The sequence below is a fragment of the Micrococcus sp. TA1 genome, from assembly GCF_014199555.1.
GTDB lineage: Bacteria > Actinomycetota > Actinomycetes > Actinomycetales > Micrococcaceae > Citricoccus.
In genome coordinates this window covers 55,877-148,959 of record NZ_JACHNW010000004.1, presented here as the reverse complement: position 1 = coordinate 148,959, position 93,083 = coordinate 55,877, and the positions used below count along the sequence as shown (strand labels likewise).

Below are 93,083 nucleotides of genomic sequence, written 5' to 3'. Positions count from 1 at the left end.
CTGGTTTCGGGAGTCCGACCGGCGGTGGCCACCACGGCGGCGTGCTTGGAGGCCGCGGCGGGGTCGACCTCGGGGTCCGGGTTGGACATGGCGAAGACCATGGCCCCGTCGTTCATGGCGGCGATGTCCGCCTCGTCCAGCAGGTTCGGGGCGGAGACGCCGATGAACACGTCGGCCCCGACCACGGCCTCCTTGAGCGTGCCCGAGAAGGAGCCGGCGTTGGTGTTGTCGGCCAGCCACTGGCGGTTGGAGTCCGTGTGCGTGGAGCCGCGCTCGATCACCCCGGCCCGGCCGGCGGCCACGATGTGGCGGGCGCCCGAGGCCATCAGCAGGCGGATGATCGCGGTGCCGGCGGCGCCGACGCCGGAGACGACGATGCGCACGTCCTCGATCTTCTTGCCGGTCAGCTTCAGGGCGTTGGTCAGCGCGGCCTGTACCACGATGGCGGTGCCGTGCTGGTCGTCGTGGAACACCGGGATGTCCAGTTCCTCGCGCAGGCGGGCCTCGATCTCGAAGCAGCGCGGGGCGGAGATGTCCTCGAGGTTGATGCCGCCGTAGGCCGGGGCGATGGCCTTGACGATGGAGATGATCTCCTCGGTGTCCTTGGTGTCCAGGGCCACCGGCCAGGCGTCGACGCCGGCGAACTGCTTGAACAGGGCGGCCTTGCCCTCCATCACGGGCATCGCGGCCTCGGGGCCGATGTCCCCCAGGCCCAGCACCGCGGTGCCGTCGGTGACCACGGCGACCGTGTTCTTCTTGACGGTGTACTGACGGGCCAGGTCCTTGTCCTTCGCGATGGCCTGGCAGACCCGGGCCACGCCCGGGGTGTAGGCCCGGGAGAGGTCGTCGCGGGTGCGCAGCGGCACCCGCAGGGTGGTCTCGATCTTCCCGCCCTCGTGCAGCTGGAACGTCTGGTCCGAGAGTTCCAGGACCTCGGTCCCGTCCAGGGCGTCCAGGGCCTGGCGCACGCGCTCGGCGTGACCGGCGTCGATGGTGTTGCAGCTGACGGCGACGATCATGTACTCGTGGTGGGACTCCACCACGTCCAGGCCGGTGATGGCAGCACCGGAGGCGGCCACCTCTGCGGTCAGGTCGGAGGTCGCGGTGAAGGACGCGGGGGCCTTGACCTGCAGGGTGATGGAATAACCGGGGCTGGGTGCTGCCATGAGAGCTCCTTCGTAGGAGAGGGCCGAATGGTCGTCTGCTCCATGGCCGACGGACCAGTCCTGATCGAGGCCGAGTCTATCGGCGGGCAGACCTACTGCTCAGTCGTGTGTCGTCACGCTGTCGCGCCCTAGAAACCCCTGAGGATGACGTTCCAGTAATCCTTCGGGAGGAACTCGAGGTCGAGGAACCACAGGACGCGGCTCGGGCCCAGCAGCGGGACACCGGGGATGCTGGGCGCCAGCTCGTTGTCCCGGTCGTACTCGGCGAAGACCGCCCGCCCCCGCTGCACGGTCACGGGTGTCACGGTGTAGCCGTCGTACCGGGCGGTGGGTTCGCGGCCCTCCCGGGTGGCCAGCAGGTTCGCGGCGAGGACCTTGGTCTGGTGGCGCAGCCCGCCCCCGGATGAGGTGGTCTGCAGGGCCGCCGCGTCCCCGCAGGCCCACACGGTGGGCACCCGCCGGTGGCGCAGGGTGTGCGGATCCACGTCCGCGTAGCCGGCCGCGGTCGTGCCCCGTCCCGCTGAGGCCTCCCCGCCCGCCGTGGCCTCCCCGCCCGCAGCGGTGCCCAGTCCGGCCTCGGCGATCCAGGCCGGTGCCGCGTGGACCGGGGAGTGGTGCAGCAGGTCGTAGGGCAGGTCACGGGGCGTCCCGTCGACCGTGGCGTGCAGCCGGCGGGCGCCGGCGTCGATGGAGCGCACGTGCGCGTCCGTCAGGACCGTGATCCCGTAGCGATCCACCCATGGCTGCAGGACCCGGTCCACGTCCGGCTGGCCGAACAGGGTCCCGGTGGGCGTCAGCAGGGTCACCTCGATGTCCTGCAGCACGCCCTGGCGCTGCCAGTAGTCACAGGCGAGGTAGAGGATCTTCTGCCCGATCTGCGGGGTGGGGGCCGGGCCGTCCGGGATGGTGAACAGCGCCCGTCCGCGGCGCAGTGCGCGGATCAGCTCCCAGGTCTTGGGGGCCAGCTCCACGGTGTAGTTCGTGGAGGCGTGCGGGCCGGCCACTGCCTCGGCGCTGCCGGGCACGTGATCCCAGTCCGGGGCCGAGCCCGCGCAGATCACGACGTCCCGGTAGCCGAGGCGCTCGCCCGAGGACAGGGTGGCGGTCCGTGCCACCGGGTCCAGGGCCCGGACGCTGTCCTGCACCCATCGCACACCGCGGGGCATCACGCGGTGCTGGGGACGGGACATCTGGCGCGTGGTCCTCAGCCCGGCGCCCACGTAGGACAGCATCGGCCGGTAGTGGTGCGTGGACTTGGGTTCCACGACGGCGATGTCCGCGATGCCCTTGCGGTGCAGCCGGGCGGCCAGGGAGATCCCGGCGTTGCCACCGCCGATCACGAGGACGTCGGCGGTTCGCTCTGGGGGTGCAAGGGGCATCGTGACTCCGTGGGAGGTGGAGGGGCTCTACGGCCCCGGAGGGGGCCGCCCGACCATTCGACCACGGGCCGCGACGACCCCACCACCATGGGTGGCCCCCATGCTCTCTCAGCCGGTCGGGCCCACGGTCCCGGACATCGCCCGGTGGGTCCCCGAGCGGTGGAGCCAGGACCGGTGGACCTGGTGGATGCCCTCGAGCAGGACGCAGGCCACCGCGCCGGTCGCCACGGCGGTCACGGTGAGGTCCGTGGGCGGGTACTCGAACTGGTGGAACTCCTGAGAGGCCGGGACCGTGAGGACCAGGAACAGCAGCACGTACATGGAACCGACCAGCACCAGCTTCCACCGGGTCATCGGCCGGGAGATGAGGTTGAGCACCCACAGGCCCATCAGGGTCAGCGTGATGACCGAGGCGGTCTGGACCTGCCGGACCGAGACCTCCTCCGTGAACCAGCGGGCATAACCGTTCACGGCCAGCAGGCCCACGAGGATGACCACCCCGGAGGGGATGGCGAAGCGCAGGGCGCGGCCGAGGAACCCCGGGACGTAACGGCGCTGGTTGGGGGCCAGGGCCAGGAAGAACGTGGGCAGCCCGATCATCAGGAAGTCCACGGTGGAGGCCTGCCGCGGCAGCAGCGGGTACTGCCAGGCCAGCAGCGAGAACACCACGCCGAACAGCACGGCGTAGGCGGTCTTGGTCAGGTACAGGTGGGCCAGTTGCTCGATGTTGGCGATCACCTGACGCCCCTCGGCCAGCACGGCCGGCAACCGGGAGAAACGGCTGTCCAGCAGCACCAGGCGGGACACGGCCTTGGTGGCCGGGGCGCCGTTGCCCATGGCGATGCCCAGGTCCGCGGACTTCAGGGCCAGGGCGTCATTGATGCCGTCCCCGGTCATCGCCACCACGTGCCCGGCGTCCTGCAGGGCCTTGACCATGCCCTTCTTCTGGTCGGGGGTGACCCGGCCGAACACGGAGTGGGTGTCCAGGACCTCCCGTCGTCGATCGTCGTCCTCGGGCAGGTGCCGGGCGTCGTAACCGTCCCCGTGCAGCGTCATCCCGACCTCGCGCGCGACCGCGGCCACGGTGCGCGGGTTGTCCCCCGAGATGATCTTCAGCTCCACGCCCTGGGCGCGGAAGTACTCGAGGGTCTCGTGGGCGTCGTCGCGGACCTTCTCCCGGAAGGTCAGCAACGCCACCGGGACCAGCCCCCGGGGCAGTCGCTCACCGGTCCGGCGGCCGTTGCCGGTCCCGGTGGCGGGCCCGGTGTCGGTGGCGGGCCCGGGGCCCGGTCCCGACGTCGGCCCCCCGGTCCCGAACCACGCACCGGGCGCCACCGGAGTGTCCGACCGGCAGAGCAGCATGGTGCGCAGCCCCCGGTCCGTCGTCTCCTGGCAGAGGGCCTCGATCCGGTGGGTGTCCGTTCCCTCGGAGCAGTTCCCGTCGAGCAGTGCCTCCGGGGCGCCCAGGACCCACGCCCCGTGCGGGGCGGAACCGTGTCTCGGGGGGCGGGCGCCGCCCCCGGGACCGAAGGCGACGGCGGACCAGCGCCGGGCGGAGGAGAAGGGCACCTGCGCCGAGGGCGCCTCCTCGGGGACGTGCGGGAAGGCCTCGCGCAGGGCCAGGGCCGTGGGGTTGGCATTCACGTCGGCGCCGAACCAGGCCAGGACGCGGGCGCCGTCGTCGTGCACCTGGCGGGAGGCGGAGAGGTCGGTGACCCCGTCGAAGACGACGCGCCCCTCGGTGAGCGTGCCGGTCTTGTCCAGGCAGACGGTGTCCACCCGGGCCAGGATCTCCACCGCCGGCTGTTCCTGGATCAGGACCTGGTCCTGGGCCAGCTTCAGCGCGGCCACCGCGAAGGAGATCGTGGTCATCAGGGCCAGCCCCTGGGGGATCATCGAGGTGATCGCGGCGACGGAGGCCACGACCGCGGGCTCGATCGCGTTGTTCTGCACCGCGTACGTCCAGCCGCCGATCGCCTGGACCTGGCCGTTGAGGATGATCGCCACGATCGGCACCAGGGCGATGGTGAGCCACGTGGCGACCGTGTCCAGGGCCCCACGCAGCTCCGAGGGGATCTTGGAGAACGTGCGGGCCTCGATCGCGAGCTGCGAGGCGTGCGAGTCCGCGCCGACGGCCGAGACGCGGAACACCCCGTGCCCGGAGAGCACGGCCGAACCGGAGAGCACCACGTCCCCGGGCAGCTTGCCCACCGGATCGGACTCCCCGGTCAGCATGGACTCGTCGATGTCCAGGCCGTCCGCCCTCAGCATCACCCCGTCCGCCGGGACCTGGTCCCCGCGCCGCAGCACCACGGCGTCGTCCAGGACGATGTCCTCCAGTCGCACCTCCTGCCGCTCGCCGGAGCGCATGACGTGGGCGGCGTCCTGGTGCAGCAGGGCGATCTGGTCCAGCTTGCGCTTGGCCGAGTACTCCTGGACCACGCCGATGATCACGTTGGCCACGGCCGCGAGGCAGAACACCAGGTCGAACCAGCGGCCCAGCACGATGATCGCCACCGCGCAGGCGCCGATGGCCAGGTTGAACATCGTCAGGACGTGGACGCGCAGGATCTTCCAGATCGAGCGGGAGGTGTCCCGGGGCTGGCGGTTGGTCAGCCCCTTGCCGATCCGCTCCGCGACGGCGGACTCGTCCAGGCCGCGGGCGGCGAGGGCCTCGTCGTCCGGGCGGGCGATCGCCCCCAGTCCGCGCCGGCGCAGGTGGTGACGACGGCGCACGTCGGGGTGCTCCGCTCCACCGGCCACCGCGGCGGCAGGGGAGCCGACCCGAGGAGTCCGTGAGCCGGCGGGGGTGGCGGCGTGGGGGTCCGCGGGTGAGCCTGCGCCGGGGAGGTCCTGGATGGTGTCCTCCTCCGTGGCGGGTCCGCCGGTACCGGTGCTGGCCGGGTTGCTCACGCTGATTGTCTCCCTGGGTCGGGCGGCAGGCAATGGCCAGCCGGACGGGAGCCGACCTGCAGCGATGCCCTCCAATGTAGTGGCCGCGTGTCCCGCACGGGGTCAACCTGCGGGGTGAATCCGGGCCCGCTCCGGGTCATCCCGGAGACGGAGGCCGGACCGTCGGTGCCCCGTGGTGGCCCGGGCTGCCGTACAGTCGGCGTCATGAAGGCACCGGACCCCGCGGCCATCCTGCCGGGCCGGTTGCTGTCCAGGATGCGCTCGGACCTGGTCCACACCTTCTCCGGTGAACGTGACGCGGGAGTCCCGCAGTGGCAACTGGACCTCGAACAGGGTGATGACGCCGGGTACTTCGCCCACGACTCGGCAACCTGGGCGGTCCACGGGTCGATGTCCACCGTGGCGGCAGGCATCCGCGCCCTGCTGGTCCAGGCGCTGCACCCCGGTGCGCTCGCCGGGGTGGCCGAGCACTCGGACTACCGGGCCGACCCGCTGCAACGGCTCGCGGGGACCATCCGCTGGATCTTCTCCGTCACCTACGGTTCCACCGGCGCGGCCCGTCAGGCCTGCGCCGAGGTCCGCCGGCTGCACGTGCCGGTGCGGGGGCGGTATGAGGACGGGGCGGGGGAGGAACGGCGGTACTCCGCCAACGCCCCGCACCTGGCCGAATGGGTGCACCTGGCCTTCACGGACGCCTTCCTGGCCGCGCACGAGGACTTCATCGGCCCCGTGCCGACCGCCGGCGGGGCGGATGACTACGTCCGTGAGTGGTCCGTCGCCGGATCACTCATGGGCGTGCAGGACCCGCCGACCACCCGCCAGCAGCTCAAGGACCGGCTGCAGGCCTTCGACGACGCCGGCGAGCTGGCCGGCGGGGACCGGGTCACCGAGGTCCTCGGGTTCCTGCGGAACCCGCCGCTGCCCGGCCAGCTCGGCTGGGGCTACCGGGCGCTCTTCACCGCGGTCGTGGACACCCTGCCGGCCCGCTACCGGGACCTGCTCGGCCTGCGCGCCACACCGGTGTCGCGGCTGACCCGTGCCGGCGGCCGCGCCACCCTGGCCGTGGTGGGCGCGGCCCTGTCCGGGCCGGGCCCCTCGGAACAGGCGGCCCGGCGCCGGCTCATCCGGCTGGGTGTGCTTCCGGACGCGGACACCGGACGGTAGCGGACGAGCCGCGAGGCCCCGCCGTTGCCCGGGCAACCAGCCGTGCCCGGCGTCTCAGCACGACGTCCTGTCCGATCTCGTGCACGGCGGAGCGGGCACGACCGGGCCCCGTGACGGCTGCCTGGGCGGCGGTGCTCATGACCTCCCCGCCGACCGCTCGGTGGCGGGGGCCGGGTCCAGGGCGATGATGACCGACTTGGTCCGGGTGTACTCCGCCAGTTGCTCGGGCCCGTTCTCCCGGCCCCAGCCAGAGGCCTTGACGCCCCCGAACGGCATGGACGGGTCCAGCAGGCCCCAGGCGTTGACCCAGACGATCCCGGCCTCCAGCGCATCCGCCACCCGGTGGGCGCGCGAGATGTCCCCGGTCTGGATCCCGGCCGCGAGGCCGAAGTCCGTGCTGTTGGCCAGGTCGACGGCCTCCTGCTCCGTGTCGAACGGCTGGACCGTCAGCACCGGACCGAAGATCTCCTGCTGGACGGCGTCGGCCGCATTGTCGACGTCGGCCAGGACCGTCGGACGGTAGAAGAACCCGCCGTCGATCTCGGCTGCCTCTCCACCCACCACGACGCGCGCGCCGCTGGACCGGGCCTGATCCACGGCCTCGCGCACCTTCTCGAACTGGCGGCGGGTGGCCAGCGGGCCGATCACCGTGCCCGGGTCCCGCGGGTCACCGAAGGGCACGTGCGGGACAGCGCCCGCGAGGGCCTCGAGGACCTGGTCGTAGACCGGCCGCTCGACGAGGAGCCGCGGTCCACCCATGCAGAACTGGCCGGTGTTGAAGACGAAGGCCGAGATGGCGGTCTCCACCGCCTTGCCGAGGTCGGCATCGGCGAAGACGATGTTCGCCGCGTTGCCGCCCAGTTCGGCAGTGACGGGCCGCAGGCTGCGGCCGGCCAGCTCGGCGACGTGCGCCCCGACCTGGGTGGAACCGGTGAAGGCCACCTTGGCGACCCGGGGGTGCCCGTTGAGGGCGTCACCGATCGTCGAACCGTAACCGGTGACCACGTTGTAGACCCCGTCCGGGACGCCCGCCTCGGTGAGCAGCTCAGCCATCAGCAGCGCCGAGAAGGGGGTCTCCTCCGCCGGCTTGTGGACCACCGTGTTCCCCGCGGCCAGGGCGACGGCGATCTTGGAGGTGGACAGGATCAGCGGGAAGTTGAACGGCGTGGTGGCCGCGATGACCCCGAGGGGCTCCCGCTGGGTGTAGGCGTGGGCCGGCAGAGGGGTGCGGCGGACCGCCCCGTCCAGGTGCTGGGCTAACGAGGCGGCGTACTCGTAGGTGTCGGCCGCCGTGGTGACGTCCACGGCACGGGCGAGGCTGATGGGCTTGCCGACGTCCAGGCTCTCCACCCGGGCGATCTCGTCGGCCCGCTCCCGGATCAGGTCGGCCACCCGCATCAGCACGCGCGAGCGCTCCCTGCCGGGGAGCCTGGACCACCGGCCGTCGACGAAGGCGCGGTGGGCGGCCTCCACGGCCGCGTCGACGTCGGACGGGCTGCCGTCCGGGATCGACCCGATGGCCTCGCCGGTGGCCGGGTCCAGGACCTCGATCCGGCCGGATCCGGACGTCGCGGCGGCCCAGCCGCCATCGATGTAGTGCCGCGCGTGGCGCAGTGCCTCGGGCAGGTCCGGGCCGGCCTGCACGTCCTGCGGTGCCTCGGTCGTCATGGGTCAGTCCTCCTGGGGGTGGGGGGCAGGGATCACAGGTGGGGGCGGGACGGCCGGTGTCCGGCATCGCGGTGGCGAGCGCCCCGGATGCCGCGCGTGCCCGGTCTCACAGGCCCGGAGTCTACCCAGCATGTGTCCGCGCTCACAGGGGTACCGTGAAGCCATGGGACACACCAATGACCCGGCGACCATCCGCCGGCTGCTGACCGACCGGGGAGCCCGCTGGGCCGTCGTCGGACTCACGCCCAACCCGCGCCGGGCCGCCGTCGGGGTCTCGAGATTCCTGCGGGACGAGCTGGGCATGGAGATCATCCCGGTGAACCTCGGGGCCCAGGAGGTGCACGGGGAGACCGGGTACCGCACCCTGGCGGATGTGCCCGGGACCATCGACGTGGTGGACTGCTTCGTCAACTCCCACAAGGTCGGGGCGATCGTGGACCAGGCGATCGAGGTCGGCGCACGTGCCGTGTGGCTGCAGCTCGGGGTCATCGACGAGTTGGCGGCGGAGCGCGCGGCGGCCGCCGGGCTGGACGTGGTCATGGACACCTGCCCGGTCATCGAGGTGCGGGCCACCCCCTCGCTGCGTGGCGACTGACCTCCCCGGGCCGCCGCTAGGGTGGGGCCATGATCTTCATCGTCGTGAAATTCCAGGTCAAGCCCGAGCACGTGGACGGTTTCATGGATCGCGTCCGTGACTACACGCGGGCCACGCGTGCCGAGGAGGGCAACCTGTGGTTCGAGTGGTCCCGCAGCGTGGAGGACCCACACGAGTTCGTCCTCGTCGAGGCGTTCAAGGACGGCGCCGGGGAGGCGCACGTGTCCTCGGAGCACTTCACGGCGGGCCTGGAGGCGATGCGCCCCGTGCTGGCCGCCACCCCGAGGATCCTCAGCCGCCAGGTCGAGGGTGAGGGCTGGGACCGGATGGGCGAGCTGCAGGTCGACTGAGCGGACGGTGCACCCTGCAACGTGCGGGCAGGGACGGTCGCCCGTCCCTGCCCTCAGTTCGTGCTGTGATCAGGCGTTGGCCGCCTTCGGGGCGCCGATCCCCGGATCGACCTGGTGTGGTCCGCTGGCGCTGGGCCGCACGTCGAAGTCGAAGATCGCGGTCGGGATGTAGACGGTGGAGCACGAGTTCGGGATGTCCACCACTCCGGAGAGCCGGCCCTCGATCGGGGCCGCACCCAGCAGCAGGTACGCCTGCTCGGGGGAGTAGCCGAACTTCACCAGGTAGTCGATCGCGTGCAGGCAGGCGCGCTGGTAGGACAGGTGCGAGTCCAGGTAACGCTGCTCGCCGTCCAGCGTCACCGAGGTCCCGGAGAACGCGATCCACTCACTGAACCGGGGATCCACCCGGCCCGGCATGAAGATGGCGTTCTCCTTGACCCCGTAGGTCTCCATGCCGCCCTTGATGAGGTCGACGTGCAGGTCCATGAACCCGCCCATCTCGATCGCGCCGCAGAACGTGATCTCCCCGTCGCCCTGGGAGAAGTGCAGATCGCCCATGGACAGGTTGGCGCCGTCCACGAACACCGGGTAGAACACCCGGGTGCCCTTGGACAGGTTCTTGATGTCCTGGTTGCCGCCGTTCTCGCGCGGTGGTGCCGTCCGGGCGGCCTCCGAGCCGACGCGCTGCCACTCGCCCCGGTCCAGCCCGCCGAGCACGGCGTGCTCGGCCTCGGGCGGCAGGGCGAGCGGGGGCACGCGGTTCGGGTCGGTGGCGATCAGGTCGCCCTCGCGCTTGTTCCACTTGGCCAGCAGCTCGGCCGAGGGCGCCGTGCCCATGAGGCCGGGGTGGATGAGGCCCTCGAAGCGGACCTCCGGGACGTGCCGGGAGGTGGCGATCTGGCCGTTGAAGTCCCAGATGGCCTTGTAGGCGTCCGGGAACTGGTCGGTCAGGAACCCACCGCCGTTGTTCCGGGAGAAGATGCCGGTGTACCCCCAGCCCTGGCCGGCCAGCGGGCCGCTGTCCTCCTGGGGGATCGGGCCGACGTCGAGGATGTCCACGATCAGCAGGTCGCCGGGCTGGGCTCCCTCGACGGCGAAGGGGCCCGAGAGCTTGTGCACGGTGAGCAGCGGCGCGTTGAGGATGTCCTCGGCGGAGTCGTCGTTGACGATGGCGCCGTCGAACCACTCGCGGCAGTCGACCCGGAAGGTGTCACCCGGCTTGACGGTGGCGACCGGGGGGATCTCCGGGTGCCAGCGGTTGTGGCCGAGCTTCTCCTGGTCCTCGAAGGACTTGGCCGAGTCGAGGGGAAAGATGTTGTCGGGCATGGTGACGGATCCTTTGCTGTGGGAACGAGAACGGTAACGAGAGTGGGAAGGGAGAGCGGGGGAGGGTGGCGCCGGCGTGACGCGTCGAGGAGGGGCGCGGCGCGCGGGTCGGCGGGCGCCGGGCGCCGGTACCGCTGCACTGGGGTCAGGGTCAGGGCCGGGGCAGCTTCCGGTGCAGGGGATTGCCGGTGTACCGGGGGCCCTCGCGCGGTTTGCGGCCGGCCGCGGGCAGTGCCGTGACCACCTCTGGTTCGGCCGCGCTGCGTTGGGACGACTCGATGAGCCGGTAGGCGGCGGAACCGGCCCGGGAGAGCCGCACGGAGGTGATGCGCCGGGCCGCGGGAGCCCCGCAGTCCGGGCAGTCCACCGCATCGGGCACGGAGGTCATGCTGTAGGACGCTTCCAGGACGGTGCCCTCCGGGCAGCGGAACTCATACAGCGGCACGGCGCCTCCCCCCGTCCCGCGGGTCACTGTCCGCCGGGCCGCGCAGGGTGTGGTCCGGTCCGGTGTCCTGCAGCTCGGGGGGCGTCCTGAGCGGACCGCGCCGGCCGAGCAGGAACGACAGGACCAGGGCGACGACGCCGGCCACGGCCAGGATCGTGGCCCACGTCCACGTGCTGCGGTACTCGCCCATGAGCAGCAGTACGGCGGGGATGGTGGCCGTGAGGTGCGCGATGATGGCCGTGAACCACCCGGTGGCCGCGGTGAGGGACTCCCGCCGGAGTCCCAGCAGCAGGAAGAACATGAGCCAGAGCACGGCCCAGAGGAGCCAGATGACCCCGAAGACGGGGTCTGCCACGACGGTGAACTGGAGGATGCCCATCACCACGGCGATGGCGGCCACGAACAGGGAGAACCACCCCACGCCCTCGCCGTCGAGACCGAAGGTGAGGTTGAGGCCGACGTAGAGGTAGGTGAAGCCGAAGAGGTAGAGACCGGAGGCGGCGAGGATGGCCGCGGGGTCACCCTCGGCCTGGACGAGCAGGATGGTGGGAAACACCACCTGCATGATGCCGACGAAGAAGTTCATGGGGGCGGCGGCCTTGCCGGGGACGAGCCCCAGCAGCATCAGGCCGTTGATGAACAACACCGCCCCCACGTACAGCAGACCAACACTGCCCATGGAGCGCTCCTGGGAGACGAGCAGGCCCGGCCGGGCGGCGGGGTGAAGCGGAGACGCCGCAGCCCTCGGACCGTGCGAGGGGATGTGATGCACGCCACGTTAGGCACGGCGCAACGGTTGCGACAATGGTCGGTCGTCGGTCGTCGGTCGTCGGTCGTCGGTCGCCGGTCGCCGCCCCTGGCCCGGCTGGGGCCGTGCCCTAGGCCTCGTAGCGGGAACGCATGCAGGCGAAGACGCCGAAGAGCATCAGCCCGACGCCGATGCAGGCCAGGAGCACGGGGCCCAGCGGCTGGTCCAGCAGGGCCTTGAGGGCGCCGTCCATCCCGGTCGCGTCCTCGGGGTCCCGCTGGAGCGTGGCGACCACGAACAGCAGCCCCACCAGGGCGAGCACGATGCCCTTGGCGACGTACCCGATGGTGCCCGTCACGCGGATCGCGCGGGAGACCTCACGCCGGCTCGAGGAGCGCAGGTCCTTCATGAACCGCTGGGTCACCCCCGAGTACACGTGGTATCCGCCGATGCCGATGATGACCAGTCCGGCCACGACCAGCAGCACGGCACCGACCGGATGGGACATGAGCGCGGCCGAAGCCGAGCTGGTGGACTCCCCGGAGTCCTGTCGCCCGCCGAGCGCCGCGACGGTGAACATCACCCCGATCGCCACGTAGACGACGGCCTTGCCCGCGTCCTTGACCCCGTCGAGGGCGGAGCGGCGGTCCCAGATCGCCTCACTGAGGTACCACAGGCCCAGCAGGACACAGCCGGCGGCGCACAGCCAGACCAGGCCGACGCCCAGCGGGCTGGTGGTCAGCAGCTGGATCGCGCCGGACTGGTCCGCGTCCTGGGGTGCCGACCCGAAGGCCAGGCTCCAGGCGATCAGGCCGATGAGGATGTGCAGGATCCCGTTCGCGACATGGCCGACACGGGCGGCCTTCCGGAACCAGGGATGGCGGGTGACCTCCTCGGCGCGGTCCGAGGCCTCGTCGAGGGCCTGGGCGGCCCCGGTCGGCGCATGCTTCCGCATCGTCCGTCGCACGCGGTCGGCAGGGCGGGAGGCGGACGCGGACTCGGGGGTCATGGGTACAGGGTAGACCCGTGGCTTCCGGGGGACCACGGCGGCCGGCTCGACGGCGGCCCCCGGTCAGGGCCGCCCGTTGACGACCCCCCGGGGGCTGTCAGACTGGGGCCATGGTCATCCAGCACATCGCGTTCCGGCAGGACTGGCACCAGGCCCAGCGGACCGGGACCTATGACCGGTCCACCCGCGGCGCCTCGATCGAGGAGGTCGGTTTCCTGCATGCCAGCGACGGGCCGGAACAGGTCCGAGCGGTGCTCACGCGCTTCTACGCGGACGTGGGCGAACCCCTGGTGGTGCTGACACTGGACGAGGCGGCCCTGGCCGCGGCGGGGTTGAGCGTGGTCAGGGAGCCCGGTGACCCCGCCGACCCGGACTCCGAACGCTTCCCCCACGTCTACGGCGGACCGCTGCCGGTGGCCGCGGTGTCCCGCGTCGACCCGGTCGTCAGGTCGGAGCACGGCCTCGGCCCGGCCGCCGCGGACGGTTCCGGAGAGGCCGTCGCCGGTGCGGACGACGATGCGCTCCACCTGTCCCGTGCCATCGCCCTGGCCACCGCGAACGCGGCCACGGACGGGGGCCCGTTCGGGGCGCTGGTGGTGACCGCGGACGGTCGCGCCTTCGAGGGTGCCAACCGGGTCACGGCCACCAACGACCCCACGGCCCACGCCGAGGTCACGGCGATCCGCGCGGCCTGCAGCGGGCTGGACACCTTCGACCTCTCGGGGGCGGTGCTGTACGCCAGCTGCGAGCCGTGCCCGATGTGCCTGGGCGCGGCGCTCTGGGCGCGGGTGGACCGGGTGGTCTATGCCGCCGACCGTCACGATGCCGCCGCCGCGGGCTTCGACGACGCGGCCTTCTACGACTATCTCGAGTCCCCGGACAGGGACGGGCTGATGCCGCTGGTGCACCGGGCCGTCCCGGGCTCCACCGCGCCGTTCGAGGCATGGCAGGAGAACGCCGACCGTACCGAGTACTGAGGCACCCACCGGGGACGTGCCCGGGTGCCCGGAACGCATCAGGTGCTGGATTCGTCGCCCTCCCCGCGCGGGGAAAGCGACGGATCCAGCACCTGATGGTCATCGCGCGGGCCGGCCGCGCTGCCTGGGTGGGTCCGCTGGGTCAGCCGAAGTACTCGGGCAGCGTGGCGGCCCAGCGCTCGCGCAGTTCCTCGAGGGGCAGCACGAACTGGTCCTGCACCTCGAGTGCCCCGGAGGCGGCGTCCACCACGCCGATCCGCGCCACCGGGAAGCCGCGGGCCGTGGTCATGTCCTTGAACCGGACCTCCTCGGTCCGCGGCACGGCCACGATCGCGCGGGACTGCGACTCCGAGAACAGGGCGGTGAAGGCGTCCACGCCGTCGCGCTGCATGACCTCGTCCAGGGACACCCGGGCGCCGACGCCGAAGCGCAGCACCATCTCGGACAGCGCGGCGGCCAGCCCACCCTCGGAGAGGTCGTGGGCGGCGTCGATCATCCCGTCCCGGGAGGCGTTGATCAGCAGCTCGCCGAGCAGCTTCTCGGTGGCCAGGTCCACCTGCGGGGGCACGCCGCCGAGGTGATCGCGCAGCCGGGCGAACTCGGAGCCGTCCAGCTCGTCGCGCGTGACGCCCATCAGGTACACGGCCTGGCCGTCGGCGTCACGGTGGAATCCGGACGGGGTGCGGCGGGAGACGTCGTCGAACTGACCCAGGGTGGCCACCACCGGGGTGGGGTGGATGGGCGTGGAACCGGTCTGGTTGTACAGGGAGACGTTGCCGCCGGTGACGGGCACGCCCATCTGCTGACAGGCGTCCGCCAGGCCGCGGATGGCCTCGGCGAACTGCCACATCACCTCGGGGTCCTCGGGGGAGCCGAAGTTGAGGCAGTCCGAGACGGCCTTGGGCACCGCACCGGCCGTGGCCACGTTGCGGTAGGACTCCGCCAGGGCCAGCTGCGCACCGGCGTACGGGTCCAGGTAGGTGTACCGGGAGTTGCAGTCGGTGGAGACGGCAACGCCCATCCCGGTCTCCTCGTCCACCCGGACCACGCCGGCGTCGTCCGGGGCGGCCATGGCGGTGTTGCCCTGCACGAAGTGGTCGTACTGCCTCGTCACCCACGAGACGTCGGCGAGGTTCGGCGAGGACATCAGCTCCAGCACCGCGGCGCGCAGCTCGTCACCGGTGCCCGGCAGCGCGGGGACGCGACCGGCGTCGACGGCCGAGCGGAAGGTGTCCGCCACGAGCGCGTCCTGGTAGGACGGACGGTGGTAGGGCCGGTCGTAGACCGGGCCGTCGTGGGCCACGGTGCGGGGGTCGACGTCGACGATCACCTCGCCGTTCCAGGTGATGGTCAGGCGGTTGTCGTCGGTGACCTCGCCCAGCCAGGAGTACTCCACGTCCCACTTGGCCATGACGGCCTCGAACGCCTCGACGTTCCCGGGCGTCACCACGGCCATCATCCGTTCCTGGGACTCGGACATGAGGATCTCGCCCGGGGTCAGGGTGGGGTCGCGCAGCAGTACGGAGGTCAGCTCCACGTTCATGCCGCCCTCGCCGTTGGAGGCCAGCTCGGAGGTGGCGCAGGAGATGCCGGCGGCACCGAGGTCCTGGATGCCCTCCACGAGCGAGTCCTTGAACAGCTCGAGGCAGCACTCGATGAGTACCTTCTCCGCGAACGGGTCGCCCACCTGGACGGCGGGGCGCTTGGAGGGCTTGGCGTCGTCGAAGGACTCGGAGGCCAGTACGGAGGCGCCGCCGATGCCGTCGCCGCCGGTCCAAGCGCCGAACAGGACCACCTTGTTGCCCACGCCCGAGGCGTTGGCCAGGCGCAGGTCCTCGTGGCGCAGCACCCCCACGGCCAGGGCGTTGACCAGCGGGTTGCCCTGGTAGATCGGGTCGAACACCATCTCGCCGCCGATGTTCGGCAGGCCCAGGGAGTTGCCGTAGCTGCCGATCCCCGCCACGGCCCCGTGCATGACGCGAGCGGTGTCCGGGTGGTCGATCGCGCCGAAGCGCAGCGGGTCCATCACGGCCACCGGGCGCGCGCCCATGGAGATGATGTCCCGGACGATGCCGCCGATGCCGGTGGCGGCTCCCTGGAAGGGCTCCACGTAGGAGGGCGAGTTGTGGGACTCGATCTTGAAGGTCACGGCCCAGCCGTCCCCGAGGTCGGTCACGCCGGCGTTCTCGCCGATCCCGACCATCAGGTCCTTCTTCATCTCCTCGGTGACCTTCTCGCCGAACTGGCGCAGGTGGGCCTTGGAGGACTTGTAGGAGCAGTGCTCGGACCACATCACCGAGTACATGGCCAGTTCGGCCGCGGTGGGGCGGCGGTCGAGGATCCTCACGATCTCCTCGAACTCGTTCTGCTTCAACCCCAGCTCGGCCCAGGGCAGCTCGGTGTCCGGGGTCTGCGCGGCGTGCTCGACGGTGTCGATGTTGTAGGTCGCGGTGGCCTGTCGGCTCGTCTGGTCAGTCACTTCGTCTCTCCTGCGATCGAGGCCAGCACCGAGGTGAAGACCCCCAGTCCGTCCGTGCCCATGCGCATGCCGTGGTCCGAGTCGGGGCCGAACCCGGCCTCCACCGCGTGCTCGGGGTGCGGCATGAGTCCCACCACGTTGCCGGCGGCGTTGGAGATGCCGGCGATGTCCCGGCGCGAGCCGTTCGGGTTCCAGCCGACGTAGCGGAACACCACGCGGCCCTCCCCCTCGAGCTCGTCGAGGGTGTGTTCGTCGGCCACGTACTGGCCGTCCTGGTTCTTCAGCGGCACGGTGATCTCCTCACCGGTGCCGAAGTCCCTGGTCCAGGCCGTGGCGTTGTTCTCCACGCGCAGCGCCTGGTCGCGGCAGATGAACTTCAGGTGGTCGTTCTTGATCATCGACCCGGGCAGCAGGTGCGCCTCGGTGAGGATCTGGAAGCCGTTGCAGATGCCCAGCACGGGCAGTCCGCTCCCGGACCCGTCCCGTCCGCCGGCGGCGGCGATGATCGCGTCCATCAGCGGGGCGAAGCGGGAGATCGCCCCGGCGCGCAGGTAGTCGCCGTAGGAGAAACCGCCGGGGATGATGACCGCGTCGAGCGAGGACAGGGCCGCGCCGCCGTCGGTCTCGGCGTGCCACAGGGCGACCGGCTCGCCGCCGGCCAGGCGCACCGCGCGGGCCGCGTCCCGGTCGTCGAGCGTTCCGGGGAAGGTCACGACGCCGACACGCGCCCCGGTGAGGACGGGTCCGGCCGTGGAGAAGTCTCCGATGAGGGGCAGGTCCGTGCTCATCAGGCCGTCGGCCCCTCGGCCGGGTGGCCCGCGGCGTCGGGCAGGACCTCGACGTTCACGATGTCCTCGATCACCGGGTTGGACAGCAACTGCTCGGCGGCCTCGCGGGCGTGGGCCAGGACCTCGTCGGTGACCTCGCCGTCCACGGTGAGCTCGAAGCGCTTGCCCTGGCGGACCGCGGCGAAGCCGGTGAATCCCAGTCGGGGGAGGGCGCCTGCGATGGCCTTGCCCTGCGGGTCAAGGATCTCGGGCTTGGGCATGACGTCGACGACGATCGTGGGCATGGGGGAGTTCTCCAAGGGTTCAGCGGGAGGGCTTGCCCCATTCTAGTCCGGCTCGCCGCGGGCTGCCCCCGCGGGAACGAAGGGTGACGTGACCCGGCAGCCCCGCCACCGTCCCCCGCCGGGGTCCCGCTGTTCCGGCCGGCCGGGGCCCCGGCCTACGCTGGGCCCATGGGGCAGAGCAGGGACCGCGGACGAGACCGCGCAGAAGCACGGATGACCGGGGCCGACGGGGTATCGGTGCTGCCGGCCGCCATGGCCGCCGCACTGGTGGCCGCGGGGATCGCGATCACCTGGTCGGTGCGCAGGTCCCGGGCGACGGTGCGGCAGCTGGCCACGAAGGCCGCGGAGCAGCCGGGCGCCGCGGCGGGGACGGGACGCCGGGCCGCCGGTTCCGGCGCCACCGGCCCCTCGGGGCAGGTGGCGGTCCGGGCCACCGTGGATGACGATGGCCGCTGACACCCAGGAGCTGGCAGCGCGCCGCTGCCCCTGCGGCACCGGAGAGCTCTACGGGTCCTGCTGCGGCCGCTTCCACGCACGGTTCGCCGCGCACGGCATCCTGTCGGCGCCCACGGCGGAGGCCCTGATGCGCTCGCGCTACTCGGCGTTCGCGCTGGCCTCCGAGGGCGAGTTCCCCGAGGCCGAGCGGTACCTGCTGGCGAGCTGGGCGCCGGAGACCCGGCCGGCGTCGCTGGCGCTCGACGCCCCCGGGGCGGGACCGGACGAGGACCTGGACTGGCTTCGCCTCGACGTCGAGGAGACCTCCGGTGGCGGGCCGTTCGACCATGCGGGCACGGTGCGTTTCACGGCGCACTTCCGGACCCCCGCGGGCCGGCGGACCCAGCAGGAGACGTCCCGGTTCGTGCGCCGCGAGGGCACCTGGCTCTACTACGACGGCGACGTCAGCTGACCCTCCGGCCCCTGCGGGGTGGCCGGGAGGGCGTCGCTCAGCCGTAGATGCCGATGACCCCGAAGGCCACGCCCGAGGCCAGCATGGCCAGTGAGACGATGCAGGCCCGCCAGAGGACCTTCTTGTGGTGGTCGCCCAGGTCCACCTTGGCCATGGAGACCAGCAGCAGGATCGCGGGGACCAGGGGGGACTGCATGTGCACGGGCTGCCCGGTGACGGAGGCCCGGGCCATGTCCACGGCGGGGATCCCGTAGTGCGCACCGGTCTCGGCCAGTACCGGCAGGATGCCGAAGTAGAAGGCGTCGTTGCTCATGAAGAACGTGGCGGGGATGGAGATCAGCCCGGTGAGCACCGCGAGGATCGGTCCCATCGAGTCCGGGATGACGTCCACGAGCCACTGGGACATGGCCTCCACCATGCCGGTGCCGGAGAGCACGCCGGTTAGCACGGCGGCGGCGAACACCATGGACACCACGGCCACGATCGAGGAGGAGTGGTTGCCCAGCACCTCGGCCTGCTTCCTGACGTTCGGGAAGTTCACCAGCAGGGCGACGGCGGTGCCGATCATGAACAGGTAGGCCAGGGGCACGATGTCCGCCACCAGCAGCACCATGATGGCCACGGTCAGCACGAGGTTGAACACGAACAGCCGCGGTCGCAGGGTCTCGCGCTCCGGGTCCAGCGCGGTCCCGGACATGTCCGGGCCGGTCTCGGTCACGGTGCGTTCCAGGAGCCCGACGCCGGACGGCGCGCGGGAGGTGCCCGGCGTCCCGGCGGGTGCCCCCGCCGGGACGAGCTGGCCGCCGGGTCCACCGGTCGAGGTCCCGGCGGGGACACCGGGGCCGGACCAGCGCTCGGGGTCGTCACGGCGCAGGCGGCGCCGCTCGGACAGGCCCAGCAGCCAGGAGAAGGCGAAGACCACGGCCAGGCCCACCAGCAGCGAGGGGATCATGGGGACGAAGATCTCGGCTGCGTCCACGTTCAGGGCCGCCGCCGCGCGCACGGTGGGTCCGCCCCAGGGAACGATGTTCAGGGTGCCGTTGGTCAGCCCGGCCACGCAGGTCAGCACCACCGGGCTCAGGCCCAGCCGGTGGTAGACGGGCAGCAGGGCGGCGGTGACGACGATGAACGTGGTGGAACCGTCCCCGTCCAGGGAGATGACGGCCGTCAGCAGGGCGGTGCCCATGACCACCTTGGCGGGGTCGTGGCCCACCACGCGCACGATCCAGTTCACCAACCGGTCGAACAGGCCGACGTCGATCATGATGCCGAAGTAGGCGATGGCGAACATCAGCAGGGCGGCCGTGGGGGCCATCTGGCCGATGGCCTCGAGGACCATGTCCCCCAGTCCGAGGCCGGCGCCGGTGAACAGGCCGAAGATGGTGGGGACGAGAATCAGCGCCAGCAGGGGCGTCATCCGCTTCGTCATGATGAGGACCATGAACGTGGCCACCATCGCGAAGCCCAGCAGGACGAGCATGGGAACTCCTGGTTCGGGGAGGGCCGGCGGACGCCGGCGGGTGTGACGGGCGACACGGGGCCGCGATTCGCAGTCACCCTACGGTGACGCAGCGCACGGAACGCCCTTCTGCTCGCTAACGGGGAATCAACCCATTCCACGCATTGCGCTCATTGTGCTCATGCGCCGTGGATGCCGGGGGCAGTGGGGAGGGGCCGGTCCCGGCGCGGCCGCCGGGTCATACAGTGGGGGCGTGAGCACCACGCGTGAGTCCCGCCGTCCCCGCGGATCCTTCTCCGGGCGGATGACGGCGCTCCTGTTCGCCGCCGTGGCCGGCACGCTGGTCATCTGCCTGCTGGCCATCGGCTGGCTCACGACCCGGCGCGTCCACGACCAGGCGCAGCAGGAGGCCCTGGGGATCGCCCGCACGGTGGCCTCCATCCCGGAGGTGCGCGAGCTCGTGGCCGAGCAGGCGGACGAGGACGCCCTGGACACCCGCGCGCTCGCCGCCGGCCCGCTGCAGTCCTCCCTCGAGGAGATCCGCCAGCGCACCGGGGCCCTGTTTGTGATCGCCACCGAGGACCGGGGGCTGCGCTTGGCCCATCCCAATCCGGACCTGATCGGCCAGCGGGTCAGCACGGACCCGGTGGCGCTGTCCGGGGTCGAGGACACGTCCACCGAGCGCGGCACCCTCGGCGAGTCCCTGCGCGCCAAGGTCCCCGTCTGGTCCCCGGACGGCTCCCGCGTGACGGGAGAGATCAGCGTCGGGGTGTCCGTGGCCGCCGTGGCGGGTGACGTCCGCCAGGCCGCCGCGTCCGTGGTCGTCGTGGGGCTGGGCGGCCTGGTGCTGGCCGCGGTGTCCTCCGTCTCCCTGCAGCGTCGCCTGCGCCGGCTCACCCTCGGGCTGGAGCCCGAGGAGATCGCCGCCTCGGCACGGGACCAGGCAGCCGTCCTCTACGGGGTGCAGGACGGGGTGATCGGCGTCAGTCCCGAGGGCGTCATCACCGTCCGCAACAAGGCCGCGCGGCTCCTCCTGGGCCTGCCGCACCGCACCGACCGGGACGACGTGGTGGGCCGGCGCTACGACGAGGCCGGACTGCCGCCGGCGCTGACGGGAGCCGTCGCCACCGCCCTGGACCCCGCCATCCCGTCCACCGGGTTGCGTCTGTCGGTGGGTGAGTCCTCCATGATCGCCTCCGTGGTCCCGGTGCGGCGAGGTGATGTCGACCTGGGGGCGGTGGTGATGCTGCGGGACACGACGGCCGTGGAGGCCCTCGGCAGCCGGCTCGACGCCGTCGAGACCATGGCCTCCGCCCTGCGGGCGCAACGGCATGAGTTCGCCAACCGTCTGCACGCCCTCTCCGGCCTGCTGTCCGCGGGCCATCTCGAGGAGGCACGGGAGTTCCTGCAGCAGGTCATCGACTCCGGCCCGGTCCGTGACCCCGTGCCCGGGATCGAGGCGGTGCAGGACACCTTCCTGCGGGCCTTCCTCGGGGCCAAGGGCGTGCAGGCCCACGAACTCGGGGTGGAGATCCGGGTCGGGGATGAGACCTCGTTCTGGCAGACCGTGGTCGATCCGCAGGACGCCACGGCGGTGCTCGGCAACCTCCTGGACAATGCCGTCCGCGCCGCGCTGGAACGCCAGGCCCCGGGTGGGGACCCGCCCACCGGGCAAGCTGTGGAGGCCCCCGGGCGTCCCTGGGTCGAGGTCGACCTGCTGGGTGACGGCGACACCCTGCACCTGGCCGTCGCGGACTCCGGCGGCGGGGTGCCCGCGGGGCTGGACATCTTCGCCGCCGGGACCACCACCCGGGAGGCCGGGGAGCACGAGGCCCACGGCCACGGGATGGGACTGTCCCTGGCGCGCAGGCTGGCACGCCAGCGCGGAGGGGATGTGTGGTTGGCTGAACCCGGCACCACGGACGGCGCCGGGGCCCTGTTCTGCGCCCGGCTCCCGGGGGTGCTGGCGGTCTCCGAACCGTCACCGGGACGGGCGACGCCGAAGGAGGCTCAGCGATGACGGGACTGCAGGACCGCGGAGGCGATTTCCGGGTGCTGGTGGTGGACGACGACTTCCGGGTCGCCTCCCTGCACGCCGGTTATGTGGACGCGGTGCCCGGCTTCACGGCCCTGCCGCCGGTGAACGACGCCCGGATGGTGGTCCGGACGGTCGCGGACACCACGCCTGACCTGGTGCTGCTGGACCTCTACCTGCCCCACGTCTCCGGGCTGGACCTGCTCACGGCGCTGGACGTGGACGCCTTCGTCCTCAGCGCCTCCGGCGAGGGGGAATCCGTCCGGACGGCCCTGCGCCGCGGCGCGCTCGCCTACCTGGTCAAGCCGTTCGAGGAGAAGGCGCTCGCGGACCGGCTGCGGGCCTACGCCCGGTATCGGCGGTTGCTGGCGGCCGGGACCCACGACCAGGTGGCGATCGACCGGGCACGCCGCGTCCTGCTGGCCGAGGCCGAACAGGCCCCGCCGTCGGCGGCCGCCACCACGGAGCAGTCGGTGCTGGAGACCGTCAACGGTGCCGTCGAGGACCTGACCGTGATGGAGGTGGCGGAGGCCGTCGGGATCTCCCGCGCCACGGCCCAGCGGTACCTCTCCCACCTGGCGCAGACGGGCCAGGTCAACCTGGGGCTGCGCTACGGTGCCCGGGGCCGGCCGGAGCACCGCTACGGCCCCCTGGACCCGATCGCCCGGGGCTGAACGGGCCTCACGGGCGATCGCCCGGGGCCCGGACGTCCTCCAGGGCGGTCAAGGCCTCCAGGAGCCGGCGGCGGAGGACGGTGGACTCCTCCGCGAATCCGCGCTGGTGCCGCACGTATTCCGCGCGGCCTGCCGGCGTCTCGATCCGGATCGGCTCCAGGCCCCAGTCGGCCAGGTCGTAGGGGGAGGCACGCATGTCCATGGTCCGGATCCGCCAGGCCAGCTCGAAGCAGTCGGCCACGAGGTCCGAACTGAGCACCGGCAGCAGCTTGTAGCTCCACTTGTAGAGGTCCATGTTCGCGTGCAGGCAGCCGGGCTGCTCCAGGTCGACCTGGGTGGCCCGGGTGGGCTGCAGCTCGTTCAACGGCGCGGCCTCGGGGGCGTAGAAGCGGAAGGCGTCGAAGTGCGTGCAGGAGATCCGGTTCCGCTCGACCACCTCGTTGGTCCCCTCGGCGCCCAGCCGCAGGGGGACCGTGGAGTGCCGCACTCCGTGGACCTCCGACCGATAGGCCATGGCCCACTCGTGCAGGCCGAAGCACGCGAGCCGGGCCGGCCGCCGCACGGTGGCCCCCAGGATCCGGTGGGCGAACTCGACCATCGACCCGCGCCGGTCGAGGAATGCCCCCACGTCGACCGTCCAGCCACCCGACGGCAGTCCGGGGCGTGGATCGATCCACCGGTAGAAGCGCCAGCCGCCTGAGGCGCCCGCGGGGGCCGCGCCGGGGGCCGCATCGGGGGCCTCCCCGCGATCGGGGTGCGGCGGAGGGCCCGGGGCGGGGCCGGCATCGGGCCGTGCGGCCTCTCCCGGGGTCCCGGCCCCGGGGCCTGCGGCCAGCACGACGCCGGCCCCCGGGTGCCAGCGTTCGAGGGCACCCGGGGTGAGCGAGTAGTAGGAGAAGAGGAAGTCGTGCACCGGGTGCCGGACCCCCGCCGAGTGCAGGTCCCTCAGGGGTGCGGTGTAGGCGCTGATGCGCTGCCGGTGGGACTCCGCACGGCTCCGCCACTGCTGCGGGGGCAGCACGGACAGGCCATCGAGGCGGGGAGGGGGCACCCGTCCAGAGTAGTCGCTGGAGGGGTGCGCCTGCGGGTCCGGAGAGGGCGGAAGGCGGGCCCGGACGGAACGAGAGGGGAGCCCGGACGGGACGGAAGGCGGGCCCGACAAGCGGCCATGACGCATCGTCCCCTGTAAAAGATGTGTTTCAAGCCTTCCGCCGGGCCCACGGACTCAGGTAATCTTCAGTCATCCCCATCCTGTGGTCGGCATCACTTCCACCGTCTCCACGTGCGCCCCGGGGCCCCGTGCCCGTCTCGCGGAGCAGGCGCATTCCCCGGCGACAGGACCAGCCGGGCATGATCGTGCCCGGTTCGCACCTTGGTGAGGAAGGCCAAGCCACATGTCAGAGAAATCCAGAGGCCGGCGCCGCTCGCTCACGGCCTTCGCGGCCGGACTGCCCCTCGTGGCCGGTTCGTTCCTGCTCCCCGGCGCCCAGGCCGCGCCCGATGCCGGCGGCCTCGACGCCGGTTCGGTGGACTCCGTGCTGCAGTCGGCGGTGCAGGAGTACAAGGACGGCAAGTACTTCGTCGTCCTCAAGGACGACCCCGCCCTGACCTACACGGGCGGTGAGGACGACCTCGCGCCGACGGCCGCCCCGAAGGGCGTCTTCAACCCGAACTCGGCCCACGTGCGCAAGTACGAGCAGTTCCTGGAGGGCAAGCAGGAGAAGGTCGCGGCGGCGGAGGACGTCGAGGTGGACCAGTCCTTCTCCGTGGCGCTGAACGCCTTCACGGCGGACCTCACCGCCGAGCAGGCCCTGGAGATCTCGCGTCACCCGGACGTGCTCGGCGTGGCCGAGAACACGCAGGCGGCCCCGGACTACTCATCCGTGGAGTTCCTCGACCTGCCGGGCCGGAAGGGCACCTGGAAGGACACCTACAGGGGCGTCAAGAACGCGGGCAAGGGCGTGGTGGTCGGCGTGATCGACACCGGTTACTTCCCGGACCAGGACATGCTGGCAGGCGATCCGGTCAAGGCGCTGCCGGGCCGGAAGAAGCCGAGGGTGGGGGAGCCGTACCTGACCGCCGACGGCGGGATCGCCATGCTCAAGTCCGACGGCACCACCTTCCGGGGTGAGTGCGAGCCCGGTCAGGACTTCACCGGACAGGAGTGCAACTCCAAGGTGCTCTCGGCGCGGTACTACTCGGAGGACTTCGAGCGCTTCGTCCCCATCGACAAGCGCGACCCCAACGAGCGGCTGTCCCCGATCGACATCAGCTCCCACGGCACCCACACCGCCACCACCGCGGCGGGCAACGACGGCGTGGACCAGGTGATGAACGGCGGCGACTACGGTGAGGGCTCCGGCGTGGCGCCCGAGGCCAAGGTGTCCGTCTACAAGATCTGCTGGGAGGACACCGACCCGGACACCGGTGGCTGCTACTCCTCCGCCTCCGTGCAGGCGATCGAGCAGGCCATCGTGGACAACGTGGACGTGCTGAACTACTCCATCTCCGGCAACAACACCTCGGTGGTGGACCCCGTGTCCCTGGCCTTCAAGTCCGCGGCGGCGGCGGGCATCTTCGTCTCCGCCTCCGCCGGCAACTCCGGACCCGCCGCCAACACGGTCAACCACTCCGCCCCGTGGCTGACCTCGGTGGCCGCCCAGACGTTCTCCAACGAGCTGACGGGCACCGTGGAGTTCGAGGACGGCACCAAGGTCCGCGGTGTCTCGTCCATGGTCGAGGGGGCCGGTCCGGCCGACGTCGTGCTCTCGAGCGAGATCGCCAAGGCCGGTGCCGCGGCCGAGGACGCGCGGCTCTGCGCCGTGGGCGCCCTGGACCCCGAGGCGGCCGCCGGCAAGATCGTGCTGTGCGATCGTGGCGTGACGGCTCGCGTGGACAAGTCCAAGGCCGTGGCCGAGGCCGGTGGCGTGGGCATGATCCTCGTCAACGTCGGCGGGGGCTCCGAGGATGCCGACCTGCACTCCGTCCCCACGGTGCACACCTCCGATGAGTCCGTCCGCCAGCTCGTGGCCACGACGGACCTCAAGGCCACCCTCGTCCCCGGTGACACCACCGGGCTGGAGGCCCAGCCGGTCCCGCAGATCGCCGGGTTCTCCTCGCGCGGTCCGTCCAACGCGGTCAACTCCGACCTGCTGAAGCCGGACATCGCCGCACCGGGCGTCAACGTCATCGCCGGTGTCTCCCCGCTGGACCCGAACTACAACGGCAACGAGTACGGCCTGATGTCCGGGACCTCCATGGCGGCCCCGAATCTGGCCGGCATGGCCGCGCTGATGTACGGGAAGCACCCGAGGTGGTCACCGATGGCCGTCAAGTCGGCCATGATGACCTCCACCCAGGACGTGTACAACGCTGACGGTTCCGCCAACCTGGACAACTTCGCCACCGGTGCCGGCTCCGCGGACCCCCAGGCGATGGCCGCCCCGGGCCTGGTCTACGACTCGAACGACCGGCACTGGAACAGGTTCCTGAACGGCAAGATCGCCGCCCGGGACGTCAACGTCCCGTCCTACGCCGTCTCCGACGTGGCCGGCTCGGCCACCGTGACCCGGACCCTGACGGCCACGGAGAACGGCCGTTGGTCCTTCTCCGCGGACGTCCCCGGGTTCACGGTGACCGCCTCCCCGGCGACGCTGAACCTCAAGAAGGGCAGGTCGGCCACGGTGAAGGTCACCTTCACCCGGGACGGTGCACCGGCGAACACCTGGCAGCACGGTTCCCTGACGTGGTCCGGCGGCAAGAGGCGCTCCCCGGACGTCACCTCCCCGGTGACGCTGCGGGCCGTGGACGTGGCCGCCGATCGGGCGATCGAGGGCACCGGGGCCGAGGGATCGGCTGAGGTCACGCTGACCGGTGGCATCACCGCCACCGTGGAGCCGACCGTCCTGGGCCTGGGCAAGTCCGCCGACGAGGTCTTCGCCAAGGTGCCGGGTCCGCTGAAGGGCGCCACCGACGCCTCGAACCAGCTGTCCGCGACCACGGTCGAACCGGGCACCACCACCGTCAGCTGGCACCTGCAGTCCGGTGACGAGGCCGCCGACTGGGACATGTTCGTGATCACCCCGGACAACCGGACCCTGCAGGTCGCCACCGCCTCCGCCTCTGAGCAGCTGACGCTGAGCGACCCGGCCCCGGGCACCTACTACGTGGTCTCGAACCTGTACTCGTCCCCGGACGTGGCAGCCACCCCCGCCACGCTGAGCACGGTGAAGACCCAGGGTGATGCCGGCAACCTGAGCCTCTCCGAGGACCAGGTGGCCCTGACCCAGGGTGAGGACACCACGGTGACCGCCTCCTGGGACGGGCTGACGGAAGGGACCTGGCACGGGCTCATCTCCTGGGTCCCGGGGACCGCCACCGCCGTCTCGGTGACCGTGGGCCCGGAGGGCAAGGCCGCGGTGACGGACTCGGCCGGCACCGTGCTGACCCCGGAGGACGTCGAGCAGGCACCGCTGACCGACCTCGTGAAGGAGCGGTGACCCGCCCCTGAACCGGTGAAGACGGCAGGGCCCCGGACCGATCGGTCCGGGGCCCTGCCGTGTCAGTCGTGCTCAGCGGCCGGTGCCGCCGTAGACCGTGGCCTCTTCGTCCGCGTCGAGGTTGAAGGCCTGGTGGACGGCCCGCACGGCCGTGTCCAGCATGTCCTCGCGGGTGATGATCGAGATGCGGATCTCCGAGGTGGAGATCATGTCGATGTTCACCCCGGCCTGGTGCAGGGCCTCGAAGAACCGGGCGGAGACGCCGGGATTCGAGCGCATGCCGCCGCCCACGAGGGAGAGCTTGCCGATGTGCGGGTTCAGCAGGATGTCCTCGAAGCCGATCTCGTCCTGGGCCGCGCGCAGGGCCTCGGTGGCCTGCTTGCCCTCGGTGATCGGCAGGGTGAAGGAGATGTCCGAACGTCCGGTCTCCACCCGCGGGACGTTCTGGACGATCATGTCGATGTTCACGTTGGCGGAGGCGATCACGTTGAAGACCTCCGCGGCCTTGCCCGGGACGTCCGGGACGCCGTAGACGGTGATCTTGCCCTCGGACCGGTCGTGGGCGACGCCGGAGACGATCGGCTGTTCCATGGGTTCGCCTTCCTCGATGGTGATGATGTCTTCAGGGTTGGGACGCACCCAGGTGCCCTCGTTGTGACTGAACGACGAGCGCACGTGCAGCGGCACGCCGAATCGGCGGGCGTACTCCACGCAGCGCAGGTGCAGGATCTTGGATCCGGAGGCTGCCATCTCCAGCATGTCCTCGGAACTGATCTCGTCGATCTTCCGCGCGGACGGGACCACGCGCGGGTCGGCGGTGTAGACGCCGTCGACGTCCGTGTAGATCTCGCAGACGTCGGCGCCCAGGGCTGCGGCGAGGGCCACGGCCGTGGTGTCCGAGCCGCCGCGGCCCATGGTGGTGATGTCCCGGGACTCCCGGCTCATCCCCTGGAATCCGGCCACGATGGCGATGTTGCCCTCGTCCACGGCGTCCTTCACGCGGTTCGGGGAGACGTCGATGATGCGTGCCTGGCCGTGCAGGGAATCGGTGAACATCCCCGCCTGGGACCCGGTGAAGGAGCGTGCGGTGGACCCGAGCGAGTGGATGCCCATGGCCAGCAGGGACATCGAGATGCGCTCTCCCGCGGAGAGCAGGATGTCCATCTCGCGGGCCGGCGGGTCGATGTTGATCTTCTCGGACAGGTCCAGCAGCTCGTCCGTGGTGTCGCCCATGGCCGAGACCACGACGACGACCTGGTGGCCGGCCTGCTGGGTCTCGACCACGCGTCTGGCCACGCGCAGGATTCCATCGGCGTCGGCAACGGAGGATCCTCCGTACTTCTGGACGATCAGGCTCATGCGGTTCCTTGGGTAGGGGTCGGGCCCGCGGGGCGCGGGCTGTCGGTCGGCTGCGCCCTAGTCTACGGGGGGTCATGGACCCGGTTCCGACCATGAACGAGGCGGTAGAGCACCACGCGGCCGAGGGGCCCGCCCGACCACGTGCCGCACCAGCACCGGTCACGTGCCGGCCCGCGCCGGCCGCGTGGCGGACCCGCATCGACCACGTGCCGGACCCGTGCCGACCGCGTACCGGCCCGCGTAGTGCACGCCGGAGTGCGGTCCCGGCCCTGTCCTTGCCGCCCGACCCCCCGTACCGCACGATGGTGCCATGACGACTCCCGGTGGCACCGACGAGTCCGGACCGCCGGCGGCGACGGGGCTGCCGCCGGACGCGCCGCCGTCGGGCATCACCGCCACCGGCGTGACGCGCCGGTTCAAGTCGGTCCGGGCACTGCGGGGGGTGGACCTGATGGCCCCGCCCGGGACGATCACGGCCCTGGTGGGGCCCAACGGATCGGGCAAGACCACGCTGATGCTGGTGCTGGCCTCCCTGCTGCGGCCCGACGCCGGTTCCGTCCGGATCGCGGGAGCGGACCCCGCCCAGGACCCGGCCGGGGTCCGCCGCCGCACGGGCTGGATGCCGGACACCCTGGGGGTGTGGGACGCGCTGACCGCCCGGGAGATCCTCGAGATGATGGGTCGGCTCTACGGGCTCGACCGGGACGTCGTGCGCTCCCGGTCGGGGCAGCTGCTGGAGTGGCAGGAGCTGAGCACCCTCGCCGACGAGCCGGCGCGGGTGCTCTCCAGGGGCCAGCAGCAGCGACTGTCCCTGGCGCGGGCCGTCATCCACGAGCCCCAGGTCCTGCTGCTGGACGAACCGGCCTCCGGGCTGGACCCGGGATCCCGGGTCCGGTTGCGGGACGACCTGCGGCAGATGGCGGCGGCCGGCAAGACGATCCTCGTCTCCTCCCACGTGCTCTCCGAACTGGACGAGATGGCGGACGTGGCCGTGTTCATACAGGACGGCCGCACCGTCCGGGTCGAGGACCTGAGCGGTGACGGTGCCACCGGGGGCCGGTACCTCATCACCGCCCTGGACGTCTGTCACCTGCTGCCCGTGCTGGAACGCTACTCGGTGGCGTACCGGCGGCAACCGGGCAGGCGCGAGGACTCGGTCAGCGTGGAGGTGAGCTCGGCCGAGGAGGCCGCGGACCTGCTGTCCACCCTGGTCGGGGAGGGCGTCCGCGTCGTCGCGTTCACGCCGGAGGCCTCCCGGCTGGAGACGGCGTACCTGGAACTGGACCGGATGCGCTCCGTCGCACCGCCCGCGCCCGGCGCCGGCGTGGACGACGACGTGCGGCCGGGAGCGCCCGGGACGGACGCCGTCGGGACGGACAGCGGTGCGAGCGGCGGTGCGAACCGCGCGTCGTGGCGCGCCGGCAGGGGGGAGGACCGGTGATGTCCCGGGTCGACGGGCTCGTGCAGGACGGCAGCGCCAGACTGGGCTGGGGACCGGCGCTGGCCACGGTGGTGCGGATGGACGTGCAGCAGCGGCTGCGCTCGCACACCTGGTTCATCATGCTGGCGGTCTGGTTCGTGGTCATCGGCCTGGTGACCTGGGGCGCGTTCGCCAGCTTCAACGTGCTCTCCGCCGAGGAACCGGTCGGGCCGGGCGCGGGCCGCTTCGTGTTCGAGGCCGTCGTCGGCTTCGTGCTGTTCTTCGGCCTGCTCGTGGCCCCGGCGGTGTCCGCCAGCACGATCAGCGGAGGCCGGTCCGGGGGGACGCTCGCGGTGATGCAGGTGACCCTGCTGACGCCGGGCCAGTTGCTGCTGGGCAAGTGGCTGGCGTCCTGGATCGCCGCGCTGGCCTTCCTGGCCACGGCGCTGCCGTACATCGTGGTGGCCATGTCCATGGGCGGCCTGGACGTCTCCGGCCTGGTGGTCTTCGTGGCGATGGTGGCGGTCGAGCTGGGCGTCGTCTGCGCGGTCGGCACCGCGGCGTCCGCGGTGGCGGACCGTACCCTGTTCGCGGTGGTGGTCACCTACCTGCTGGTGGCCCTGTTCACCTTCGGCACGCTGGTGTCCTTCGCGCTCACCATGCCCCTGACCCAGACGACGATCCCGGCGAACAACCCCCGGTGGGCCGTGGCCGAGGGCGAGGTCGCCCCGGAGGGGCCCGAGACCTGCTTCGGGCCGCTGGTCCCGCAGACCGCCTACGACACCCGGACGACGTACTGGGTGCTCGCCGCCAACCCGTTCGTGGTGGTCTCCGACGCCGTGCCGACGCCGGCCCGGGTCCCCTACGATGCCGACGACCCGGACACCTGGGCGCCGGACGGGGTGATGACCACCATCTCGTTCGGGGTGCGGTACCTGCAGCGGCCACCCGAGATGAACGTGCTGTGCGCGCACGGTGAGCCGGCGGAACCGGGGGACGAGGAGGCCTGGCGCGGCACGCCCGTCTGGCCCCTGGGCCTGGGCCTGCAGTGCGTGGTGGCCGGCGGGCTGCTCGCGTGGGGCCGCTTCCGCCTGAGCACCCCCGCGGCCCGTCTGCCGCGGGGCCACCGGGTGGCCTGACCGAGGGCCGGCACAGGTCCCTAGCGCGTGCCGATCTGTCCCTCGCCGAGCACGGCCCGGAGGAACTTCCGGGTGCGCTCGTGGGCGGGGGCGGTGAACATCGTGTCCGGGTCGGCGTCCTCCACGATCGATCCGCCGTCGAACATCAGCACGCGGTCGGAGACGTCCCGGGCGAACTGCATCTCGTGGGTGACGATCAGCATGGTGATGTCCGTGTCCTCCGCGATGCGCCGCAGGATGCCCAGGACCTCTCCCACGATCTCCGGGTCCAGCGCCGAGGTCACCTCGTCCAGCAGCAGGATCTCCGGATCCATGGCCAGGGCGCGGGCGATGGCCACGCGCTGCTGCTGGCCGCCGGACAGGGAGGAGGGGTGGGCGTCGGCCTTGTCATCCAGGCCCACCTGGTGCAGCAGCTCCCTCGCCCTGCGCGTGGCCTCGGCCCTGGACTGGCCGAGCACGTGGATGGGGGACTCGGTGATGTTCTGGATCACGGTCATGTTCGGGAACAGGTTGAACTGCTGGAAGACCATCCCGATCCGGGTACGGGTCCTCTTGATCTCGCGGTTCGACAACCGCACGCGCCTGCCGTCCACGATCCGGTGGGTCAGCGGGTCCCCGTCGATGAGGATCATCCCGTCCGTGGCCTCCTCCAGGGTCATGACCAGCCGCAGGATGGTGGTCTTGCCCGAACCGGACGGGCCGATCAGGGTCACGCGCTCACCCCGGTTGACGTGGAAGTCGAGGTCCTTGAGCACCACGTTGTCCCCGAAGCGCTTCTCCACGTCCCGGAACTCGATGATCGGGGTGTCAGCGGTGTCAGCGGTGTCAGTGGGCGTAGGCAAGGCGCTTCTCCATTCGGCGGATGAGGACGGAGGTCGGGTAGCTGGCCAGCAGGAAGATGATGCCGGCCAGGGTGATGGCCTCCACGTAGCGGAAGTTGTTGCCGCCGAAGATCTGGGCCGCGTTGACCATCTCGACCACCCCGATCACCAGGAGGAACGGCGTGTCCTTGAACATGGAGATCGCGTAGTTGCCCAGTGCCGGCACCGTGGCCCGCAGGGCCTGTGGGATGACGACGGCGGCCCAGGTGCGGCGCGTGGACATGGACAGGGCCGTGGTGGCCTCCCACTGGCCCTTCGGCACCGCGTCGATCCCCGCGCGGTACACCTCGGACATGTAGGTGGAGTAGTGGATCCCGAACACCACGATGCCGATGGTCATGGCATCGAACATCAGGAACGCGTAGTAGGCGAACAACAGCTGCACGACGATCGGGGTCATGCGGATGAAGGCCACGACCCACTTGACGATCCCGGAGACCGGTTGCGGGGCCAGGCGGATCAGCATGGCCCACACCAGTCCCAGCACCGCGGCGATCGCCGTGCCCACGACCGTCACCAGCAGGGTGACCGTGAGGAAGCCCTCGAGCACGGGTGGGAGGGCGCGGAAGAACATCTCCCAGTCCCAGATCTCTGCCTGCTCCTGCATCAGGTCCCCCTCCCCGCGGTGGCCAGGCTGTCCTTGCCGGTCGGCGTCGGAGAGAGGATCTCACGCAGGGATGGACCCCGGCCGAGCCGGTGCTTGGCGCGGGCCTCGAGGGCGTTCATGACGAGCGTGAGCGCGAGAGCCAGCACGAAGTACCCCACGAGCCCGACGACGGCGTACGCCCAGGTCGTGTCCGTGACCCGGCGCAACTGGTCCAGGTGGAAGGTGAAGTCCTGCAGCAGGATCACGCTGACGATCGCGGTGCCCTTGAGCAGGTGGACCATCAGGCTGGCCAGGGAGGGGATCATCAGCGCCCAGGCCTGCGGGAAGATCACCCGGCGCATGCGGTGCACCGGTGACATGGACAGCGCCGTGGTGGCCTCCCACTGGCCCCGCGGCACGGAGGCGATGGACCCCCGGACCACCTCGGCGGCATACGCGCCGTAGTTCAGCCCCAGGGCCAGGACGCCCACGACCATCCCCGGCAGGTCGATCCCGAACTGCGGCAGGACGAAGAAGATGAAGAACAGCTGGACCACCAGGGAGGTCCCCCGGAAGAACTCGATGATGATCCGTCCGGGCACGGCCAGGGCCCTGGTGGGGGCCCCGGCCATCAGCCCGAGGATGATCGCCAGGACGAGGGCCAGGGCCGAGCCGAGGACCGTGAGCTGGATGGTCACCCACAGCCCCTCGGCCAGGAACGGCCAGGCCTCGACGGTGGCCTGGATGTTCTCCAGCACGGTGCGTCAGCCCAGGTCGCCGGAGCAGAGCTGCTCGGTGGTCAGGTCCTTCGGCGGCAGGTTCTCGGCGGTGAAGCCGTAGTCCCCCACCACTGCCAGGTAGGACTCCTCGGACTCGGTGACCGAGGCCAGGGACTCGTTGTAGGCCTCCACCAGCTCCGTGTCCTCTTGGCGGAAGACGGTGGCGCCGGCGCCGATCTGCTCGACGCCGTCGATCACCTGCACGAAGGCCTCGGTGGTCTCCACCCCGGCGTCCGGGTTCTCCTCGGCCATGATGTTCAGCGAGATCGCGGTCATGGCGAAGGCATCGGCACGGCCGTTGGCCACGGTGTCCATGCCGGTCTGGGCGTCCGGGACGGACTGGACCTTGAGGCCGAGCGACTCGGCGTAACCGGCTTCGATGCCGCCGGCCAGGACCGCCAGGTTGATGTTCTCACCGGCGTCGGTCTTCTCCTTGACGGAGTCGAGATCCGTGAGGTTCTTCGGATTGCCCTCGGCGACCATCAGGGTGGTGGTGTACATGATCTCCGGATCGGAGAAGGCCGCCTGGGCGCAGCGGTCCGGGAGGATGGACATGCCGGCGGAGACCGCGTCGAAGCGGCCCGCGGTCAGTCCCGGGATCAGCGAGTTCCACTCCACCAGTTCGGCCTCGACGTTCTCGATGCCCATGTCCGCGAAGATCTTCTCGTGCATGGCCACGGTGGCCCCCGCCGGTTCCCCGCCCTCCAGATAGGAGTAGGGGACCTCGCCGGCGATCCCGACGGTGATGGTGCCCTCCTGCTGCAGGCGCTCCAGGGTGTTGCCCGCGGCGGCGGTGCCGCCCTCGCCTTCGCCTCCTCCACCGCCCCCGCACGCCGTGAGCACCAGGGCCGAGGCGGTCAGCAGGCCCAGTCCCAGCAGTCGCCTCCGGGGGGAACCGGGATTGTGGGAGGCCGACGTGGACTGGTCGGTGGGGGTGGGGACGGTCATGGTCTGCTCCTCAACCTCCCGGCCCCCGGGCTGCCGGCGAGGGGCCGGTCGTGCGAATGATGACGGTGCGAAGGGTGTGCGAGGCGGATTCCGGTCCGGTACCAGGCCGAGGATGGCCTGCCCGGCGACCGGAATCACCGCTAGTGAGGCAACTGATTTCCGACGCTAGCAGAATGTGATCTGGCACACCATGGGATCGTCGACCGGAAGAATGTCGACAATATAACGATCCGCATGGCAGGATCTGGCCCACACGCGCCCTCGGGATCCATCGGACCGTCCCGCCCCGGGCGCGCATCGAGCGGCCGTGTCCCGTGCCGGACGCACCGGTGCGTGGAAAGGAAGACCCGCATGAACACGCCCACGGCACCGGAACCGTCCCGACGCGACGGCCTGGTGGCCCGTCCGCTGGTCAAGGTGGTCCGGCGCCCGTCCACGGTGGACCTCATCGCCGTGGAATTGCGCGCTGCCATCTACGGCGGAACGCTGCGGCCGGGTTCCTCGGTGCGCGAGGCGGAGATCGCCGCCCAGCTGGGCGTGAGTCGGGGTCCCCTGCGCGAGTCGGCCCAGCGGCTGGTCCAGGAGGGACTCCTCGTGACCCGGCCCGGAGCGGGCCTGCGGGTGGCCACGATCGACCGGGACGAGGTGGAGGACCTCTACCAGGCGAGACTGGCGATCGAGGGTCACGCCGTACGCGTCCTGTCCGGTCTGGACGAGGCGCAGCGGGACGAGAGGGTGGGCACGGTGCGAGACCTGCTGGCCGCGCTCGAATCGGCCGTGGAGGCGGGCACGGACGCCCGGCGGATCGGGGACGCCGACCTGGACCTGCACTACGGCCTCGTCGAAGCCACGGGGAACCACCGGCTCACCGCGTACGCGTCCACGCTCATCGTGCAGACCCGCATCGCCGCGCTGTCCCACCGGGAGGGCTACGTGGTGCGGACCGACATCCTGGACGTTCACCGCAGCCTGTTGCGCCAGGTCGCCGACGGCGACGCCGAGGGGGCCTGCCGCACGCTGGGCGAGCACTTCCGCCAGACCGTGGACCGGCTCCGGGGTGACCTCGCGGAACCGTTCAGCACGGTCGCCGGACGGCCTGACGGTTCGGGCTACACGTTCAACCCGCTGGCATAGTCCCGGTGCGACGGATCACCCGGTGACGCTGCGGCGGCCCTCGAAGGCGCGTCCCAGTGTCACCTCGTCCGCGTACTCCAGGTCGCCGCCGACGGGCAGTCCGGAGGCCAGCCGCGTGACCTTCAGGCCGGTGGCCCCGAGCATGCGCGACAGGTAGGTGGCCGTCGCCTCGCCCTCCAGGTTCGGGTCGGTGGCGAGGATGACCTCCTCGATCGCGGCATCCTGGAGGCGGGTGAGCAACTCCCGGATGTGCAGCTGGTCCGGCCCGATGCCGGCGATCGGGTTGATCGCCCCGCCGAGCACGTGGTACCTGCCGCGGAAGGTCCGGGTGCGCTCGATCGCCATGACGTCCTTGGACTCCTCCACGACGCACACCTGGGAGGGGTCCCGGCGCTCGTCCCGGCAGATCGAGCACGTCTCCTGCTCGGAGACGTTGAAGCAGATCGTGCAGAGCTTGACCTTGTCCTTCACGGTCCGGATGGCGTCCGCGAGCCGCAGCATGTCCTCGGGGTCGGCCTCCAGGATGTGGAAGGCGATGCGCTGGGCGGACTTGGGGCCGATGCCGGGCAACCGCCCGAGTTCGTCGATCAGGTCCTGGACCGCACCTTCGTACACGTTACCGACCACTTTCCGCGTTGGATCACTGCCCCCGGGCCCGGACGAAAGGACGTTGTCCGGGCGGCTCTCAGATCAGGACAGGGGGCTTCCGTCCAGCATCCGTTCCTCCACGAGGCGTCCGCCGAGCAGGCGTTCGACCACCTTGCGTCCGGCCATGCCGGACTCCTCGATGGTGACGTCGTCGTCGCTGGGAACGTCGTCCCAGTCTACGGACCGTCCCGGGCCGGGGCGGGCAGCACCGCCGGGTGCGTGGCTGTCCGCCGCCGGTCCCGTGGCGGCCGGGCCGGTCCCGGGCGACGGCGACCCCGGTCCCGGGACGTTGCCCCCCGCCCCCGGTCCGGGATCCCCGACCGGCCCGGCGGGCCGGCCGGGCGTGGGCGGGGGAGCGCCGTCCTGGGTGCGCTGGTACTGCTCCATCATCTGCTGGAAGCGACTGGCCCGGCGGTGGTGCGGGGTGCCGTCCGTCCCGGTCCCGGACGCCGGCGCCGAGGAACCGGCCTCGGGGGCGCTGCTGGCGGAGGCCCCGGAACCGCGGCGGGACATGCGTGCCTCGAACTCGGCCTGCAACTCCGCCTCGGGACGGGCGAAGGACGGGATCCCTCCGCGGCCGGGTTCGGGCCGGGGGGCCGCGCCGGCGTCGGACACCGGCCGCGGGATCGACCCCTGGCCGGGCTCCGGGCGGGGAATCCCCCCGAGGCCGGGTTCCGGCCGCGGGACCGGCCGCTCGCCCCAGGACGGACGCGTGTCCGAATAGACGTCGTCCCGGTCCTCCTCGTCCGGCTCGGGGGGAGGCGGGAACGCGTCGTCGTGCGGCTCCTCTCCGTACCAGTCGGACACGGGGACGGAATCGGCCTCCAGGTCCTCCGGCGGGGGCGGGGTGCCCGGACCCGTGGCGCCCTCCTCGACGGGCTCGGACTCCGTCTCCAGGTCCTCGTCATCGGGGGTGTCGTCGGGCAGGCCGTCGGACATGCCAGTGCGATCCGGCCACGGAGCTGCCGTGGACGCCGGTGTCATGTGGTCCGGCGTGGCGGGCTCCGGCGCGGTCGGCTGGGGCACGGCCGCCTCGGGTGCCGGGGGCGGTGGCACCGGGGAGACGGGCTCCGGGCGCGTGGGGGCCGCCGGTCCGGGCGAGGGCGGGGCCGCTGCCGGGGTGGCGTCGCGCGCGGTCCGGTCCGGCACCGCGGGCTCCTCTACTGCATCCGGTCGGGGGGCCGCCGGGACGGGGCGGCCCTCAGCTTTTGGGCCGGGACCACCCGCCGGGGCGGACCCTCCGGTGATGAGGTCCAGACGCGGCTGGATGCCCAGGACCGCGTGCACCGCCTGGGCGATCACCTGGTCACCGCCGCGGCGCTGGACCGTGTCCCGGGGGCCGTCCCCGGAGAACCCGATGGTCAGCAACTGGCCGTCGAACCCCGCGACCGAGGCGTTCTGCGAGACGAGCATCCAGACCAGCCGGGAGTGTTCCTCCAGGTAGGCGAGCACCTCCGGCCAGGCCCGGCGGATCATCTCGACCTGCGAGGCGGAGGCCCCCGGCTGGCCCTGGGCCGACGGGGCCGGGGTCGACCGGTCCAGCGCCGACCGGTCCGGGGCCGGTGCCTCCCGTGACGACGTGTCGTGCTGAACCTGTTCCTCTCCCGCTCGGGAGGGCGCGTGCTCCTCCGGACGGGCGTCCCCGGCGGTGGCAGGAGCGGTCCGGGACGTCTCGGGCCGGGACGTCCTGGCCGGGACCTGCTCCGCGGGAGGCGCGGCCGGGCCGCCCTGGGCGGGCGCCTGCTCGCGCCGGACCGGTGCCGGCTCGGCAGGCTCGGTCCCCTGCGCGGTGTGCCCCACCGCCGGCCCGGGGCTCACCGGTGCCGGCTGCTCGGCCGAGGACGGAACCGGCCGGTCGGCCTCGGGACTCTGGGGCTGGTCGGCCTGCTGGGCCCGGTCGGCCTGCTGGGGCTGGGGCTCCGGCATGACACCCCAGCCACCACCCCAGTCCGCGGACGGGGTGACCTGCGGCCGGGAAGCCCCGGGCGCGGGAGCCGGCGAGGGGGCGGAGGCCGGCGAGGGGGCGGAGGCGGGCGTGGACTGGTCCTCGGCACGCTTCATCGCGGCACGGGCCAGGGCGGCCCCACTCAGGCCGGTCGGAGCACCGGAGGGCGCCTCGCCCTGCGTCGGGGCGGCGAAGGAGCCCGGGGCGCCGGTGGCCGGGCCCGGGGCGCGCACGGTCGCGCCGGCGTCGGGGGCCTCGGGGGTGCCCCCGTAGGCGAGGCGACGTTCGATCCGGTCCAGCCGGGCGGCCAGTCCCCGCTCGGTGGCGTCCGAGGAGGGCAGCATGAGCCGGGCCATGAGCAGTTCGAGATGCAGGCGTGGGCTGGTCGCCCCGACCATCTCCGTCAGCGCCTGGTTGGTGATGTCCGCCGCCCGGGAGATCTCGCCGGCGCCGAGCTGCGCGGCCTGGGCCTCGAGGCGGCGCAACTGGTCGTCGGGCATGCCGTGCAGCACGGAGGAGGCGGCGTCCGGCATGGCCTTGACGATCACCAGGTCCCGGAAGCGCTCCAGGAGGTCCTCCACGAAGCGCCGCGGGTCCTGGCCGGACTGGACCACCCGGTCCACCACGCGGAAGACGGTCTGCGAGTCGGCGGCGGCGACGGCGTCCACCACGTCGTCCAGCAGGGCGCCGGGGGTGTAGCCGAGCAGGTTCACGGCCAGGTCGTAGCCGATGCGTCCCTCGGCCGCGCCGGCCATGAGCTGGTCCAGCACGGACAGGGTGTCACGGACGGATCCCCCGCCGGAGCGGATCACCAGGGACAGCACCCCCGGCTCCACGTCCACGCCCTCCTGCACGCACAGCCGCTCGAGGTACTCCATCAGCGGCTCGGGCGGCACCAGGCGGAAGGGGTAGTGGTGCGTGCGGGAACGGATGGTCCCGATCACCTTGTCCGGCTCCGTGGTGGCGAAGATGAACTTGATGTGCGGAGGCGGCTCCTCCACGATCTTCAGCAGGGCGTTGAACCCGGCCGAGGTGACCATGTGCGCCTCGTCGATGATGAAGATCTTGTAGCGGTCCCGCACCGGGGCGAAGGTCGCGCGCTCGCGCAGGTCCCGGGCATCGTCCACGCCGCCGTGGCTGGCCGCGTCGATCTCGATGACGTCCAGGGCGCCCGGACCGCCGGTGGCCAGTTCCCGGCAGGAGTCGCAGGTGCCGCAGGGGTTCGGGGTGGGCCCCTCGGCACAGTTCAGGCAGCGCGCGAGCACTCGCGCGGACGTGGTCTTGCCGCAGCCGCGGGGCCCGGAGAACAGGTAGGCGTGGTTGACCCGGTCCTTGGACAGCGCGGTCATCAGGGGCACGGTGACGTGTTCCTGGCCAATGACGTCCTCGAAGGAGTCGGGACGATAGCGGCGGTACAGGGCAGTGGTCACCCTTGGAACCTTAGCTTCTCCGGGGCCCGCTCCGCAGGGCGGGCCAGGGCGTGTGGAGGAGTCCACGGCACGCGCGGCACGCCCTCCGGATCGAAGTGCGCCAGGGCGTGTTGCAGGTCACCGCCCGGCAGCTGGAGTGAGCCCAGCAGCAGGTCCCTGACCCGCCCGGGCGACCAGCCGCCGTCGGGAACGCCGGGGGCGCCCTCGGGCAGTGCGGCGAGGTCCTCGAGGGTGACGGCGCCGTCCCGCTTGGCCAGGCGCTGGCCCGCCTCGTTGAGCACCAGGGGTACATGGACGTACTCGGTCTCCGGTGCCGGCAACCCCGTCCGCCGTGCCAGCAGCCGGGCGAGCCAGTCCTGCCGGGGTGTCGAGGAGAGCAGGTCGTCCCCGCGGACCACCTGGTCGATGCCCTGCGCGACGTCGTCCACCACGACGGCGAGGTTGTAGGCGAAGGCCCCGTCGTTGCGGCGCACCACGAAGTCGTCCACGGCGGCGGTGACCGGACCGTGCAGCCGGTCCGTCGCGGTGTGGACGGGGGCCGGTCCCCCGGGCTGTCCCGCGGCCGCGGCCGCGTCGATCCGCAGGGCGGCAGGCCGTTCCCGGCGCCGGCGCTCGCGCTCGGCCGCGGAGAGCCGGCGGCACGTGCCCGGATAGGACCCCGGGGGCAGGACGTTCAGGGGGGCGACGCCTGACGGGCTGACGGGGGAGTCGGCGGGGGAGTCCCCGGGTAGGCGCTGCGGGGCCGGTGCCGGGTGGGGCGCGCTGGTGGCCTCGGCGATGTCCCTGCGGGTGCAGAAGCACTCGTACACGAGCCCGTCCGCGGCGAGGGACTCCACGGCGCGCTCGTAGTGTTGCGTCCGCTCGGACTGGCGGACCGGTTCACCGTCCCAGTCCAGGCCGATGGCCCGCAGGTCGGCCAGCTGGGACTGCTCGGCACCGGACCGGACGCGGTCCAGGTCCTCGATCCGCATCAGGAAGTCCCGTCCCGAGTGGCGGGCGAACAGCCAGGCCAGGATCGCGGTGCGGAGATTGCCCAGGTGCAGGGTGCCGGAAGGGCTCGGGGCGTAACGGCCAGCGGGCATGGCACCTCCGACGGGACTCCGGGTGGGGAGGACGTTAAAGACCCCCCACGCACCTGCCAGAGCCCACCTACCCTTGCTACCTTCCGGTCCTGGGGGAGTTCAGCGAGATGACACCACGTGAGGGGCCGGCATCCAGCATACCAGCGTCCGGGCGACGGGCCGACGCCGAGGCCGCCAGAGCGCCCGGCCGGCCTCGATTGGTCCCGGGGCCCGGATGTCAGGTACGATGAATCCTGCTCTTGCGTCGGCTGCCCTCGTGCGGCCGGCCGGAGCGACTGAGGAGGATTCGCCTAGCGGCCTATGGCGCACGCCTGGAACGCGTGTTGGGTTAACGCCCTCGGGGGTTCAAATCCCCCATCCTCCGCCAGTGGCGGCGGCCCCGACCGGACATGATCCGGCCGGGGCCGCTTTTTTTGTGCCCGGATTCGTCCGGGAAACCTGAACAACCTGTCAACTGACCAGGCTTTGGCTTACTCTGTGACGGTCATCACGTGTGCCGTGGAGACAATCACATCGCATCGGTCGTGGCCGTGGGGCCACCCTGACGAAGGAGTACCGGCATGAGCGCCGTGGCCGAATCGAGTTCAGCACACCACCTGGACAGGAAGAACCTGCGTCGGGTGGTGACCGCATCCATGGCCGGCACGGTCGTGGAATGGTACGAGTTCTTCCTCTACGCCACTGCGGCGACCATCGTCTTCAACAAGATCTTCTTCCCGGCCGGCGGCAGTGAACTGGACGCGATCATCAACGCGTTCCTCACCTACGCGGTCGGCTTCGTCGCCCGGCCGATCGGCGGCATCGTCTTCGGGCACTTCGGGGACAAGTACGGCCGCAAGGGCCTGCTGCAACTGGCCATCATCCTGGTCGGCGTCACTACCTTCCTGATGGGCTGCCTGCCCACCTTCGACGCCGTGGGGTACGCGGCCCCGATCATGCTGGTCATCCTGAGGTTCTTCCAGGGATTCGCCGTCGGTGGGGAGTGGGGTGGCGCCGTCCTGCTGGTCTCTGAGCACTCACCGGACAAGGAGCGCGGCTTCTGGGCATCCTGGCCCCAGGCCGCGGTGCCGATGGGAAACCTGCTGGCCACCGTGGTGCTGCTCGTCCTGAACGGCGTGCTCTCCGAGGAGGACTTCCTGGCCTGGGGCTGGCGGATCGCGTTCTGGCTGTCAGTGGTGATCGTGGCCGTCGGGTACTACATCCGCACCAAGGTCACCGACGCCCCGATCTTCCAGGAGGCCAAGGCCGAGCTGGAGCAGAACGCGAAGGCCGGCTACGGCGTCATCGAGGTCCTCAAGCGCTACCCCCGCGGTGTGTTCACGGCCATGGGCCTGCGCTTCGGGGAGAACATCCTCTACTACATGGTGGTGACCTTCTCCATCACCTACCTCAGCACGCAGCTGGACATGGAGACCGGGACCATCCTGCGGTTGCTGCTGGTCGCCCACGTCATCCACTTCATCGTGGTGCCGCTCGTCGGACGCATGACCGACAAGGTGGGCCGGCGCCTGCCGTACGCGATCGGGGCCACCCTGATGATCGGCTGGGGCTTCCTGGCCTTCCCGATGTTCAACACGAAGAACGAGTGGATCATCCTGTTCACGATCATCCTGGGCCTGATGGTGCACGCCCTGATGTACGCCGGCCAGCCGGCCATCATGTCCGAGATGTTCCCCACCCGCATGCGGTACTCCGGGGTCTCGCTCGGCTACCAGGTGACCTCGATCGTGGCCGGTTCGCTGGCCCCGATCATCGCCACCACGCTGCTGCGTGACTTCGGCAGCTGGGTCCCGGTGTCCATCTACATCGCCATCGCCGCGGTGGTCACCCTGATCGCCGTGGCGGTCGCCCGGGAGACCGTCGGGTCCTCCCTGCACGAGCTGGACGACGTGGACCGGCAGCGGCTCGCCGCCGGGGACTGACCGTGCGGCATCGTGGCCGGTCCGGGCCCCCCCTTCCGCCAGGGGGCCCGGACCGGCCATGCTGTCCATGACCCACAACACACGAGGCAGGAGCAGCGATGACGCGCTACGCATGGATCGGGCTGGGCAACATGGGCGGGCCGATGGCCGCCAACCTGGTCGCCGCAGGGCATCAGGTCCGAGGGGTGGACCTGAACGAGCAGGCGGCCGCCGCGGCCGCGGAATCGGGAGTGGAGGTCGTCGGTTCCATCGCGGAGGCCGTCCGGGACGCCGAGGCGGTGTTCACCATGCTGCCCAAGGGCGAACACGTCCGTGCGGTGTTCGACGGACCGGACGGGATCTGGGCCCATGCCCCGAAGGACGCGCTGCTCTGCGACTCCTCCACCGTGGACATCGAGACCAGCCGGTGGTGCCACGAGGAGTCGGAGGCGCGGGGCTTCGCCTTCGCCGACACCCCGGTCTCCGGTGGCACCTCCGGGGCCGCGGACGCCACGCTGTGCTTCATGATCGGTGGCGAACCCGCCGCCGTGGAGCGGTCCTCCGAGCTCGTGGGGCCCATGTCCGGGAAGGTCATCGCCGCCGGCGGGCCGACCGCGGGGACCGCTGCCAAGATCTGCAACAACATGATGCTGTTCATCACCCTGATGGCGAACTCGGAGGGCAGCCAGCTCGCGGCCCGGCTCGGCCTGGACCCGAAGGTGTTCTGGCAGATCGTCTCCGTCTCCTCGGGCCGCAGCTGGTCCCAGCAGACCTGGTACCCGGTGCCGGACATCATCCCGACGGCGGCCGCCAACAACAACTTCGAGGCCACCTTCCGCGTCGACCTGGCCGCGAAGGACGTCGGCCTCGCCCTGGCCGCGGGGGCGCAGACGGGCGTCCGGCTGCCCGCGGCCCAGCTCATCGCCTCACAGCTGCAGGAGCTGATCGACGAGGGGTACGCCGACCGGGACTGCTCCCTGGTGGCACTGCTGTCCACGCCGGACGGTGTCCTGGACGGCTTCACCCCGGACGCGTCCGAGGCCGGCGGGCGATGAACGCGGCGTCCTCCGGCTCCCGGCCCGGCCCGATCACCATCCGCGGGGCCGTGCTGGAACGTATCGGGGCGGAGCGCCCCTATGCGCGGTCAGTGCCGTTGCGGGTGCAGGAGCTGACGCTGGACCCGCCCGGCCCGGGGGAGCTCCTGGTGCGCATCGAGGCGGCCGGGCTGTGCCATTCGGACCTGTCGGTCGTGGACGGCAATCGTGTCCGCCCGGTGCCGATGCTGCTGGGCCACGAGTCCGCCGGGACCGTCGAGGCGGTCGGATCCCAGGTGGACGACGTCGCGCCCGGGGACCGCGTCGTCATGGTCTTCCTGCCGCGCTGCGGCGAGTGCGCCGAGTGCCGCACGGAGGGACGGCTGCCGTGTGCGCGCGGATCGGCGGCCAACAACGCCGGTGAGTTGCTGGGCGGTGGACGCCGGCTGCACCGGGCCGCAGGGGACCAGGCCGCGGGCACGTCCGCGCTGGAGGACGTCCATCACCACCTGGGCGTCTCCGGGTTCGCCACCCACGCCGTGGTGGACCGCCGCTCCGTGGTGCCGATCGGGGCGGACGTGCCGGCCGGCGTCGCCGCCGTGCTGGGCTGCGCCGTGCTCACCGGAGGCGGTGCCGTGGTCAATGCGGCGCGGCCGGGGCCGGAGGACGACGTCGTCATCGTGGGCCTCGGCGGCGTGGGCATGGCGGCACTGCTGGTCGCCCGCGCGCTGACGTCCGGGACGGTCACGGCCGTCGACCAGCAGGAGTCGAAGCTGGACCTGGCCCGTCGCCTCGGGGCGGACCGGGCCCTGACGCCGCGACAGGCCGAGGAGGCCGGCATCCGGGCAGGGGCCGTCGTCGAGGCCGCCGGTCACCCGCGCGCGTTCGAGACCGCGGTGCGGCTGACGGCCCCGGGCGGGACGACGGTCACGGTGGGGCTGCCCGCGCCGGACGCGGTGGCCGAGATCAGTCCGCTGGTGCTGACGGCGGAGGCCCGCACGATCGTGGGGTCCTACCTGGGCTCCGCGGTGCCCGCGCGGGACATCCCCCGGTTCGAACAGCTCTGGCGCGAGGGGAGGCTGCCCCTCGAGGAACTCATCTCCGGCACGATCCGGTTGGAACAGGTCAACGAGGGCATGGACCGGCTGGCCGACGGGCTGGCGGTGCGGCAGGTCATCGAGTTCTGAGCTGCTGGGCCTGTCGGTCCGGCCCTCACGCCTCACTTCCCCGTCTGACCTCGGCGGATGGGGGCAGAACACGTGGAAGACAGGTGTGTGTCCTCCGCGGGTCCCGGTCGGGCCTGCGTCAGGATGTCCTCATGTCTCGTATCTCATGGAAGACCCAGCGCGTGCTGGGCGGCGCCGCACTGGCCTGCACCCTCCTGCTCACCAGTGCTGTTCCGGCCCTCGGGGCCGTGCCCTCCTCAGGAGCCTCGTCACCAGCCGTCCCGGCGGCCCTCATCCACCAGGCCGTCACAGCGCCAGGAACCACGACGGCGAGCGTGACCGCCGCACCGGGGGAGCTGGTCGCTGCCACCCCCCGGATCACCGGCGCTCCGCGCGTCGGCGAGAAGCTGACCGCGATCGTGGGCTACTGGACGCCCGGTACCAGGACCACGTACCAGTGGTACCGCGCCGGCCAGCGCATCACCGGTGCCACGGCCAAGACCTACACCGCCACGGTGCACGACATGGGCAAGGCGCTGACCGTCGCGGTCACCGGTTCCCAGGCCGGGTACACCACCAGGACGGTCACCTCCGCTGCCTTCGGTCCCCTCGCGGCCGGCGTGCTGACCGCTCCGGTGCCGAAGGTCCCCGCCGCACCGAAGGTGGGTCAGAGGCTCACGGCCAGCGTGGGGAACTGGACGGCCGGCACGGTCCTGAAGTACCAGTGGTACCGCAACGGCTCGGGCATCAAGGGCGCCACGGCCAAGAGCTACACCGCCACGGCGTCCGACCGCGGCAAGGCGCTGACGGTCAAGGTCACCGGGTCCAGGATGGGCTACGCCACCAAGTCCGTGACGTCGGCGAAGTCGAGGGCCGTGGCCGCCGGAACGCTGAAGACGGCCGTGCCGAAGGTCTCCGGCACCGCCAAGGCCGGGATGAAGCTCACGGTCAGCCGCGGCAGCTGGACCACCGGGACGAAGCTGACCCAGCGGTGGTACCGCAACGGGGCCGCCATCTCCGGAGCCACCGGGACCGCCTACACGCTGAAGTCCGCCGACGCGGGCAGGACCATCACCGTGAAGGTGACCGGGTCCAAGGCCGGCTTCACCACGGTGACCAGGACCTCCGCCGGCGTGCGGGTCCAGGCCGCGGCCAGGCCGGCGGCGAAGCCCACACCGAAGCCCGTGTCCACCCGCACGGCACCGCGCGGGAAGAGCTGCCCGTCGACACATCCGATCAAGGGCAACGCCGACTCCGGTATCTACCATGTGCCCACGGGGTCCTACTACAGCCGGACCACCCCGGAGGAGTGCTTCAGGACGGAATCCGCCGCCAGGGCCGCGGGGTACCGCAAGTCCCTGCTTTGACCACGTCTCATCCTGCCTGAACGACCGAGGACCCGCCGTTCCTGATCATCCCGATCAGGAACGGCGGGTCCTTCGCGTCGTCGGGGCGTGACGGGCACTCCGCCCGTACGCCGGTGGGTCACCGCCCGGCGAGCTCCGGGTGGAACTTCTCCGTCACCTTCGGGTGCGCCCGCACGAAGCCCTTGAGCATGTTCGAGCCGAAGGAGGCCAGCATCGGGTTCTCGGGGTCATCGGAGACGCCACGGGCCTGGGCGGCCAGCTCCGCCGGCAGCTCCACGGGGTCGATGACGGCGTCGAGGCGGGGGGAGTAGAAGAACGGCACGGAGTACCGGTCCACACCCTCGTCCGGGGCCTGGGCGCGGTGGATGGTGGCCATCAGATAACCGTTGGTCGCGACCTCCAGCATCTCGCCGAGGTTGACCACCAGGGCGCCGTGGATCGGCTCGACCGGCAGCCACTCGTCCTGTCCGTAGGGACGCACCTCGAGCCCGCCCACCATGTCCTGCAGCAGCAGGGTGATGAAGCCGTAGTCGGCGTGCAGCCCCACGCCCTGGGTCCCCGCCTCCTTGACGCCGCCGACGTAGTGGGCCAGCTTGGCCATCCAGGCGCGGTCGCCGGAGAACGGCTCGGCGAAGTGGTCCTCGTCCAGCCCGATGGACACGCACAGGGCCTTCAGCAGATCCTCTCCGACCCGGTCCATCAGGGCGGTCCACGCCATGGCGGTCTGCTCCAGCTCCGGCATGTCGGCGGGCCACTGGTTGGGGCCCTGCAGGTGCCAGTACTCCTCACCGGGTCTGATGTGCTCGGCCGGCACCGGTTCGCGGTGGGGAGAGAAGTCGATCTGCTCGCGTGAGTCCGGGCGGCCCTGGGTGCGCTCGGCGCCGAGGGAGGAGTAACCCCGGTAGTGCGGGGAGTTCTGGTTGTGCAGGGCCAGCTTCTCCTCGTCCGGGCGGGCGAAGAACTCGGCGGTCACGCGGAACAGCTCGTCGACCTGTCCCTCGGCTGCACCGTAGTTGACGATCTGGAAGAACCCGACGTTGTGCGCCGCGTACCGCAACCGGTCCAGGAACTCGGGGGCGAAGCCCCCGTCGGCCGAACGCATGGTGGACAGGTCCAGGACGGGGATGTCCAGCGCGGCCTGTCCGGCCGCGGAGTCGGGGAGAGCAGGTGTCATACCACTAGTGAACGACGCCGGACCCTCCGGTGCGGGGCACGTTGCCTTCCGCTACCCCGGGTGACGTCATCCCGTCACGAACTGGACCCGGGGGTGCCGATGGTGTTCAATGCCCACTCCAGCAGCGCCTGGCCGGTCACCTCGTGGACCCCGTCGGCCGGGCCGAACCCCGATGCGGACAGGTCCCTGCTGGTCAGCACGGGGTATGGGGTCTCCGGGATGCCGTCCGCGGGCCGGGCGTCCACGTGGACGACGTCCGCCCCGTGGCCGTGCAGCCAGTCGGCCATCGCGTAGTCGGTCCGGGAATCACCACAGGTGAACCAGCGCACGGGCAGTTCGCCGTCGGCCGAGATGAGGTCCCAGGAACGGGAGGCCCCGAGGTCCTTGCCGCTGCTGCGGTGCTCGACGTCCGAGGAGATGATCGTCGGGTCGAGCTGGAACCCGTCCCCCGCTGCCTCCGCGTCCAGCAACCGGCGGACCCGGTCGTCGAACCGGGCCTGGTCCCGGTGGTAGCGCTCCAGGGACTCGCCCACGTTCATCTCCGCGGAGAACATCGCCAGCTTCGTGTCGTCGTAGAACATCGTCGCACCGAACTCGTCCTGCACCAGCCGGGCCAGGCGGGACTCGAGCTCCTCCGGCAACCGCATGCCGTCGTCGACCACCAGCCAGTCCGGCACCCCGGCGCGGCCGCCGATGTCCGGCAGGTCGCCGTCAGGAAGATCAGCGAAGGAGAACCGCACGGCGCCCTTCTCGCAGACCGCATGGAACCTCGCATCCGCCGGCAGGCCCGCCCGGCGCAGGGGTTCCGCCAGTTGCCGGGCCACGAACTCGGCCGAGCGGCCCGTGTTGAACACGACCGGATCGCCGCGGCGTGCCAGGGCCACCAGGGCGGTCAGGATCGCCTCCGGGACCCGTCGGGTCTTCGGGGAGGCGATCGGCCCGTCCACGTCGAGCAGGAATCCAGCGGAGGGGAGGGTGCGCATGGCCCCAGCCTAGGTCCACCCGGGGCCCGGCCCGCGCGAACCGGCCTCGTCCGGTCACCCACGGACCGCGGTGGTGGCATTCGGACTCGGCACCTCATCTGGGGTGTAATGGTCGTCACGGTCCGCGATCGCTGAAGGAGTGCGCATGGGCAGTGCGGGGGGAACCGACGGGCGGCATCCGGGGGGCTCGCGACCGCAGGAGTCGTTCCGGGATGACCCGCGGATCGAGGAGGACGGCCGGCGGATCTTCACGGAGGACGACCTGGACGGGTACTTCCGTGCGGTCGACCCCCGCCTGCTGGCGCGCGACCGCCGCCGACGGCACCGGCGTCACGGCCTCGTGCTGGGGCTCCTGGCACTGCTGGTGGCCGGACTGACCGTCATCGCCGTGCAGGTGTTGCGGGGCGAGTGGGCCATCCCTGGCTGGGAGGCGGCGCCTCCGGGAGAACCGCTGCTGTGCCCGGCCGGGACGTTCGGCTACGCCAAGGAGTCCCCCGTCGCGGTCTACAACGGCACCACCATCGGCGGCCTGGCCGGGGACGTGGCCAACGCTCTCGAGCAGCGCCGGTTCATCATCGACGGTGTCGGCAACAAGCGCTTCTCCACGTCCAGCATGGTGGCCGTCATCCTCTCCGGTCCGGCCGGCCGGGAGACCGCCCTCGCCCTCCAGCGGAACATCGAGGGTTCCGTCTACCGGCCCGACGACCGCCAGGAGGACACCGTGGACATCATCATGGGCACGAAGTACACGGGGCTCGTGCCCGCCGCGGACGTCGACCCGAGACCGGGGCCCCTGGACTGCCAGCGGCTCGAGACCGAGGCTGCGGGGGCCGTCCGCGACTGAACGACGGTGCGCGGAGGGAACCGCGCCGCGCCGGTGGTCAATCCTGTCACCGTCCGCCGCGGAGATTCCGCGCCGAGCGCAGGGCACGGCGGGCCAGGCGTCGCAGGTGCGAGGCCGCACCGGTGGCAGGCGTGTGTTCCCGGGGCGCGGGACCGGTGGCGGCGGGACCGGGAACGGCCGCTGCCGCGTCGCGGGGTACCCGGCGGACGGGAACGGGGCCGGTGATGCCGGCACCGGCCAGGGGCAGGAACGCCATGAGCGTGCCGGCGTCACCGCGTGCGTGGGACAACGGTCCGCCCGAGGCCAGGGACGTGCGGGCACGCCCGGCCGTGGGCTGGAACCACTCGGCGAGACCGGCGTCACCGGCCACCTGGAGCCCACCGTCCACGAGGGCTCCCACCTGGGCGTGGATGCCGGCGCCCTCCGGTACCTGCTCCGGGGCGTGCGCCAGGTAGTGGTCGAGCCGGTTCTGCGCCCACCGTTCGAAGACCGGAGCAGGACCGTTGACGACGTCGGCCGGGGCGCCGAAGGCGCGGACCACATGGCGCTCGGCCGGGTCCAGCGGCCCGCCCGCGGCGGCCAGGACTGCCTCGATGGTCTCCGGGGCGATGGACTTGGCCGGGTGGTCGTAGGGGGCCGCGGCCAGGCGGGGGTCCAGGACGGACAGCACGGCGGCGGTGAGTGAGCGGTTGCCGGGACCCCGGGACCAGGCGGGGCCGACCTGCGGCGGCGGGGCGACCGCGGACCCCTCCGGGGCGTGGGCCAGGGACACCAGTTGGCGTTGCATGAGCGGGCGGGGGCCGAGCATGTTCTGGATCGCGAACCGGCCACCGTGGATGGAATTGCGCACGCCCAGGTAGTGCCACTCCGTCGCGTGCGGCCCGTCCTCCGGGTCGATCCCGACCTCGTGCAGCACCTCGGAGGCGGAGACTGCCACGGCCGCGGCCAGTTGTGGGTCGGAGGCGGCGATCTCGGCGCGCAGGGCGGGGATGGACCGCCAGCCGTAGGCGCCCTTGTGCACGCCGGCCCCGTGGCCGCTGACCGTGAAGAACCCGGCACCGCCCACCCGGAACGAGGGCAGTGCCAGCTGATGGTTCAGTCCCAGGGAGTCCAGCAGCCAGACGGACAGCGGCGAGGCGAACTTCTCCAGGACGGGACGCGGTGCCGGCCGCCCCCCGGCGCCCACCGGGAAACCGAAACGATCGGAGAGGGCCTGCACGGTGTCCGCGTCCGCGCGGTTGGCGCGACCGAGGTTGGTGGTGTTGTACACCGTCACGTCCGAGGAGGGATCGGCCATGAGGGTCGCGGCCAGCACCAGCCGCGAGTCCACGCCGCCGGACAGCGCCACCCGGACGGAGGTCCCCGGGAACGCGGCCCAGGCCTGCGCCAGTGAGGCGGTCCGGGCGGCGGCCCGGCGGACCTGGTCACCCCATGAGCCGCTCACCGGGGCGAACACCTCGGGCCACGGGGACTGCTCGGTGCGGGCGGACCCGGCGCCCTCGGCGCTCACGGGCACGGCCAGGCAGGCGGCCGGCGGGAGCATCCGGACCTCGTGGCACAGGGTCGTGGTCGAGAGGGGGTGGTTGGCCATCGTGTTGGACCAGGCGGAGGCCAGGGCCGCGGCGGTGTCCACCGTGACCGGCAGGCCCAGGGCGGAGCGCAGGTCCACCAGCAGCGGCCAGGAGTCCGAGAGGGCCGCCAGGCCCGCTCCGGTGGTGTAGAGCAGGGGCAGTTGCCGGAAGAAGTCCGTGGTGGCGGTCAGGCCGTCCGGTGCCGCCTGCACCAGCAGGTGACAGCCATCCCAGTCCGCACCGGGGCTCGGGGCGATGGTGCCTCGGGCCGGTGCCGACCGGCGGTGCCAGTCGGCGAGCCCACCCGCGCCGAAGACCAGGGCGGTTCCCTCCGGGTCCTGGGCGTAACCGCGGAACAGGGTCACCCCGTGGCGGCCCATCGGGACCGTCCCCCCGGTGCCGTCAGTGCCGTCGGTGCCCGGTCCGGCGGGACCGGCGGGACCGGAGGGGGCCGAGGTCAGGAGGTCCCGCCGTGCCGCCCGGGCCACGTGGTGGAGGCGGGCCTGCCCGCCGGGGAAGTCCACCACCAGGTGGTCGTGCGCGTCCACGGGGCCCAGCCAGGCGGTGAACCGCTCCTCGAGGGCGCGGGGCACCACGGCGGTCAGGTACGTGGACATCAGTCGCGTCCCCGCAGGCCGCGGACGAGGCGCCCGGCTGCGCGGCGGGTGAACCGTGCCACCCGCCTGCCGGCCTGTTCGGGGCTGGCGAGGACGGGCGGCCGGACCCCGCTCGGTGAGCCCGCACCCGGAGTGGACGGGGTGGAGGGGCGGGCCGGGGTCCGCGGAGGCACGGGGCTGTCCAGGGGGGCGTCCGCGAGGGGCAGGAACGTCATCAACCGCCCGAACGAGCCACGCTGATGACCCATCGGCACCTTCTCCTGCAGCAGGGTGGCAGCGCGTTCCGCGAGTGGTCCGTACCACTCGGCCAGTCCGGCGTCGGCGGCGATCGCCCCGCCCCGGGCGACCAGGGGCGCCACGGAGGCACGGTCCGCGTCCACGGTGTGCCCCCAGGTCCGGGACAGGGACTGGAACGTCTCCGCCGCGCCGTGGTCGACGTCGGCCGGGACGCCGTACGTGGCCAGGGGCCAGAGCTCGCCGTCGGACAGGGGCCCGCCGACGACGCCCAGGATGGTGTCCAGGGTCTCCCGGTCCACGTCCTTCTGGGGGTCGTCGTAGGGCAGGGCGGCGAGTCCGGGGTCCAGCAGTGCCGTCAGCACGGTGGAGATGGAGGTGTTGAGCCGCGGCGCGTTGGAATCCGGATGCTTGCGCAGGGCGGCGGGCAGCGAGCGGGACGAGTCCGCCGGTACGTGGGCGAGCCGCCCCAGGTCCCGCTGCATCAGCGGCGGGCTGCCGAAATAGGTGGACAGGGTGAAGCGACCGCCGTGCAGGGCGTTGCGCAGCCCGATGTAGTGCCATTCGCTCGAGTCCGGGGACCGGGGATCCACCCCCACGGATCTCAGGTACCCGCGGCCCAGCGTGCCGGCGACGGCGCCCACACCCGGGTCCCACCGTTCCAGGCCCTCGGCGACGTCCATGAAGGGCCGCCACCCGTAGGTGCCCTTGAAGAGTCCTGCGCCGTGGCCGGTGAGCGTGTAGTGCCCAGGGCTTCCCACGCGGGGACTGGGCAACTGCAGCCGGTCGTGCAGGCCCAGGGAACCGGTCATCCAGACCAGGAAGCGATTGCGGTACCGGTGCAATTGGGGCGCAGGGGCCGAGGGGTTGTTGCCCAGCCGCAGCCCGGTGGCCTGTGCCAGGCCCTGGACCACGTCGTAGTCCCGCGAGGTGGCCGCGGCGGGTGCCGCTGTGGTCAGCGTGGTCGACTGCTGCTCCGGGTCGGCCCGCCGGGCCGCGGCCAGGACCGCCCGCGAGTCCGCGCCGCCGGACATGGACAACCGGAGGGAACCGCCGGGCAGGTCCCTCCAGGCGCGCAGCACCGAGGCCATGGACGCCGCGCCCTGACGGACCGTCTCCGCCCACGCCCCCGAGGGCTCCGCGAAGATCTCCGGGAACGGGGCCTGGTGCACGCGGGGCTCGTCGGCGCCCTCGGCCGTCCAGCGGACCGCGACCTGGGCGCCCACGGTCGCCATGCGGACCTGGGTGCAGGCGGTGCTGGTGTCCAGGGGGTGTTCGGTGATGGCCCGGTCGGTGGCCATGGCACAGACGGTCGCGGTGTTGATGCTGACGGGCAGGCCCAGGGCGGTGCGCAATCGGACCAGTAGTTGCCAGGAGTCCGAGAGGGCGAGCAGTCCGTTGCCGGAGGTGTAGAGCAGCGGCAGCATCCGGAAGAAGTCCGTGTGCGCGGTCAGTCCCTCGGGATCCCACGCCACGGCCAGGTGCGTCCCCTCCCATTCGCGACCGTGCCGGCCACCGATGAGGCCGGATCCCGAGTCGTACACCGCGTCCGGGTCCCTCTCGGCGAGGGCCGCGGCACCGGCGCCGCCGAACACGAGGGTGTCCCCTGCGGGGGACTGGGCGTAGCCCCGGAACAGGGCTCCGGCCGGGGCCCGCCCGGGCCGCGGGGGCACCAGGTCGGCGGTGGCCGAGCGGCCCACGTGGTGCAGTCGGACCCCGGTGCCCGGGAGGTCGATCGCGAGGTGCTCACCGGCACCGGGCGCGAAGGCCCAGGTGCCGGTTCCCGTGACGTCGGCCGGGGCCGGGTCCGCGGAACCACGGGGGCTGCCGTCGGTGGGAACGTGAGGGGACAGCCACGCCTGGAATCGCTGCTCCAGGTCCCGGGGCACCACCGCGGTCAGGTAGGTCGTCATACAGTCATGCTTTCACAGCGTGCCGGCCCCGCCGTGGTGCCCTGCGGTCACATCCCGTCCGGGAACACCAGCGGCACCAGCGTGTACATGACCACCATGATCAGCGCCAGGGAGATCACGTTGAGCCAGACCCCGGCGCGGACCATCTGCTTGATGGAGACCTCACCGGAGCCGAAGGCCACCGCGTTCGAGGGGGTGGCGACGGGCAGCATGTAGGCCGAGCAGACGGCCAGGGTGACGGCGATGGTCATGAACAGCGGGTCCATGCCCAGGCCCACGGCCACGGCGCCGAAGATCGGGAAGAAGGCCGCGGCGGTGGCGGTGTTGGAGGTCAGCTCGGTCAGGGCCAGGCTGACGATGATCACCACGAGCATCACCAGCCAGGGCGGAACGCCGGTCAGCCCGCTGACCTGGCCGCCCAGCCAGTCGCTGAACCCGGTGGCGGTGAACATGGCGGACAGGGACAGGCCGCCGCCGAACAACAGCAGCAGGCCCCACGGGATCTCCTTGGCCGCGGACCAGCGCAGCAGGGCGGTGCCGCCGGGGTCCACGGAGCGCCGCTGGGCCGGCACCAGGAAGCAGGCGATCGCGGCGGCCATGGCGACCTGGGTGTCCGAGATCGAGCCCAGGAACGGCAGCGTCTCGGCGACGGCCGGGATGCCGGCGATGAACGGGACGGCGACCCAGAAGAAGATGGCCAGCAGGAAGATGATGCCGACACGGCGTTCCGGGGTGGTCATGGTACCCAGCGCGGCCAGTTCCCGGCGGATCATCTCCTTGCCACCGGGGATCTCCTGGACCTCGGCGCGGAACACGATCTTGGTCAGCACCAGCCAGGCGATGAACAGCATGACCAGGGCCCACGGGACACCCACGAGCATCCAGTGGCCGAACTGCAGGTCGAAGCCGTGGGCCTCACCGAGGTAGGCCTTCATCAGGGCCATCGGGGGCTGGCCGATCAGGGTGGCGGTCGAGCCGATGGTCACGCCGTAGGCGACGCCGAGCAGCATGGACGCGGCGAACTTCGTGCCGGCGGCCTCGCGGTCGACCGAGCGGACCAGTTGGAGGATGGAGACCGCGATCGGCACCATGATCACCGCGGTGGCGGTGTTGGACACCCACGCCGAGATGAACGCCGAGGCGGCCATCAGCCCGAAGACGATCTGCGCCGGCTTGGTGCCGACCGCGCGGATGGTCAGCAGCGCCACGCGCAGGTGCAGGTTGGACTTCTCCGTGGCCAGGCCGAGGATCACCCCGCCCATGACGAGGAACACCACGGAGTCCGCGTACGGCGCCGCCACCTCCTTCATGGACGCCATGCCGAACAGCGGGAACAGCACCAGCGGCAGCAGGGAGGTCACCGGGATGGGCGCGGCCTCGGTCATCCACCAGATGGCCATCCACAGGGCGCAACCGGCCACGGCCCGTCCCTCGAAGGACAGCGACGCCGGCAGCACCAGGGCCAGCACCAGGCCGGCCACCGGCCCCAGGGCGAGCAGCCACCAGTTGCGTTTCGCGCCGGAGTCGAGCGCGTCGCGTTGCTCGGTGGCCTCGGCGGCTGCCGGGGAACCGGGCGCCTCGGACGGGCGGAGGTCCCGCGCGTCGGTGGGGGAAGTCGTCATGGTCAATGCCTCGAGTGTTCGGATGGAGAGTATGGAGTGGGATCTGCCACGTCTGAATCGGTGAACCGTCACACCGTACTGGGATGAATGACGACCGTGAAGTACACATTCCACGCGCATTGAGAGGCTTATCGTCCTAAAGTAGGGCGAACCGGTCTTTCCCCTGTGATGGAGGCCATCCCTACGCTGGACCGGTACCACCGGGCGAATGGACACTCGTCCACCCGTGAAGATGCCCCGGGATGGCCAGTATGAAAGGAGGCGCCGTGGACCTGCGCCAGATGCGCTACTTCGTGGCCGTCGCCGAGGAGCGGCACTTCGGCCGCGCCGCCGACCGCCTGCACATGGCCCAGCCTCCGCTGTCCCAGCAGATCAAGCAGCTCGAGGCCAGTCTCGGGACGCAGCTGCTCGAGCGCACCACCCGCAAGGTCGACCTGACCGAGGCCGGCCGCCTCATGCTCGAGCGCGCCCGCCAGATCCTGGCGGACGTCGAATCCCTCAAGAAGGACGTCCAGGAGGTGGGGGCCGGGGCGGCGGGCGTGCTGCGCATCGGGTTCGTCGGCTCGGCCACCTACCGGGTGATGCCGGCCGTCGTCCAGCTGGCCCGCCAGGAGCTGCCCGGTGTGCGGCTGCACGTGATGGGGGAGATGCTGACCCCGAACATCGAGCAGGGCCTGCTGGAGAACCGCCTCGACGTGGCCGTGCTGCGGCCCCCGGTCCAGTCCGCCGAGGTCGTGCTGGACCCGCTGGAGGGCGACTCGCTGGTCGTGGCGTTGCCCCCCGCGCATCCGTTGGCCGCCGGCAGCGGCCCCCTGGCGCTCTCGGCGCTGGCCGGGGAGGAATTCGTGGGGTACCCGCCGGCCTCCGCCGTCGCCACCGTGTCGTTCGAGGCCTGCCGGAAGGCCGGCTTCCGGCCGCGCGTCGTGCAGGAGGCCACCGAGACCTCCACCCTGCTGGCCTTCGTGGGCGCGGGCATGGGACTGGCCCTGGTGCCCGATGGCGCCCGCCGCGCCACCTCCGCCTCGCCCGTCGTGTACCGCGAACTCACCGAGGGGCCCGAGGTCGGCCTGGCCCTGGCCTGGAAGCGGGGGAGCCGGTCGCTGCTCATCCCGGGTTTCCGGGCCCTCGCCCACCGGGCCGTGGAGCAGGTCCGGCGGTCCCCGGCGAACCAGCAGACCGCCCCGTCATCCCACCCAGTCGCCGAGGAGGCACCATGAAGATCACCGGCATCGAGGCCATTCCCTACGCCATCCCGTACACCCACCCACTGAAGTTCGCCTCCGGGGCGGTGGAGACGGCGGACCATGTCCTGGTGCGGATCCACACGGACGAGGGTCTGGTCGGCGTGGCGGATGCCCCGCCGCGGCCCTACACCTATGGCGAGACCCAGGTGTCCATCAAGAACGTGGTGGAGGAGATCTTCGCCCCCCAGGTGATCGGGCTGGACCCCTTCGACCGGGAGAAGGTCCACGCCGTCATGCGCCGGACCATCAACAACCAGGTGGCCAAGGGCACCGTGGACATCGCCCTGTGGGACCTGGCCGGCAAGGCCCTGGGGATGCCGGTGCACAAGATGCTGGGGGGCTGGACGGACTCGATGCGCGTCAGCCACATGCTCGGTTTCCGGCCGGCACAGGAGCTGCTCGAGGAGGCCCAGCGGTTCGGCGAGGAGTACGGCATCACCACGTTCAAGCTCAAGGTCGGCCGGCGCCCCCTGGCCCTCGACATCGAGGCCTGCCACGTGTTGCGGGACGGGCTGGGGGGTGACGTCGAGATCTACCTGGACGCCAATCGCGGTTGGACGGCCAACGAGGCCATGCAGGTGCTCGAGGGGACGGCCGGGCTCGGGCTGACCCTGCTCGAGGAGCCCTGTGACGCGAAGGAGGCCATGAGCCGGCGCCGTCTCGTGGAGAAGTCTCCGATCCCCGTGGTGGGCGACGAGTCCGTGCCGACGGCCGGGGACGCGTCCCGCGAGCTGCTCTCCGGGGGCTGCAACGCCATCTGCATCAAGACGGCACGATCCGGTTTCACCGAGGCCACCGAGATCCTCGGGCTGTGCACGGGCCTGGGCGTGGACGTGACGATGGGCAACCAGATCGACACGCAGGTCGGCTCCCTGGCGACCGTCACCTTCGGTGCCGCCCACGAGGCCACCTCGCGCCGGGCCGGTGAGCTGTCCAACTTCCTGGACATGAGCGACGACCTGCTGGCCGAGCCGATCACGATCACGGACGGCCGCATCGCGGTACGGGACCTGCCCGGCGTCGGGGCCGAGATCGACGACGAGAAGCTCAGCACATACCGCACCGACCGCTAGTCAGCCGGATTCACACCCTTGGCGTCTCAATGGTGACGTAAACAGACTTTCCGCTTGACCCGCGCCATCCATAGGCTGGACGCAACAATGTGACCGGCAGCACGGCGCGGACGACGTGATCCCCACCACCGATGCACCACGATGAAGGAGAAACCATGACCCCCCAGGAGCAAGCCACCGCAGCCGCCTCCGGCGCCGCGGCCACCGACCGGTTCCGCCAGTCCGGGAAGACCGCGGCGGTCGAGGCCGATCAGGCCCGTGTCAACGAGCTGGCCTCGGCCCTCGTGCAGGCCGCCAACGACATCATCCTCGAGAAGAAGGTCACCTACCCCGAGTTCAACGCCCTCAAGGCCTGGCTGATCAAGGTGGGCGAGGACGGCGAGTGGCCGCTGTTCCTGGACGTGTGGCTGGAGCACTCCGTGGAGGAGGTCGCCACGGAGCACCGTGAGGGCAACAAGGGCTCCATCGAGGGGCCGTACTACATCCCGGACGCCCCGCGCCACGAGACCGGCAAGGGCAAGCCCGCCACCATCGACATGCGCCCGGACGAGAAGGGCACCATGATGCTCTTCCAGGGCCAGGTCACCAGCACCGAGGGCAAGCCCCTGCCGAACGCCAAGATCGAGCTGTGGCACGCGGACGAGGACGGCTTCTACGCCCAGTTCGCCCCCGGCATCCCGGACTGGAACCTGCGCGGCACCTTCATCGCCGACGAGGAGGGCTACTTCGCGATCAGGTCCCTGCAGCCGGCCCCGTACCAGATCCCGACCGACGGCGCCTGCGGCCAGCTGATCGCCGCCGCCGGCTGGCACGCCTGGCGGCCCGCGCACCTGCACCTGAAGGTCTCGGCCCCCGGCCACGAGCTGCTGACCGCCCAGCTGTACTTCCCGGGTGATCCGCACAACGAGGACGACATCGCCACTGCGGTGAAGCCCGAGCTGATGCTCGACCCGAAGCCGGCCGCGGACGGCGACGGCGTCCAGGTCGACTACGACTTCGTCCTGGATCCGGTCTCGGACGAGACCCCGGCGCACCTGCGCGTCTGATACTGCGGAACGGGAGGACCGGCGTCGCCGTGAGGTGACACCGGGAACCCGGTTCCGGGAACGGGAGGCCCCGCAGGCCTGTGGCCTGCGGGGCCTTGTCGTGTGGTCAGTTCCCCGAGACGAGCGGGCGGATGCCGCACAGCCGCATGGCCTGCGCGTAGGCCTCGGTCATCTGCTCCTCGGCCTCCTCCGGGGTCTGCTTCCTGGTCGCGGACTGCGCGTGGAGTGCCGGCAGGGGGAAGACCTTGATCGCCTTGCTGTCCAGGATGGTCCCGCCGATCGTGGCCGAGAAGGCCTTGATGAGCTTCTGGGCCTCCCCGCCGTGGGCCATGATGGCCACGACCCGGGGAACCAGCTTGAGGAACCGGTTGAAGGGCTTCACGCCCGCGGCGATCTGGTCCTTGGTGAGGTTGATCGCGAAGTCGTCCTGGGTCCAGGGGTGGACGGTCCATGGGACGGCATAGCGCGGTGCCAGTCCGGCGCCCTGGAAGACGCGGAGCAGGCGCTCGGAGGTGTCGTCGTCGTTCTCGTGGGAGAGGAACCCGGAGGCGGTGCCCGGTCCGGGGGCCGCCGTGAGCACGAGGATCCGGGCCTCGTCCACGTCGTATCCCGGGTCGACGTACGGTACGGGACCCTTGTCGGGGTCCTTCAGCGACTCGCAGAGCTGGGTGATCGGGGCGATGTTCTCCGCGTGCAGGTTGTTCTGGGCTTCAGTGACGTAGGCGGGATCGGACATTCGGCGCATGGGTACAGTTCCCTGAGTCGTCGGAGCGCGGACCGGCGAGTGCAGGCCAGCGTGCCCCCAGTCTACGAGTCGGCCAGGGGGCGTCCGCTGCGGGCCGCCGCGCCCGGTGGGACGAACCGCCGCTATCGCGCCGGCGTGGTCTTGACGCGCACCGAGGACCACTCCCCGGACAGCGGGACGTTGGCGTTGAGCGTGTGCCCGCGCCCTTGGAGGTCCTTCCAGATGGAGTCCCGGTTGATGTCCGAGCGCCCGCCCTTGGGGTAGCCGATCCACAGCACCCGTGCGCCGAGGGCCGGTTCGAGCCAGTCGTCCAGGACGCCGTCCAGCGAGCGCTGGTCCTGGGCGAAGAGCACGACGGCGGTGGCCTCGCCGATCTCCTGGGTCACGAGCACGTCCGCGGGCATCGGGTCGAGCAGGGCGTGCAGGCCTTGGTGGCCCCCGCCCAGGTACAGGACGTCTCCGGGCTTGATGAAGAGCTTCTGGGCCGTCGTCTTGGCGGGTGTGGCGGGCTGGTTCGTCGTCTCGGCCATGGCTGCATTGTGCACCGGCACTATGACGGACCGGAGCGAGGGTACGGCCGCGATCAGGCCACCGTGGCGCGGGTCATCGACGGGGACACCATCGACGCGGAGGTGGGCGGGCGCACGGAGCGCATCCGGTTGCTCAACGCCGGCATCGGCAGGCCGATGCCGCGCGTCAGGCCGAGGTTGAGAGGAATCGCCAGCGGCAGCAGGCGCACCCCCTCCCGGCACCCGGCGCAGCGGTCCTGCACCGGGTACCGGGCCGCCGTCGTGGTGCCGGGTCCCGCCGGACGGGGCGGGACCCTACCCCTCAGGACGGGGCATCACTCCTTCTTGTCATCCGACTCCCCGCCGTAGGCCAGCCGGAGGACGCGGCCGTCGGCCTCGAGCTTGTCCCGAGCCTCCCTGGCCTTCTCCACCTTGTCCGTGCTGCGCGGGGGCAACTGGATCATCTCCTCGGCCTGGATGCCCGCCTGGAGCTGGCGGGCGCGTTCCATCTCGGCATCGATCTCGGCGCCGAGCAACAGGACGATGTTGAAGATCCAGAGTGCGAACAGCAGGGCCATCACCGTGCCGATCGCCCCGTAGGAGCTGTAGCCGGCGAAGAAGCTGAAGTAGATGTACAGCGCGACACCGGCCAGGCCGATGCCGACGATCGCCACGACGGCGCCGATGCTGACCCAGGTGAACTTGGGCTGCTTCACGATGGGCGTGAAGTAGTACAGGACGGCGATCATGGCGATCACCAGGGCCAGGATGACGAGCCACTTCACCCAGGCCCAGACGGGCAGGAAGGTCTGGGTCAGGAACTGCAGCATGTCCGTGAGGCCGAGCGGTTCGGCGAGGGGGCCCAGCACCCCGGACACCAGGGCCTCGTTCAGGGCGAGGGAGACGAGGATCAGCACCACCCCGACGAGCAGGACCAGGGTGACCAGCAGCATGGACACGACCTGCTTCACGAAACCGCGCCCTTCCTCGACGCCGTAGATGGTGTTCATGCAGCGGGAGAAGGCCTTCACGTAGGCCGAGGACGACCACAGGGCCGTGGCGATACCGATGATCAGCGCGATCACGCCTCCGCTGGCCGAACTGGTCATCGTCTCCACCAGGTTGACCACCAGCGCCTGGTAGTCGGCGGGGACGTACTGCTTCACCAGGTCTTCCACCAGGGCGGTGACGGTCTCCGCGTTGTTGGCCAGCACGAGCGTGATGATGGAGAAGATCGCCAGCAGTGCCGGGGCCAGGGACAGGACCGTGTAGTAGGTCAGCATGGCGGCCAGGTCGGTGCCGCCGTCGGATCCGAACTCCTTGAGGGCCCGTTTGAGGGCGTACTTCCGGCTCGCGCCGTTCAACTTCGGAGGACTGTCCGGTTTCTTGTCGCTGTCCGGCGCCGGGGCGTCGGCAGCCTCCAGTGTCGCGTCGATCGGGTCCTTGATGGGCACGGTACGTCCTCTCGTTGTTCCATCGTTCCTCCACATCTAACCCACCCGTCCCCGGTAAAGTCGAGTCGTCGACCAGAAGGGAGCAGGCCGTTGGCGGGATCACTGACGCCCCGGGAAGGGGTGCTCGCGGGGATCCTGACCGCCACGGCCGGCTTCGTGGACGGGGTGGCCTTCATCCACCTCGGCGGGTACTTCGTGTCGTTCATGTCCGGGAACTCGACCCGGGCAGGCGCCGACATCGCCCAGGGGGACCCGCTGGCCTGGGCGAAGGCCATGGGTCTCGTCGCGTTCTTCGTGGCCGGCGTGGTGATGTCCTCCCTGGCCGTGCACCTGCGCTCCTCGAGAGGGGACCGGCCGGAGCCTGCCGGGCCCCGGTCGACCGCCGTCTGGGTGTCCATGGCGTTCCTGCTGCTCGCGGCCCTGATGTCCCTGGTCCCGGTGCTGAGGGTGGCCGTCCCTCCCGCGGTGGCCGCCGGCATGGGTGCCGTCAACGGCACCTTCACCCGCGGCGGCGAGGTGACGGTGGGACTGACCTATATGACGGGGACCCTGGTGAAGACCGGACAGCACCTGGCGCTGGCCCTGACCGGGGGCAACCGGGTCGTCTGGCTGCGGTTCCTGGCCCTGTGGGCGGCGATCGCCCTCGGATCCGCCATCGGTGCCTTCGCCTATCTCGCCTGGGGACTGGGAGCCCTGTGGGTCGCCGTGGTCCTGCTGGCCGGGATCGCCGCGATGCTCGACCTCCGCCGGCACCGCGGCGCGGTGGACTAGGTTCGAGGTCATGATCAAGTACCTGGGCTCCAAGCGGGTCCTGGTGCCGGTCCTGGGGGCCATGGCGGAGGCGGCCGGGGCGCGCACCGCCGTCGACCTGTTCTCCGGGACCACCCGGGTGGCCCAGGAGTTCAAGCGGCGCGGCATCCACACCACGGCCGCGGACCGGGCCACCTACACCGGCGTGCTCGCCGGCTGTTACATCGCCACCGACGCGCGGGCCGTGGACCGCGAGCACCTCGCCGCGGTCCTCGCGGACCTCCAGGCCACGCCGCCGGTGCGCGGGTACGTCACCGAGACCTTCTGCGAGCAGGCGAGGTACTTCCAGCCCAAGAACGGGATGCGCATCGACGCGATCCGGCAGCGGATCGAGGACGAGCACGCGGGCACGGACCTGTACCCCGTCCTGCTGACCTCGCTCCTGGAGGCCGCCGACCGGGTGGACTCCACCACCGGGATCCAGATGGCGTACCTGAAGGACTGGGCCCCGCGGTCGATGCGGGACCTGGAACTGCGGGTGCCGGTGCTGCTGGACGGGCCCGGGGCCTCGGTCACGGGGGACGTCATGCAGACCGTGGGCATGCTGCCGGCGGTGGACCTCTGCTACGTGGACCCGCCCTACAACCAGCATCGGTACTTCGCGAACTACCACGTGTGGGAGACCCTGGTCCGGTGGGACGCCCCCGACCACTACGGGGTGGCCTGCAAGCGGGTGGACGTGCGCGACGACGAGACCCGCAGCGTGTTCAACTCCCGGCGCACCATGCCGGCAGCGCTCGCGGACGTGCTGTCCCGGATCCGGGCGAGGACCGTGATCCTGTCCTACAACGACGAGTCCTGGATCACCGTCCCACAGATGGCGGGCATGCTGCGGGACTCCGGGCACGAGGCGGTCGAGGTCTTCGCCTTCGACTCCAAGAGGTACGTGGGGGCCCAGATCGGCATCCACAACCCGGCCGGGAAGAAGGTGGGCGCCGTGTCCCACCTGCGCAACACGGAGTACGTGTTCGTGGCCGGCGGGGCACAGGCCGTCCGGGACGTCGCGGCCGGGCTGGCCGACGGTGCCGGCGGTCAGCGTTCCCGAGTCCTGGACCGCACGGCGGCCGCCCTCGGTACGCTGTCCACAGGCCCGTAACGGCACCCGTCTGCGGAAGGGGCCGGCGCCGACCCCGAAAGGACGCCATGACCGAGAGATACCTGCCCATCCCCCTGGAACTGCGGTGGTCCGACCAGGACCTGCTGGGCCACATCAACAACGCGCGCGTGGTGACCCTGGCCGAGGAGGCGCGCGTCCGCTTCCAGATGCACGTGGACGGCCCGGACTCCGTGGCGGAGTCCCAGTCCGTGGGCGGACGCGTGGTGGCCCGGCAGGTCATCGACTACCACCGCCCGGCTCACTACGGCACCCCGCTCGAGGTGCGCGTGGGGGTGCTCCGGGTGGGCACCAGCTCCTTCACCCTGCGCCACCAGGGCGTCCAACAGGACCGGCCCGTGTTCACGGTGGACGCCGTGATGGTGGTGATCACCGGTGACGGATCATCCCGGCCGCTGACGGACACCGAGCGGGCCGGACTCGAGGACTGGCGCTGGCCGGACCCCGGGCGCGTCGAGGACGAGCGGGCCGGGGGAGCCGGCGTCGTGACGGCCGGGGCGGCACCGTCCGGCGCCGGCCCGGGGGGCGGCTCATGAGCACCGCCCCCGCCCACGGACCTGCCCGGCCGGCCCGCGCCCCCGGCGCGGCCGGTGCCCTGGCCACCCGGACCGGTCAGACCGCGACGGCGGTGGTCATCGTGCTCGCCATCGTCAGCGCCTTCGTCGGTTCCGGCGCGATCGGCGGGACCCCGATCGTGGAGGCCGCCGACGGCTGGCTGACGGCGGACAGCACCTGGATCGCCCCGGCCGGGCCCGCCTTCTCCATCTGGTCGGTCATCTACACCGGCCTCGTGGGCTACGGGATCTGGCAGTTCTTCCCGGCCGCGGACACCCCCCGGCACAACGCCGCACGGCCGTGGATCCTCGCGGGGGTCGTCCTGAACTCGGCCTGGATCTGGGTCGTGCAGGCCGGCTGGCTGGCCGTCAGCGTGCTCGTCATCGTCCTGTTGCTGGCCTGCCTGTGCCGGGTCCTCGTGATCCTGGAGTCCGCACGCTACCGCGAAGCCGACCCGCCGGCGACGGCGGTCGGTGCCGGAGGGACCGCCGCCCCGTCCCGGGGATCCGCCGCGCGCTGGACCGAGCGGATCCTGCTCGACGGCGTCCAGGGGCTCTACCTGGGCTGGGTCACCGTGGCGACCCTGGCCAACACGGCGGCATGGCTGGCGTCCCTCGGCTGGACCGGTGCGCCGCTGGGGCCGGTCGTCTGGGCGACCATCCTGGTGGTGGTCGCCACGCTGATCGCCACGGCCACGGCGCTCTACGACGGTGGCCGGTTCGCCCCGGCGCTGGCGACCGCCTGGGGGCTGGCGTGGATCGCCGTCGGGCGCTCCGACGGCTCGGGGCTGCAGTCGGCGTCGCTGGCGCTCACCGCGGCCGGCGCCTCGGTCCTGGTCGTGCTGGCCACCATCGCCGCCTGGCTGCTGTCCCGCAGATCCGTCACCGGGGAGGCGCGTGACCTGATCGCCGACGCCCTGGACGGCGACGGTGATCCGATCGACGGGCGCTGAGCCCCTGACCTGCCCGGGGGGTCGGGAGTATCCTCCGAGCATCCATCATGCCGGAGCAGGAGGCCCCATGAGTACCGAACCACGCACCCCTGGTGATCCCGACGAAGCCCCCGCGGGAGCCCCGTCCCAGGAGGCAGCGGAGGAGACCCGAGCAGCTGCCGAGGAGGCCCGGGAGGCCGCTGAGGAGGCGCGTGCCGCCGCCGAGGAGGCCCGGGAGGCCGCTGCGGAGGCCAAGAGGCGTCACGATGCCGATGACGCCCGGGCCGACGAATGGGAGGAGGAGTCCTTTCCCGCCTCCGACCCCCCGGCCAATTACTGACTCACGCGAAGGGCCCCGGAGACCATTCCTGGTCTCCGGGGCCCTTCGCGTGAGGCGGGGTGGCGCTCAGTAGTTGGCCGGCGGGTCAGAGGCCGGGAAGGTGTCCTCGACCTGCTCGTCCAGCTCCTCCTCGGTCTCCGGGCCGCGCGAGGACTTCTCGTTCTCGCTGAACTGGGTCTGCGGCTCGTCGAGACGGTCCTCGTCCGGGACCTCCGGGTTGACGGGTTCGGTGCTCATACGTCCTCCTGTAAGTAGGTCGGGCCTCCAGTCTGCACCACGTTCCCGGGGGCACGGAAACGGCATCCCCGGGCGAGACCGGTGAGCGGAAGGCGCGGCTGAATAGGGGGAAGGTCAGGATCCCGGTGGCATCTGCTGCAGGGACCAGGTGTTCCCGTCGGGATCGGCGAAGTAGACGAACCGGCCCCAGGGCTGCTCGTCGACATCGCTGCAGTCGACGCCCCGGGACACCAGTTCGGCCCGGGCGGCGTCGGCGTCCGCGATGACCATCTGGAGGCCCTTCTGCGAGCCCGGGGCCATCTCGGTGATGCCCACGCCCAGGGCCACCGAACAGGCCGATCCCGGCGGGGTGAGCTGGACGAAGCGCAGGTCGGGGGAGATGACGTGGTCGTGGTCGGCGTGGAACCCCACCTGGTCGACGTAGAAGCCCTTGGCCCGGTCGACGTCGGTGACCGGCAGGGCCACGAGCTCGATCTTCATGTCCATGACGCACAGGGTAGACGCAGCCCGCCGGCCATGGCACGGTCCGACGACGCATCCCCCCGGACAGGGGAGCGGCGGCCGGATCCGCCCCCGGGTCCCGATGATCACGGGTCCAGAGGGGCGGATCCGGCCGCCGCGTGCCGGGGTGCGGGCGCCGGGCCGGGTCAGGCGGTGGCGCCCGCCATCTCCTGCCGCGCCGGGGCGTTGGCCGAGAGGAACTGCCGGTAGGCAGGCAGGGTCAGGAAGTCCGGGAACTCCTCGGCCAGGGCGGATCCGGCGAACACGGCGAGCGCGTCGTCGAAGCGGTCCCCCTCGGAGCGCTCAATGGCCGCGAACTCCTCGTCCATCAGTTCCTGGACCCACTCGCGGGTCACGGTGCGGGTGCCGCCGTCGGACAACCGTGCCGTGGAACCGGCGTTGATCCACTGCCAGATCTGGGAACGCGAGATCTCCGCGGTGGCGGCGTCCTCCATGAGGTTGTGGATGGCGGCCGCGCCGTTGCCCCGCAGCCAGGACTCCACGTAGCGGATGCCGACCTCGATGTTGGTGCGCACGCCCTTCTCGGTGATCTCCCCGGGCGTCTGGGAGACGGCCAGCAGACCCTGGGCGTCCGGGGTCACGTCCTCGCGCTTGGCGGAGCGGATCTGGTTGCGGCGGTCGCCCAGCACCTCGTCGAAGACCTCCATGGCCACCGGGACCAGGTCCGGGTGGGCCACCCAGGAGCCGTCGAAGCCGTCGTTGGCCTCGCGGGTCTTGTCCTCGCGCACCTTGGCCAGCGCCATCTCGTTGGCCTCCGGGTCACGGCGGTTCGGGATGAAGGCCGCCATGCCACCGATCGCCGAGGCGCCGCGCTTGTGGCAGGCGCGCACCAGCTGGTCGGTGTAGGAGCGCATCATCGGGGCGGTCATCGTCACGTCCGCCCGGTCCGGCAGCACGAACTCCTCGCCGCGGTCCCGGAAGTTCTTGATGATGGAGAAGATGTAGTCCCAGCGTCCGGCGTTCAGGCCGGCGGCGTGGTTGCGCAGCTGGTAGAGGATCTCCTCCATCTCGAACGCGGCGGTGATCGTCTCGATCAGCACGGTGGCGCGGACGGTGCCCTGCGGGATGCCGAGGTGGTCCTGGGCCACCACGAACACGCAGTTCCACAACCGGGCCTCGAGGTGGTTCTCGGTCTTGGGCAGGTAGAAGTACGGACCGATACCGCGCCGCAGCAGCTCCTTGGCGTTGTGGAAGAAGTACAGGCCGAAGTCCACCAGCGACCCGGACATCGGCTCGCCGTCCACCATCAGGTGGTCCTCGTCCAGGTGCCAGCCGCGGGGACGGACGATGATGGTCGGCCGGTCCACCAGCTGCACGCCGCCGAGCTTGTACTCCTTGCCCTCCGGGGAGGTGAAGTCGATCTTGCGGCGGATGGCGTCCTTGAGGTTCACCTGGCCGTTGAGCACGTTCGACCACGACGGCGAGGAGGAGTCCTCGAAGTCGGCCAGCCAGCACTTCGCCCCGGAGTTCAGCGCGTTGATCGTCATCTTGCGGTCCACCGGGCCGGTGATCTCGACCCGGCGGTCCTTCAGCCCGGGCGAGAGCGGGGCGACGCGCCAGGACTCGTCCTCACGGATGGAACGGGTCTCGGTCAGGAAGTCCGGGGTCCACCCCTGGGAGATGCGCTCGCGGATCTCCTGTCGCCGGGCCAGCAGCTCGGCGCGGCGGCCGTTGAACCGGCGGTGCAGCACGGCCAGGAACTCGAGGGCGTCCGGGGTGAGGATCTCCTCCTGCCGCGGCAGGTGGGGTCCGGTGATCGTCACGCCGTTAAGGGTGATGGGCTGGTCGGTGGGGTACATGGTGGTCTCCTTGGGAGTGTGGCCGTTCCGCCCTAGGCGGGGGCCGGAGGAAAAGTGGTTGCTGTGCCCCGGGCTGGTGAGGGGAGAGGAGGGCGACGGCGGCGCCTGTCGGTGGGGCGTCGGCGTCGGGCTGGTGTTCGGGTCCGGTGGGGAAGGCAGGTGGCGGCCGGGCCGGGAGGGCCCGGCCGCCACCGGTGCGTCAGCTCGGCGCGAGGCCGGCCGCGGTGGGGATCAGTGGAACTGTCCGGCCTCGGTGGAGCCGGCCAGCGCCGTGGTGGAGCTGTCGGGGTTGACCGCGGTGGAGATGGCGTCGAAGTACCCGGTGCCGACCTCGCGCTGGTGCTTGGTGGCGGTGTAGCCGCGGGCCTCGTCGGCGAACTCCCGCTCCTGCAGCTCCACGTAGGCGGACATCTGGCGCTCGTTGTACCCCTTGGCCAGGTCGAACATGGAGTGGTTCAGGGCGTGGAAGCCGGCCAGGGTGATGAACTGGAAGGTGTAGCCCATGGCCCCCAGCTCGCGCTGGAACTTGGCGATGGTCTCGTCGTCCAGGTTCTTCCGCCAGTTGAAGGACGGGGAGCAGTTGTACGAGAGCATCTGGTCCGGGAACTCGGACTTGACGGCCTCGGCGAACTTCTTGGCCAGCTCCAGGTCCGGGGTGCCGGTCTCCATCCAGATCAGGTCGGAGTAGGGGGCGTAGGCCTTGGCGCGGGCGATGCAGGGCTCGATGCCGTTGCGCACCTTGTAGAAGCCCTCGGCGGTGCGCTCACCGGTGATGAACTCGGCATCGCGCTCATCCACGTCGGAGGTGATCAGGGTGGCGGCCTCCGCGTCGGTCCGGGCGATGACCACCGAGTTGACGCCGGAGACGTCTGCGGCCAGGCGGGCGGCGTTCAGGGTGCGGATGTGCTGACCGGTCGGGATCAGCACCTTGCCACCCAGGTGACCGCACTTCTTCTCGGAGGCCAGCTGGTCCTCCCAGTGCACCCCGGAGGCACCGGCGGCAATCATGGCCTTCATCAGTTCGTAGGCGTTCAGCGGGCCGCCGAAGCCGGCCTCGGCGTCGGCCACGATCGGGACCAGGTAGTCCTCGACGGTCTGGATGCCCTCGGAGAACTCGATCTGGTCGGCGCGCATCAGGGCGTTGTTGATGCGGCGCACCACGGCCGGGACGGAGTTGGCCGGGTACAGGGACTGGTCCGGGTAGGTGTGGCCGGAGAGGTTCGCGTCAGCGGCGACCTGCCAACCGGAGAGGTAGATGGCGCGCAATCCGGCCTTGACCTGCTGGACGGCCATGTTGCCGGTGAGGGCCCCCAGGGCGTTGGTGAACTTGCCCTCGGCGTGCTCGGTGGTCAGCTGCTCCCAGAGCTTGTCGGAACCGCGGCGGGCCAGGGTGTGCTCCTCCTGGACGCGGCCGCGCAGCTTGACGACGTCCTCAGCGGTGAAGGTGCGCTCGGTGTTGGCCCACCGGGGGTTGTGGTCCCAGTCGTGCTGGAGCTGTTCGGCGGATGCGGGGGTGTTCGGTTCCATGTCGGCTCTCCTGCGAGTCGGGTGTGGACTGTGGCGGTCGAAGTGATGTGGATCGCTTCGTTGACCACCAGTCTTGACCGCGGCAAGCCCCCGTGGGGTGGAGATCGGCGGAAAATTTCACCCCATCTTCACAATGGTCAGAAAGGTGATATCTCGCGCTGAACGAGCCTTGTATCGCTTCTGGCAGGTTCGGATGGGGCCAAAAGTGTCATTCCTTGACAAGGGGGCTCATCGCCGCCTCGCGCCCCCGCGCCCGCGGGCCGGGGCGGGCCCGTCGGAGCGCCAGGCGGGTGCACGGCAGGAGGATGGGGAGAACTCCCCATCGCGGCCGGGGCGGACCGTTCCTAGACTGTCGAGAGTCGTGGGGCCGGTGAGGCCGTGCCGAGGATGGGAGGGTGGACACCATGGTTGACTACCGGGTGGATGAGGACGGCGCCAACGGCGTCATAGCGGCGACCCGCACACATGCCGGCGAGTTCGAAGCGCTCATCACCGATCTGCGCACCGCCGTGGAGGGCACCGCGGCAGAGTGCCAGAGCACGCTGATCGCCGGTGCCCTCCAGGAGGTCCACGACGGCTACCTCGCGCCCGTGGCGACGATGGCCCACTGGCGCAGCACCAACATCGTCAACGAGGGCCAGAAGATGGTGAACGCCTTCATCGACGGCAACGAGCAGATGGCGGCGGACGCCCGGAGCGAGATCTCGGACGTCCCCTCGAGCTGGGAGGACGCCCAGTGAGTGTCGACCTCGGCGGCCTGCCCGCCTTCCCCGACACGGGAGCACTGCGGGCGGCCGCCCAGGGGATCAGGGATGCGGGGAAGGCGATCTCCGACCGGGCGGACGAGGTCAAGGCCAGTTGGGGCGACATCCAGGCCAACGGGTACATCACGTCGGACACCCTGGACATGGGCACTGTCTATGCTGCCGCCGACCCCGTCGTCGACTACGGCGATGCCGGCAGGTCCGGGACGCGGGCGGTCTACCTGGCCATCGATGCCTACTGCGATGCGATGGACGGGCTGAAGGACGCCTATGACAGTGCGGTCGCGGGGGCCTTGGCCTGCTACGCCGACGTGGCCGACGAGCAGGAGGCCCAAAGCGCGGTCAACGCCGTCGCGCAGCAGATGGCCGAGCTGGAGGAGCAGTGCGCTCACAACATCAGGGCCGTCAACCCGGACACCCCGTACACCCCCGGGCAGTTCGCGGGCCCGGAGGCCGGCGCCACCAGCGCCCTGGTCCAGGAGGCCCTCGAGGGGCACCGGGTCCACAGGTTCACCTTCGACGTCGTGGACACCATCACCGTCACGTCGGTGCGGTACACCGACCTCCAGATCGAGTTCGCGGACGGCAGCAGGCTCCGGTACACGGAACTCGACCTGACCCAGACGAGGGTCGAGACGCGTACCCCGGTCGTCATCGCGGCCGACCTGCCCAACCCGCCCGGATGGGCGAAGTGGGGCGGCCGCTTCCTGGAGGGGGCGGACGTCGTCCTGTCGGCATGGGGCAACTACTCCGAGGAATGGAACCAGGACCTCGTCGAGAACCCGGGGATGACCACGGCAGAGCAGACCGGCAGCGCGGTCAAGTCGGCCACGCTCGGTGCCGGTGGCTCCTTCCTGGGCTCCGCGGGTGGCGCCTGGGGCGGCGCGGCCGCCGGTGCGGCCGTGGGCACCATGGTCGGTGGCCCGGTGGGGACCGTGGTCGGCGGCATCATCGGGGGCGTGGCCGGTGGTATCGCAGGTGGCTGGGGTGGAGAGATCCTGGGCAATACCATTGACAACTGGACGGACGGCGAGGGCTTCGCCGATGGCGTGAAGAACGCCTGGAACAACTTCTGGGGAGGCTGAGTTGTCGGACAACCAGATGATCGCGATCGCCATCACGGGGATCTTCTGCCTGGCGGCACTGTGGTCCGGTGTCATGAGCGCGCGAGCCTATCGGGGGAGCTGGCGCGGGTGGATGGCCATCCACCCCCCGCTCACCCTCTGGGGGCCGCACTGGGGGCTGCTGACCCTGGCGGTCTACTCCGTCACCTCGCTCATCGGCGGGATCCTGCTGGGCCTCGCGCAGGCCGGGGGCTCGTCCTGGATGCAGGTGGCATCCATCGCGGTGCTCATCACGGGCATCGTCGTCGGGATGATCGTCAGCCACGTCCTGCCTGATCGCTGGCGACCGGAGTGGTATCGACACCAGGCTGTGGGCTCCTCGGTGGGGAGGCGCTGATGGCGGCCGAGTCCGCCCTCGCACTGGAGCAGTGGGGCGTCCGGTGGAGCGTGCCGGCCGACTGGACCGACGTGACGGCCGACGTCGCGATGCCGGGGGTGTCCCGGGTCCTGCGCGGGCCGTCCCGCGAGGGACTCCTCGCGCCCTCGGCCGTGCTGACGGTCCACGACTTTCCGGGGACCATGACCCAGCTGTCCACGGTGAACATCGCGACGTGGTCGGTCCTGTACCCGGACCTCCACGTGCTGTCGGTGGACGAGTTCAGGGGCGGGCGGCGCGTGGAGGCCACGGCCACGCAGGGCGGGATGCACCTGCACTTCACCCACGCCTGCACCGTGGTCGAGGGATACAGCATCGGGCTGACGGTGACGGTCGCCGAGGCGGACGTGCCCGCGCTGGACCGCACCGTCGGTGACATCCTGTCCTCCGTGGAGTACCCCGAGCACGCCGTGGCGCTCGATGCACCCGCTTACGCCTGGGTCCCGGACCGGGCGCCGACGCCCGCCGCCGGCTTCACGGACTCCGGCGGGCAACCCGTGGAACGCCTCGACGACCTCAACCGCCGGCAGTCCTGGGTCTCGGAGGGCCCCGTCCTCGACCGGGACCAGGTGGAACTGCTGCGTCGCCTGATGGACTCCGGCCGGGGCCTGGGCCGCCTCGAGCGCGGCACCTATGCCCGCCAGCTGCAGGCACTCCAGGACGCGCACCTGTGCGATGAGCGCGGCAGGGTGACCCCGGCCGGCTCCACCGTGGTCGCGCCCCTGCGGGACGCCGAGGCCAGCGTGCGCGTGATCACACGGCGGGGATCCCGGACGAGCATCCTGCAGGCGTGGCGTGGAGACCGCGGGGGGACGACCGTCCTGGCGGGCCCGGATGCGGCCGCCCAATGGGCCACGGGCCCGGAACAGCCCCTCGCCGACCGCCAGACGCTGGACATGGTCCAGTCGGGCACGGAGGCAGCGGTGATCGCCGCCTGGGTCGGCGCCGGCCCCACCTGGCCCGTCCTGGACCGGGACGTGACCGTGATGTCCTCGGTCATGACCCGGCTGGCGGAGGGTTCCCCCGTCGAGGCGGACGACCTGCCCGAGTCCCTCCGGGGACGGGGCCTGCTGGTGTGGAGCCTGCAGGCCGGACCGGACAAGGCACCGCTGCTCTTCCTGAACATCGACGGCGTGTCACACGCCGAGGTGGTCAGGGAGGTCGACCGGGCCGTCGTGGTCCCCATCAGCAGCCGCAACCTCTACCGCAGGATCAGGATGCTCCTGGAGCCGGGACTGGGCACGCGGCAGCGGTAGGCCGGTGCATTCCGGAGCGCCTCACGCCGGTGGGCCGGACGTGGAACTCCCGGCGGCCAGGTCGCGGGCGAAGTCCTCGTGGCCGGGGAAGTCGATGATCCGGCGCGGCTTCCGGCTGGCGACCGTCGGCTGGACGGGGGCGAGGGTGCCGCCGATGGCCAGCGCGGAGTCGAGGTCGGGGGCCCCGGCGAGGGCACGGAACTGGGCCCAGGTGGGCGGCATCAGCTGGTGGACGCCGGCGCGGAAGTCCTGCAGGGCCGTCGTCGCGGTGGTCCACCGACTGTCCGCGCCCTCGAAGGACAGGGTGCCCGGTTCCTGCCCGTGGGGCAGGGCGGCCAGGAAGAAGTAGGTGTCGTAGCGCCGGGGTTCGCCCTCCGGGGTGACCCAGCGGGACAGTGCACGCAGTCCACCGGCGTCCGGCTGGAGGCCGTGCTCGGCCAGCAGGGTGGCGAAGTCGAGCTCGTGGTCCTCCACCCGTCGGCGGGCATCGTCCGGGAGCCCGGCCAGGGTGCCGCCGTCCACCGGGCGCCCGTCCCGGTGCCGGGCCAGCAGCACCCCCGTCTCCTCGAAGGTCTCGCGCACGACGCCGGCCAGCACCATCCCCGCGGTGTCCGGTTCCAGTCGCAGCCGGTGGCCCCAGTCGACCAGGTCGGTGCCGGCCCAGAAGTCCGCCGGCAGCTCGTCGGCGGCGTCGATGCGCCCGCCGGGGAAGGCGGAGACCCCCGCGCTGAAGGCCAGGGCGGTGTGCCGGGTGATGGTGAAGACCTCCGGGGCCGGGGAGCCCGTACCGGGCCTCAGGAGCAGGACCGTGGCCGCCCGGGGGATTCCCGGGGTCGTCGGTGCATCGGAGCGGTGCTGGGCGGAGGAGGGCATGGGCTCAGGGTAGGCGGTCAACCGGTCAGGGCCCGCCAGGCCATCGATGCCAGGACGTCTATGACGTCGGATCCCTCCGACCCGTCCGACCTGTCCGTCCCGTCGGGGGCGTCTGACCCGCCCGCCCCGTCGGCGTCGGGTGCGCCGGGTGCGCCGTCCGGGCGGTGGGCCGCGGGTGTGCGTGCCGGTCCCCCGGCGCTGTGCGGGGTCGAGTTGAGCAGGCCGAAGGTGGCCATCAGGCGGATCTGGCGCTCGCCGTCGTCGAGGTCCGGGCGCAGCCCGGCCAGGGGCCCGTCCCAGGACTGGACGTACTCGCGCTGCAGGCGGCGCACACGCCGGTTGTCCTCGGGTGCCAGGGCCGGCAGCTCGCGGTCCTGCAGACGGATGACGTCCGGATCCGAGGTGGCGAAGTCCAGGTGGAACCGGATGAGCCGCTCGAGGGTCTCGCCGGGCTCGCGCTCGCTGTCGAGGATCTCCCGCCCACCGGCCAGCAACCGTTCGGAGACGTCCACGAGGATCTCGGCCAGCAGGGCGTCCTTGCTGGAGAAGTGCTTGTACAGGGCCGGTCCGCTCATGCCGACGGCCTCACCGAGCTCCCCGGTGGACACGGCTGCGAAGCCGCGCTCGGCGAACAGGTGGGCGGCCGAGCGGATCAGCGCGGCCCGCCGGTTCGCCTTCTGGGTGGCCCTCCAGGTTGCGGTCATGATGTCCTCCCCGTCGACTGGTCTGGATCAATGATAGACAATTTCAGTTAGAGACCAGTAACCTGAATTCCGGGCCGCGCTCGTGACCGACGAGGCGTGGCCCACACGAGAAGTCCGACAACGTTCTCCCGAAGGGCGGCTCCTGCTGATGTCGACCACGTACCCCGACCTGATCGCCGAGCTGAGACAGCGGCGTGCCGACGCCGCGCTCGGTGGTCCCCAGGCCTCGCGCGAGCGGCACCTGGCCCGCGGCAAGATGCTCGCGCGGGACCGCATCGACGCCCTGCTGGATGAGGGCAGCCCCTTCCTGGAGGTGGCCCCGCTGGCCGGGTTCGAGCTCTACGGCGGCGACGCCCCGTCCGGGGGAGTGGTGGCCGGGATCGGACTGGTCCACGGCCGTCACGTCATGGTGGTCGCCAACGACGCCACCGTCAAGGGCGGGACGTACTACCCGATCACGGTGAAGAAGCACCTGCGGGCCCAGGAGATCGCCGCGGAGAACCGGTTGCCCTGCATCTACCTGGTGGACTCCGGCGGCGCGTTCCTGCCGATGCAGGACGAGGTCTTCCCGGACCGGGACCACTTCGGCCGCATCTTCTACAACCAGGCCCGGATGTCCCGGGACGGCATCCCGCAGATCGCCGCGGTCATGGGCTCCTCGACCGCCGGCGGCGCCTACGTTCCGGCGATGAGCGACGAGACCGTGATCGTGCGCAACCAGGGCACCATCTTCCTCGGCGGTCCCCCGCTGGTGAAGGCCGCCACGGGAGAGGTCGTCACCGCCGAGGACCTCGGAGGCGGTGAGGTGCACTCGAAGGTCTCCGGCGTGACCGACCACCTGGCCGAGAACGACGAGCACGCGGTGCAGATCGTGCGGGACATCGTGGCCACCCTGCCCGACAGCCCGGCCCTGCCCTACGAACCGGCCGCGGTGACCGGGCCGGAGAAGTCCCCGGAGACCCTCACCGACGTGGTCCCCGTGGAGCTGACCACGCCCTATGACGCGCGGGAGATCATCGCCCGGACCATCGACGCCGGCAGCTTCCACGAGTTCAAGCGCGAGTACGGGACCACCCTGGTCACCGGCTTCGCCCGCGTCCACGGGCACCGGGTGGGCATCCTGGCCAACAACGGCGTCCTGTTCGGCGAGTCCGCCCTCAAGGGGGCCCACTTCATCGAGTTGTGCGACCAGCGGAAGATCCCGCTGCTGTTCCTGCAGAACATCACCGGGTTCATGGTGGGGCGGGAGTACGAGTCCGGCGGCATCGCCAAGCACGGCGCCAAGATGGTCAACGCTGTGGCCACCACCTCCGTGCCCAAGCTGACCGTCGTGGTCGGCGGGTCGTTCGGCGCCGGCACCTACTCGATGTGCGGCCGGGCGTACTCCCCGCGCTTCCTGTGGCTCTGGCCGGGGGCGCGGGTGTCCGTGATGGGCGGGCCCCAGGCCGCCTCCGTGCTCTCCACCGTCCGCCGCGACCAGATCGAGGCCGGCGGCGGCACCTGGAGCGCCGAGGAGCAGGCCGAGTTCGAACGGCCCACGCGTGAGCAGTACGAACACCAGGGCAGCCCCTACTACTCCACCGCACGGCTCTGGGACGACGGGATCATCGAGCCCGCCCAGACCCGGGACGTCGTCGGCCTCGCGCTCGACGTGGTCATGCGGTCCCCCGATCCGTCAACCCCGGCGCCGGGCTACGGCGTCTTCAGGATGTGAGCCGCATGTTCTCGAAAGTGCTGATCGCCAACCGCGGCGAGATCGCCTGCCGCATCATCCGCACCCTCCGGTCCCTGGGCATCCGGTCGGTGGCGGTGTACTCCGACGCCGACGCCGGCGCGCGCCACGTGCAGCTGGCCGACAGCGCCGTGCGCCTCGGTCCGCCACCGGCCGCCCAGAGCTACCTGGACATCGGGGCCGTGATCGAGGCCGCCCGGTCCACCGGCGCCGAGGCCATCCATCCCGGGTACGGCTTCCTCGCCGAGAACGCCACGTTCGCGCAGGCCTGTGAGGACGCCGGCCTGGTCTTCATCGGCCCGAGGGCGGGGTCCATCCAGGTCATGGGGGACAAGATCACCGCCAAGAACGCGGTCCAGCAGCGCGGCGTGCCCACTGTCCCGGGCATCGCGAAGCCGGGCATGACGAACGAGGAGCTGGCCGCCGCGGCCGGGGACGTCGGCTATCCGCTGCTCATCAAGCCCTCCGCAGGCGGAGGCGGCAAGGGCATGCACGTGGTCGAGTCGGCGGACCAGCTGGCCTCGTCCCTGGATGCCGCCCGGCGCGAGGCCGCCGCGAGCTTCGGGGACGACACCCTGTTCCTGGAGCGCTACGTCCTCACCCCGCGCCACATCGAGGTCCAGGTGCTGGCGGACGAGCACGGCAACGTCATCCACCTCGGCGAGCGCGAGTGCTCCCTGCAGCGCCGCCACCAGAAGGTCATCGAGGAGGCGCCCTCGCCGCTGCTGGACGAGGCCACGCGCGCACGCATCGGACAGGCCGCCTGCGACACAGCCCGGTCGGTGGACTACCGGGGTGCGGGCACCGTCGAGTTCATCGTCCCCGCGGACTCCCCCGACGAGTTCTTCTTCATGGAGATGAACACCCGGCTGCAGGTCGAGCACCCGGTCACCGAGGAGGTCACGGGGGTCGACCTGGTCGAACAGCAGCTGCGCATCGCCGCCGGCGAGGTCCTGGACCTGGCCCAGGAGGACATCGTCCTGACGGGCCATTCCATCGAGGCGCGCGTCTACGCCGAGGACCCGGCCGCCGGGTTCCTGCCCACCGGCGGCACCGTGGAACACGTCCGGCACCCCGCCGGGGACGGCGTGCGGGTGGACACCGCCATCGAGGACGGCCTCGTGGTCTCCGTGGACTACGACCCCATGCTGGCCAAGGTCATCACGTGGGGCCGGGACCGCGAGGAGGCCCGCCGCCGGATGGTCACGGCCCTCGAGGACACGGCCATCGTCGGCTTCACCACCAATGTCGAGTTCCTGCGCGCGCTGCTGGAATTGCCCGATGTCGTCGCCGGCCGGCTCGACACCGGGCTGATCGCCCGTGAGCTGGACGCCATCGGCTTCGCGGTGCCCACCGAACGGGACGTCCAGGAGGTCGCCCTGCTGATGGACGCGGCCCGCGGGACCGACGCCGGCCCGTGGCGCCGGCGCGACGGATGGCGGCTGGGCGCCCCGGCGCCCCGGCAGATCCGCCTGGCCGCGCCGGACGGCACGACGCACACGGTGCGGCTGGCCGGGCCCGTGGACTCCCCGGTCGTGGTCACCGACCGCGGCGAGCTGCCCGCCCAGGTGCGCCGGCACGGGCACTGGGCCACCGTGACGATCGACGGTGTCGGCCGCAGCTTCACGGCCGTCGTCGGGCCCGACGGGGTGCAGCTGAACCGCGAGGGCGCCCTGTTCGACATCCGGCGCGAGCGCACGGAGCACGGGGTCGACGCGGAGGCCAGTTCGGACCCCACCCTGGTCTCCCCGATGCCCGGCACCGTCCTGCTCACCCCCGCCGCCGACGGTGACGTGGTGGCCGAGGGGGACCCGGTGATCGTCGTCGAGGCGATGAAGATGGAACACGTCATCCGCTCGACCGTGACCGGCACGGTGCGGCTGCACGCCGGCGTCGGGGACGCCGTGAGCCGCGACCAGGTGCTGGCCGTCATCACCGTCGAGGACGGTGCCGACGGGCGCGCGGACGCGAACTGGGACGACGAGAAGGTCGAGGAGGCCTCATGACCGGCAGGCGGATCGAGCAGCGCGGGCTGTACTTCGACGAGATGGAGGAGGGGGCGGTCTACGTCCACGCCCCGGGGCGCACCGTCACCGAGGCGGACAACGTCCTGTTCACCACGCAGACCATGAACACCCAGTCCCTGCACCTGGACGCCGCCTGGTCCGCCGGCACGGAGTTCGGGGAACCGCTGGTCAACAGCATGTTCACCCTCTCCACGCTGGTGGGGCTGTCCGTCGCCCAGTTGACCCAGGGCACGATCGTGGCGAACCTGGGCTTCTCCGAGGTGACCTTCCCGGCCCCGGTGCGGCACGGGGACACGCTCTACGCCGAGACGCTGATCGCCGCCAAGCGCCGGTCGACGTCCCGGCCGCACCAGGGGATCGTGGAGTTCCACCACACCGCGCGGAACCAGGACGGGACCGTGGTGGCCGTGGCCAAGCGGTCCACGCTGATGCAGGTGTCGCCGGCGGCACTGGCCGGTGAGGGTGGTGCGGGTGGTCGGAGCGCCGGTGCCCCGGACCCGGCGGCCGGGACGGCGTCCGCGGACGGACTGGCACCGGGAGGCGCGGCATGAGCGGCGCGCACCCGGGCCCGGCGATCCTGTTCTGCCCGGCCGACCGGCCCGACCGCTATGCCAAGGCCGCTGCCGCGGCCGACGCCGTGATCATCGACCTCGAGGACGCCGTCGCCCCGGCGGACAAGGACACCGCGCGGGAGCACGTCGCGGCCTCGTCCCTGGACCCGGAGTCCACGATCGTCCGGGTCAATCCCGTCGGGACGCTCGAGCACGACCTGGACCTGGCGGCCCTCGAGGGCGGGCCGTACCGCCTGCTGATGCTGGCCAAGACGGAACACGCCGGGCAGCTCGACCACCTGCAGGAGGCCGGGTACCGGGTCATCGCGCTGTGCGAGACGGCGGCCGGCGTGGAGAACGCGGCCGAGATCGCCCGGCACCCGGCCGTGGTGTCCCTGATGTGGGGCGCCGAGGACCTGGTGGCCTCCATGGCCGGCCGTTCCAGCCGGTTCGCGGAGGGGCAGCACCGGGGCCGGTACCGGGACGTCGCCCGGTACGCCCGCTCGCGGGTGCTGATCGCCGCGAACGCCGCCGGCAAGGTGGCGGTGGACTCGGTGTTTCTCGACATCCCGGACCTGGACGGGCTGCGGGCCGAGGCCGAGGACGCCGCGGCGTCCGGATTCGCCGCCACCGCCTGCATCCATCCCTCGCAGGTGGCCGTCATCCGCGAGTCCTACGCCCCGGGTGATGAGGAACTGGAGTGGGCCCGGGCGGTGCTGGCCGAGGCCCAGCACCAGCCGGGGGTGTTCCGGTTCCGGAACCGGATGGTGGACGAGCCGGTGCTGCGCCAGGCACGGCGGATCGTGGGCTGAACCGGGGCGGTGCGGCGTGGTCAGTCCTTGACGATGACCACGACCTTGCCCACGGCCGTCCGGTCCTCGATGGAGGCCAGCGCCTCCGCCGCGCGTTCCACCGGGTAGACGTGGTCGACCACCGGGTGCAGGGAACCGGCGTCCAGCAGGTCCTGCACCCCCCGCTGGACGCGCGCGAGGGTCCCCGGGCGCTCGCCCTCCATCCCGTCCATCGCCATGCCCCTCAGCGTGAGGTTGCGCAGCAGCAGGCGGTTCGTCCTGATCTCCGGGATGGTCCCGCTCGCGAACCCGACGACGACACCGGTGCCGCCGATCCGCAGTGCCCGGACGGCGTCGAGGAACCCCTCGCCGCCGACCATGTCGACGAAGCCCTGCACGCCGTGCCCCGCGGTCAGCGAGCGGACCTCCTCGAGCCAGGGACCGGTGGAGCGGAGGACGTGCGTGGCACCGGCGGACCGGGTGATCCGTTCCTTCTCATCCGAGGACACCAGGGCGATCGTCGAGATGCCCTGGGCCCGGGCGATGTCCAGGACGGCCGTGCCGACACCCCCGGCGGCACCCGTCACGAGCACCGTTCCGCCCGGACACACCTCCGTGCCCTCGAGGGCGTACAGGGCGGTGGAGTAGTTCATCTGGACCCCGGCGGCGTGGACGAAGTCCATGCCCTCCGGGATCCGGACCAGGTAGTCCTCCAGCGCCAGCGCGCGCTCGGCCAGCCCGCCGTGCCAGACGGAGCCCGCCACCCGGTCCCCGGGGCGGAAGGCGGAGTCCGCGGGGGCCTCGAGCACGACGCCGGCCACCTCGCTGCCCGCGATGTACGGTGCCTCGAGACGGTGCTGGTACTTCCCCCGTGTCTGCAGGGGGTCGATGAAGGACAGCCCCGCGGCATGCACGTCCACCAGGATCCTGCGGCCGCCGGCCCGGTCGTGGGCCCCCGACGGCTCGGGCACGTCCCGGAGCGTCGCGACCGCCGGGCCGCTCAACTCCGGGATGACGACGGCCCTCACGACTCCGCCGCCTCCTGGCGCAGCAGGGCGTCGGTGTACTCCACGGCGGTCTGCGCGCCACCCGAGGCGACCGCGGCAGGCGAGGAGCCGCCGTCGGGGTGGACGTCGGCCTCCCGCCGGCGGAGCTCGACGCGGCGGATCTTGCCGGAGACCGTCTTGGGCAGGTCGTGGAACTCCAGGCGGCGGATGCGCTTGTAGGGCGCCAACGAGTCCCGGCAGTGCTGCAGGATCGCCCGGGCGGTCTCCTCGGTGGGTTCCCAGCCCTCGGCGAGCTGGACATAGGCCTTGGGAACGGCGAGCCGGATGGGATCCGGCGAGGGGACCACGGCGGCCTCGGCGACCGCCGGGTGCTCGATGATCGCCGACTCCAGCTCGAACGGGGACAACCGGTAGTCGGAGGCCTTGAAGACGTCGTCGTTGCGGCCGACATAGGTGATGATGCCGTCCGCGTCCCGGGAGACCAGGTCACCGGTGTGGTAGACACCGTCCCGGAACGCCTCGGCCGTGCGCTCGGGATCCCCCCAGTACCCCGTGGTCAGCCCGACCGGGCGGGGGTCCAGGCGCAGGCAGAGCTCGCCGACCTCGGCGGACTCCTCGCCCGTGTCCGGGTCGATCAGCACGACGTCGTACCCCGGCAGCGGACGGCCCATGGCCCCCGGCCGCACGGGCTGGCCCGGGGTGTTGGCCACCTGCAGGGTGGACTCGGTCTGGCCGAAGCCATCCCGGATCTGGGTGCCCCAGGCCTTCTCCACCTGGGCGATAACCTCGGGATTGAGGGGCTCGCCGGCCGCCACGATCTTGGTGGGCGGGTTCTCCAGCTGGGTCAGGTCGGCCTGGATCAGCATGCGCCAGACGGTGGGCGGCGCGCAGAAGCTGGTGACGCCCTCCCGGTCCATCTGGTGCATCAGGGCCTTGGCGTCGAACCGGCCGTAGTTGTAGAGGAACACGGTGGCCTCGGCGATGAAGGGGGCGAAGAAGTTGGACCAGGCGTGCTTGGCCCAGCCGGGCGAGGCCACGTTGAGGTGCACGTCGCCGGGCTCGAGGCCGATCCAGTACATCGTGGACAGGTGGCCCACCGGGTAGGACGTGTGCGTGTGCTCGACGAGCTTGGCCTTCGAGGTGGTGCCGGAGGTGAAGTACAGCAGCATCGTCTCATCGGCCCGGGTGGGCTCGTCGAGGCCGAAGGAGGTGGGCGCGGTGAACGAGTCGCGCCAGTCGTGCACGGGCCGGGCGGGGGACCCGCCGTCGGGCCGTGCACCGATCTGCACCAGCTGGAAGTCACCGGGGACCGTGTCGAACTTGGCCGCCTCCGTCCCGTTGGTGACCACCCAGGAGGCCTGACCGCGCGCGACCCGGTCGGCGAGGTCGGCCGGGCCGAGCATCACGGTGGAGGGGATCACGGGTGCGCCGATCCGGATGCAGGCCAGCATTACCTCCCACAACTCGACCTGGTTGCCCAGCATGACGATGACGTGGTCTCCACGGCGCACCCCGATCCCGCTCAGCCAGGCGGCGACCTGCGTGGACCGTTCCGCCAGGTCACGGTAGGTCCGGCGCTCGCTGGTGCCGTCCTCACCGGTGATCACGAGGGCGGGCTGACCGCCGCGATCCCCCGCGGCCACGTGGTCGATCCAGTCCGAGGCGAAGTTGAAGTGCTCGAACCTGGGCCAGGCGAAGGTCTGGTGTGCCGTGTCCGGATCGGTGCGACAGGCGAGGATCTGGTCGCGGGACTGGCGGAAGAGCTCGGCGGGGGACTGTGCGGTCATGGGATACCTCTCGGAGCCTGACAAGCGCGAATCACCGTCAGCAGACGCGTGTTCGGGAGTCCGTCGTGGGTGGAATGTGACCCAGACTACAGTCCCTTACTCGGAAGACCTAGTATTCAGTTGGAAGTCCTAGTAAGTTGGCGCGCAGACCCACACGAGATGATTCCCGTCCGCCGACGGGCAAGGAGAGCACGCATGAGGATTGTGGTTTTGGCCAAGCAGGTTCCGGATACCTGGTCCGATCGGAAGATCGACCTGGAGTCGGGGATGCTGGACCGGGCGGCCTCGGAGCCGGTGCCGGATGAGATCAATGAGCGGGCCCTGGAGAACGCGCTGCAGTTCAAGGACGGGCACCCGGACGCGGAGATCGTGGTCCTGGTGATGGGGCCCGAGGATGCCACGAAGACGCTGCGGAAGCTGCTGTCCATGGGCGCCGATTCGGCCGTGCTGGTGACGGACGCGTCCCTGGCGGGGTCGGACATGGTGCAGACCGCCAGGGTGCTGGCCGCGGCGATCGAGAAGATCGGCGGTGTGGACCTGGTGGTGGCCGGCAACGAGGCCACCGACGGCCGGGGCGGGATGATCCCGGCCATGGTCGCCGAGGTCCTGGGACTGCCGGTGCTGCCGGGCCTGGACATGATCGAGATCGCCGCGGACCGGGTCTCCGGCACGGCGGGCGTGGACGGGGGAACGTTGCAGGTCTCGTCCTCGCTGCCTGCCGTGGTGTCGGTGACCGAGAAGACGGCCGAACCGAGGTTCCCGAACTTCAAGGGGATCATGGCCGCGAAGAAGAAGCCGCTGCAGACCTGGTCGCTGGCGGAGCTGGGCATCCAGGCCGGGCCGGAGGCCGCCTCGGTGCGGTCGGTGATGGTCTCGGCCACGGCGCGACCGCCGAAGCAGGCCGGTCCGAAGGTTGCCGACGACGGCACCGCCGCATCCCAGCTGGCCGAGTTCCTGGCCGCCCACCGGCTCATCTGAGTTCGCCGGCGAAGTCCTCCCCGAAGACCAGAACACGTGACGAGCTGAAGGAAGCACGCAGATGTCGAACGTTGGAAATGTCCCAGTCCTGATCGAGACCACCAGTGAGGGCGCCCCGAAGTCCACCGCGGCGGGTCTGCTCGGGGCCGCCGCGCAGATCGGTGTCCCGGTCGCGGTGGCCGTGACCGTCCCGGGGGCGGCCGGCACGCTGGCGGCGGACCTGGGCGCACTGGGCGCGGCCCAGGTGTACCTCGCCGAGTCCGAGACGGCGGCCACCGAGCTGGGTTCCGCCCAGGTCGGCGCCCTGGCCGATGCCGTCCAGGCCTACCAGGCCCCGGTGGTGCTGCTCTCGGCCACGAACGACTCCAAGGCCGTGGCCGGCCGGCTGGCGATCGTGGCCGGCGGGTCCGTGGCCGCGGACGCCGTTGGCATCTCCTATGACGAGGAGGGCCAGGAGGTCATCGCCACGCACGCGGTGTTCGGCGGGGACTTCACCACCGAGTCCACCGTGGAGGGCGGGTTGATGATCGCCACCATCCGTCCCGGGTCGATCGAGGCCCGGGCCGAGGCCGTGGCGGCCCCCGAGGTCAGGACCGCGGCCGTCTCGACGACCACTGCCCGGGGCGCGAGCATCGACTCCGTGGACGAGGCCCCGGCCTCCACCGGTCGCCCGGCGCTGCGCGGGGCTAAGACCGTGGTCTCCGGTGGCCGCGGGGTCGGGTCCAAGGAGGCCTTCAGCGTGGTCGAGGACCTCGCCGACGCCCTCGGCGCCGCCGTGGGCGCCTCCCGCGCGGCCGTGGATGCCGGGTACGTGCCGCAGTCCTACCAGGTCGGCCAGACCGGGGTGACGGTGACCCCGGAGCTGTACGTGGCCCTGGGCATCTCCGGTGCCATCCAGCACCGCGCCGGGATGCAGACGGCCAAGACCATCGTGGCGATCAACAAGGACGAGGACGCCCCGATCTTCGAGGTCGCCGACTTCGGCGTCGTCGGTGACGTCTTCAAGGTCGTCCCCCAGCTGATCGAGGAGATCAACAACCGCCGCAACTGACGCCTGGCGCGTCCTGCGCCCCGGGGTGCGGGACGCGTACCCGGGACGGAGCCCCACCCCCCCCACGCCGTGACCATCCCCGCGAAGGACTGAGACGCCTCATGAGTACCGAGCAGAACCCGGGACCGCGCACGGTCCGGCGCCGCATGGCCGGTTACACCCCGCCGGCGCCGCGATCCGGGGAGCCGGACACCGCCCCCGACGTGTCGATGACGGCCGCCACCCCGTCCCCGCCACCCGCGGCAGGGGCGACAGGGGTGACGCCGGCTCGCCAGGAACCGGCCGCACGGTCCGGAGGGGACCCTGTAGTGGAGGCCGCGACACCTCCCGAGGGTGAGCCCCAGGCGCAGCCTGCCACGGCGACGGCCGCGGGCCCCACCCGCAAGCGCCGCATGGGCAGTACGCCCGCTCCTCCGCCCTCTGCCGTGCAGGCCCCGGCGCCCGCGTCTGAGGCCCGCGTGAGTGCTTCCGACACCCCGGTTGCCGAGACCTCCTCCCCGCACGACGCATCCCTCGCCATCGGGGGTGGCCACGGGACCGGTGAACCCGCGCCTGCTCCGGCGCGCAGGCGCCGCATGGGCGGCGCCCCGGCGGCGCGGTCTGCTGAGGCCGTGCCACCGGGGGGCCAGGACGGGGGGACGTCGTCCGCAGCCCCCGACGCCCCGGCCCCCGGCTCCCCGGCCCCCGCGGGTGACGCGCCGTCCACTGCGGCTGCCCCCGCTCCGAAGCGCCGGATGGGTGGTGCTCCTGCAGCCCAGGCCACCACGGCGTCGGCTTCGACGGCGCCCAGCGCCCCGGGACCCGAGGCCACCGGTGTTGCGCCCCGCAGGCGGATGGGTGGCGCCCCCGGTGCCGACGGGGTGAGCGCTCCCGCCGTCACCACCGACGGAGCGCCCACGCGTCAGCGCATGGGGGGCGCCCCCGCCCGTGACCCCGAACCTGCATCCGCGAACCCCATCCGTGCTGCCGCCACCCCGGCCGCGGCACCCGCGGCCTCCAAGCCCTCCGGCGCTGCCCCCTCGGTCCCGTCGGGTCGGGCGGGGACACCGGGTCCGGCGGGGGCGGCCACCCCGGCGGCCCCGCGGCGTCCGTGGGTGCGCCCGGTGGTGATCACCGCGGCCCTGGTGGTGGTGGCCCTGGCCGTAGTGCTCGGGGCCCGGTGGCTGCGCACCCTGGAGGGCGTGCAGGAGTTCATCGCCACCTACGACGGGCACGCCTCCCAGCCGGCCACCGCGCCGGCGGGCATGCCCTGGTGGCTGGGCTGGCAGCACTTCTTCAACATGTTCCTCATCGTGCTGATCATCCGCACCGGACTGCAGGTGCGCACCGAGCGCAAGCCCCCCGGGTACTGGACCGCCAGGAAGGACTCCTTCTTCTCCCCGAAGGGCAACACCCCCAAGAAGGTCTCCCTGTCCCAGTGGCTGCACCAGTCCCTGGACGTGCTCTGGGTCCTCAACGGGATCATCTTCGTGGTCCTGCTCTTCGCCACCGGGCACTGGATGCGGATCGTGCCCACCAGTTGGGATGTGTTCCCCAACATGGTCTCGGGGGCGATCCAGTACGCCTCCCTGGACTGGCCCACCGAGAACGGCTGGGTGCACTACAACGCCCTGCAGGTGGTCGCCTACTTCACCACCGTGTTCATCGCCGCCCCGCTGGCGATCCTCTCCGGGATCCGGTTCTCCACCTGGTGGCCCGAGCGCGCCGAGAAGCTCACCAAGGCCTACCCGGTGGAGTGGGCGCGGGCGGTGCACTTCCCGGTGATGCTCTACTTCGTGGCGTTCACGATCGTGCACGTGTTCCTGGTGTTCTTCACCGGGGCGCTGGCCAACCTGAACCACATGTACACCTCCCGGGACGTCGTGGACTGGTGGGGCCTGGTGATCTTCCTGGTCTCCCTGGTCGTGATCGCCGCCGCGTGGTTCCTCACCCAACCGATGTTCACCACCCCGATCGCCGCCCGCACCGGCAAGATCTCCAAATAGTCCGGCCCGACACCCCTGGGCCGCACGGAGAAAGGACTGCAGTCATGTACCAGATCACCGAGGACCAGCGCGCGCTCGTCGACGCCGTGCGAGACTTCGCCACCGAGCGGATCGCTCCCCATGCCCTGGACTGGGACGCCGAGAAGCACTTCCCGGTCGACGTGCTGGCCGAGGCCGGCGAGCTCGGCCTGGGCGGCATCTACGTGGGCGAGGAGCACGGGGGCGCCGGGCTGGACCGCAAGGACGCCGTCCTGATCTTCGAGGAGCTCGCCAAGGCGGATCCGGCGCTGTCGGCCTACATCTCCATCCACAACATGGTGGTGTGGATGATCGACTCCTTCGGCACGGACGAGCAGCGCGCCCGATGGGTCCCCGACCTCGTGACCATGCAGCACCTCGGCAGCTACTGCCTGACCGAGCCCGGGGCCGGCTCGGACGCGGCCTCGCTGACCACCCGGGCCGTGCGGGACGGTGACGACTACGTCCTCAACGGCGTGAAGCAGTTCATCTCCGGGGCCGGCACGTCCGAGTACTACGTGGTGATGTGCCGGACGGCGGACACCGGTGCCAAGGGCATCTCCACGCTCGTGGTCCACAAGGACACCCCCGGTCTGTCCTTCGGACCGAACGAGAAGAAGATGGGCTGGAACACCCAGCCGACCCGCCAGGTGATCTTCGAGGACGCCCGCGTCCCGGTGGCCCATCGCCTGGGGGAGGAGGGCGATGGGTTCCACATCGCCATGAAGGGACTCAACGGCGGGCGCATCAATATCGGCGCGTGCTCCCTCGGCGGCGGGCAGGCCGCCCTGGAGAAGGCCACCGCCTACCTCAAGGAGCGCACCGCCTTCGGCGCCCCGCTGACCACCAAGCAGTCCCTCGTGTTCGACCTGGCGGACATGGCCACCGACCTGGAGGCGGCCCGCACGTTCCTGATGCGGGCGGCCGACGCGCTCGACCGCAAGGACCCCGACACCGTGCGATTGTGCGCCATGGCCAAGAAGGTGGCCACGGACACCGGGTTCGATGCGGCGAACAAGTCATTGCAGCTCCACGGCGGGTACGGCTACCTGCACGAGTACGGGGTGGAGAAGATCGTCCGGGACCTACGGGTCCACCAGATCCTGGAGGGCTCCAACGAGATCATGCGATTGATCGTCGGCCGCATGCTGGTCGACGCCTGAGACACCCCCAGAGGACCGGGCCGGCACCGGTCCGGTCCGGAGGAAAGGAAACCATGAGCACCGACGCATCGTCGCCGACGTCACCGGCACAACCGGCAGGACCCGAGGTGATCGTCCGCCGGGCGGGTCACCTGGGCCATATCGTCCTGAACCGGCCGAAGGCCCTGAACGCCATCACGCCCGGCATGGTGGACACGGTCCGCGCCGCCCTGGACGAGTGGCGCCAGGACGACGGCGTCCGGACCGTCCTGGTCTCGGGGGCGGGGGAACGGGGGCTGTGTGCCGGCGGTGACATCGTCAACCTGCACCGCACCGTGACGGAGGGCCACCCGCAGGACGCCGACCACTTCTTCGACATCGAGTACACGATGAACGGGGAGATCGCGGACTACCCGAAGCCCTTCGTGGCGTTCATGGACGGGATCGTGCTGGGCGGCGGCGTCGGGATCTCCGCCCACGGCTCCCACCGGATCGTCACCGAACGGACCCGGCTGGGCATGCCGGAGACGGGTATCGGCTTCTTTCCCGACGTCGGCGGGTCCTGGCTGCTGGCCCACGCCCCGTCCGGTTTCGGCACCCACATGGCCCTGACCTCCCAGCACGTCACGGGCGCGGACGCCGTCGAGCTGGGCTTCGCCGACCACTTCGTGCCGTCGGAGGCGCTGCCGGACCTGGCCCGCGCGCTCGAGACACGGGAGGCCGACGAGGCGATCGCCGCCGTCGCGACCGAGGCCCCGCCCGCGCCGCTGCTCCAGCACCGCCGGTGGATCCAGTCCGCGTATGCCGCCGGCACGGCCGAGGAGATCGTCGCGGCGCTGGAGGCCGATGGTGACCCGGCCGCCGCGGAGGCGGCCGCGCAGATCCGGGCCAAGTCGCCGACGTCGGTCAAGGTCACCCTTGAGCTGGTGCGGCGGGCGGCGCAGATGCCCTCCGTGCACGAGGTGCTGGACCAGGACCGCCGGGTGGCCCGCCACCTGATCCGCAGTGCCGACATGAGCGAGGGCATCCGCGCCCAGCTCGTGGACAAGGACCGCAACCCCCGCTGGAGTCCGGCGACCCTGGAGGACGTCCGCGACGAGGACGTCGCCGCCGTCTTCGAGCCGGCCGGCACGGACCATCAGACCCGCACCCAGGCCGTCAAGGAGGCCCTGTCATGACCGAGAACACCGCCGCATCCGGTGCCCTGCCGGACATCGCCTTCATCGGACTGGGGAATATGGGCGGCCCGATGGCCACGAACCTCGTGAAGGCCGGTTACCACGTGACCGGCTTCGACCTGGTCCCGGAGGCCCTCGAGAAGGCCCGGGCCGCCGGGGTGCAGATCGCCGGTTCCGGGCCCGACGCCGTGCGCGAGGCCGACCTGGTGATCACCATGCTGCCCGCCGGGCGTCATGTCCTGGGCGCCTACCAGGGCAGGGACGGTTCCGACGGCGGCGAGCCCGTCGAGGGCCTGCTGGCCGCGGCCCGGCCCGGAACGCTGTTCATCGACTGCTCCACCATCGCGGTGGAGGACGCCCGGACCATGCACGAGATCACGACGGCGGCCGGTCACCGGTCCCTGGACGTGCCCGTCTCGGGTGGCACCGTGGGCGCCGAGGCCGGGACCCTGGCCATGATGGTCGGCGGGTCCGCGGAGGACTATGCGCAGGCATTGCCCGTCCTGGAGGTCGTCGGGCGCCGTGTGGTGCACTGCGGAGAGGCCGGCGCCGGTCAGGCCGCCAAGGTCTGCAACAACATGATCCTGGGCGTGTCCATGATCGCGGTGTCCGAGGCGTTCGTGCTGGGTGAGAAGCTCGGCCTGAGCAACGAGGCCCTGTTCGACGTGGCCTCCAACGCGACCGGCCAGTGCTGGGCGCTGACGACCAACTGCCCGGTGCCAGGGCCCGTGCCCACCTCGCCGGCGAACCGTGACTTCAGGCCCGGGTTCACCGGGGCGCTCATGGCCAAGGACCTCGGCCTGGCCCGCCACGCCATCGAGTCCACCGGCACCGAGAGCCGCATGGGGCTGCTCGCCGCGGAGATCTACGAGGCCTTCGGGGCGGGCGAGGGCGCCACCAAGGACTTCTCCGCGATCATCCAGCAGATCCGCGAGCACTCGGGCGCGGCGTCCGGAGCCGCCGGGGCCTGAATGCCGCCGGCCCGGAGCCGCCCGGAGCCGAACCCACCCACGTCCCACCCCAGGAGAACCGTCATGACCGAGCAGATGCAGGTACCAGCAACGAGTGAGAGGGCACCCATGACCACCGACTACGAGACCATCCTGACGAACGTCGAGGGCCGGGTCGCCACGATCACCCTGAACCGGCCGAAGGCCCTCAACGCGATCAGCAACCAGCTGACCCAGGAGGTGCTCGACGCCGCCGTCCGCTATGACCGCGACGAGGACATCGGCGCGATCGTGATCACCGGGTCGGAGAAGGCCTTCGCCGCGGGGGCCGACATCAAGGAGATGGCCACCCTGAGCTTCTCCGAGGCCTACACCTCCGACATCTTCGGCGGCTGGGAGCAGTTCACCGCGATGCGCACGCCGGTCATCGCCGCCGTGGCCGGCCACGCCCTCGGCGGTGGCTGCGAACTGGCCATGATGGCCGACATCATCCTGGCCGCGGACAACGCGAAGTTCGGCCAGCCGGAGATCAAGCTCGGCATCATCCCGGGGATGGGTGGTTCGCAGCGCCTGACCCGAGCGATCGGCAAGTCCAAGGCCATGGAGATGGTCCTGACCGGCCGGACCATGGGCGCCGAGGAGGCCGAGCGCACCGGGCTGGTGGCCCGCGTGGTCCCGGTGGCCGACCTGCAGCGCGAGGCCGCGGAGCTGGCGGCCACGATCGCCGGGATGTCCAAGCCGATCGCCATGCTCGCCAAGGAGGCGGTCAATGCCGCCTACGAGTCCAGCCTGGCCGAGGGCGTGCTCCTGGAGCGCCGGCTGAACCACGCCTGCTTCGCCACCGAGGACCAGTCCGAGGGCATGGCCGCCTTCGTCGAGAAGCGTCCGGCCACGTTCACCCACCGCTGACCACTGCCATTCCCCGGACACCCCAGACCACCTGAGAGAAGGACCCCATGACCGAGATCACCCTGGATTCGAGGGCCAGTGACATCCTGGCCGGCGTCGAGCAGCTGCTGTGGATCGACGGCCGCGCCGTCGAGGCGGCGACCGGCGAGTGGCGCGAGGTGCGCAACCCCTCCCGCCGCGGTGAGGTCATCGCCCGGGTGCCGGCCGCCGGCCCCGAGGACGTGGACCGCGCGGTGGCGGCCGCCCGCACGGCCTTCGGCGAATGGCGCAGCGTGCACTTCACCGAGCGGGCCAAGGCACTGCTGGCCATCGCCGCCGACATCGAGGCCGAGGCCGAGAAGTTCGCGCGGCTGACCGCCCTGGACACGGGCAACGCCCTGCGGACCCAGGCCCGGCCGGAGGTCGCCACGCTGGTGTCCCTGTTCCGCTACTTCGCGGGCGTGGCGGGGGAGTCCAAGGGCGTCACCCTGCCCGCCGGGGACCAGCAGCTGCAGTACACCCGCCGGGAGCCGCTGGGCGTGGTCGCGTGCATCCTGCCCTGGAACTCGCCGCTGATGATCGCGGCCTTCAAGGTCCCCGCGGCCCTGGCCGCGGGCAACACGGTGATCCTCAAGGCGGCCGACGACGCCCCCCTGACGATCCAGTACCTGGCCCAGGTCTGCCAGCGGCACGTGCCGGCCGGCGTCGTGAACTCCCTGACCGGTCGCGGCTCGGTGATCGGCAACGCCCTGTCCACCCACCCGGGCGTGGACAAGGTCTCCTTCACCGGTTCCACCGAGGTGGGCCGCGGCGTGGCCGCGAAGGCCTCCGAGCGGTTGGCGCACCTGTCCCTGGAACTGGGCGGCAAGAACCCCTCCATCGTGTTCCCGGACGCGATCGAGGACGAGGGCATCCTGGACGGCCTGATGCTCTCCTCGCGCTTCGCCCGGCAGGGCCAGTCCTGCACGGCGGGATCCCGGCTGTTCCTGCACGAGGACATCTACGACGAGATGCTGGACAAGCTCGCCGCCCGCCTGGGGGCGATGGTCGTCGGCGACCCGCTGGACGAGGCCTCGGACATGGGCGCGGTGATCAACCAGTCCCAGTTCGACCAGATCAGCGGTTACCTCGAGGAAGGGCGCAACCACCCCGACCTGACGACCGTGCTCGGCGGGAACGTGCCCGCGGACGGCCCGCTGACCGAGGGCTTCTACCACGTGCCCACCATCTTCGGCGGGGCCCGCAACGACTTCCGGCTGTCCCAGGAGGAGATCTTCGGACCGGTGCTGGTGGCCATCAAGTGGAAGGACGTGGACGAGGTGGTCAAGATGGCCAACGACTCCCACTACGGTCTGGCCGCCTACGTGTGGACCCACGACCTGGACAACGCGCTGAACACCGCCCACCGGATCGAGTCCGGCTGGGTGCAGGTCAACCAGGGCGGCGGGCAGGTCGTGGGCCAGTCCTACGGCGGGTACAAGCAGTCCGGCATGGGCCGCGAGGCCTCGCTGGAGGGCATGCTCGAGGGCTTCACCCAGATCAAGCAGGTCAACGTCAGGCTGCGGGGCTGACCATGACCGGAGAGCAGACCGGACAGCCCACCCGCCTGCCGCTGGAGGGCATCACCGTGATGGACCTCTCCCGGGCCCTGGCCGGACCGTACTGCACGGCCCTGCTCGGGGACCTCGGGGCGAGGATCATCAAGGTGGAGTCGGCCAAGGGCGGGGACTCCACCCGCACCTGGCCGCCCTTCGAGGACGAGCACTCCCTGTACTTCGACTCCACCAACCGGAACAAGGAGTCGATCGCGGTCGACTTCTACTCCGACCAGGGGCGGGAGCTGCTCTGGGACCTGGCCGCCTCGGCCGACGTGCTGGTGGAGAACTTCCGTCCCGGGGTCCTGGCCACCATGGGCCTGGACCCGGAGCGGCTGCGCGAGGCGAACCCCGGACTGGTGATCGCCTCGGTCTCCGGCTTCGGCACCACCGGACCGCTCGCCCAGGCCGCCGGGCTGGACCAGGTCGCCCAGGGCATGTCCGGGCTGATGTCCGTCACCGGGCCCGACGCCGATTCCCCCACCCGGGTGGGGGTGCCGGTGATGGACCTCTACGCGGGCGTGTTCACCGCCGTCGGGGTGTGCGCCTCGCTGGCCGGCCGCGCCGGCAACGGTGGCCGGGGCCACCAGGTGGGCACCTCCCTGCTGGAGGCGGGCCTGGCCATCTCGGCGTTCCAGGGGCAGAACTACCTGTCCACCGGCACGGTTCCGGTCCCGCAGGGCAACAACCATCCGGTCCTGGCCCCGTACGGGGTGTTCCGCACCGCGGACATCCCGGCGATCATCGCCGTCGGCAACCAGGCCCACTGGAAGACGTTCTGCCGGATCATCGGCGCCCCCGAGCTCGAGGACGACCCGCGATTCGCGATCGGCCGGGACCGCTCCGAGAACAGGCAGGAGCTCGCCGAGCTCATCGAGGAGCGCCTCCAGCACCGTCCCGGACTCGAGTGGATCGAGGAATTCCGTGCCGCAGGCATCCCGACCGGGCCGATCTACACCTATGCCCAGGCCTTCGAGGACCCGCAGGTGCAGGCCCTGCAGATGGTGCAGCGGGTGGAGCGGATCGACGGCTCGCCGCTGCCGCTGTTGCGCGGCCCGCTGAGCGTGGACGGCGTGCCGGCCGGGGTGCGCAAGGCCCCGCCGGCCCTCGGTGAGGACACCCGCGCCGTCCTGGAGGGGCTCGGACTGGACGAGGGCCAGATCGCCGGGCTCGTCGAGGCGGGCATCGTCACCGAGACGGTGCGTCCATGAGCGCAGCGGTGCCGGCGGCGGGGGAGCCGACCCGGCCGGGAGGGTCGGTGCAGGTCTCCAGGTCAGGACAGATCGCCACGATCACCCTGTCCAATCCGGGCCGGCGCAACACCATGACCGAACGGATGTGGCTCGGCCTGGTCCCGGTCTGCCGGGACCTCGCCGAGGACCCGGACGTCCGGGTGGTCGTGGTGCGCGGTGACGGGACGGACTTCTCCGCGGGCGCGGACATCTCCGATCTGGACAGCATCCTGAGGACCGAGGAATCGGGCCGTCACGACGGCGGCGCGGTCGCCCGGGGCGAGGCGGCCCTGGCCGGTCTGCACAAGCCGACCCTCGCCGCCGTCCAGGGGTACTGCCTGGGCGGGGCGTGGCAGATCGCGGCGGCCTGCGACATCCGCCTGGCCTCGTCGGACGCGACCTTCGGCATCACGCCGGCCAAGATCGGGATCGTCTACCCGGTGGCCGGCATCGAACGCCTGGTGCGCATCGCCGGCCCGTCCACGGCCAAGTACCTGCTGTTCAGCGGTGACTTCGTGGACGCCGA

General features: G+C 71.5%; 81 protein-coding genes, 1 tRNA gene, 1 other RNA gene and 1 pseudogene (1 of these 84 cut by a window edge). 45 read left to right on the top strand and 39 right to left on the bottom strand.

What is annotated here, in order from left to right; all coding sequences use genetic code 11:
* From GGQ69_RS15145 to GGQ69_RS15135, 3 genes are all read right to left on the bottom strand, one after another.
* Nucleotides 1–1,166: NAD-dependent malic enzyme (locus GGQ69_RS15145; protein ID WP_183530035.1), on the bottom strand; the 1,166-nt coding region annotated here is incomplete at its 3' end.
* Nucleotides 1,167–1,294: 128 nt separating this feature from the next.
* A complete protein-coding gene (locus GGQ69_RS15140) occupies nt 1,295–2,545 on the bottom strand; it encodes an NAD(P)/FAD-dependent oxidoreductase (RefSeq protein WP_221243857.1) in 1,251 nt (416 codons plus the stop codon).
* Between the two features lie 108 nt (nt 2,546–2,653).
* The gene (locus GGQ69_RS15135; RefSeq protein ID WP_183530033.1) at nt 2,654–5,458 is read right to left on the bottom strand and encodes an HAD-IC family P-type ATPase; all 2,805 of its coding nucleotides are present in this window, start codon (nt 5,456–5,458) and stop codon (nt 2,654–2,656) included.
* A gap of 204 nt (nt 5,459–5,662) precedes the next feature.
* Here GGQ69_RS15135 and GGQ69_RS15130 point away from each other — a divergent pair, with 204 nt between their 5' ends.
* Nucleotides 5,663–6,622 carry an oxygenase MpaB family protein gene (locus GGQ69_RS15130; protein ID WP_183530031.1) on the top strand — a complete coding sequence of 320 codons (960 nt, stop codon included), beginning with the start codon at nt 5,663–5,665 and terminating at the stop codon, nt 6,620–6,622.
* 135 nt (nt 6,623–6,757) lie between these two features.
* Here GGQ69_RS15130 and GGQ69_RS15125 read toward each other — a convergent pair whose 3' ends face one another.
* Nucleotides 6,758–8,290 carry an aldehyde dehydrogenase gene (locus GGQ69_RS15125; RefSeq protein ID WP_183530029.1) on the bottom strand — a complete coding sequence of 511 codons (1,533 nt, stop codon included), beginning with the start codon at nt 8,288–8,290 and terminating at the stop codon, nt 6,758–6,760.
* Between the two features lie 163 nt (nt 8,291–8,453).
* Between GGQ69_RS15125 and GGQ69_RS15120 the strand changes: the two genes are divergently transcribed.
* Nucleotides 8,454–8,885: a CoA-binding protein gene (locus GGQ69_RS15120; protein ID WP_183530027.1), complete on the top strand. Its 432-nt coding sequence runs from the start codon at nt 8,454–8,456 to the stop codon at nt 8,883–8,885.
* Between the two features lie 29 nt (nt 8,886–8,914).
* Nucleotides 8,915–9,235 carry a putative quinol monooxygenase gene (locus GGQ69_RS15115; protein WP_183530025.1) on the top strand — a complete coding sequence of 107 codons (321 nt, stop codon included), beginning with the start codon at nt 8,915–8,917 and terminating at the stop codon, nt 9,233–9,235.
* Between the two features lie 69 nt (nt 9,236–9,304).
* On the opposite strand, the gene fmdA is transcribed toward GGQ69_RS15115, so the two are convergent.
* From fmdA to GGQ69_RS15095, 4 genes are all read right to left on the bottom strand, one after another.
* Complete coding sequence (gene fmdA / locus GGQ69_RS15110; protein WP_183530024.1) at nt 9,305–10,561, bottom strand: formamidase; 1,257 nt, start codon at nt 10,559–10,561, stop codon at nt 9,305–9,307.
* 151 nt (nt 10,562–10,712) lie between these two features.
* Nucleotides 10,713–11,006, bottom strand: coding sequence for an FmdB family zinc ribbon protein (locus GGQ69_RS15105; RefSeq protein ID WP_010143900.1), 294 nt, complete (start codon nt 11,004–11,006; stop codon nt 10,713–10,715).
* The gene (locus tag GGQ69_RS15100; protein ID WP_183530022.1) at nt 10,993–11,685 is read right to left on the bottom strand and encodes an AmiS/UreI family transporter; all 693 of its coding nucleotides are present in this window, start codon (nt 11,683–11,685) and stop codon (nt 10,993–10,995) included. The genes GGQ69_RS15105 and GGQ69_RS15100 overlap by 14 nt, the downstream gene beginning before the upstream one ends.
* A gap of 199 nt (nt 11,686–11,884) precedes the next feature.
* Nucleotides 11,885–12,763, bottom strand: coding sequence for a DUF1206 domain-containing protein (locus GGQ69_RS15095; protein ID WP_183530020.1), 879 nt, complete (start codon nt 12,761–12,763; stop codon nt 11,885–11,887).
* A gap of 110 nt (nt 12,764–12,873) precedes the next feature.
* Between GGQ69_RS15095 and GGQ69_RS16650 the strand changes: the two are divergent.
* A pseudogene (locus tag GGQ69_RS16650) lies at nt 12,874–13,185 on the top strand (DUF952 domain-containing protein); the annotation flags it as partial.
* 105 nt (nt 13,186–13,290) lie between these two features.
* A complete protein-coding gene (locus GGQ69_RS16645) occupies nt 13,291–13,740 on the top strand; it encodes a nucleoside deaminase (protein WP_255459790.1) in 450 nt (149 codons plus the stop codon).
* A 142-nt stretch (nt 13,741–13,882) separates the two neighbouring features.
* Here GGQ69_RS16645 and purL read toward each other — a convergent pair whose 3' ends face one another.
* From purL to purS, 3 genes are read right to left on the bottom strand one after another with little or no spacing between them, the layout of a single operon-like run.
* Nucleotides 13,883–16,219 carry a phosphoribosylformylglycinamidine synthase subunit PurL gene (gene purL / locus GGQ69_RS15085; protein WP_183530016.1) on the bottom strand — a complete coding sequence of 779 codons (2,337 nt, stop codon included), beginning with the start codon at nt 16,217–16,219 and terminating at the stop codon, nt 13,883–13,885.
* Nucleotides 16,216–17,007 (bottom strand): phosphoribosylformylglycinamidine synthase subunit PurQ, encoded by a 792-nt coding sequence (gene purQ / locus GGQ69_RS15080; protein WP_010143895.1) that lies wholly within the window; start codon nt 17,005–17,007, stop codon nt 16,216–16,218. The genes purL and purQ overlap by 4 nt, the downstream gene beginning before the upstream one ends.
* Entirely contained in the window at nt 17,007–17,291 is a 285-nt protein-coding gene (gene purS, locus GGQ69_RS15075) for a phosphoribosylformylglycinamidine synthase subunit PurS (protein WP_183530014.1), read from the bottom strand. Before purS ends, purQ begins: the two co-directional genes overlap by 1 nt.
* Before the next feature lie 168 nt (nt 17,292–17,459).
* On the opposite strand from purS, the gene GGQ69_RS15070 reads away from it, so the two are divergent.
* Nucleotides 17,460–17,747 (top strand): hypothetical protein, encoded by a 288-nt coding sequence (locus tag GGQ69_RS15070; RefSeq protein ID WP_183530012.1) that lies wholly within the window; start codon nt 17,460–17,462, stop codon nt 17,745–17,747.
* Entirely contained in the window at nt 17,737–18,198 is a 462-nt protein-coding gene (locus GGQ69_RS15065) for a YchJ family protein (RefSeq protein ID WP_183530010.1), read from the top strand. The genes GGQ69_RS15070 and GGQ69_RS15065 overlap by 11 nt, the downstream gene beginning before the upstream one ends.
* A 37-nt stretch (nt 18,199–18,235) precedes the next feature.
* On the opposite strand, the gene GGQ69_RS15060 is transcribed toward GGQ69_RS15065, so the two are convergent.
* A complete protein-coding gene (locus tag GGQ69_RS15060; RefSeq protein WP_183530008.1) occupies nt 18,236–19,678 on the bottom strand; it encodes a CitMHS family transporter in 1,443 nt (480 codons plus the stop codon).
* A 232-nt stretch (nt 19,679–19,910) separates the two neighbouring features.
* Between GGQ69_RS15060 and GGQ69_RS15055 the strand changes: the two genes are divergently transcribed.
* Together GGQ69_RS15055 and GGQ69_RS15050 are read left to right on the top strand one after the other, a co-directional pair.
* Nucleotides 19,911–21,677 (top strand): ATP-binding protein, encoded by a 1,767-nt coding sequence (locus GGQ69_RS15055; protein ID WP_370577203.1) that lies wholly within the window; start codon nt 19,911–19,913, stop codon nt 21,675–21,677.
* A complete protein-coding gene (locus GGQ69_RS15050) occupies nt 21,674–22,366 on the top strand; it encodes a response regulator (protein ID WP_183530004.1) in 693 nt (230 codons plus the stop codon). Before GGQ69_RS15055 ends, GGQ69_RS15050 begins: the two co-directional genes overlap by 4 nt.
* 7 nt (nt 22,367–22,373) lie before the next feature.
* On the opposite strand, the gene GGQ69_RS15045 is transcribed toward GGQ69_RS15050, so the two are convergent.
* Nucleotides 22,374–23,417 carry a 3-methyladenine DNA glycosylase gene (locus tag GGQ69_RS15045; protein ID WP_183530002.1) on the bottom strand — a complete coding sequence of 348 codons (1,044 nt, stop codon included), beginning with the start codon at nt 23,415–23,417 and terminating at the stop codon, nt 22,374–22,376.
* A gap of 343 nt (nt 23,418–23,760) precedes the next feature.
* Here GGQ69_RS15045 and GGQ69_RS15040 point away from each other — a divergent pair, with 343 nt between their 5' ends.
* A complete protein-coding gene (locus GGQ69_RS15040; RefSeq protein WP_183530000.1) occupies nt 23,761–26,865 on the top strand; it encodes a S8 family serine peptidase in 3,105 nt (1,034 codons plus the stop codon).
* A 72-nt stretch (nt 26,866–26,937) separates the two neighbouring features.
* Here the strand turns inward: GGQ69_RS15040 and GGQ69_RS15035 are convergent, their stop codons facing one another.
* On the bottom strand, nt 26,938–28,224 hold the full coding sequence (locus tag GGQ69_RS15035; RefSeq protein WP_183529998.1) for an aspartate kinase: 1,287 nt from the start codon (nt 28,222–28,224) through the stop codon (nt 26,938–26,940).
* A 310-nt stretch (nt 28,225–28,534) separates the two neighbouring features.
* Between GGQ69_RS15035 and GGQ69_RS15030 the strand changes: the two genes are divergently transcribed.
* Nucleotides 28,535–29,665 (top strand): ABC transporter ATP-binding protein, encoded by a 1,131-nt coding sequence (locus tag GGQ69_RS15030; protein WP_183529996.1) that lies wholly within the window; start codon nt 28,535–28,537, stop codon nt 29,663–29,665.
* Nucleotides 29,665–30,783, top strand: coding sequence for an ABC transporter permease (locus GGQ69_RS15025; RefSeq protein WP_183529994.1), 1,119 nt, complete (start codon nt 29,665–29,667; stop codon nt 30,781–30,783). The genes GGQ69_RS15030 and GGQ69_RS15025 overlap by 1 nt, the downstream gene beginning before the upstream one ends.
* 20 nt (nt 30,784–30,803) lie before the next feature.
* Here GGQ69_RS15025 and ehuA read toward each other — a convergent pair whose 3' ends face one another.
* Genes ehuA through ehuB form a run of 4 tightly spaced genes read right to left on the bottom strand, consistent with a single transcriptional unit; the run spans nt 30,804 to nt 33,977 of the window.
* On the bottom strand, nt 30,804–31,625 hold the full coding sequence (ehuA, locus tag GGQ69_RS15020; RefSeq protein ID WP_221243855.1) for an ectoine/hydroxyectoine ABC transporter ATP-binding protein EhuA: 822 nt from the start codon (nt 31,623–31,625) through the stop codon (nt 30,804–30,806).
* Complete coding sequence (ehuD, locus tag GGQ69_RS15015; protein WP_183529992.1) at nt 31,609–32,271, bottom strand: ectoine/hydroxyectoine ABC transporter permease subunit EhuD; 663 nt, start codon at nt 32,269–32,271, stop codon at nt 31,609–31,611. Before ehuD ends, ehuA begins: the two co-directional genes overlap by 17 nt.
* Complete coding sequence (locus GGQ69_RS15010) at nt 32,271–33,008, bottom strand: amino acid ABC transporter permease (protein WP_183529990.1); 738 nt, start codon at nt 33,006–33,008, stop codon at nt 32,271–32,273. The genes ehuD and GGQ69_RS15010 overlap by 1 nt, the downstream gene beginning before the upstream one ends.
* Nucleotides 33,009–33,014: 6 nt before the next feature.
* On the bottom strand, nt 33,015–33,977 hold the full coding sequence (gene ehuB, locus GGQ69_RS15005; RefSeq protein WP_183529988.1) for an ectoine/hydroxyectoine ABC transporter substrate-binding protein EhuB: 963 nt from the start codon (nt 33,975–33,977) through the stop codon (nt 33,015–33,017).
* A 351-nt stretch (nt 33,978–34,328) separates the two neighbouring features.
* Between ehuB and GGQ69_RS15000 the strand changes: the two genes are divergently transcribed.
* Entirely contained in the window at nt 34,329–35,111 is a 783-nt protein-coding gene (locus tag GGQ69_RS15000) for a GntR family transcriptional regulator (RefSeq protein WP_183529986.1), read from the top strand.
* 15 nt (nt 35,112–35,126) lie between these two features.
* On the opposite strand, the gene recR is transcribed toward GGQ69_RS15000, so the two are convergent.
* From recR to ffs, 4 genes are all read right to left on the bottom strand, one after another.
* Nucleotides 35,127–35,726, bottom strand: coding sequence for a recombination mediator RecR (recR, locus tag GGQ69_RS14995; RefSeq protein ID WP_010144034.1), 600 nt, complete (start codon nt 35,724–35,726; stop codon nt 35,127–35,129).
* Nucleotides 35,727–35,801: 75 nt separating this feature from the next.
* The gene (locus GGQ69_RS14990) at nt 35,802–39,134 is read right to left on the bottom strand and encodes a DNA polymerase III subunit gamma and tau (RefSeq protein WP_183529984.1); all 3,333 of its coding nucleotides are present in this window, start codon (nt 39,132–39,134) and stop codon (nt 35,802–35,804) included.
* A complete protein-coding gene (gene gluQRS / locus GGQ69_RS14985; RefSeq protein WP_183529982.1) occupies nt 39,131–40,216 on the bottom strand; it encodes a tRNA glutamyl-Q(34) synthetase GluQRS in 1,086 nt (361 codons plus the stop codon). The genes GGQ69_RS14990 and gluQRS overlap by 4 nt, the downstream gene beginning before the upstream one ends.
* A 33-nt stretch (nt 40,217–40,249) precedes the next feature.
* Nucleotides 40,250–40,346, bottom strand: an RNA gene (gene ffs / locus GGQ69_RS14980) — signal recognition particle sRNA small type.
* 149 nt (nt 40,347–40,495) lie between these two features.
* Here ffs and GGQ69_RS14975 point away from each other — a divergent pair.
* From GGQ69_RS14975 to GGQ69_RS14955, 5 genes are all read left to right on the top strand, one after another.
* Nucleotides 40,496–40,583: transfer RNA gene (locus GGQ69_RS14975), tRNA-Ser, on the top strand.
* 193 nt (nt 40,584–40,776) lie between these two features.
* A complete protein-coding gene (locus tag GGQ69_RS14970) occupies nt 40,777–42,138 on the top strand; it encodes an MFS transporter (RefSeq protein ID WP_183529980.1) in 1,362 nt (453 codons plus the stop codon).
* Between the two features lie 98 nt (nt 42,139–42,236).
* The gene (locus tag GGQ69_RS14965) at nt 42,237–43,172 is read left to right on the top strand and encodes an NAD(P)-dependent oxidoreductase (protein ID WP_183529978.1); all 936 of its coding nucleotides are present in this window, start codon (nt 42,237–42,239) and stop codon (nt 43,170–43,172) included.
* 32 nt (nt 43,173–43,204) lie between these two features.
* Entirely contained in the window at nt 43,205–44,338 is a 1,134-nt protein-coding gene (locus GGQ69_RS14960; protein ID WP_183530053.1) for an alcohol dehydrogenase catalytic domain-containing protein, read from the top strand.
* Between the two features lie 131 nt (nt 44,339–44,469).
* Complete coding sequence (locus GGQ69_RS14955; RefSeq protein ID WP_183529976.1) at nt 44,470–45,684, top strand: hypothetical protein; 1,215 nt, start codon at nt 44,470–44,472, stop codon at nt 45,682–45,684.
* A 118-nt stretch (nt 45,685–45,802) separates the two neighbouring features.
* Here the strand turns inward: GGQ69_RS14955 and GGQ69_RS14950 are convergent, their stop codons facing one another.
* Nucleotides 45,803–46,858: an isopenicillin N synthase family oxygenase gene (locus tag GGQ69_RS14950; protein ID WP_183529974.1), complete on the bottom strand. Its 1,056-nt coding sequence runs from the start codon at nt 46,856–46,858 to the stop codon at nt 45,803–45,805.
* A gap of 74 nt (nt 46,859–46,932) precedes the next feature.
* On the bottom strand, nt 46,933–47,841 hold the full coding sequence (locus GGQ69_RS14945) for a haloacid dehalogenase (protein WP_183529972.1): 909 nt from the start codon (nt 47,839–47,841) through the stop codon (nt 46,933–46,935).
* 145 nt (nt 47,842–47,986) lie between these two features.
* On the opposite strand from GGQ69_RS14945, the gene GGQ69_RS14940 reads away from it, so the two are divergent.
* Nucleotides 47,987–48,685 carry a LytR C-terminal domain-containing protein gene (locus GGQ69_RS14940; protein WP_183529970.1) on the top strand — a complete coding sequence of 233 codons (699 nt, stop codon included), beginning with the start codon at nt 47,987–47,989 and terminating at the stop codon, nt 48,683–48,685.
* 46 nt (nt 48,686–48,731) lie between these two features.
* On the opposite strand, the gene GGQ69_RS14935 is transcribed toward GGQ69_RS14940, so the two are convergent.
* The 3 genes from GGQ69_RS14935 to GGQ69_RS14925 are packed head-to-tail and all read right to left on the bottom strand — an operon-like array spanning nt 48,732 to nt 54,642.
* Nucleotides 48,732–50,873, bottom strand: coding sequence for a hypothetical protein (locus GGQ69_RS14935; protein ID WP_183529968.1), 2,142 nt, complete (start codon nt 50,871–50,873; stop codon nt 48,732–48,734).
* Nucleotides 50,873–53,020 (bottom strand): hypothetical protein, encoded by a 2,148-nt coding sequence (locus GGQ69_RS14930; protein WP_183529966.1) that lies wholly within the window; start codon nt 53,018–53,020, stop codon nt 50,873–50,875. The genes GGQ69_RS14935 and GGQ69_RS14930 overlap by 1 nt, the downstream gene beginning before the upstream one ends.
* A 47-nt stretch (nt 53,021–53,067) precedes the next feature.
* A complete protein-coding gene (locus GGQ69_RS14925; protein ID WP_183529964.1) occupies nt 53,068–54,642 on the bottom strand; it encodes a DASS family sodium-coupled anion symporter in 1,575 nt (524 codons plus the stop codon).
* Between the two features lie 266 nt (nt 54,643–54,908).
* Between GGQ69_RS14925 and GGQ69_RS14920 the strand changes: the two genes are divergently transcribed.
* From GGQ69_RS14920 to catA, 3 genes are all read left to right on the top strand, one after another.
* Nucleotides 54,909–55,859 (top strand): LysR substrate-binding domain-containing protein, encoded by a 951-nt coding sequence (locus GGQ69_RS14920; protein ID WP_183529962.1) that lies wholly within the window; start codon nt 54,909–54,911, stop codon nt 55,857–55,859.
* Nucleotides 55,856–56,959: a mandelate racemase/muconate lactonizing enzyme family protein gene (locus tag GGQ69_RS14915; RefSeq protein WP_183529960.1), complete on the top strand. Its 1,104-nt coding sequence runs from the start codon at nt 55,856–55,858 to the stop codon at nt 56,957–56,959. Before GGQ69_RS14920 ends, GGQ69_RS14915 begins: the two co-directional genes overlap by 4 nt.
* Before the next feature lie 155 nt (nt 56,960–57,114).
* Nucleotides 57,115–58,005, top strand: a complete 891-nt coding sequence (gene catA, locus GGQ69_RS14910; RefSeq protein WP_010144050.1) for a catechol 1,2-dioxygenase — start codon at nt 57,115–57,117, stop codon at nt 58,003–58,005.
* A gap of 106 nt (nt 58,006–58,111) precedes the next feature.
* Here catA and GGQ69_RS14905 read toward each other — a convergent pair whose 3' ends face one another.
* From GGQ69_RS14905 to GGQ69_RS14890, 4 genes are all read right to left on the bottom strand, one after another.
* Nucleotides 58,112–58,741 (bottom strand): hypothetical protein, encoded by a 630-nt coding sequence (locus GGQ69_RS14905; protein ID WP_183529959.1) that lies wholly within the window; start codon nt 58,739–58,741, stop codon nt 58,112–58,114.
* 131 nt (nt 58,742–58,872) lie between these two features.
* Nucleotides 58,873–59,280, bottom strand: a complete 408-nt coding sequence (locus GGQ69_RS14900) for a DUF3052 domain-containing protein (protein ID WP_183529957.1) — start codon at nt 59,278–59,280, stop codon at nt 58,873–58,875.
* Between the two features lie 53 nt (nt 59,281–59,333).
* Nucleotides 59,334–59,489 carry a hypothetical protein gene (locus GGQ69_RS14895; protein ID WP_183529955.1) on the bottom strand — a complete coding sequence of 52 codons (156 nt, stop codon included), beginning with the start codon at nt 59,487–59,489 and terminating at the stop codon, nt 59,334–59,336.
* Nucleotides 59,490–59,594: 105 nt separating this feature from the next.
* Entirely contained in the window at nt 59,595–60,713 is a 1,119-nt protein-coding gene (locus GGQ69_RS14890) for a YihY/virulence factor BrkB family protein (protein ID WP_183529953.1), read from the bottom strand.
* Between the two features lie 90 nt (nt 60,714–60,803).
* Between GGQ69_RS14890 and GGQ69_RS14885 the strand changes: the two genes are divergently transcribed.
* The 5 genes from GGQ69_RS14885 to GGQ69_RS14865 all read left to right on the top strand — a co-directional run bounded on the left by GGQ69_RS14885 (nt 60,804) and on the right by GGQ69_RS14865 (nt 64,463).
* A complete protein-coding gene (locus GGQ69_RS14885; protein ID WP_255459781.1) occupies nt 60,804–61,484 on the top strand; it encodes a YoaK family protein in 681 nt (226 codons plus the stop codon).
* 10 nt (nt 61,485–61,494) lie between these two features.
* Entirely contained in the window at nt 61,495–62,619 is a 1,125-nt protein-coding gene (locus GGQ69_RS14880; RefSeq protein WP_183529951.1) for a DNA adenine methylase, read from the top strand.
* A 47-nt stretch (nt 62,620–62,666) separates the two neighbouring features.
* Nucleotides 62,667–63,173, top strand: a complete 507-nt coding sequence (locus tag GGQ69_RS14875) for a thioesterase family protein (protein WP_183529949.1) — start codon at nt 62,667–62,669, stop codon at nt 63,171–63,173.
* A complete protein-coding gene (locus GGQ69_RS14870) occupies nt 63,170–64,144 on the top strand; it encodes a tryptophan-rich sensory protein (protein WP_183529947.1) in 975 nt (324 codons plus the stop codon). The genes GGQ69_RS14875 and GGQ69_RS14870 overlap by 4 nt, the downstream gene beginning before the upstream one ends.
* A gap of 67 nt (nt 64,145–64,211) precedes the next feature.
* Complete coding sequence (locus GGQ69_RS14865; protein ID WP_183529945.1) at nt 64,212–64,463, top strand: hypothetical protein; 252 nt, start codon at nt 64,212–64,214, stop codon at nt 64,461–64,463.
* Nucleotides 64,464–64,529: 66 nt separating this feature from the next.
* On the opposite strand, the gene GGQ69_RS14860 is transcribed toward GGQ69_RS14865, so the two are convergent.
* From GGQ69_RS14860 to aceA, 4 genes are all read right to left on the bottom strand, one after another.
* Nucleotides 64,530–64,700 carry a hypothetical protein gene (locus GGQ69_RS14860; RefSeq protein ID WP_183529943.1) on the bottom strand — a complete coding sequence of 57 codons (171 nt, stop codon included), beginning with the start codon at nt 64,698–64,700 and terminating at the stop codon, nt 64,530–64,532.
* A 114-nt stretch (nt 64,701–64,814) separates the two neighbouring features.
* Nucleotides 64,815–65,186: a glyoxalase superfamily protein gene (locus tag GGQ69_RS14855; protein ID WP_183529941.1), complete on the bottom strand. Its 372-nt coding sequence runs from the start codon at nt 65,184–65,186 to the stop codon at nt 64,815–64,817.
* 161 nt (nt 65,187–65,347) lie between these two features.
* Nucleotides 65,348–67,021 (bottom strand): malate synthase A, encoded by a 1,674-nt coding sequence (gene aceB / locus GGQ69_RS14850; protein ID WP_183529938.1) that lies wholly within the window; start codon nt 67,019–67,021, stop codon nt 65,348–65,350.
* Nucleotides 67,022–67,252: 231 nt separating this feature from the next.
* Nucleotides 67,253–68,548, bottom strand: coding sequence for an isocitrate lyase (gene aceA / locus GGQ69_RS14845; RefSeq protein ID WP_183529936.1), 1,296 nt, complete (start codon nt 68,546–68,548; stop codon nt 67,253–67,255).
* 404 nt (nt 68,549–68,952) lie between these two features.
* On the opposite strand from aceA, the gene GGQ69_RS14840 reads away from it, so the two are divergent.
* Genes GGQ69_RS14840 through GGQ69_RS14825 form a run of 4 tightly spaced genes read left to right on the top strand, consistent with a single transcriptional unit; the run spans nt 68,953 to nt 72,068 of the window.
* Nucleotides 68,953–69,288 carry a DUF6507 family protein gene (locus GGQ69_RS14840; RefSeq protein ID WP_255459786.1) on the top strand — a complete coding sequence of 112 codons (336 nt, stop codon included), beginning with the start codon at nt 68,953–68,955 and terminating at the stop codon, nt 69,286–69,288.
* Nucleotides 69,285–70,397, top strand: coding sequence for a hypothetical protein (locus GGQ69_RS14835; protein WP_183530059.1), 1,113 nt, complete (start codon nt 69,285–69,287; stop codon nt 70,395–70,397). Before GGQ69_RS14840 ends, GGQ69_RS14835 begins: the two co-directional genes overlap by 4 nt.
* 1 nt (nt 70,398) lies before the next feature.
* Nucleotides 70,399–70,773: a hypothetical protein gene (locus GGQ69_RS14830; protein WP_183529932.1), complete on the top strand. Its 375-nt coding sequence runs from the start codon at nt 70,399–70,401 to the stop codon at nt 70,771–70,773.
* Nucleotides 70,773–72,068, top strand: a complete 1,296-nt coding sequence (locus tag GGQ69_RS14825) for a hypothetical protein (RefSeq protein ID WP_183529930.1) — start codon at nt 70,773–70,775, stop codon at nt 72,066–72,068. Before GGQ69_RS14830 ends, GGQ69_RS14825 begins: the two co-directional genes overlap by 1 nt.
* A 21-nt stretch (nt 72,069–72,089) precedes the next feature.
* Here the strand turns inward: GGQ69_RS14825 and GGQ69_RS14820 are convergent, their stop codons facing one another.
* Together GGQ69_RS14820 and GGQ69_RS14815 are read right to left on the bottom strand one after the other, a co-directional pair.
* On the bottom strand, nt 72,090–72,941 hold the full coding sequence (locus GGQ69_RS14820) for an NUDIX hydrolase (protein WP_183529928.1): 852 nt from the start codon (nt 72,939–72,941) through the stop codon (nt 72,090–72,092).
* 17 nt (nt 72,942–72,958) lie between these two features.
* Nucleotides 72,959–73,645 (bottom strand): TetR/AcrR family transcriptional regulator, encoded by a 687-nt coding sequence (locus GGQ69_RS14815; protein WP_183529926.1) that lies wholly within the window; start codon nt 73,643–73,645, stop codon nt 72,959–72,961.
* 148 nt (nt 73,646–73,793) lie between these two features.
* On the opposite strand from GGQ69_RS14815, the gene GGQ69_RS14810 reads away from it, so the two are divergent.
* From GGQ69_RS14810 to GGQ69_RS14795, 4 genes are read left to right on the top strand one after another with little or no spacing between them, the layout of a single operon-like run.
* Complete coding sequence (locus tag GGQ69_RS14810) at nt 73,794–75,359, top strand: carboxyl transferase domain-containing protein (RefSeq protein ID WP_183529924.1); 1,566 nt, start codon at nt 73,794–73,796, stop codon at nt 75,357–75,359.
* Nucleotides 75,360–75,364: 5 nt separating this feature from the next.
* Nucleotides 75,365–77,383 (top strand): acetyl/propionyl/methylcrotonyl-CoA carboxylase subunit alpha, encoded by a 2,019-nt coding sequence (locus GGQ69_RS14805; RefSeq protein ID WP_183529922.1) that lies wholly within the window; start codon nt 75,365–75,367, stop codon nt 77,381–77,383.
* Nucleotides 77,380–77,955: a MaoC family dehydratase gene (locus GGQ69_RS14800; protein ID WP_183529920.1), complete on the top strand. Its 576-nt coding sequence runs from the start codon at nt 77,380–77,382 to the stop codon at nt 77,953–77,955. Before GGQ69_RS14805 ends, GGQ69_RS14800 begins: the two co-directional genes overlap by 4 nt.
* Nucleotides 77,952–78,767: a CoA ester lyase gene (locus tag GGQ69_RS14795; protein WP_183529918.1), complete on the top strand. Its 816-nt coding sequence runs from the start codon at nt 77,952–77,954 to the stop codon at nt 78,765–78,767. Before GGQ69_RS14800 ends, GGQ69_RS14795 begins: the two co-directional genes overlap by 4 nt.
* A gap of 20 nt (nt 78,768–78,787) precedes the next feature.
* Here GGQ69_RS14795 and GGQ69_RS14790 read toward each other — a convergent pair whose 3' ends face one another.
* Together GGQ69_RS14790 and GGQ69_RS14785 are read right to left on the bottom strand one after the other, a co-directional pair.
* Nucleotides 78,788–79,774, bottom strand: coding sequence for an NADPH:quinone oxidoreductase family protein (locus GGQ69_RS14790; protein ID WP_183529916.1), 987 nt, complete (start codon nt 79,772–79,774; stop codon nt 78,788–78,790).
* Nucleotides 79,771–81,540 carry an AMP-binding protein gene (locus GGQ69_RS14785; protein ID WP_183529914.1) on the bottom strand — a complete coding sequence of 590 codons (1,770 nt, stop codon included), beginning with the start codon at nt 81,538–81,540 and terminating at the stop codon, nt 79,771–79,773. Before GGQ69_RS14785 ends, GGQ69_RS14790 begins: the two co-directional genes overlap by 4 nt.
* A 195-nt stretch (nt 81,541–81,735) precedes the next feature.
* On the opposite strand from GGQ69_RS14785, the gene GGQ69_RS14780 reads away from it, so the two are divergent.
* The 10 genes from GGQ69_RS14780 to GGQ69_RS14735 form a co-directional block, all read left to right on the top strand.
* Nucleotides 81,736–82,518, top strand: a complete 783-nt coding sequence (locus GGQ69_RS14780) for an electron transfer flavoprotein subunit beta/FixA family protein (protein ID WP_183529912.1) — start codon at nt 81,736–81,738, stop codon at nt 82,516–82,518.
* Between the two features lie 61 nt (nt 82,519–82,579).
* Nucleotides 82,580–83,569: an electron transfer flavoprotein subunit alpha/FixB family protein gene (locus GGQ69_RS14775; protein ID WP_183529910.1), complete on the top strand. Its 990-nt coding sequence runs from the start codon at nt 82,580–82,582 to the stop codon at nt 83,567–83,569.
* 1,103 nt (nt 83,570–84,672) lie between these two features.
* The gene (locus GGQ69_RS14770; protein WP_183529908.1) at nt 84,673–85,554 is read left to right on the top strand and encodes a cytochrome b/b6 domain-containing protein; all 882 of its coding nucleotides are present in this window, start codon (nt 84,673–84,675) and stop codon (nt 85,552–85,554) included.
* Nucleotides 85,555–85,598: 44 nt separating this feature from the next.
* Nucleotides 85,599–86,735, top strand: coding sequence for an acyl-CoA dehydrogenase family protein (locus GGQ69_RS14765; RefSeq protein ID WP_183529906.1), 1,137 nt, complete (start codon nt 85,599–85,601; stop codon nt 86,733–86,735).
* Nucleotides 86,736–86,788: 53 nt separating this feature from the next.
* Nucleotides 86,789–87,892 carry an enoyl-CoA hydratase/isomerase family protein gene (locus GGQ69_RS14760; RefSeq protein WP_183529903.1) on the top strand — a complete coding sequence of 368 codons (1,104 nt, stop codon included), beginning with the start codon at nt 86,789–86,791 and terminating at the stop codon, nt 87,890–87,892.
* On the top strand, nt 87,889–88,863 hold the full coding sequence (gene mmsB / locus GGQ69_RS14755) for a 3-hydroxyisobutyrate dehydrogenase (protein ID WP_183529902.1): 975 nt from the start codon (nt 87,889–87,891) through the stop codon (nt 88,861–88,863). Before GGQ69_RS14760 ends, mmsB begins: the two co-directional genes overlap by 4 nt.
* A gap of 108 nt (nt 88,864–88,971) precedes the next feature.
* Nucleotides 88,972–89,751, top strand: coding sequence for an enoyl-CoA hydratase (locus GGQ69_RS14750; protein ID WP_183530049.1), 780 nt, complete (start codon nt 88,972–88,974; stop codon nt 89,749–89,751).
* A 47-nt stretch (nt 89,752–89,798) separates the two neighbouring features.
* Nucleotides 89,799–91,301, top strand: coding sequence for an aldehyde dehydrogenase family protein (locus GGQ69_RS14745; RefSeq protein WP_183529900.1), 1,503 nt, complete (start codon nt 89,799–89,801; stop codon nt 91,299–91,301).
* 2 nt (nt 91,302–91,303) lie between these two features.
* Nucleotides 91,304–92,536, top strand: coding sequence for a CaiB/BaiF CoA-transferase family protein (locus GGQ69_RS14740; protein ID WP_183529898.1), 1,233 nt, complete (start codon nt 91,304–91,306; stop codon nt 92,534–92,536).
* Nucleotides 92,533–93,083: the 5' portion of an enoyl-CoA hydratase/isomerase family protein gene (locus GGQ69_RS14735; RefSeq protein ID WP_183529896.1), read on the top strand. The gene runs 325 nt beyond the window's last position; only the first 551 of its 876 coding nucleotides appear in the window; it begins with the start codon at nt 92,533–92,535; the stop codon falls past the right edge of the window. Before GGQ69_RS14740 ends, GGQ69_RS14735 begins: the two co-directional genes overlap by 4 nt.

Excerpts from the sequence above, each read along its gene's own strand:
- aceA (WP_183529936.1), bottom strand. The coding sequence starts at position 68,548 with ATGGAACCGAACACCCCCGCATCCGCCGAACAGCTCCAGCACGACTGG.
- GGQ69_RS14785 (WP_183529914.1), bottom strand. The coding sequence starts at position 81,540 with ATGACCGCACAGTCCCCCGCCGAGCTCTTCCGCCAGTCCCGCGACCAG.
- GGQ69_RS14870 (WP_183529947.1), top strand. The coding sequence starts at position 63,170 with ATGAGCACCGCCCCCGCCCACGGACCTGCCCGGCCGGCCCGCGCCCCC.
- GGQ69_RS14955 (WP_183529976.1), top strand. The coding sequence starts at position 44,470 with ATGTCTCGTATCTCATGGAAGACCCAGCGCGTGCTGGGCGGCGCCGCA.
- GGQ69_RS14820 (WP_183529928.1), bottom strand. The coding sequence starts at position 72,941 with ATGCCCTCCTCCGCCCAGCACCGCTCCGATGCACCGACGACCCCGGGA.
- GGQ69_RS14930 (WP_183529966.1), bottom strand. The coding sequence starts at position 53,020 with ATGACGACCTACCTGACCGCGGTGGTGCCCCGGGACCTGGAGCAGCGA.
- GGQ69_RS14945 (WP_183529972.1), bottom strand. The coding sequence starts at position 47,841 with ATGCGCACCCTCCCCTCCGCTGGATTCCTGCTCGACGTGGACGGGCCG.
- GGQ69_RS14905 (WP_183529959.1), bottom strand. The coding sequence starts at position 58,741 with ATGTCCGATCCCGCCTACGTCACTGAAGCCCAGAACAACCTGCACGCG.
- GGQ69_RS15120 (WP_183530027.1), top strand. The coding sequence starts at position 8,454 with ATGGGACACACCAATGACCCGGCGACCATCCGCCGGCTGCTGACCGAC.
- aceB (WP_183529938.1), bottom strand. The coding sequence starts at position 67,021 with ATGTACCCCACCGACCAGCCCATCACCCTTAACGGCGTGACGATCACC.
- GGQ69_RS14740 (WP_183529898.1), top strand. The coding sequence starts at position 91,304 with ATGACCGGAGAGCAGACCGGACAGCCCACCCGCCTGCCGCTGGAGGGC.
- GGQ69_RS14810 (WP_183529924.1), top strand. The coding sequence starts at position 73,794 with ATGTCGACCACGTACCCCGACCTGATCGCCGAGCTGAGACAGCGGCGT.
- GGQ69_RS14925 (WP_183529964.1), bottom strand. The coding sequence starts at position 54,642 with ATGACGACTTCCCCCACCGACGCGCGGGACCTCCGCCCGTCCGAGGCG.
- GGQ69_RS15050 (WP_183530004.1), top strand. The coding sequence starts at position 21,674 with ATGACGGGACTGCAGGACCGCGGAGGCGATTTCCGGGTGCTGGTGGTG.
- GGQ69_RS14760 (WP_183529903.1), top strand. The coding sequence starts at position 86,789 with ATGAGCACCGACGCATCGTCGCCGACGTCACCGGCACAACCGGCAGGA.
- GGQ69_RS15125 (WP_183530029.1), bottom strand. The coding sequence starts at position 8,290 with ATGACGACCGAGGCACCGCAGGACGTGCAGGCCGGCCCGGACCTGCCC.
- ehuB (WP_183529988.1), bottom strand. The coding sequence starts at position 33,977 with ATGACCGTCCCCACCCCCACCGACCAGTCCACGTCGGCCTCCCACAAT.
- GGQ69_RS15065 (WP_183530010.1), top strand. The coding sequence starts at position 17,737 with ATGGCCGCTGACACCCAGGAGCTGGCAGCGCGCCGCTGCCCCTGCGGC.
- GGQ69_RS15130 (WP_183530031.1), top strand. The coding sequence starts at position 5,663 with ATGAAGGCACCGGACCCCGCGGCCATCCTGCCGGGCCGGTTGCTGTCC.
- mmsB (WP_183529902.1), top strand. The coding sequence starts at position 87,889 with ATGACCGAGAACACCGCCGCATCCGGTGCCCTGCCGGACATCGCCTTC.
- fmdA (WP_183530024.1), bottom strand. The coding sequence starts at position 10,561 with ATGCCCGACAACATCTTTCCCCTCGACTCGGCCAAGTCCTTCGAGGAC.
- GGQ69_RS14815 (WP_183529926.1), bottom strand. The coding sequence starts at position 73,645 with ATGACCGCAACCTGGAGGGCCACCCAGAAGGCGAACCGGCGGGCCGCG.
- purQ (WP_010143895.1), bottom strand. The coding sequence starts at position 17,007 with ATGAGCACGGACCTGCCCCTCATCGGAGACTTCTCCACGGCCGGACCC.
- GGQ69_RS14855 (WP_183529941.1), bottom strand. The coding sequence starts at position 65,186 with ATGGACATGAAGATCGAGCTCGTGGCCCTGCCGGTCACCGACGTCGAC.
- GGQ69_RS15070 (WP_183530012.1), top strand. The coding sequence starts at position 17,460 with ATGGGGCAGAGCAGGGACCGCGGACGAGACCGCGCAGAAGCACGGATG.
- GGQ69_RS15095 (WP_183530020.1), bottom strand. The coding sequence starts at position 12,763 with ATGACCCCCGAGTCCGCGTCCGCCTCCCGCCCTGCCGACCGCGTGCGA.
- GGQ69_RS14800 (WP_183529920.1), top strand. The coding sequence starts at position 77,380 with ATGACCGGCAGGCGGATCGAGCAGCGCGGGCTGTACTTCGACGAGATG.
- GGQ69_RS14775 (WP_183529910.1), top strand. The coding sequence starts at position 82,580 with ATGTCGAACGTTGGAAATGTCCCAGTCCTGATCGAGACCACCAGTGAG.
- GGQ69_RS14795 (WP_183529918.1), top strand. The coding sequence starts at position 77,952 with ATGAGCGGCGCGCACCCGGGCCCGGCGATCCTGTTCTGCCCGGCCGAC.
- GGQ69_RS15140 (WP_221243857.1), bottom strand. The coding sequence starts at position 2,545 with ATGCCCCTTGCACCCCCAGAGCGAACCGCCGACGTCCTCGTGATCGGC.
- GGQ69_RS15100 (WP_183530022.1), bottom strand. The coding sequence starts at position 11,685 with ATGGGCAGTGTTGGTCTGCTGTACGTGGGGGCGGTGTTGTTCATCAAC.
- GGQ69_RS14840 (WP_255459786.1), top strand. The coding sequence starts at position 68,953 with ATGGTTGACTACCGGGTGGATGAGGACGGCGCCAACGGCGTCATAGCG.
- GGQ69_RS15040 (WP_183530000.1), top strand. The coding sequence starts at position 23,761 with ATGTCAGAGAAATCCAGAGGCCGGCGCCGCTCGCTCACGGCCTTCGCG.
- GGQ69_RS14860 (WP_183529943.1), bottom strand. The coding sequence starts at position 64,700 with ATGAGCACCGAACCCGTCAACCCGGAGGTCCCGGACGAGGACCGTCTC.
- GGQ69_RS15030 (WP_183529996.1), top strand. The coding sequence starts at position 28,535 with ATGACGACTCCCGGTGGCACCGACGAGTCCGGACCGCCGGCGGCGACG.
- GGQ69_RS15060 (WP_183530008.1), bottom strand. The coding sequence starts at position 19,678 with ATGCTCGTCCTGCTGGGCTTCGCGATGGTGGCCACGTTCATGGTCCTC.
- GGQ69_RS15115 (WP_183530025.1), top strand. The coding sequence starts at position 8,915 with ATGATCTTCATCGTCGTGAAATTCCAGGTCAAGCCCGAGCACGTGGAC.
- GGQ69_RS14935 (WP_183529968.1), bottom strand. The coding sequence starts at position 50,873 with ATGTCCACGTACCTGACCGCCGTGGTGCCCCGCGCCCTCGAGGAGCGG.
- GGQ69_RS14780 (WP_183529912.1), top strand. The coding sequence starts at position 81,736 with ATGAGGATTGTGGTTTTGGCCAAGCAGGTTCCGGATACCTGGTCCGAT.
- GGQ69_RS14915 (WP_183529960.1), top strand. The coding sequence starts at position 55,856 with ATGAAGATCACCGGCATCGAGGCCATTCCCTACGCCATCCCGTACACC.
- GGQ69_RS14750 (WP_183530049.1), top strand. The coding sequence starts at position 88,972 with ATGACCACCGACTACGAGACCATCCTGACGAACGTCGAGGGCCGGGTC.
- GGQ69_RS14875 (WP_183529949.1), top strand. The coding sequence starts at position 62,667 with ATGACCGAGAGATACCTGCCCATCCCCCTGGAACTGCGGTGGTCCGAC.
- catA (WP_010144050.1), top strand. The coding sequence starts at position 57,115 with ATGACCCCCCAGGAGCAAGCCACCGCAGCCGCCTCCGGCGCCGCGGCC.
- ehuD (WP_183529992.1), bottom strand. The coding sequence starts at position 32,271 with ATGCAGGAGCAGGCAGAGATCTGGGACTGGGAGATGTTCTTCCGCGCC.
- GGQ69_RS15000 (WP_183529986.1), top strand. The coding sequence starts at position 34,329 with ATGAACACGCCCACGGCACCGGAACCGTCCCGACGCGACGGCCTGGTG.
- GGQ69_RS15025 (WP_183529994.1), top strand. The coding sequence starts at position 29,665 with ATGTCCCGGGTCGACGGGCTCGTGCAGGACGGCAGCGCCAGACTGGGC.
- GGQ69_RS14940 (WP_183529970.1), top strand. The coding sequence starts at position 47,987 with ATGGGCAGTGCGGGGGGAACCGACGGGCGGCATCCGGGGGGCTCGCGA.
- GGQ69_RS14880 (WP_183529951.1), top strand. The coding sequence starts at position 61,495 with ATGATCAAGTACCTGGGCTCCAAGCGGGTCCTGGTGCCGGTCCTGGGG.
- GGQ69_RS14805 (WP_183529922.1), top strand. The coding sequence starts at position 75,365 with ATGTTCTCGAAAGTGCTGATCGCCAACCGCGGCGAGATCGCCTGCCGC.
- GGQ69_RS14950 (WP_183529974.1), bottom strand. The coding sequence starts at position 46,858 with ATGACACCTGCTCTCCCCGACTCCGCGGCCGGACAGGCCGCGCTGGAC.
- purS (WP_183530014.1), bottom strand. The coding sequence starts at position 17,291 with ATGCCCACGATCGTCGTCGACGTCATGCCCAAGCCCGAGATCCTTGAC.
- GGQ69_RS14865 (WP_183529945.1), top strand. The coding sequence starts at position 64,212 with ATGAGTACCGAACCACGCACCCCTGGTGATCCCGACGAAGCCCCCGCG.
- GGQ69_RS14965 (WP_183529978.1), top strand. The coding sequence starts at position 42,237 with ATGACGCGCTACGCATGGATCGGGCTGGGCAACATGGGCGGGCCGATG.
- GGQ69_RS14900 (WP_183529957.1), bottom strand. The coding sequence starts at position 59,280 with ATGGCCGAGACGACGAACCAGCCCGCCACACCCGCCAAGACGACGGCC.
- GGQ69_RS14825 (WP_183529930.1), top strand. The coding sequence starts at position 70,773 with ATGGCGGCCGAGTCCGCCCTCGCACTGGAGCAGTGGGGCGTCCGGTGG.
- GGQ69_RS15035 (WP_183529998.1), bottom strand. The coding sequence starts at position 28,224 with ATGAGCCTGATCGTCCAGAAGTACGGAGGATCCTCCGTTGCCGACGCC.
- GGQ69_RS14970 (WP_183529980.1), top strand. The coding sequence starts at position 40,777 with ATGAGCGCCGTGGCCGAATCGAGTTCAGCACACCACCTGGACAGGAAG.
- GGQ69_RS14765 (WP_183529906.1), top strand. The coding sequence starts at position 85,599 with ATGTACCAGATCACCGAGGACCAGCGCGCGCTCGTCGACGCCGTGCGA.
- GGQ69_RS14745 (WP_183529900.1), top strand. The coding sequence starts at position 89,799 with ATGACCGAGATCACCCTGGATTCGAGGGCCAGTGACATCCTGGCCGGC.
- gluQRS (WP_183529982.1), bottom strand. The coding sequence starts at position 40,216 with ATGCCCGCTGGCCGTTACGCCCCGAGCCCTTCCGGCACCCTGCACCTG.